This is a genomic window from Sphaerospermopsis sp. FACHB-1194 (assembly GCF_014696235.1).
Lineage (GTDB): Bacteria > Cyanobacteriota > Cyanobacteriia > Cyanobacteriales > Nostocaceae > Sphaerospermopsis > Sphaerospermopsis kisseleviana.
On the sequence record NZ_JACJPU010000007.1, the window covers coordinates 57672 to 143387 of the forward strand.

An 85716-nucleotide genomic window follows, 5' to 3' on the forward strand; every position below is an offset into this window, starting at 1 on the left:
GACTTTTAAACCTAAATATGCGCCAGGATTATGACTAGCGGTGATGACTAAAGCGCCTAAAGCATTGAGGTCTTTTGCCGCCCAACTAAAAGCGGGAGTGGGTGCGTAGGTTTCGCTAAACAGGACATCAAAACCAACGGATTTGACAGCATCAGCGACAACACGGGCAAAATTTTCTGCCATAAAACGGCGATCGTAACCGACAATGATGGTACGGCTACTGACTGTGGAATAGTAGGTATTATATAATACTTTAGCGGCGACTGGGGCAACTATAGCTAGGCGTTCAAAGGTAAATTCATCACCGATAACACCCCGCCAGCCATCAGTACCAAACTTTATGGGGTTAGTTAAAATGGGCATGGAGATATCCTAAAAATTTCTAACAGAGGATTGTAGCATTTATAGCGGTGATTGGTGATTGGTGATTGGTGATTGGTAATTGGTAATTGGTAAAATATAATTCACCCTGTCACCTGTCACCTGTCAACTGTCAACTGTCACCTGTCACCTGTCAGCGAGGGAAGCTATAGCTAATGGTAAAACACGGTGTTCCTGAATTTGGATTCTGGCGTGTAGGGTTTCTGCTGTATCATCTGGTAATACTGGGACTGCGGCCTGCATGATAATTGGTCCGCTATCCATTTCTAAACGCAGTAAATGTACAGTACAACCAGTTATTTTCACTCCGGTTTCTAATGCTTGTTCTACAGCCCGCACACCTTTGAAACTCGGTAACAAGCTGGGATGAATATTAATAATTTTATCAGGAAAAGCGTCAATTAATTCCTGTGTTACCAAACGCATCCAGCCAGCCATAATCACTAATTCTACATCATGTTGATTAAAAGTTTTGACAATTTCTCTGTCTAAATCTTCGCGCTTTTTATAGTCACGATGATTTAATAATACAGCCTTTACTCCGTGATTTGCTGCCCTTTCTGCGGCTTTTGCTGTGGGATTATTGTAAATTAAAACTTGAATTTGGGCGTTGAGTTTCCCTGCTTGGATAGCTTGGGCAACTACTTCAAAATTGCTACCATTTCCTGAAGCCATTACTCCCAGTTTCAAAACGTTGCTAGGTTGTGAATTTTCCAGAGAAATATCAGGAGAAACTAGACTAGGTGTGCCATCAATGGGGTAATATTGACTCATAAACTCTCATAAAATTATGAATATACTGTGAATGTCTAAGATTATCATGAAACCATCCCGTTTTTCTCCTTCGGAACTACTAGATAATGATACTGCTGCGGCTTGGGTTTTTCTCACTCCAGCACTGATTTTGTTAGGTTTATTTATAATTTGGCCTATTGCCTATTTGTTTTATCTCAGTTTTACTGCTGGTAGTTTTACTTCATCTGGTATTTATTGGGTAGGTTTTAAAAATTATTGGCGGTTGTTGCTAAACTCTGATTTTTGGCAAGTTCTGTTTAATACCGTTTATTTTACTTTTGGTAGTCTTATTCCCAGTTTGGTGATTCCTTTGGGATTAGCGGTATTATTAGATCGTTCTTTAGCTTTGCGGGGACTTTTGCGAAGTGCCTATTTTCTCCCTTCTATTATCTCACTGGTTGCGGCTGGTTTAGGTTTTCGTTGGTTGTTTCAAAATACTGGTCCTGTAAATGGATTTTTAGATTTTTTTGGTGTTGCACCCATATCTTGGTTAGGTGATACTTTTTGGGCAATGCCTGTGATAATTTTATTTAGTATTTGGAAACAAATCGGGTTTAATATGGTGGTTTTTTTGGCTGGGTTGCAAGCTATTCCTCCCAGTCTTTATGAAGCAGCAGAATTAGATGGTGCAAATGGTTGGCAGAAATTTTGGCATATTACTTTACCAGGATTAAGACCTACTTTAATCTTTGCGACTGTCACCACGGGAATTTTTACATTACGAAGTTTTGAACCTGTTTATGTGATTACAGGAGGCGGTCCTTTAAATTCTACTAATTTGTTAGTTTATTACACTTATCAAGAAGCTTTTGGTCAATTTGATTTTGGTTACGCCGCCGCAGTTGCTACTGTGTTATTAGTGGTGACTTTGGTGTTAGTTTATTTGCAGTTACAAACCTGGGGAGATAATTGATAATTGACAATTGACAATTGATAATTGATGATTCATAATTCATGATTATCAATTACTACCCAATCACCAATCACCAATCACCAATCACCAGTCACCAATCACCAATCACCAGTCACCAATCACCAATCACCTTTAAAACTCTTTTTTCAAGAAGATCAAAATGGCGATCGCCAACAACATGAAACTGTAAAGTAAGCCATAACCAGCATTACTTAATAGTGTCATAGTATCCGGTATTGCTTGCAGTCCATAAACGGCATCATTTTTTAAATCTAAGCGAGATAAATCTGGGAGTATGAGATATAAACCTTGGGTAATTCTTTCTACCGCAGGGTTTTCACTGAGGCGACCTAATGCGACTAAATCTTTGGTAATATTGCCCATTAAATAGACGGCAAATGTTAAAGCTGTGGCTATTAAGGAACTGGTAAAAACTCCTAATGTGACAGCTACAGCCGTAATTAAAGTTAATTGTAAAAATAAGAAAAGTATGGCTAAAAGAATGCTGGGTAGGGGATAGGACATTTTACCAAGTTGCAAAAATACCAAATAAATAAATGTCATAGATGCTAGAAGTACACCCAACACACCTGATAAACCTAAGTATTTACTGGTGATAAATTCACTGCGGCTGATAGGTTTAGCAATTAACATGAAAATAGTCCGTTTTTCAATTTCTTTGTTGACAAGTCCTGTGCCAATAAAGACTGCAACAATTAAACCAATGATATTCATTACTGCTAAACCCACATCTAAAAAGATTTTGTCTTGGGTTGTAGCTGCAAATTCAAAAATTGCCCGGTTAGCAACAGCAAGGATAATTGCATAAAAACCGATAATGTAGAGGATGCGATCGCGTATCACTTCCTGAAATACGTTTTTTGCCATTACAAATGTTCTGACTGCGTTCATATTTTTTGGTAATTGGTAATTGGTAAGTGATAACTAAATCTACTGTTGTGGTGGTGGTGAACCAAGGAAAAATCTGCTGTTGCGTTCGCATTTAATTGCTGCTACCGCATTTTTATTTTCTAGACTTTTAACAGTTGATACTGGCTGAATTTGACAAGATTTTTGCAGATAAAATCCCCTACCATTAGCAGTTGGTCCTTGCCAAATACTCAGAATATCTAATCTATAACCAGATTTGATATTGACTACACGCGGTTCTATTTTCCATAGTCCTTTTTCTTCGTATTCGCCGAGGTTTTGGTTAATCATTCTTTTACCCAAATTGCCTACTTGTTGGTTAGCTTCTAGTAACCATCTTTCTACTTCTGACCAAGTTCTTCTGGATATTTGTTCTTCTATTAGCGGTTGAATTTTATTTAAAATCATATTACCGTTTTCTGGTCTTTTTGATTTTGGTTCTAGTTTAATTACAAAGGCGCTGCGTTGAAAATTATCTGCGGATAAACTGGGATATTCTTTTAACCATTTATCTATAACAAAGTAAAACTGAATCCAGCAACTTATCAACATCGACCAAGCAAGTAAAATAATGATTTTTTGGCGTGCTTCTAACTTGGGAAGGGTAGCTTTTGTTGATGTACCTGTTCCTGAGAAAAATTCTGGGATGGCGGTAATTATAGCTGCAATTGTCGGACAAAGAACTATAGTTCTAGGTGTAACTACATTTTCCTGATGTCCAAAAGCAAATATACTGACTAAAAACCCAGTGATTAATGCACCTACTGGCATAAAAGTTCCTGGAACTCTTGCAGGACCATCGGTGGTATACCAAGCTGTACCTGCAATTAAAAATCCCCAACCTGTTAAGGCAATTATATCTTTGATTAGTCCTGTGGCAAAATATGAATTTACCCACGCGAAAAGGCTTAAATAGATAAATGTCTGCCAAGAAAAAGCTTTGGGAGGCATGACAAGTTTTTGAATGCCCAAAAATAAATCTTGAACAAATTTAAATAGCTGTATTACTTCTTTAAACAATGATGAATTCATATTTGCACCTATTTTTAGCTATTTTTACCTGGCTGATGTTTTCACTTAGTTTCTCAATTTCTCAATTTAATTCCTAATCACAAAACCACGAATGACTAAAATTAATGAAATAGCGGTATAACTCAAGGAATTGGCGATTAAAGTAGTAGTAATTAAGCTGGTATTTTGTAATTTAATTCTTTCGCTAATAAGGATTTTTTGGCGCTGAGTGGTGTCTGTGCTTTCTTGTTTTTTACCCCCTTCATCTAAGGTAATAATCAACAGTTTTAACAATGCAAACTTGACTAAAAATGTACCAAAGAAAACCAGAAAGCCAATGAGAATTAGAGAATTCTGTATGCTGGCGCTTTTAAAGGTATTAAAAAATATATAACTAATCAATTCTGACTTGATACCTACAGCTAATATTGGTTCGACCATAAAAAATACATTCCAGCCAATGACACTGGAAAAAACGTTCATAGCTATGGCGTAAAAAATGCTGGTTTTTTTGTCAAATTTGAGTGATCTATTGAGAAAGTACCCTTCTAGGGGAATGGCAATTAGTAAAAATAAAGTTTCAAACAAAATTGCCCCAAGGGGTAAAATTCTCGGTAATGTTAATTCGTCTGACATAAAGCTTCTATAAATGATAAAGTTTGAGATTTTTCAGGACGCAGGAGATAGGAGGCAGAAGGCAGGAGGAAACCACGTTTAAAAACGTAGGATTGAGTATAACATTGAATGAATCAATTTCTTGATATACCATGAAAGTATAACTGAGATTATACGGATGATGGGGGAAATTATCTCATTTTTCTGAGCATTTTTTCTCTAATTGTGCCAGGGAGTGGAAGTCGTGGCTACACAGACAAAATTTATCTACGTGGGTTTTAGGTTTTGACTACTGACTGCTGACTGTTGGTGAATTAGTTGGTAATACGTCCTGAGGTTCGGTAAGATCAGAAACAGCCACGTTACAGCTTTTCTAAAGTTTTCCAAAAATGACAAGAAATGGCATCGGTATTCGCACAGCACAAGCGCGTTCTGAACGCCTCACGGGTCAAATTCATGTTTATGATGGTGTGGGTAAAGGTAAGTCCCAAGCAGCTTTAGGGGTGGTTCTGCGCTCTATTGGGCTAGGTATCAATGCTGAGAGTAACTTTGATCGTGTGTTACTGTTGCGGTTTTTAAAGGGTCCAGAACGTGATTATGATGAGGATGGAGCGATCGCCGCTTTGCAGCGTGGTTTTCCCCATTTAATTGATCAGGTTCGCACTGGTAGAGCGGAATATTTCGGCCATGATGAAATTACCCCTTTTGATCGCGCAGAAGCAGCACGGGGTTGGGATGTAGCTAAAGGTGCGATCGCCTCTGGTTTATATTCTGTTGTGGTTTTAGATGAAATTAACCCTGTTTTAGATTTGGGTTTGCTTCCTGTGGATGAGGTGGTAAACACTTTAAAATCTAAACCCCAGGAATTAGAAATTATTACCACAGGTCGGGCAGCACCGCAACAATTACTGGATATTGCCGATCTGCACTCGGAAATGAAACCCCAACACCACCCCACAGCCAAAGAATTATTGATTGAAGGTATAGAAATTTATACTGGCGCTGGCAAAGGTAAATCTACTAGTGCTTTAGGCAAGGCTTTACAGGCAATAGGTAGGGGGATTAATCATCCTGGTTCTACCCGTGTATTAATTATGCAGTGGTTGAAGGGTGGTAGTGGATATACTGAAGATGCAGCGATCGCCGCTTTGCAGCAGTCTTATCCTGAAGTAGTGGATCATTTACGCTGTGGAAGGGATGCGATCGTGTGGCGTAATTCTCGGCAAGAATTAGATTATGTAGAAGCGGAAAGAGGTTGGGAAATTGCCAAAACAGCGATCGCTTCTGGTGTGTATAAAACTATCATCCTCGATGAACTTAATCCCACCGTTGATTTAGAATTACTCCCTGTTGAACCAATTGTACAGGCTTTGCTGCGTAAACCAAAAGACACGGAAGTTATTATTACTGGTCGTTGTCAAAATCAACCTGCATACTTTGATTTAGCAAGTATTCATTCTGAGGTTTATTGTCATAAACATTACGCTAATCAAGGTGTGGAATTGAAGCGGGGGGTTGATTTTTAAGAAGTTTTATTCATGTAGGGATAATTCATGAATTACCCCTACATAAAATTATATTTTTGTGTATTTTTCCTCCTCCTTAGCGCCTCTGCGCCTCTGCGTGAGAAAAAACATCCCTTTCCTGATATCCTAAAACCGAGAAAAATAAAAATACAGGAAAATGGGAACAACAACCTTTCCCCAACCCAACCCCCAAGCAAAAATGCGCCTATTTTGCTTACCCTACGCAGGAGGTAGCGCCATGATATTTCGTACCTGGCCTAGTCATTTACCCCCAACCATTGAAGTCTGTCCTATAGAAATTCCTGGTAGGGGAAAACAAATGAAATTTCCTCCCTACACAAAAATGCAGCCTTTAGTTGAAGAAATAGCGAAAAATCTCATCCCGTTTTTAGATAAACCCTTTGCTATTTTTGGACATAGTATGGGTGGACTCGTTGGTTTTGAATTAGCTCGTTTACTGCGCTCAGATTATAATTTAACACCATTACATTTATTTGTTTCTGCTCGCAATGCTCCCCAAGTTACACCCACAAAAAGAAAAATTTACAATTTACCAGATGATGAATTTTGGCAAGCAATTTGCAATTTTAATGGTACTCCTGATGGTGTCATAGGAAATGAAGAACTGATCCAAATTTTTCTGCCTATTCTCCGGGCTGATTTTACAGTTTTAGAAACTTATGTTTACACCCATCAACCACCTTTTGATTTTCCCATTAGTGTTTTTGGTGGACTGCAAGATCCCGCATGTACTGATTATGAATTAGAAGCATGGCAAGAACAGACGACAGCAGCTTTTTCTTTACATAAGTTTTCTGGTGATCACTTTTTTATTCGTGAACATGAAAAAGTTTTACTACAATATATATCTCAATATATCTCATAAGTTAGAATGAATATATTTTTTTTACTTTATAACTCTACCTAAGAGGGATTTTTATTTTTTGTTTTTTTGATAAAAGTTTGACTGCTGCATAGCCTTCAATAATGGACAATTACCTCTTCCTTAAAGGAAGAGGCTTAAAAAAGCGGCATTTTTGGCTTTTTCCCTGGGAAAGAGAGGTTTTAAAGCTGGAATTAAACAATTAATTATCAATTATCAATTGTCCATTGTCCATTGATAACTGAGGGTAATGTTGAGATATTTACAACTAACATAAGGTGCATTTTTTATAGCCATACTTGTAACAAAGTGTGAAACAATGTAGCAGGTACGGCTATTGCGATTTCTATAGCTATAAAACCGAACCTACTAAATTTAAATCTTGGTGTTATTGTTGAATTAGGAAGCAAAAGATAAAGCTTCACGCAATAAAAAATTTAAAAAATATACGAGTATTGTTTGCCATATGTGAAGCTGAAAATTAAGCCTCCGCAAGCCAAATACAGCATTGTATAGGAGATAGTTATGGCATTAGTTCGTTGGGACCCTATCCGCGATCTTGAACGCTTAGAACCTTTCCGCGAACTTGAACGTTGGGACCCTTTCCGCGAAATTGATACTTTACAAAGGCGGATGAATCGTTTGTTTGAAAGAATGATACCAGGTGATGGAGGTGAAAGGGGAGGGTTAACTTTTATCCCTGCTGCTGAACTCGAAGAAACTGATGATGCCTATAAATTGAAATTAGAACTACCTGGTTTAGAAGCCAAAGATGTGAATGTTGAAGTAACTCCTGAAGCTGTTTCTATTACTGGTGAAAGGAAATCTGAAACAACAACTGAAAGAGAAGGTTACACTCGTTCCGAATTTCGTTATGGTAAATTCCAACGAGTAATTCCATTGCCTTCTACTGTGCAACATGAACAAGTTCAGGCTGAATATAAAGATGGTATTTTGCGGTTGAACTTGCCGAAAACAGAACCAGAAAAACAAAAAGCTTTCAAAGTTAATCTCGGTTAATTTTTAAGCTATTAGCTATCAGCCGTCAGACTATTTCTAGCCTGAGAAAGGGACTTCCAAATAAAAAAATATTCAATTAATTCTTGTGGGATAGGCCGGACAGCCTGCCCTTACACTCGGACGGGCTAGAAGCCCATCCCACAAGATTGGATAATTTATTTCTTGGAAGTCCCTAAATGAAATGTTGAAACTTTCTATTAAAAGCTGACTGCTGATAGCTGATTGCTGACTTCAAAACTTCTACTCAAGTCCAGGGGGAAGATATGGCAAAGGTAGTAGGAATTGATTTAGGAACTACTAATTCTTGTGTTGCTGTGATGGAAGGTGGGCAACCTTTAGTAATAGCTAATTCTGAAGGTCAACGCATCACTCCTTCTGTGGTAGCTTACACTAAAACTGGTGAACGTTTGGTAGGTCAAATTGCTAGACGACAAGCGGTAATGAACCCAGAAAATACTTTTTATTCTGTGAAAAGGTTCATTGGTCGCAAACATGAAGAAATTACCCATGAAGCAACGGAAGTTTCCTATAGGACACTGCGTGATAGTAATGGTAATGTAAAACTCAGTTGTCCCGCAGTTAATAAACAATTTGCACCAGAAGAAATTTCTGCCCAAGTTCTGAGAAAGTTAGTTGATGATGCTAGTAAATATTTAGGAGAAAAAGTTACTCAAGCAGTAATTACTGTTCCTGCTTATTTTAATGATTCCCAACGCCAAGCTACTAAAGATGCAGGTAAAATTGCTGGTTTAGAAGTTCTCCGCATTATCAATGAACCAACAGCAGCAGCATTGGCTTATGGTTTGGATAAAAAACAAAATGAAACTATTTTAGTATTTGACCTTGGTGGCGGTACTTTTGATGTTTCTATTTTGGAAGTTGGGGATGGTGTGTTTGAAGTTAAATCTACCAGTGGGGATACTCATTTAGGTGGTGATGACTTTGATAAAAAGATTGTTGATTGGTTAGCACATGAATTTCAAACTAATGAAGGTATTGATTTAAGGAAAGATAAACAGGCATTACAAAGATTAACGGAAGCAGCAGAAAAGGCAAAAATTGAACTTTCTAGCGCCACTCAAACTAATATCAATTTGCCCTTTATTACGGCTACCCAAGCAGGTCCTAAACATTTGGATATGACATTAACAAGGGCTAAGTTTGAGGAGATGACGGCGGATCTTTTAGATCGTTGTCGTAAACCAGTACAACAAGCATTGCAAGACGCAAAACTGACAAATGCCCAACTTGATGAAATTGTTTTAGTTGGTGGTTCTACTCGTATTCCCGCTGTGCAAGAATTAGTGAGAAGAATAACAGGAAAAGACCCCTGTCAAGGTGTGAATCCTGATGAAGTTGTAGCGGTAGGTGCTGCTATTCAAGCGGGTGTTTTATCAGGTGAAGTTAAAGATATTTTACTGCTTGATGTCACTCCTTTATCTTTAGGCGTGGAAACTCTGGGCGGTGTGATGACTAAAATCATTGGCCGTAATACAACTATTCCTGTGAAGAAATCAGAAATTTTCTCTACTGCGGCTGATGGTCAAAGTAATGTGGAAATTCACGTTTTACAAGGTGAAAGAGAGTTAGCAAAAGATAATAAAAGTTTGGGTACTTTCCGTTTAGATGGTATTCCTCCAGCACCCAGAGGTGTACCACAAATTGAAGTTACCTTTGATATTGATGCTAATGGTATTCTTTCCGTGACTGCTAAGGATAAAGCCACTAATAAACAGCAGTCAATTTCTATTACTGGTGCTTCTACTCTTGATAAACGAGATGTAGAAAAAATGGTGCGGGATGCGGAAGCTCATGCACAGGAAGATAGAAAAAGACGTGAACAAATTGATACTAAGAATTTAGCTGATTCTTTAGTTTATCAAGCTGAAAAAGAACTCAGAGACTTGGGTGATAAAGTCAGTGCTGGTGATAGAAGTCGAGTTGATGAGTTAGTCAAAGATTTGCGGGAAGCTATCAATCAAGATAATTTTGATCGGATCAAGTCTCTTAGCAGTGAATTACAGCAAACTTTGATGCAAATTGGTAGTGCGGTTTATGCCCAAGCGGGAAGACCAGATGTAAGTCCTGATGGAAGCAGTCGAGAAGCACAAGGTGGTCGGGGTGAAGATGTGATTGATGCTGATTTTGTGGAGTCCCAATCATAGGATATCAAGGAGTCAGGAGTCAGAAGATCAAGGAGATCCCCGACCACAAGTCAGGGATCTATTTCTCAAACAAAATAAATAGGGTTTGCTGAAAAAGTCTTGTCGTGGAGACAGGGAACAGTTTGAAGAGTTCGATGAGAGCGATTTTTCCTTTGTGTAGAAATTAAATGCAAGGTTTTTGAGATCCCACCTCGTAAAGTCTTGCACTTTTTTAACTTCCAGCAGGCTAAGACCCTTTACTTGTAATATTTTCACATTTATTCAGCAAGCCCTAAATAATGAATCATAAATTACAACAGATGAACAAATTCATTAGGTGATTTCATCCATGAGGAGGATGGTTTGACTATCAAATTTATGCAAAGTTATCCAGATGATCAGTAGATAGAGATGAACAAATAGAAAGATTTAAATTAAATATCAAATGTCATCTTCAGGAAAGGGGAGATTAGCGGCAAAATCTCAGAAGTTGAGATGGCTTTGCTGTTTATTCTTAACTATACAAATGTTTATCCTATTTGACTTTATTTTAAGGATTTGAATAAAACTTGCAGTAAAACACACACTGAAATTGTTTTGTTTGCTTGAATAGCTATATTAAGAGTACAGAACTGGGCAATTCTTAAATTATGGCTACCAAGATCATTGATGTGAGAGAATATACTGTTAGAGCGCATAAAAGACAGATTCACACTCGTGTTTTTCATTTTGTTTGTAAAGAATGTAATCAAGCGACAAAACGGGAAACCTTTGGACCTAGACCTTTATATTGTGAAAGTTGCCGTCCTCCTCAACCTCCGAAAAAATCTGCTCATGATCCTAGAAAACTGAAGCCTCATGCGATGAATTACAAAAGTGACATTGAATTAGAATAATTGAAGTAATATGAACACCCAAGAACAATTACAACCTCCTTCAGAGGTATTTATTAGACCATTGTTGGAATTACGAGACTATTATGCTGGTCTGGCACAAGAGTACCAACGGCTATTTATTGAAGCGCGATCGCAATTGGATCATGTGGAAGCTTTGTTGTCTCCTTGGTCCTGTCCTGATGAACATGAAGTTTCAGAATTAGCAACTGGTGATCCACAAGGTTCCCGTTTGTTTTTGGCATCAGATCATCAGTCTGATTTAGACTTGTTGGAGTCTGTAGAGTCAGAACCTTCTCACTCTCAAGAATGGAAAACAAATGGTTCAAGTGCTGCGTCTACAAAAGCAGCAGTTTCTCATGCGAGAAATACCTCTTTGGATAGTTATGAACATTTTACGAAGGGGGCGGAAATTCCCATGCTTCCTGAATATCAATCTCTGACTCGGATGGAAGCTTTGAGAATTTTATTGCATGAATATGCTGGTACTGTATGCCATATAGATTTTATTGTGCGATCGCTCTATGGTGAGTTAGAATCTACTATCTTTAAAATCGTCAAAGGTAGGGTTCAATCTTCTCTGACTCAAGGTAGAGAAAGGGGTTATTGGTCGGCTATTCCTAACGAACCTGGTTGTTATACTCTGGCTTTAAGTTTGTTAGATCCCAATCATCATAATGGCTCATCTACTCGTAGTAAAAGTAGAAGAAAAAAGCCTGTGGCTGTAACACACTCCAATGATATTCCCATGCTCAAAAAATATGAGGGTCAATTTTTAATTGATGCTTTGACATCTTTTTTAGGTGAACATAGAGGGCGGGTTTTTGGTGTGAATGAAGTCATTAATGGTATCTATGGAGAACTTGATGATCGGGACATGAGAGAGGTAAAAAATAAGGTTCTCAATGAATTATCTAGAGGTCATCGCACAGGTAGATTTTCTAGAGTTCCTAACCAAATTGGTTTCTATACCTGGGATGCAAGGATGATATCCAGAAGGATGTAGGGCATTGGGCATTGGGCATTGGGCATTGGGGTTATTCATCTTCCCCTGCCTCCTGCCTCCTGCCTCCTGCCTTCTGTCCCCAGTCAGCTATCTCATATCGTAACCAAACAAATTGGGGTCAACTTCTCCTAGTTTTAAATCTGCTAATCCGTATTCTGCCCAGCGTCTTTCTACCATTGCGGCAATATCAGGATCAGATTCTAAAGGTGCGCCCCATTCATGTTCTGTTTCTGGGGGAATTTTGGTGGTTGCATCTATGCCCATTCTCCCCCCTAAACCAAGTTTTTCACTCGCAAAATCTAAGGTGTCAAAGGGGGTATTTGGTAATATAAATACATCCCTGGTTGGGTCAACTTTAGAACTAATTGCCCAGACAACTTGACGCGGATCACGAATGTTGATATCTTTATCCACAACTATCACAAATTTAGTATATGTGAATTGGGGTAAGGCACTCCAAAAAGCTAAAGCTGCTCGTCTTGCTTGTCCAGGGTATGCTTTATCAATAGAAATAATTGCTGCTTTGTAACTTAATGCTTCCATTGGCAGGAAGAAGTCAACTATTTCTGATACTTGTTGCCGTAAAATTGGGGTATAGATGCGGTTAAGGGCGATCGCCATCATTGCTTCTTCTTTGGGTGGACGACCGCTAAAGGTGGTAAGATAAATCGGGTCTTTGCGGTGTGTCATACACTGAAACCGCACTAAAGGCGAATCTTCCACACCGCCATAATATCCCATGTGATCGCCAAAGGGACCGTCGGGTAAAACTTCCCCTGGGGTGATAGTTCCTTCTAAAACAAATTCTGAATCTGCGGGTACTTCTAAATCTACTGTTTTACACTTGGCTAATTGTACCCCAGAACCGCCATAAAGTCCCGCAAATAACCATTCTGATAAATCTACGGGAATGGGTGTGGCTGCTGCCATAATGATTAAAGGATCGACTCCAAGGGCGATCGCCACTTCTAATTTTTTACCACGTTCCGCCGCTTTGCGTAAATGTCTCGCACCCCCCCGCACCGATAACCAGTGTACGGTCATAGTATTACTAGATTGCAGTTGCAGACGATACACACCTACATTTGGCGTACCTGTTTCACAATCCTTGGTAATTACCAATCCCAGTGTAATTATCTTTCCGGCATCTCCCGGATAAGGACGTATTAAAGGTAACTTAGTTAAATCTAAATCATCACCTTCCACAACCACCTGTTGACAAGCGGGGAAAAAATCCCTTCCCGGTTTCGCTTTGACAACATCAAACAGCACTTTACCAAAATCTATCGCTTGAGAAATCTTTTTCGGGGGTTTGGGTTGCTGAAGCATACTTAACTTCCTCCCCAAAGTTTCCAACTCCTCTGGTTTTTCCATATTCATAGCCCAGCATATCCTTTCCACCGTCCCCATCAAATTCACTGCAACGGGGAAAGATGCACCTTTGACATTTTCAAAGATTAAACCTGGACCACCTTTTTGCAGCATTCGGTTAGAAATTTCCGCAATTTCTAGTTCAGAGTCTACTAAAGCCGAAATTCGCTTTAATTGTCCTCTTTCTTCCAGAATTTTAATAAATCCCCGTAAATCTCGTGCCATATCCCTCAGAGTTAAGAAGTGTAAAGTCTTCTTGATCTTAACTTGATATTTGGGTAGTTTGTTTGTACTGAATAAATTAGGATTGGCAAAATTAAACGCAGATACTTTAATTAGGTGTCAGTCTAAAAGTTCGATTAGTTCATCTTTTGTTAAATCTGCATCTCGCATTATTTTTAATAATAGACCTTTACCAATGGTTTTACCACTATGACAAGGAATAGAAACAACTCGATCATCTTGATGTTTCATTCTGACATGACTACCTTTTTGTCTCACTATATAAAAACCTATTTTTTGTAATGCGGTAATTAATTCTTCTCCTGTAATTGCTGGTAATTTAGTGATGATAAAACTACTTTGCTTACTCCTATAAATTCTGTTATTGACTCTTCTCCTAATTCCTCTAAACACATTTTAATTACTTCTTTAATATTAGTGATCAATTCATCAATGGTTTCTCCTTGACTATAACAGGCTTTCAGTTGAGGCACTTCACCAATATACATACCATCTTCATCTCTTTCAATTACTACATAAAATTCTTTATTTTTCATGGTTTTGTTTGTCACTGCTATAGTTTTCTGGCAGGTTCATTATGTCGGATTTTTATTATAACACAAACGAAAGATACCCGACTTCCTAATTGAATATTTGGTAAAGAATGTTAATTTATCAAAGAAGTCGGGTATCTAAATGCAGTTTTAGTTAGCATCATTACATTTGAGATATTTAGTAAAACATTTCTCACTTTGCTGACAAGCAAAAATTAAGAAATATAAAGATTTTTACCCTTACATTGATATTTTTATAGTATTTATGTACATTTCATGGTATGCTAAAATAAGAGATATTTTTTTTCAAATGGCGAAAAATATGGAAAATTTACTTCCTCAAAACATTTTGCAATTAAGTATTGCTGAAAGAATCCAATTAGTACAAGATATTTGGGATAGTATCACCATAGAGTCTAATGATCTAACTATTAGTGATACTCAAAAACAAGAATTAGAAAGACGTTTAGAACTCTATTATCAAAATACTCATCAAGTATCAACATGGGAGGAAGTTAAAAAAAGATTTAATCGTTAGTAATTCATTGTTTATTGAAATATGACTTATAAAATTTTGATTACACCAGAAGCAGAACTTGATTTAGAGGATGCTTTCAATTGGTATGAACAGCAAATATCTGGATTAGGTTCTGAATTTATTCGTGTGGTTGATGCTAGTTTTTCTGCAATTCAAAGAAATCCTTTTGCTTATCCAATTATTCATCAAGAAGTGAGGAGAAAGTTAATTCGTAAGTTTCCTTATGGATTACTTTATGTGATTATAGATGACAATATTTCGATTATTGGTTGTTTTCATGTGAAGCGTGATCCGCAGCAGTGGGAAAGACGTTTATAGGATTTTATATTATTCATAGTGACAGATCCCCGACTTCTTAATTTCATCTTGGGTAAATAATCATCATTTATCAAAGAAATCGGGGATCTTGTTTTTAAATTAAGAAATATAAAGATTTTTACCCTGACCTTGACATTTTTATAGTATTTATGTACTATATATGATATAGAAACAATCAAAACATCTCTAATTAGATTCTTTACAACATATTATAACATCACCCCAATCAGGTATAAATTGATTGATCCTGGACAATATTCCTTGTAAAATTACCATCGGCAAAATTATGACAAGTCAAAAAACCAAGTTTGCTGTTTATAATCTCGCGGGTAAGGAAAAAGCTTTTTATTTAACTGAAAAGGTAAAACTGGAAATTAAGCCAGATGCAATTCCTAAAAAAATGATTGCTCATAGTATCATGATTGTTGATCGTTCCGGTTCAATGTATTATGATATTGAGGCTTTAAAAGAAACATTAATCAAACTTTTGACACTGGATGAATACAGCAACTCAGAATTAGTGGTAACGCTAATTTCCTACTCTTCTAAAGGTGACTTAACCTGTCATTTTCAGCGTGTACCGATTCAGGAGGTAATGCAGCCAGATTCAGATTACATTGCTGATATCAAAGCTATTCGTGCTACTTATTTAACTTGTATTTCTCAATCTTTGAAATTAGCTAATGAATTGATTCATCCTGATGAATTAACTGCAATTACTTTACACAGTGACGGCTATGCTAATGATAGCAGTTTTAATTCTGAATCTAAGGCAATAGAGGGAATTTGTAATGATTTGAAAAACAAGGAAGTTTTTGTTAACACCATTGCTTATTCTTGCTCTTCTGATTTTAAATTCCTCGCTAAAATCGCTAATTCTGTTTCTGGTGTTTGTATCCAAGCTGGGAATATTAAGGAAGTTTATGATGCTCTTTATAACACTGTAAATGTGTTAAAAGAAGCGACGGGAATAGTCATAGAAGAAACCTTAGCTAGTGACTACAGTTATCAAGTTTTCTTTTCTCCCACTGCTGAAAAAATTAATGGTACAAACCAAACATTAAAAGTTTTTGGTTTAAAACCAGAAGACGAAGCTTACATCTATAAATATAAGCAAATTACCAAAGCAGCTTATGAACAATTAACAGATGTTCTGGTGGCACAAAATGATCCATCTGTTTATATTTTTGCCAAAGCAAATTTAGCTGATGGAAATTTGAATACTGCGAAATACGCGCTTGCGAGTACCTTCAATGCAACCTTAACCGCAAGACACGCAAAAGCTTTAACTAATGAAGACATTGCTGATTTTACCAAAGATTTAGAAATTGCCATTTTTTATCCTCATGTTTTAGCTGAACATGAAATTTTAGATTATGTCAAAGTTAATGATAAAATTTCCGTTTTGGCATTGATTGATATTTTATCAAAACATCATCAACATATCATTATTAACCTCAAACATCTGAAAGAAACTTATCAAAGAAAGGGTATTAAGCGGGTTAATGGTACAACGGGAGAAAATGGAGAATTAATCAAACCTTGGTTAGAAATAGAATATATTGAACCAGGTGATTATGTGCAGATGGGAACTTTTGATATTAACCGCAATACCGCAACTATTAATATGATGCTTACGCAAAAAGTGAAGCTGGTAAAAGCGGAAGATAAAACCCCCATTACTGAAGTTGCAGGTGTGTTATTAAATGATTTAACGACTTTTAATAATTATACCATTGTCAGTGATGGAGAAATTAATGTTAAGACTTTAAAAGTGAAAATTAGCAGTAAAAAAGCATTTGATGAATTGCAAGCGGTAGGGGTTATTGATAGGGAGGAATTTGATTTTCAAAAAGAATATACTTTGCAATTAGCAGATTTACCTTTAGTCAGTTTTGAAGGTAATTATAGCAGTGTGGAAGGTTTATTTACTCAACTGGCAGAAATTAAAACTTTAATGAGTATTTTATCTGCTCATTTACGGGAAGAGTCAGATGTATTTATTCCTGCACAAATTGAAGAATTGAAAAAACATTATCTTTCTAAAAGTCTGTATCTGAATTTTCCCACCACTAACGAATATACAGATTTGAAAGCAGCTTTATCTGATGGTAGTGTAGATTCAAGGGTGAGTTATAAGATTGATATTGGCAGTTTAGAAATTGTGAATTTTAATAAATTGTCTTCTGCTAATCAATTTCTTGATAAAAGATATGAAGTTTATGATTCAGAAACTGGGGAAATTTTCAAGAAACCAACTTTTGAATTAGCTTTTCAGGAAAATATTGCTTTTCGTAGTAAAGCTGTTGCTTCTAGGAATAAATTTACAAAAGCAGATGATTTAATGAAAGCTGTTTTTGATGATTTTCTGGGAATAGAAACAACGGGTAAATTTGCAGAAATTTTAAACTTGGTTGGTGCTGGAATTTTGGCTTTATTACTACAAGCAAAACACGCAGGTACACCTGTGGATAAACAGGAAATTATCGATGCGATGACAACAGCAAAACAGAAGTTAGAGAGTTACACAGAAAAAGTTTATCGAGAGAAAATTTCACCTTTAGTATTTTATATTGGTGCGACGGGTTTGTTACCTGATGACATGAACACTCAAGCGATGACTGCGGATGAAATTAGTAGTAAATATCCTGATTTGCAGTTTTCTAAATCTGAGCAAGAAGGGACATTTTTCGTAGTTGGTGATACTGTAATTAGTGTGTATGCAGAAAATGAATATTACAGTAAAAAACCTGTGAGTGTGAGTTAGGTAATTTCGGTAGCAATGCGATTTTCTGGGATGACTCCAACGGGAGAGCGATCGCTAATTAGGGGTTGTTGAATAAATCTGAAAAAAATCAAGGGATTGATGATGCGTAACCATACTTCTGGACCCTCACAGATAACTTGATCAATTGATTCCAGGAATTTAGTAATTTACTATTATAGATGTCTGATTTTTATAATTTTAGTAGTTGGAGCTTGAGAAGGATGATATTAACGAAACGGAAGAGTAGAAGCATTGCTGCTATTTTAGCTTTTTCTGGCACACTAACAATTTCAGGTTTACATAAATTTTACTTGGGACAGCCATTATGGGGAATTTTGTATGTATTGTTATCTTGGACACCAATTCCCAAAGTAGCTAGTGCTATAGAAGGGGTTTGGTATTTAGCGCAAGATGAAGAAGCTTTTGACCGAAACTTTAATTTTGGGAAGTCGGCAGTTAAAGTTTCACCACAGGTCAGTAATCAAGTAGAATCGGTAGCTAATGCCTTACGTGAGTTAGATGCTTTGCGCCAAGATGGCTTAATTTCTGAGTATGAATTTGAGCAAAAGCGCCGTCAGATGTTAGACCAGATTTCTTGATGTAATTAATATTTGTCTATAAATTCGGCGAAGTTTTACAATACCATGATAAACTGGCTACCTTTAAATCTCAAATTACAAAAACTCCGAGCTAAACTGCTCAATGATCCCTATTATCGTCTACAATCTGGGGCAGAAATTCAGATGGCCGTACAACTGGGGATGCGTATTGATGCTAATCAAGCGACTGTAGATGATTGGTTACGTTTGCCAGGGTTATCTATTCATCAAGGGCGATCGCTCGTAGAACTATCACGTTCAGGTGTTAAATTTTATTGTATTGAAGATATAGCAGCGGCTTTGAGTGTTCCTGTACAAAGGCTAGAACCACTGAAACCACTGTTAAATTTTAGCTACTATGATGATGGATCTCTCGCTAATACTACGCAAGTAAATCCCAATACCGCAACGGTAGAGAGTCTGGCGAAAATTCCATTGATAGATTTGTCTCTAGCTGAAGCGGTAGTGCAAAATCGCCTCACTGCTGGTTATTACCGTAACTTGGTTGATTTTCAGCAACGGTTAGGACTGTCAGGTGAGGCGATCGCTCAATTAATGTATTATCTGCGGTTTTAGGTAGGAGGTAGGAGGCAGGAGGCAGGAGGCAGAAGGCAGGAGTTTTTTATTTTGGATTTTGGATTTTGGATTTTGGATTGTTTTTGTGATCTCCAATCTAAAATCTAAAATCTAAAATCTAAAATTTTCTTCCCCAGTCCCCAGTCACCAGTCACCAGTCACCAGTCCCCAGTCCCCAGTCCCCAGTCCCCAGTCCCCAGTCCCCAGTCACCAGTCACCAGTCACCAGTCACCAGTCCCCAGTCACCAGTCCCCAGTCACCAGTCCCCAGTCCCCAGTCACCAGTCCCCAGTCCCCAGTCACCAGTCACCAGTCACCAGTCCCCAGTCACCAGTCCCCAGTCCCCAGTCCCCAGTCCCCAGTCCCCAGTCACCAGTCCCCAGTCACCAGTCCCCAGTCCCCAGTCCCCAGTCCCCAGTCACAAAATTAACCCGATACGGTCTAAAGGCCAGAAGCGAAAGGTAGCACGGCCAATGAGATTTTGCTGAGGTAAAAAGCCCCAGTATCGGGAGTCATTACTATCGTTGCGGTTGTCTCCCATCACGAAAAATTCATCTTCTGGGATTTTTACGGTTGGAAATGGCTGATTTGGTGGTTCGGCAATGTAATCTTCTTGTAAAGGCTGACCGTTGAGGTAAACTTTACCATTCGCTACACTAATTACCTCTCCTGGCCTACCAATAATACGCTTGATAAAGGCTTGGTTTTTGTCATATCCACGACGTTGTAATTCTGGTGGTGTTTGAAAAACGACAATATCGCCTGTTTCGGGAGGATGAAAACGGTAAGATACTTTTTCCACTACTAAGCGATCGCCTATGTGTAAGGTGGGGTACATTGATTCTGATGGTATTAATCGGGGTTCGGCGATAAATGTCCTGATTAGTAATGCTAAAGTTAGTGCGATCGCTATTAAAGTCAGGTTTTCTTGCCAACCACGCCATGTTTTTGCAGATGTGGAAGTTTCTGTAATATTACTTTCTTGCGGCTTCATAGTATTTTGATGATTGTGACTCTCAAGGTATAATTATTAGTAATTTTGGTTCTGTACGAACCCATACCATTGACACTCCCCTGCCTAAAGGCGAGGGGATTCTACATTCGCAGACTCGCCATTAGACGACAGGCTTCGCCGTAATTACTTCTTTCGGACGGATAATTTTTTCACCCCAACGAAAACCACGACGGACTATTTTTGTAATTGTTTGGTCTGGGACATCAGTTCTTTCTTCTCGATCTACTACACGACATAGGTTAAAATCTGGTTCTTGACTTTCTAATTCTATAGGTATAAGTTGACGTTTTCCTAATACGCTGAGAAATTTACGATTAACTGCGGAAACAGAACGGGGTAAGCGTTCAATAAATTCTGGACTGGGGTTAGGGTTATTTTCCAGATAATCTAATAAAGCTCTCAGTGCTTTAGCAATAACATCTACCGGATAGGGTTTAGCAGTGCTAAACCCCCACTCCTGACTCCTGACTCCTTGATTAAATCTACTAATGAGTTTATGTCTGACTATAGATACTCTTTTGATGATTCAGAGGCTAGATTAGCAAGTAATAACACATTGTGAGAATAAAAATTTTTATGCCTGAACAGCCGTTTGTACAAAAAAAGTTTGAAGAAAAATTATTAGCTCAGGCAGCCCAAAGCAGATTAACTGAAGAATTAGATGAATCAGAAAAAATAGATGTAGACATACAAACAGATATTGGTAAAATAATTCAGGGAAAAGTAGACGGGGTTGCTATAGCTGGTCAAGGATTAGTGATTAGGGAAAAAATCCGTGTTCAAGAAATTAAACTGCAAACAGATACCATTGCTGTCAATCCTTTTAGTGCCATATTTGGGCAGATTAAACTTAATGAACCAGTAAATGCGATCGCCCATGTTGTCATGGAAGAAACTGATATTAACTTAGCTTTAACTTCAGAAATAATTCGCAGCTTAGTGCAAAAATTCCAGCTAGATGTAGATGGAAAAATTGTCAAATTTGAACCCCAAGAAATGCAGGTTTTTCTACCTGCTGATGAGACCTTAGAATTTCAAGGTAAAATTTGGCTCAAAGAACAGGGAAACAGTCACATTTTAGGATATCATGCTATAGCTCATCCCCGCACCCAAACAAAACCTGCCATGTTAGAGAGTTTTCGTTGTACCCAAGGTGAAGGAATTAGAATAGAATTAATTACTGCAGCCATGCAAAAAGTTAAAGAAATTCTCAATTTACCATACTTTGAATGGGAAGATATGATATTTTATATTAGAGATATGCAAGTCAAAAAGGGTCAATTAATACTCATGCTCGCAGCCCATGTTAAACAACTTCCTTCAGAAGAAACCTTACAAAATCTTAATTAAGTTGCACAGCAATCTTATATTCCCAGTGAGGATTCAAAATACAGAATCCTACAAAACGCCCCTACTTCGCCCCTACGACTCCTGACTCCTTATAGAAGTTTATGATCAAATAAAAAACATGAAAGAATATGATGTTGTAATTATTGGCGCAGGACACAATGGTTTAGTGTGTGCTGCTTATTTACTCAAAGCAGGTTATAGCGTCCTGCTACTAGAAAAACGTTCTGTTCCCGGTGGTGCGGCCACAACAGAAGAATGTATCCCAGACAAAGCACCAGGGTTTAAATTTAACCTCTGTGCTATTGACCATGAATTTATTCATCTCGGTCCAGTTGTTCAGGAATTAGAACTAGAAAAATATGGATTAGAATATCTAGAATGTGACCCAGTTGTTTTTTGTCCCCATCCCGATGGGAAATATTTTTTAGCCCATAAATCATTAGAAAAAACCTGTGCAGAAATAGCCAGGTATAATGAAAGAGATGCTAAAAAATATGCCGAGTTTACACATTATTGGCAACGGGCAATTAACGCCATGATGCCCATGTTCAACGCTCCACCCAAATCAATTATAGATATATTCGGTAACTACAACCTGCAAAAATTCAAAGATTTATTTTCTGTCATTGGTTCTACCCAAAAAAGTTTAGATTTTGTGCGAACAATGCTCACCAGTGCAGAAGATATTTTAAATGAATGGTTTGATGAAGAATTTCTCAAAGCACCACTTTCTAGACTAGCATCAGAACTAGGAGCGCCACCATCACAGAAAAACCTGGCCATAGGTGTAATGATGATGTCTATGCGTCATCATCCAGGAATGACTAGACCCCGTGGAGGAACAGGTGCATTAGTCAAAGCATTAGTGAATTTGGTAACAGCAAAAGGCGGCGAAATTCTCACAGATCAGCAAGTAGAAAAAGTCTTAATTGATGATGGTAAAGCCGTAGGTGTACGGGTTGCCAATGGTGAAGAATATCGGGCAAAATATGGAGTAATTTCTAATATTGATGCCAAAAGATTATTTTTACAATTGATAGATGCTCAAGAAGTAGATGATGCTGATCCAGAATTACGAGACAGATTAGAAAGGCGCATAGTTAATAATAATGAAACTATCTTAAAGATAGATTTAGCATTAGATGAACCCTTGCGTTTTCCTTACCATGAACATAAAGACGAATATCTCATTGGTTCAATTTTAATTGCAGATTCCATGAATCATGTAGAACAGGCGCATAGTAAATGTACAATCGGAGAAATTCCTGATAGTGATCCCTCAATGTATTTAGTGATGCCTAGCTTTCTTGATCCGACTTTAGCACCACCAGGAAAACATACAGTTTGGATTGAATTTTTTGCCCCTTATCAAATTTCTGGAGCAGAAGGTACAGGTTTAAAAGGTACAGGTTGGACTGATGAATTGAAAAATAAAGTTGCAGATAAAGTAGTTGATAAACTAGCAACTTACGCTCCCAATGTGAAAAATGCAACTATCGCTAGAAGGGTAGAAAGTCCAGCAGAATTAGGAGAAAGATTAGGGGCTTATAAAGGCAATTATTACCATATTGATATGACATTAGATCAAATGGTATTTTTTAGACCTTTACCAGAATTAGCAAATTATAAAACCCCCATTGATAACCTGTTTTTAACAGGTGCAGGTACTCATCCCGGTGGTTCAATTTCAGGAATGCCAGGACGTAATTGTGCGAGAGTATTTTTGCAGTCCAAACACCCAATTACTCAGACTTTAAAGGATGCTGGAAATTCAATTAAGTCTACCGTTGGTTCTGTATTTGGTATTAGTTAAGTAGGGTTTGCTGAAAAAGTTATCTCTGAGTGGCCAGGAGTATGGCTAACACCACGCTACGCTATCAGCAAACCCTATCTAGGTTTTACATTTATTCAGCAAGCCCTAATTAAATAATAACCTGATCCCCGACTTTTCAAAGATCAAAGAGGTTGGGGATCTATATCTATTGAATGGAAAAAAAGCTAATTACGAATTACCCCATGCTTTTGTAAATCTTCTAAATTACAAACTTCCAAAGCTCTAGAGTGGGTAGCTTCCAAAACAACAGGAGGTGCAACACCCGCTTCTAAAGCTTCTTGCCATCTGGCAGCACATAAACACCAACAATCTCCAGGTTTTAAACCAGGAAAATTAAAATAGGGTACAGGTGTGCTTAAATCATTGCCTTGGGATTTTGTATATTCTAAAAATTCTGCTGTTACTTGAGCGCAAACAACGTGCATTCCAAAATCTTGCCCTCCTGTGTTACAAAAACCATCGCGGTAATATCCAGTCATGGGAGATGTGCAGCAAAGTTCTAATTTTGTACCGAGTACGTTTTTAGCTTCTGTCATTTTTGGAGATTGTGTAGGTTTTCAGATATATATGTACATATATTCTACAAATAATAATCAGCAGCGGATATTTTATATATGTAACTGATTTTTTAAGTAATTATTCGTCAGAGTGAGGATAAAAGTCTAGGTCTAAAATTTGATTGAGAGCAAAAGGACAAGCGATCGCAAATTTCTCCTCTGATAAACCAGTTTCCACCATTGCCTCTTTTCGCGCTCTTTGATAAGTAGCGTTTATCCATTCATCATCAGTTAAAAACCGTCGTAAACTGGGACTTTCTGCCAATAATTCATCTAAATTCAATCGTTCACGGGTAATGGTTACTTGCCAACTTTTACTACGACGTTCAGGCTGATATTTCCACTTTAGCAGGTGTGATAACACCAACCTTAAAGCACTCTGTAACGCTCGCTGTTGACTCTTACCCAAATCTACCACTTCCTCAATTAAATTTTCTAAATCTAATGCTTCCCACTGTTGCGATCGCAAAATTTCTGCGGTCTGTTCTACCCAAGCAAAAAAATCTTGTCCATAAAGAGTTTGTAAAATTTGGAGTTCTTGGGTCTTCATGGTATTCCTGTTTTTTCATCCTGTGCATCCTTTCTTATTTTATCATATTGCTCCTTTAATGCTCCTAATCCTGATTCATAAACTGATTCATAAAATTTCTATTGTCAAAATCAGGATTGACTATTTTTTCAGATTAACAAGATTCAGTATTAATAAATTCATCCTTCATCCTGTAAATCCTATAATCTTGTTCATCCTGATTCTGACATTCTCAACTTATCATCTACCAAAAACAGTAGTCAAAGAACGAGCTATATTTTGCGGTTGCATCGCATCCATCGCTGCGGTTGGTTCATAACCACAATGCACCATACAATCAGCACATTTAGGATTACCACTAGCGCGTCCGTACTTACTCCAATCAGTCTCATCTAACAATTCTTGGAAAGTTTGATAATAACCTTCATTCAACAAATAACAAGGTTTTTGCCAACCCAAAACACTATAACTAGGACTACCCCAAGGAGTACATTCATAGTCTTTTTCTCCAATGAGAAAATCTAAAAATAATGGGTTGTGATTAAAGTTCCAGTTTTTCTTCCCAGATGTGTAAGGTGCAAGAATTTCTCTAAATAAAGCGCGGGTTTGTTCTTTTTGCAGAAAATGATCTTGATCTGGTGCCCATTCATAACTGTAACCAGGGGAAATCATCATTCCATCAACTTTTAAAGTATCGAGAAAATCAAAAAATTCCTGCATTTCTTTGACATCACAACCTTCAAAAATAGTCGAGTTTGTAGTCACACGAAAACCTTTAGATTTAGCAGCGCGGATCGCTTGCACAGCAACATCAAAAACGCCTTTTCTGTCTACACATTTATCATGCCATTCCCGCATTCCATCAAGATGAACACTGAAAGTTAGATAAGGAGAAGGTTGAAATTTATGGAGACTCTTTTCTAACAACAAACCATTGGTACACAAGTAAACATATTTCTTGCGTTCTACTAAACCTTTAACAATTTCATCAATTTGTGGATGTAATAATGGTTCTCCTCCAGGAATAGAAACCACAGGTGCGCCACATTCTTCTACAGCTGCAAAACATTGTTCTGGGGTCAGATTTTGTTTGAGAACTTCTGTAGGATGTTGGATTTTTCCACAACCAGAACAAGCTAAGTTACATCTAAATAAAGGTTCTAACATTAAAACCAGAGGGAAGCGTTTACGTCCTAACAGACGTTGTTTAACTAAATATTTACCGATGTCTATAGCTTGTTGTACATTAATCGCCATTTAACTATTCTCCTCTCTTGATAACACCACATCGTTTGTAGTCAGCACTTAAGTGCTGACTACGAACTTATTTGACATAACCATTAGCAACAAACCAATCAACAGCGTCCTTGAGTGCTACCTTCAGAGAAGACTGAGGTAGACTAAGTTCGCGGATGGCCTTGGAAGCATCATAATACATTGGTTGCTGTGCCATGCGAACACCATCTATAGGAACTGTGGGGGTTTTTCCCATAGGTGCAAGAATTTTCTCTTCTATCCAAGCAACACTCAATGGTAAAAAAGCGGGAACTGATACTTGCGGTGCTTTTATTCCGGTGATATCAGATAGTATTTCTAGCAGTTGTTTGAGACTGAGATTTTGATGTCCGAGAATATAGCGATCGCCTGTTTTTCCTTTTTCTAAAGCTAGTAAATGTCCCTTAGCTACATCTCGCACATCAATAAAGTTCAAACCAGTATCCACATAAGCCGGCATTTGTCGTCGCAAAAACCGCAGAATAATATCTCCGGTGGGTGTGGGTTTAATATCCAATGGTCCTATAGGACTGCTAGGATTAACTATCACTATATCTTGACCTTGTTTTGCTGCTTCTTTTGCGGCTTGTTCAGCTAGGAATTTAGACTTTTTATAGTCTCCCACTAACTTCTCTACTGGACTCTGATGGTTTTCATCCACAACTTTACCCGATTTTCCTACTCCAATAGCTGCGACGGAACTGGTATAAACTGTGCGTTCAATTCCCGCTTTTTGCGCTGCTGCTAAAATATTCCTTGTACCTTCCACATTATGACGATACAGTAAATCGCGGTCTTTTTGCCACAGGGAATAATGGGCAGCTACATGAAACAGATAATTACAACCTTGCATCTGTTTCCAGATATTGGGATCATTTAAATCACTTTTGACAATATCTATTTCTAAACTCCGTAAATTTCCCAGGTTACTACTTCGACGTACTAAAGCCGTAACTTTGTATCCTGATTCTAATAGCGATCGCACTACATGAGAACCAATAAACCCCGTACCACCAGTCACAAAAGCCCGCATTGAATCACCCTTTGTTACTCAGTATTTGATTATCCATATATCTGGACAAGTTGCCAGAGTTTTTTGTTTTCGCAAAATCCGTTAATGATAAGATTATTATATGTACTAACGGTTATATCACTTTAAACTATGTCCCTACAAGAAGAAATTGACAAAATAAGCCAAGAAATTCGGACAGATGACTACTCAATGTCTATTGGAGAATGGATGAGTCTTTATCAGAGTAATGAGATTGATATTAATCCAGATTTCCAAAGATTTTTTCGCTGGTCAGATCATCAAAAATCAACTTTTATCGAATCAATTTTGTTAGGTATACCAATTCCACCAATTTTTGTCAGTGAAAGAGATGATGGTGTTTGGGATATTGTGGATGGTGTTCAAAGACTATCAACAATATATGAATTTACGGGTCTTCTTAAAAAAAATGAACAAGAAGAAAATACTGATCCAGTTGCTTTACAGAAAACCACATATTTACCATCTTTAGAAGGTAAAAAATGGGATGATCCAAATGATGAAAAGAATTCTCTGACCCAAACACAACGTTTATTGATTAGGAGAGCAAAAATTGGTGTCAATATCGTTAAAAAAGAAAGCGATCCAATGATTAAATATGAGCTATTTCAGAGACTAAATACAGGAGGATCACTTGCCACACCCCAAGAAGTAAGAAATTGTATCCTTTTGATGTTAAACAAGAATTTATACGAATTGATGCTCTCACTTGCCAACTATGAACCCTTCATAAACTGTATTTCTTTGAGTGATAGGCTTAAAGAAGAACGGTATGATATGGAATTAGTCTTGCGTTTTATTCTGCTATTTGATCAGGATGTGGAAATTAAAAAATTGGGTGACGATGTTAACGTTTTCCTAACAGATGAAATGCGGAAAATGGCTCTTAATCAAAACTTAGATTATAGCCATATAGAAACAGCATTTAAAAAAACATTTGATATCCTTAATCAAACCACAGGGGATAATAGTTTCAAAAGGTATAAATCTGAAGAAAACAGGTTTCTTGGTGGGTTTCTATTATCGTCCTATGAAGTAATAGCATTAGGAATTGGACACAACTATAAAAATTTACCTCCCATAAACCAAATATCTGATATTATCAAAAAAATTTGGTCAGATTCAACTTACAAAAAATGGTCAGGTGCAGGTGTAAATGGTGCAAGACGTTTACCCTATCTTATTCCCCTTGGTAGAGGAGTATTTTCTCCCTCATGAGCATCCGCACTGCTGAAAAACTAAGTGATATCCTTGCAACTGATCTTGCTTGGAGAAAAAAGGAACTGTCAGAAATAAAATCCTTAATAGAATTAAAAAATGTTTCTCCTCAAAGGCATAATGTATGTATTCGCAGTGGAATATGTATTTTATATGCTCATTGGGAGGGTTTTGTTAAATTAGCAGCTAATTCTTATCTGGAATATGTTGATATGCAAAGACTTCGTTATGATCAGCTTGCTAGTAATTTTCTAGCTTTAGCAATGAAAGAAAAACTCAAAGATGCCAAAGACACCAATAAACCATCATTATATATCCCTGTTTGTGACTTTTTTCTTTCCCAATTAAATACGAGATGTTCTTTACCCAAAAAAGCAATATCTACAGCTTCCAATCTTTCTTCTCAAGTTTTGAAGGACATCACTGATATTTTAGGATTAGATTTTTCATTATATTCTACTAAGTCAAAATTAATAGATGAAAGCCTCTTAAAATCTAGAAATGAAATAGCTCACGGTAACGATTTACTGGTTAGTAGAGAAAAATACATAGAATTACATACGGAAATTATCGCAATGTTAGATATGTTTAGCAATCAGATACAAAATGCTGCTGTTAATAAAGATTTTATGTTGAACAAATAAGTTCCGAATATTTTCCATAATCAATAAGATTTATTTATTAAATAACTTTTTTTAATAAGTTTTTTCAAAAAAAATTTTGTTTTTTCAGGGTTCAGGTCGCTGTCAGCGTGGTATGATAGTCATATTAATATAATGGAGTGTAAGCAAAATTTTTTTAAAGGCACGCATTCCCATTATCAGAGTATCGGTTCTAGGCTAAAAAGTCAACGGGGTTAGACCCCAAAAAACGAATTTTTTTTTCAAAATTTAATTTTTTTTTAATTTTTTGATGTCCTAAGAAATTGAAACGACTAAAATCCTGTAAATCCTAAAATCCTGGACATCCTGATTCTAACAAAAAAATTATAACACAAACAAACATTCTGTCAATCCTGATTCAGACATTTTACTATATTTCCACATATTGCCAGCGTTTGGTTGCTCCGGTTTCTCGACAGATTAAAATTCCAAACCATTCTAATCTTTCGACATTTTCAGCAATGGCATTTTTGTATTTTCCACCATTTTTGAATTGAGCAGCAATTTGATCCACAGTCCACTCGCTGGTATTGGTGCGGAGTAAGTCGCGGATAGCTGCAAGTTGGTCTTTTGGTTGTTTGGGAAATGTTTTTTGTTCGCTGGGAATAATGACGGTTGCTTCTGTTTCCATTACTTCCGTTAGCACTTTTTGAGTAACTTCGTTTGGTGCTTGATATTCGGGACGCAACCAGCGAACTATACCGTTACGTTCTTCTTCTGCACGTTCAGCATTGAGAGTAACTAAGCGTTCTAAGATAATTTCTTCAATTTCTGCTTTTGTTTTTTGATTATCTTTTAAATCTTGCCATTCATAAGCATCAAGAACCGCATTATCTAATTCATCATGAATTTGTTTGAGGGTGGAAACTAAGGCTTTATTATTATATGTTTTATCTGCGTCGGTAAATGTTTCACCTTTGCGGAGTTTTTCTAGCAGGTTATACATTCCTGTAATTGTGATTTCGGGATGTTGTGTTTGTACTCGTTTACGATGGGAGTCTAATCTTTCTCCTAATTCCCGGATTTTCTGTTTTTGTTCTGGTGTAGGATTTGGAAAAGGGAAAGGATCGAAAACAATTGATGGTTTCCAACGTCGTCTATCTTCTAAAGTAGGTCCAACCTGAAATACCCAAGTTTGATGAATAGCAGATTCTAAAACACCTAATATCCAAGCATCATCTGAAACAACAGAATAAAGTTGAACATCAGGAATAACGGAAGCATCAACAAAGGTAAATGGTTTAAATTTAGAAGTATCTGGAGTGACAATAAATCTATTTATACCTTCAATTGCTTTCCTTAATCCTGGTCTTTTTTCTCCAAATAACCACCAATTTTCTCTATTAGATTTTCTATTTTGTGTATCTCTTGATGGTTTAACAGTTAATAAAAGTCTCTGATACAACAAAGGGAATAACTGAGCAGCTTGATCTTTAGAAAATCCAAAGAAATCAATTATCCACTTGAGTTTAAATTGTTGAACCACATCACGTCCAATCATGTAAGGTTTGACAACAGATGGTAAATTATTAATATCTAAACCTAAATCATTTAATTCAGTTTCATCAATCCGAAATCCTGTACCTAAAGGTATGACACCCTGAAATGACATTTTTTCATTTGATTTTAGAGCTTTCATTGCTGTAATGTTTGCTCCAATTGTTAAATCAGGATGAATTAAACCCCGAACAGTATCAAATTCAATGATTGAAATTCCGTCTTCTTTTATCTCTTCAGTTTTTGTTTTTAATAAGTTTCCTGGAAATTCAATTTCTGGAACACCAACTGTCATCGCAATACGTACCGCAGCACCATCTTTTTCATCTATCCAAGGATGATCAGGAATTGCAAAAGATAAAGAAATTTTTTGATTTGAAAGATAATTATTTAAAATTTCTCGATTAAATGATTGAGTAATGCTGTTTGTAGTAATAAATCCAAAACTTTTAACTTTTTTATTGCTGATTAAATTTGCTGCTTGCTCCCACCAATACATGACAAAATCAACCGTATCAGGTACATTTGTGTATGTATTTCTTAAAGTTGCTACATATCCATCTTCTAAAACTTCTCTCATCCTCTTATTACCAATAAAAGGAGGATTAGAAACAATATAATCTGCATCTGGCCATATAGCAGGACGAGGATTAAGATAACGATAAATAGGAATTTGATCACTCGGATCTGGAACATCTTCACCCGTTACAGGATGCTTGATCATTTTTCCACCCCAGCGAGTTTTTACCTTACCCGTTTTAATATCAATATCTAATTCCTTACCATCATAATCTAACACCGCATCACGAAATTCAATGTTATGAAAATCCTGTAAAATTGGTTCTGGTGGTGGTGTACTTCCATAGCGTTTAAAATGCCATTGTAAATAACCAATCCAAATTACTAACTCTGCAATAGCGGCCGCTCTAGGATTAATTTCAATCCCTAAAAATTGCGATGGGTTTACCTGTTTTCTTCCTGCTAAACGCGGATCAAATTCTTCTAATAAATTCGTTGTCACCTTCCCCAAAACATCCAGCAAGCGCATTTGTACTTCCTGTTCCAATGTTTTCAGCAAGTCTAAAGTCACATACAAAAAGTTACCCGAACCACAAGCAGGATCAAGAATCCGAATTTGTTGTAATTTCTCTAAAAATGCCCGAATCTCATTTTCAGCTTTTTCTATTTGTGCTTTTGTCGGTTTTTGCTGTTTTTCTTTCAGAGTTAAAAATCGATCAACTTCCGATTCAACTAATAACCATTCTTCTCTTAAAGGTTCTATAACTACGGGACGCACCAACCGCTCAACATAGGATCGGGGTGTGTAATGCGCTCCTAAACTTTTACGTTCTTTACTATCTAAAGCTCTTTCTAATAATGTGCCAAAAATCGCCGGTTCTACCTCTGTCCAATCTTTATTTGCAGCTTCATACAGCACTTCTAACTGTTCTTTGGGTAAATCAAAAGCTGTCGCATCAGCAAAAAAACTACCATTAAATTGGGGAATTTCATCAAAGTTAAATCTACCCCCAGTATTCATGATATCCCAAAGGCTTTCAATATCTGTCTTAAACGTCTTCGGTTCAACTAACCAGCGTTCTTTTAATGCTTTAGTGAAAACTTCTCCTTTCAACAATTTCACATCTTCTGCAAACATCGTAAAAATGCAGCGCATGAGAAAATTAGCCACTTCTTGGGGTTGGTGTCCTTGTTTTTCTAACCACCGTGCTAATTTAGCTAAGGTATCTGCAACTTCTCTTGTTACCCGCGCTCGATATTTTTCCGGGTTTAAAGTTTGCGGATCATTAAATATCGCAACGAAACGATTAAATACTTTTTCATCTAAAAGCTGATCAAGATCAATTTTTTCCCGCGCACCATAACCACCATAGTTACCACTAAAACTCATCCACATTTCAAAATGTGAACCAATATCACAGGTAATTAAAAAGGGAGGTTTACTTGGTAGAAAAGGTGTATAACTTTGAGCTTGATAAAAAGCTTTTTCCATTGCGATATCGTAGGTTTTTGTCCCGCGTTTAGCAGTACCCCGTTTAGCTGTATTTCCCCCTTGTTTAGCTTCTATTAAAAAATGTCCTTCTTTGTAGAAGTCTGCAAAGTTGGTAGTTTCTCCATCTTTGTTAAATATCTTGATGTCTTTATCAAAACAATAGCGATCGCCTGTTATACTTCCTTTGGGTGCTGGACGTTCTACCGCCAAAGCATCACAAAGTTCTAAAAAGAAACCCTGATAATTTGCTCTCTCGTTACCCTGTGAACCTTTCCACTTTTTGAGGAATATTTCTACTCGTTGATGATCTTCACTTTTCATGGTAGTCTAGAATATTAATTACTGTTATGAATTAGGATTTTACAGGATTTTTGTCAGAATCAGGATATCCAGGATTTGAGGATTTTCAGGATGTAGTAAAAGAAAAAAACTGAAGTTTTACCCAATTCATAAGTTTGAATTATTGAAAATTAAAAATTAATAAGTTTTTCTTCAAAAAATCTTTTTTTTAGGTGTTGCCGTCGGGGTAAACGTGGTATGATAGTCATATTAATATAATGGAGCATAAGCAAAATTTTTTGTAAGACACACATTCCCATTATAAAAATATCAAGTCTAGACAAAAAAGTCAACGGGGTGAACCCCAAAAAACGAATTTTTTTTTCAAAATTTAATTTTTTTTAATTTTTTTGATGTTCTAAGAAATTGAAAAAACTAAAATCCTGTAAATCCTAAAATCCTGGACATCCTGATTCAGACAACAAAATTATAACACAAACCAACATCCTGTAAATCCCCTAATCATATCAATTAGATCCCCGACTTCTTGAAAAAATCGAGGATCTAACTCTGTCAACTGTCAACTGTCAACTGTCAACTGTCAACTGTCACCTGTCACCTGTCACCTGTCAACTGTCATCTTCTTTCTGGGAAACCAATCATCTAAAATGGCATAGACAACAGGAACAACAATTAAACTGAGAATAGTAGAAGTTACTAAACCACCAGCAATAGCAACGGCCATAGGCGATCGCAACTCAGAACCTGCACCAAAACCCAAAGCAATTGGTAACATCCCTAAAATAGTAGAGACAGTAGTCATCATAATCGGTCTGAGTCTCACAGGTCCAGCTTTAAGAATAGCTTCCGTGCGTTCCAAACCTGAGAGACGTAATTGATTAATGTAATCTACCAAAACAATCGCATTTTTATTAGCAAGTCCTAGTAAAAACACAAAACCAATCAAAGAAATCATGCCAAAATCACTCTTAGTCAAGAGTAAAGCTAACATTGCTCCCACCACAGCTAAAGGTAAAGAAGCACCAATCACTAAAGGATCTACCCAACTTCTAAACAGTAAAATCAAGACAACGATAATACACAACGCCGATAAAATCAAAGTGGAAATAAAACTACTAAAAACCTCATTTTGTTTAGCAGAATCTCCACCTAAATCTAAAGTAATATCAGCAGGTAAAATATCTTGAGCTTCAGCCACAATTTTATCTGTAGCATTACCCAAAGTTAAATCCTGACCCAAATTAGCACTGACATAAGCTACCCGTTGTTGGTTGAGTCGTTCAATCTGAAAAACTTGATCTGAATTATTTGTTTCACCTGTAACTGTAACATCTGCAAATCCTGGAATTTTCGTAATGCGATCTTTAATTTTTTTAGCCGCTTGATTCAAAGTTTTCAGATCATTACCACGAAGTGCTATTTGTAAAGGTTTTTCCCCACCAGTATCCACAAATTGAATATCTTCCACACTGGTAGACACACCAGGAAGTTGAGGTAAACTTTGCCGCAATTGATCTTGTAATTCTGCGGTTTTAATTGTGCGGTTTGCCTTCAACTTGACATAGAGAGTACCCTTATTTGGTTCACCTCCACGAGAACCAACCGTAGTAAACACAGTTTCCACATCTGGGTATTTTCTTACCTCCGCTTCCAGTTTTTTTGCCACCTCTAAAGAGTCATTGAGAGGGTTAGGAATGGGGACTGGGGACTGGGACGTTATTTCCTTTCTGTCTTCTACCTGGTTGGTGAGCGAAGTCGAACCACCCCTGCTTCTTAACTGCTGTAAAGCTTCTAAATCAGGGATTTTCGGCAAAGGAGCAGTATAAGTAATATTAAATTCACCCCGATCTAACTTAGGAATAAAACCCTTGGGAATAAAAGGAACTAGGGCAATTCCAGCAACAAAACTGAGTACAGCTAAAGCAATAACTATTTTTCGGTGATTCAAAGACCAAGCTAATAAATTGCGATAAGCTTCAGTAAAATAAACCCCAATATTTGCTAAACCCACCCAAGAACTCTCTGAAACCTTCTTCCCTTCCTGTTCTTTGCGCCCTTCGTGGTTCAATTCTCTTTTCTTAACAGGTTTGAGCCAATAAATAGATAAAACTGGTGATAAAGTCCGCGCCACCAATGTAGAAGCAATATAAGCAGCAGAAACCGTAATTCCAAAAGGCTGGAAAAATTGTCCAACTACTCCACCCATCAAACCAATAGGCAAGAAAACAGCTATAGCTGTAGCAGTAGTAGCAACAACCGTTAAACCAATTTCATCGGTAGCTAAATGTGCCGCTTCACGGGGACTTTGCCCTTCTTCAATATGCCGTAAGATATTTTCCACATCAATAATGGCATCATCAATCACACTACCAATAACCAAAGCCAAAGCTAACAACGTAATTGTTTCTAAGTTAAAGCCGAAAAAGGCCATCACAATAAACGTTGCTAACAAAGATGTGGGAATAGCTAAAGCAGAAATTAAAGTTGCTCGCCAACTCCATAAAAATGGGAAAATGACGACAATTGCTAAAATGATCGCTTCCATCAACGCATCTATGGTTGACTGGGTAGCTTTGCGGATATATTCTGCTTGGGTAGCGGCTAGGGTAAATTTGACATCTTTGAAAGTAGAGCGCAGGTTTTCTACTTCCTGTTCTACGCGACTGACAACTTCTAAAGTATTAGCATTACCACGTTTAATGACTTGAAAAGCTAGTACATCTTGACCATTAAATCTGACTAAATTTCCGCCCCCTTGAGGTAAGGCCGCAGTGGCATTGGTAGGATTGAGAGGAGGTGATTTTGGTGGAGTGCCTAGCAGTGAGACTTTGAGAACTCCTGGTAATTTGGCGATCGCAGGGACAATTTTCTCATCTGCCAATTTTTGCAAATCATCCAAACTGCCAGACTCGCTTTCAATGGCATAACTAATGACTGATGACTCATTCAGGTTTAAAGGAATAATCTGATAATTAGCTCCTTCAGGCAGTTTTAAATCCTTGAGTGCAGTTGTAGTATTTTCCGTAGAAGTTTCTAAATTTGTACCCACTGCAAACAACAAGCTTACAGCAGTTTGCCCCGGATAGCTGGAAGAACGGATATTTTCCAGACCTGCCAAGGATTTGAGGCTTTCTTCTATTGGTTTAGTTAACTTTTCTTCTGTCTCTAAAGCCGAAGTGAGGGGTGCTTGAGCATTAACCACCACCACGGGAAAAGTAATATCGGGGAATAGGGCGTATTTGAGAGAACTAAAAGCCAGAATACCCGCTATTGTCACCCCGATCCAAAAACACACCGTCAACCACGAAAATTTAATTGCCCATCTGGATATATTAAAAATTTCGCGTGCGGATTTTGAGTTAGTCTGTACCATCTTGGAAATTAGATTATCGCGTGGCTGACACAATCATTTAGTTATGCTACATTAACCGTCCACCTTTTAGTCAGTTTTGCAAATCGCTATATTCCCAGTGTTTTGGATCTGGGAATATGAGCGATCGCCTATATCAAAATGCTGATGTTCAATAAGTTGAATATTTCTAAAGTTGTAGTTATAAGTCCCCAGTCCCCAATCACCAATGTGGACAGTTTCTCAACACGGCTTCCAGTTTCCTAGCAACATCCACAGAATCACTTGAAAGGATTAGGAATGGGAAGTGAAGATGGTAAAACAGCTACAGCAGCAGCACAAGAGGAATTTTTTTACCCTCTTATGTTCATTCCTCCTTGTCCCCGTAGCCTTCCTTGTTCTGGTAGTTGTCCTGGTTCTGCTTGCGCCAATAGTTAGAGATCATGAACACGAGGAGCAGGTATAAACACATTAAACTCGCATCTGTCAAATTTGGCAATAAAGCCTTGAGAAATCAGGGGGTGTGAGAGCGCAAATTAAATTAAAAATCCCCTGCTGGTTAAGCATGGGGATTTTCCCTAAAAGCTTTATTCTTAATTAAGCAGCTAGATTTGACGCAGCAAATTCCCAGTTAACCAAGTTATCCAAGAAATTTTTGATGAATGCTGGACGTGCATTTCTGAAGTCGATGTAATAAGCGTGTTCCCAAACGTCGATGGTGAGCAGTGCCTTTTTACCATGAGCTAGGGGGTTTTCTGCGTTGGGTGTTTTCATGACTTTGAGTGTACCACCGTCATCAACTAACCAAGCCCAACCGCTACCAAACTGGGTTGCAGCCGCAGTAGAAAATTCTTCTTTGAATTTGTCGAAGCTGCCAAAGTCTTTATTAATTCTCTCGGCTAGTTCACCTGTGGGAGCGCCACCACCTGCGGGTGTGAGTGAGTTCCAAAAGAAGGTGTGGTTCCAAACTTGAGCCGCGTTGTTGAAAATGCCAGCTTTGGCAGGATCTTTGAAGGAAATTTGAATTACTTCTTCGAGGGACTTATCAGCAAGTTCTGTACCATCGGTGAGTTTATTGAGGTTGTCTACATAAGCTTTGTGATGCTTACCATAGTGATACTCAAAGGTTTCACCTTTCATGCCATATTGCTCTAAAGCATTAAAGTCGTAGGGTAGGGGAAGCTGTGTAAATGCCATGTTTTCAAGTCCTCTCTTTATTGTTTTCCAGTTAAAGCTATTGCCAAAAACCAGAAAATTTCAGGTTTTGTATTGAGTCAGTTTTATATCCTTGATATTGGGACACAAAACTTAACATGGCTATTCTACTACCAAAGTGAACCTTAAACCACTGCACTTTAGTAATAACCCAGATTTCTAGTTCTCTAGTTGGGGCTGGTAATGGGTAATGGGTAATGGGTAATTGGTAATTGGTAATTGGTAATTGGTGATTGGGAAATCAAAAATTATTGTGAACTCCTGAACTCCTGTAACTCCTGAATCCTGAATTCTGCGGTAATTACCGTTGAGACAAACGATCCTGGTAATAATTAACAATTCGCGCTGCCACCTCACCAGGAGTAAGTCCATCGGTTTGCACTTCCACTGCATCGGCGGCTTTCCGCAATGGGGAAATTTTGCGAGTGCTATCTTTATAATCTCGTTCGGCAATATCCCGTTCGAGTTGTTCTAAACTTACTTCCGGTTGCCCTTGTTTTGTAAAGTCCTGCTGACGACGACGGGCGCGTTCACTCACAGAAGCAGTTAAGAAGATTTTCACTTCTGCATCTGGGAAAACATGAGTACCAATGTCTCGGCCTTCAGCTACTAAACCACCCTTTTTCCCCCAGCTTTGTTGTTGTTGAACCAGGGCTTTGCGGACTGTATTTTGCGCGGCGATCGCTGATACTTTTGATGTCACCTCAATGCTCCGAATTTCTTGAGTGACATCAATACCATTAATCCATACCTGTACGGGAAATTGTATATTTTGACTAGGAGTAAGTTCTATTTTACACTGGTTGGCTAATTCAGCAATACTGCATTCATCATCAATATCAATGCCGTTTTCCAGCACTAACCAAGTGATAGCACGGTACATTGCACCAGTATCTAAATAAACTAACCCTAGTTGGTTTGCCACTTGGCGAGCCACGGTAGACTTACCCGCACCAGCAGGACCATCAATGGCGATAATCGGTTGGCGTAGCCCGTTGTAGACATCGCGCAAGATGGTATTATCAATCAAACGTGTAGAACCTAGACGGGCTGCGATCGCCAGCATTCCTTCCTCCTCAATTTTTCTTAGAAACATCAATGTAGTCGGTTCAACCAATTCAATATATTCCACATAGATAGTGCTGACTTTTGCGATTTCTTCCCACACCAATGCTATCAGCTGGCTGCTGTTGCGAACGCCAGCACGAAACGCCGCTTCAGCTTGCTGCAAGCCTTTAAATAACACTGTTGCCTGATCTTTTTCCGTTGCAGTCAAATATTGATTACGAGAACTCAAAGCTAAGCCAGACGCTTCCCGCACCGTTGGACAAGCAACAATTTCTACTGGCAAATTTAAATCAGCCACCAGACGTTTAATAACTGCTAGTTGCTGGCCATCTTTTTCACCAAAGTAAGCTCGATCAGGCTGTACCAAATTGAAAAGCTTGGTGACAATTGTCGCCACACCTTGAAAATGACCCGGCCGATATCTACCACACAAGCTACTTATCATACCAGATGGAGGGATTACTTGTGTCACTTGATTTTCTTGTATATTCTTCTGAGCAATTCCCATTTCTTCCGGAGTAGGGGCAAAAATCGCATCAACTCCCGCTTGTTCACACAATTTTCGATCTTGCCCTAAAGTCCGAGGATAGCGTTGATAATCCTCATGTGGTCCAAATTGTAGGGGATTGACAAAAATACTAACAATCACAGTAGAATTTTCTTGCCTAGCTTGTTGCATTAGGCTTAAATGACCTTGATGCAGTCCGCCCATAGTGGGGACTAAACCAATTTTTGTAGGATACCAAGTAGTCTGATCATCAAATAATAGCTCGTCTGAAAGTTTAATATTACTTTCCCTGCGACGTTGATTTAAATAGCAGCGTAAAGCTGCAACTGTTGTCAGCAAGCGCACAAAATACCCCTAGTTCTTCTCTATCCTCTCCCCCGTTAGTTTATATCTAAAATTGGGGTGAGAGATGAATGAACTAGGGGTATGAAACAATAGTGAAGAGCGAAAAAGAATTTTTACTGTGAAAGGGTGTTATCTTCCCAACACCTCAATACGAACGGGAGCAAGTCCACTGCTCATCATTCCTAATATCCGGGCTGCACCCAGAGAAAGGTCAATAACTCGACCACCGATGTATGGACCACGATCATTAATTCGCACAACTACAGACTTACCATTCCGGGTGTTAGTCACACGAACTTTTGTTCCCATAGGTAAACTACGATGGGCTGCTGTCATTCCTTCGGGATTATATCTCTCACCGTTGGCAGTTTTCCTACCTGCCCAATCATAACCGTACCAAGAAGCTATACCCTGGAAGTTGAATTTGATGCGACCGGCAACTTGTTGCGGTAGCTTGGGCATGGAAATGGTGGTACGTGGTGGTAAGTTGGCAATTTCGCTGATGGGAGATGCTTGGCCTATGAGTCTCCGCAGGCGATTGGTTGCTTGTAATGCATCTTGTGCTAGATTATTTGTAGTATCTGATAGTTGGGTGGATTCATTGATTTCCACCAATTCTTTACCGTTGATTTTGATGGTGTAGCTATCAGGTTGCTGTTCAACAGAGAAGCCTTTGTCTTGGGCTTTATTATGATTCACTGGAGATTTTTCCCCTGTTTTCCAGCTGACGATAATTTTGCTTGCGTCTGCATCCTCCCGCATCAACTGGTTGATTTTGGAGGCTAATAAGCTGGCTCTGTGTACTGGGTCATCGGCAATAATGGAGCTAGGAGATTTGCTCACATCCATTACACTTCCCACACTGGCTACCTTAGCTGAGTTACTGGCGGCAGGGATATAAGATTTAACGCCTTGGCTATTTCCAATTGTTCCCACTTTTGTTTCCGCACTTTTGACTGGGTTAGAACCCAGAAAGGTAAGAACGGGAATATTTCGGATGTAAAGGGTTGCCGCTTGACGACCTTCAACGCTGTGAGGATGAATTTGTGTGTTCACAGCATCTAAGGTATTTTCCTGTGTCGGGGATTGGTACTCTCCCACTTTCACTGCATCAGCTACGGCAGATGCTTGGGTAGTTGGAGAGTTTCCCTTGGTGGTTTGAGTACGACCCACTGCGGGTACACTCAAAACAGACAGAAACACAGCGACAGTAGTCCACAAATGTCTTTGATTCATGCTTCCGATTTTAAAGCGACTCTAGAACTTAAAGTTTTGTAATTCGAGTTTTGTGGTTCATGGCTTTTTCACCTGTGTTGGTGAATGAACCTGAAACTCGAACTCGTTCCGCTTTCACTTTTTGTTTATAACTGCAACAGAGTAACATGAACTTTTGGGCTTGGGGATCAGGGTTTTAGCGTAAGTCTTGCGCTGGTTTCCTCAATTCTTATTGGGTTTTATCAGTCAAAACCTTTTGCAAATCAGGTTTTTGGATTTGTAACATTTTTTTTCGGGATATGAATAATTTTTTATGAACATGAAATATGAAGTTGATTTTCGCTTAAGTTCTTAATAGCTTGATTGTTTGATATCAGCTTTGTAATCATAGTAACATATATAACTCAAATTTTCAATATTTTTAGTATTTATTAGAACTTAATATTTTAATTATCAATATTTATACTCATAATTGATATTTGCTCGATTTGAAGAAATGAACCAAAAAAACTATGAATAATCAATGATTTTTCTGAAAAAAATACGTTTTTTATTTTCAGAGTCGAATAAAATATGATACAAAGGCTATTTGAAAATATTGGTAAATATAGTATTTTTTTAAAATTGATTGTTCAGTAATTTTGAGGTTGACAACTATCTATTTTTAGTAATAAGCATTGGTTTCATCAAAAAAAAGTAATGATGGGAAAATAGAGAAAAGGTTGTCAGTTTGTAAAGTAGACTTTTTTAAGTATAAAAAACTACTTTTAGCTGATAAACACAACTAATCCATCAACTATCATATTTATTTGCAAGTTATCAGCCTTATGGCAAACTCACAAGATCGAGAAACAGGTTCATCACCATTTTTAGAAGTTCTCAAAGATTTGCATTCCCAGTACAAATCACTGCAAGAGGGTACAGTCGCAAACTACATTCCCGAACTAGCAAAAGTAAACCCCAACTTATTTAGCATCTGTATTGCTACTGTAGATGGTCAGATTTATGAAGTTGGTGATTATCAACAGCTATTTACTATCCAGTCGATTTCCAAGGTGTTTATTTATGGACAAGCTTTAGAAGATCATGGACGGGATTATGTGTTAACTAGGGTAGGAGTAGAACCGACTGGAGACGCATTTAACGCGATTATTCTTGATGAACAATCAAAGCGACCCTATAACCCGATGGTAAACGCAGGAGCTATAGCCACTACCAGTTTAATTAAAGGTAATGGAGCGACAGAACGCCTTAATCGCTTATTAGAAATGTATAGGCGTTATATTGGACGAGATGTATTTGTAGATATTTCGGTATTTACTTCCGAACGCAGTACAGGACACCGCAACCGCGCTACTGCCCATCTTATGCTAAATTTTGGCATGATTGACCAAAATATTGAAGAAGCACTAGATTTATATTTTCAACAATGTTCTGTGATGGTAAATTGTCGAGATTTGGCGGTGATGGCTGCTACTCTCGCTAATAAAGGAGTGAACCCGATTACCAAGGAAAAAGCGGTAGACAGTTGTTATATCAAAGATATATTGAGTGTGATGTATACCTGTGGGATGTATAACTTTGCGGGTGAATGGGCTTATAAAGTAGGAATTCCAGCGAAAAGCGGCGTTTCTGGGGGAATTATCGCCGTTGTTCCTGGTCAGATGGGAATTGGAGTGTTTTCACCTCTGCTAGATGGGCGTGCTAACAGTGTGCGGGGGGTGAAGGTGTGTGAGGAACTGTCTCAACGCTTGGGGTTACATTTGTTTGAGTGTAAAGGAATGTGATTAGGGACTGGGGACTGGGGACTGGGGACTGGGGACTGGGGACTGGGGACTGGGGACTGGGGACTGGGGACTGGGGACTGGGGACTGGGGACTGGGGACTGGGGACTGGGGACTGGGGACTGGGGAAGCAGGGGGAGAATATTAACTTTTGCCTCCTGACTCCTGACTCCTGACTCCTTGATCTCCTGACTCCTGACTCCTGACTCCTGACTCCTGACTCCTGACTCCTGACTCCTGACTCCTGACTCCTGAATCCTGACTCCTACCCCTTGCCTTCTGTTGCTAAATTAACAATGGATGTAACTCTACCAAAAATCAACAATGGTATCTAATACTGCATCATTTCCCGATATTCAAAATCATTGGGCGCGGTTATTTATTCAGGCTTTAGCCCAACGGCGAATTTTAAATGGCTATCCTGACGGTAGTTTTCGCCCTAATACCCCTGTTACTCGTGCTGAGTTTGCGGCGATTATAGCTTCTGTACTGACAACAACCAAAAAACGGGATTATGTACCTTTTGGAGATGTACCTGTTACACTTTGGGCTAATAGTGCAATTAGAAAAGTTTACGAAACTGGATTTTTGGTTGGCTACCCTGATCGGACTTTTCGCCCTAATGATAGTATTTCCAGGGGTGATGTTTTAGTTGCGATGGTTAATGGTTTGGGAATTGCTAGTCAAGTCCAAGCTGATTTAGTTAGTAGTTTAGGACAAATCTATCAAGATGCGGCTACAATTCCTAACTATGCTATCAATCAGGTGGCGATCGCCTCTCGTGTTGGTTGGGTAGTGAGTTATCCAAATATCAAATTACTTAATGCCAGAATGGCTGCGACTCGTGCTGATGTGGCTGTGATGGTATATCAAGCTTTGGTATATCTGGGAAGGGCGGAAAAAATTGCTTCTGAATATATAGTAGTACCACCATCGTCTGGAAACCAACCCAGGACTGTAAGGGTAAGTCATAACCGGGAGTTCCGGGGTGCTTGGATCACCACTGTGTGGAATAGTGATTGGCCTTCCAAACCAGGGTTGAGTGTTGAACAGCAGAAAACGGAATTACTGCAAATTATTCAACAATTACAATCTTTAAATTTTAACGCCCTAATTTTACAGGTGCGGCCAGAAGGGGATGCTTTATATGCTTCTAATTTAGAACCTTGGAGTGCTTGGATTACGGGAACTCAGGGAAAAGCACCAGAACCATTTTATGATCCTTTGGAATTTGCGATCGCTGAATGTCATAAACGCAACATTGAACTTCATGCTTGGTTCAACCCATATCGCGCCAAAACTACTACTAAAAGCGGGTTTAATGTCGGTCCCCATATAGCTATTACTAATCCAGAAGTTGTTTATCAATGGGGTAATCAGTTATGGATGGATCCTGGCTCAAAAATTGTTCAAGATCGAGCTTATAATGTGATTATAGATGTTGTCAATCGCTACGATATAGATGGCATTCATCTTGATGATTATTTTTATCCCTATCCTATATCTGGTCAATCATTTCCTGATCAAAAAACTTATGGAGTTTATCAAGCTAATGGAGGTAAACTCAGCTTAGAAGATTGGCGAAGGGAAAACGTTAATCAAATGGTGTTGCGTTTATCAGAAGGAATTAAAAAAACTAAATCTCATGTTAAATTTGGGATTAGTCCTTTTGGTATTTATCGCCCTGGACAACCACCGGGTATTGTTGGTTTAGATGCCTATAATGCCCTTTATGCTGATTCTAAAAAATGGTTGCAGGAAGGTTGGATAGATTATTTAGCACCGCAACTTTATTGGCGGACTGATCAAACACAACAAAGTTATGAAGTGTTGTTGAACTGGTGGACTCAAGTCAATACTAAACAGCGACATATTTACGCTGGTAACAATATTTCCAAACTAGATGGGAAAGCTTGGAAAAATTCGGAAATTGAAAAACAAATTCTCATTTCTCGGAACTTAGCTAAAAATTTGTCCTTGGGAAATATATTTTTTAGTATGAATTCTATCAAAGAAAATGTCCAAGGTATTGCTGATCAATTTAAACAGGTTTATTATTCTCGTCCGGCCATAATTCCTACTATGTCATGGCAAAGTCAAAATCCTCCTTCTCCTCCCAAAGAAATTAAATTTGAAAATGGTAGATTAAATTGGGAAAGAGGTGATGATAAACCTGTGCGTTCTTGGACTCTTTACCGTCAAAGTGGCGATAATTGGATCATTCAACGCATTTTGTCTGCTGGTACTACTTTTGCTACTGTACCACCGGGAACTTATGCGGTGTGTGCAGTGGATAGGTTGGGTAATGAGAGTGTGGGTGTAGTAATTACTGTAACTTAATCTGAGGAAGGCAGATGATTATGGCGATCGCACTTTGGCTATTTTGGCAAGGTGCGTTTTTTAACTTCTGTCTAGAGGTGAAGTCTCAACCCAAACAACAACAAATATTAGAAATCATCGAGACAATTTTAATTTACAAATTTCCAAGAATGAAGAGGGAGGAAATAGAATCAAGGGTAAAATACAGTAATGGTAAGTTTGGGTTTTCTGTGCAGAAACGGATTTACAGCACTTACCGGTGTTATGAGGTACAGAGATGAATCATAAAACTCTTGTGGTGCGGGCATCTTGCCCGCTACTGGTGTACTTCACTCACTGAAAAGTTACTAAGTATGAAATTATGGAAGAAATATTAAATCTCAAAAATCTACTCCTACAAGGTGACTTTCAAGGTGCATTAACTATAGTTGAAGAATTAGAAGAAATGAGTCGCAATGATATTATCAAAACCATTCGCAGTTATGCAATAATTTTACTCATCCACCTCATTAAACAACAAGCGGAAAATTGCTCAACTCGTTCTTGGGAAGTTTCCATTAGAAACTCAGTGAGAGAAATTCAACGGGAAAATAAACGCCGTAAATCTGGAGGTTATTTTTTAACAAAAGAAGAATTATTAGAAACTTTAGCAGAAGCTTATTTAAATGCTATTGATGAAGCTTCCCTAGAAGTCAAAGAAGGTCTTTATGAAGCAGAGGAATTAGAGAAACTGGTGAATAAATCAGAAATTATCAATTATGCTTTAGATTTAATACTACCAGAAAACTAACAAAAATTAAATAAGGTAGGTTGGGTTGACGTTAGGAAACCCAACATTTACTTACTTTTGTTGGGTTGCGCTGTCGTTTATATTGGGATAGGTTGACGTTAGGAAACTCAACATTTACTTACTTTCGTTGGGTTGCGCTTTCGCTTAACCCAACCTACAAACTACAAAATAACAAAAAATAAATGAAACAAAGACTAGATACACTATTAGTAGATTTGGGTTTATCTCCTTCCCGTCAACAAGCACAAAGACTAATTCAAGCCGGCGAAGTCATGGTAAACCAAACAATAATTGATAAACCCGGAACAGAAGTAGATAAAACCGCAGAAATTCAAATTAAAGAACGTCCTCCTTTTGTTTCCCGTGGGGGTGAAAAACTGGCTAAAGCATTGAAATTTTTTGGTATTTCCGCAAATCAAAGAATCTGCTTAGATGGGGGAATATCTACCGGCGGTTTTACCGATTGTTTATTACAAAATGGTGCTGCACAAGTTTATGGAATTGATGTAGGTTATGGACAAGTTGACTGGAAAATCAGAAGTGATGAAAGAGTAATTTTAAAAGAACGTACCAATTTACGAGAACTACAACCAGAAAAATTATATCCTGAAGGGGCAATATTTCCAGATTTAGCTGTTGTAGATGTTTCCTTTATTTCCTTAACCAAAGTTTTACCAGCAATTTGGCGTTTAACCCAAGCACCAAGGGAAGCAGTTTTATTAGTAAAACCACAGTTTGAAGTTGGTAAAAATCGTGTGGGTAAAAAAGGAGTAGTCAGAGATCCAAAAGATCATGGAGATGCGATTTTTCAAGTTTTACAAACAGCGTTAGAATTAAAATGGAAATATCTGGGTTTGACCTTTTCTCCCATTACTGGACCTGCGGGAAATATTGAATATCTTTTATGGTTAGGGATGGAAAGTGAAACCCAACCACCAGACTTAACAAGCATCCAAGAAATGACTAAAAACGCTGTACAGGAGTTGACAAAAAATGAGCAATAATCATCAATTAAGTTTAAAAACCTTGTATGAACAAGATTATCAATTGTGGTTAGATGGAACAATTGAAAATTTAAAGCATCGTAACTTTGATAACTTAGATATTGATTTATTAATAGAAGAAATAGAAGAAATGGGTGGCAGTTTAAAAGATGCTTTAGAAAATAATCTCATTGTCATTTTAGCCCATCTCTTAAAATGGAAATATCAACCAGAAAAACGTTTAGGAAGTTGGAAAGCTAGTATCAAAGAAAATCGTCGGCGAGTGAATAAATCTATACAAAAACATCCCAGCTTAAAAAATTATTATGAAAGTATTTTTTCAGAAAGTTACTCTCCTGCCGTAGATTGGGCAATAGAAGAAACAGGATTATCACCTGATATTTTCCCAGGAAAATGTCCTTTTACTCCTGAACAGGTGCTAGATAGTGAGTTTTTACCTGAGTGATTGATAATTATTGAAAATAAAATTAATTACCAATCAACAATAAACCATTGATAAATCTAGCTTGCGGTAGTCTTTCAAGAAAATTATCTTTGTTAGGGTGATGATGTCGCGTTTATTTATCCTATTCAGAGGTTGAAAATGGCTAATTTAAATCAGCGTCGTCCTGAAAATATCAACGGTGATTTTTATGTTGATACTACTTGTATTGATTGTGATACCTGTCGCTGGATGACTCCCGAAGTATTTTCCCGTATTGGTGAACAATCAGCAGTGCATCATCAACCAAGCAATAATGCAGAAAGAATAGCCGCATTACAAGCACTTTTATCCTGTCCCACCAGTTCCATTGGTACAGTAGAAACACCACAAGATATTAACTTTGTACAACAAACTTTTCCGATTTTAATAGATGAGAATATATACCATTGTGGCTATCATTCCGAAAAATCTTTTGCCAGTGTTCCCTATTTAATTCAACATCCAGAAGGCAATATATTAGTAGATTCTCCCCGGTTTGCACCACCATTAGTTAAACGTTTAGAAGAAATGGGAGGAATAAAATATCTGTTTTTATCTCACAAAGACGATCTTGCCGATCATCAACAATTTGCAGATTATTTTCAATGTCAACGCATTTTACACAGTGATGATATTGACCCAGAAACAAAAAATATAGAAATACAAATAACAGGTTCAGAACCATTTCAACTGACAGCAGACTTATTAATTATTCCCGTTCCCGGACACACTAAAGGACACACAGTTTTACTGTACAAAAATAAATTTCTGTTTACAGGAGATCATCTTACTTGGTCCAAAGAAGAAAAACAATTAATAGCCTTTCGTGAATTTTGTTGGTATTCCTGGACAGAACAAATTCAATCTATGCGTAAACTAACCAATTATACCTTTGAGTGGGTGCTACCAAGTCATGGAAGACGCTATCAAGCTGATTCTGAGATTATGCAACAAAAAATGCAAAGGTGTATTGATTTTATGGAAAGTTTGCAGTAATAATTCAGGAGTCAGGAGTCAGCAGAGAAAATTCTTGCCTTACACCCCACACCATGCTATCACCTGTCATAACATCCCCAAAAAATCATCTACAACCTAACCCATAGAGTTAAAATAGAGAAATTGTGAAAAGATAGAAAATCAAATGTTTTGGGCTGATAAAATCGCTGCTGATACACAAGGCTACCAGGTAGTTAATGATTCTAAAACTCCTTCAGGACGGGTCCACGTCGGATCATTGCGGGGTGTGGTTATCCATGATGTTATTTACCGTGCCTTGAAACACGCAGGTAAGCCCGTAAAATTCATGTACGGTGTGGATGACTACGACGCATTGGATACCGTTCCCAAATATTTAGACAAGGAAAAATTTAAACCATATTTGGGTTTCCCCCTGTGTAACGTACCTTCACCTGGTGAGGGTGCGAGTGATTATGCTAAATATTTCATTGGCGAATTTTTTGAAATTTTTGAGTATTTAGGAATTAAACCAGAAACTTATTTTTTACGTGATTTATATCGTTCTGGTCAACTTAATTCCCACATTGATACTTTCTTAAAAAATGCTCATCTTGTGAGAGAAGCATATAAAGAAGTAAGTAAAGGCGATCGCCCTGATAACTGGTATCCTTTTCAAGTTATTTGTGAAAATTGCGGTAAAATCGCCACAACTGTAACCACAGATTATAACGGTTCAGAAGTTTTTTATACTTGTGAACCAGATGCAACTAATTATGTAAAAGGTTGTGGTCATTCTGGTTGGGTTTCTCCTTTTAATGGTAATGGGAAATTACCTTGGAAGGTGGAATGGGTTGCAAAATGGGATGTGTTAGGTGTAACTATTGAAATGGCGGGAAAGGATCACTCGCAAAAAGGTGGTTCTAGGGATGTAGCTAATGCGATTTCTCGCAAAGTTTTACAAAAACAACCGCCTTTTCATTCACCTTATGAATTTATTCTTGTCAATGGTACAAAAATGAGTTCATCTAAAGGTGTAGGTTCGAGTGCGCGGGAAATTGCTGATTTATTACCACCTGAGTTATTACGCTTTTTAATGTTAAGAACTCAGCCGAGAACGGTAATTAATTTCGCTCCCAATTATGAAACCATTACTCGGTTATTTAGAGATTACGATACTTTAATTAGTAAGTATCAAAATAATTCTGAATTAACTGAAGAGTTAATGTCTTTATTTTATGCCCAGTTGGGTGATGAAGTTAAACCATTTCAACCTTTTGATTACAGTACGTTAATTTCCCTGTTGCAAGTTCCGCGTTTAAATATTCAGGATGAAGTTGTACAAAGAACTGCAAATCCTTTAACTGAGTATGATCACTTTATTGTCAATCAAAGAATTGCTTCTGCTCAAAAGTGGTTGCAAGACTACGCAGATGAGGAAGAAAAGCTAGTTCTATATTTAGAACAAGTTCCCGAAAAAGCTAATACTTTAAACGCAGAACAGGTGAGTTATGTACAGAAGTTAGCGGAGAATTTAGAGAATGCTGCTAACTGGGAAGCTGAAGAATTGCAAACTGTGATTTTCTCAACTACTAAGGAATTACAAATTCCTCCAGCGAATGCTTTTAAGGCTTTGTATTTGGCGTTTTTAAATAAAGAACGTGGTCCAAAAGCTGGTGGTTTGTTCTCTTATTTAGAGAAGTCTTTTGTGATTTCTAGATTGCAAGATGTTGTCAGTTTGAATCAGGCAAAAGTTTAATCACTTGTTGACTTGTTCCCTGTCTCTGACAGGGAATACATTTTGTGAGTCTCTGACTTATATTTAATATTAGCAGAAGGCAGAGCCTTCTTAATTGCATTCCCAGTTAGAAACGGGGAACGAGGAGAAGACGTATTTAGGGTTTACTGAATAAATCCGAAAACTTTACAGGTAAAGGGTTTTAGCTATTTTGACTTGTACTGAGCGACTTGTACTGAGCCTGTCCTGAGCGGTGTCGAAGGGCGCAGTCGAAGTAAGCCGAAGTGCTTTCAAAAATTGCCAGCTTTTATGAGGTGACAAGTGAAAAACCTTGCACTTAATTCCTACTTCAAGAAAAAATCGTTCCTATCCAACTCTTGAAACTGTCACCGTGGCGTAGCACCTGTCACCTGTCACCTGTCACCTAGCCTTCACAGATAACTTTTTCAGCAAACCCTATTTATTCAGGTTTCATAATTTTGATACTAATTTTTCATGATCAAAATCCTTCTGCATAGCTTTATTATCTTGATTTTGATCACGCTGTTTAAATTCCTCTAACAAAGTAAAAAACCTGTTAAAAGCATCTTTTTCATCACGGGTAAATAATAAAATAATATTCGCCCAAGAATTGGAAGTTCTCACATTAAAATGTTGCTGTATCCAGGGCTGAAAATTCTCATAAAAATCAGCTTCTTCCTGATTTAATTCCACTCCTAACTCATTCCTTGCGAATTTATATCCTACTAAAAAATGACGTAAAATAGTAATAGAAGAATTACCAATATACATTCCTGGACTGTGTTTGATTTTTTGTAAAACTTCATATATTCCTCCCATATTAACCTCCTTGCTGTGGTGGTGCTGGTTTTACTATAGCAAATCTATTTCAGTGATAATAAACTCACGGCTGAGACAATCAAAATCATTTAACCAATCCTCTTTCGTCATTCCTTCAACTGAGAGATTATCAAAAACTTTGCCTAAAACCTCCACTTCATAATGAGTACCATTCTGTGTAATTGAATTGGTGATATCCTGTTTTTCTAAACGATTACTCAAAATATATTCATCTGTTCTATTTTTTGTTTTTAATTTGAGAATTTTAGCTTGAATATTGTTCTTTTGTAACCATTGGTATATAGCCCTAGCACAATCATCACATTGATAAAGATCAAAATTTTGAATGATTTTCCCAATTTCTCGAAAAATATCCTCATCAGATAATTGACTCACCCACACCTCCAGGCTACCGCTAATTTATCAACCTTTATATTTTCTTGTATATTTTCTTGTTCCCTGTCTCTGACAGGGAATACAGTTTATGGTAAAAATTCCATATCCAGAATTTGAGTCACAGTGTAAGGTAAATCTGCTGGAAAGGTATTTTGAGAAATTCCTGTTTCGTTACTTGCTAGTTTTTTGCCTCTGCGGTAGCACTCAGCTAATACTTCTTCTAAATAAGGATTAAGACTAGGACTATCTTGTAATAAGTCTTCAATGCGGTTACGTTGTTCTGTAATTGTATTTTGCCAAGATCCACTTCGCAAATTAGGCTGATATTGCCATTTTAGCAAATGCTGTAACAATACCTCCAATCTGCTTTTCAACTCTCGTTTATCCGACTTTCCCAAACTTTCAATCTCCTCAACAACCGCTTCCCAATCTACCCTATCCCATTTTTCAGCGCGAATTAACTCAGCCGTTTGCTGTGTCCATGCTAAAAAATCAGTATCATACAATCGGATTGCTGTCTTGGGAATAGAAACCATGATGTTTTTCTCCTAGTCTCTTTTTATGGGGAGCATCCCAAATGTGTAAATTTATTTTGATCTAACGGAAAAACTCTCCAAGGTCTTGATATGATTGAACCGCAAAGGACGCAAAGGACACTAAGGTAAGAGAGTTTAAAAGATTTTTTAGTGTTGCTGTGGTTATTTTTTCAAAATTGGGATGCTCCCTTTTTATGTTAGCAGAAGGCAGAGCCTTCTTGATTACATTCTCAGTTAGAAACTGGGAACGAGGATAACGAGAATAAATTCAAATACCCTGACGAAATTTTCTAATTGCTTCTAAGGGTGAAGATAATAAAATACAACGACTTAATAAAGATAAATCTAACTCTGGTAACAACACACTATTACTAACTTTCTCATATTCTTGTTCTTGTAAACAATAAACCTCAAGTGTGCCATCTTCCCAAAACCAAACTTCGGGAATTTGCATTAATTTGTATTTCTGTAATTTAATAGGACTACCGCTAGTAATAACTACCTCTATACACAAATCTGGTCTATCTTTATCTGTGCCTAAACAATAGGATAAGTCGGCTTGATAATCAACTATACCAGGAATAACTTGATTAAAACTGCCACTAGGAAAAAATTCAATTTCTTTGTCTAAAAAATACTGTCCTAGCAACAAACCTATTAAAGATGTTATAAATTCATGTGCTTTACCTATACCCACAATTTCTAAAACTCCCTCACAATAAAATAAACGCACCCCTGGTACATTTTCAAAGCTGTTTTGAATTGCTTGAAATCTTTCCCAAATAACTCCCCGACGGTAGAAACGTTGTTCTTCTTCGGCTAAACCAATGGAATTTTCTAAGGCTTGAGTCATAATTTTTTTCACTCTCCCTAGTGACAATTTTAATTATACCAAATTTAGATCCCCCCAACCCCCCTTAAAAAGGGGGGCTAATATGGCTAATATTTATTGATATTATGTTAAAACCAAATTATCCCGATGAATGACGGTTTCTGCACCTGCATAACCTAAAATTCCTTCGATATCTCGTGAATGACAACCGCGAATTTTTTGTAATTCTTCGCTGTTATAATTCACCAAACCTCTAGCAATTTCATTACCATGAATATCACATATTTGCACTGCTTCTTGGTGATCAAATTCCCCTTCTACGGTTTTAATTCCTGCTGCTAATAATGATTTTCCTGCTTGAGAAATAGCTGTAATTGCGCCATCGTCTAAATATAATTTTCCAGATGGAACTAAACCATAAGCTATCCAGCGTTTTCTCGCTGATGTTGGTTCTGGTTGGGGTGCAAAATGCGTTCCGATGGGTTCTCCGTTGATGATTTTTTCAATGTTGTGGGGAAAACGTCCTTGAGTGATGACAGTTCTTACTCCCGCAGCGATCGCAATTCTAGCAGCAGATATTTTTGTTACCATTCCCCCAGTTCCCCACTGTGAACCCTGTCCCCCGGTTTGAATCTGTAATTCCGCTAATTCCTTCATATTACTAATTAAAGAAATGGGTTTAGCGTCGGGTACTGTACGGGGATCTGCTGAATATAATCTATCAACGTCTGTCAGTAAAAATAACCAATCTGCCTCAACTAAGCTGGCCACTAAGGCGGAAAGGGTATCATTATCACCAAATTTCAATTCTTCTATGGCTACGGTATCATTTTCATTGACTATGGAAATTACTCCCAGTCCTAGCAATTCCTGAAAAGTATTATAAACGTTAAGATAGCGGCTACGTTGCACTAAGTCTGATCTAGTTAATAATACTTGGGCAATAGGCTGTTGCAAAGTAGTAAATAAGTCGTCATATATACGCATTAAACGACCTTGCCCAACTGCTGCTACTGCTTGTTTGAGGGCGATCGCTTTGGGACGTTCTGTTAAACCCAGTCGCGCACAACCCACACCCACAGCACCGGAGGAGACTAAAATTATATGATGTCCCTGTTGTCTTAAATTACACAGGGTTTCTGTTAAGCTGGCAATGGTAGAAAGGGCTAATTGTCCCGTTTCTGGTTGGGTCAGGCTAGAAGTACCGATTTTTACAACTATTGTTTTAGTCATTAGTCATTAGTTATTAGTCATGAGTTATTAGTTATTTTTCCCAATCACCAGTCACCAGTCCCCAATCACCAATCACCTATCAACACCTAAAAAATTGTACAGCGCCAATCCCTCTATCGTGAAGGCTGACGCTGTACGGGTTTAAAGTTATTTTTGATCGGCTAGGGTCTTTATTTGCTTGACCCCATGTTATTAATACCTATAATCTCCGATTTTTTGGAACATTAAGGATTTCTTTAGTATTTCTTTAGATTTACTTTTTTATTGATTTATCAATCTTTGTTAATTTTTGTGTATTTGGGAGAAATAGAAGCGCCAAGTATTTCTGATACCCAAACTTCAAAGTTGCGAATAGGATGAGAACGAAGCACAGTATCAGCATGAACAATAGGTTCAACTAAAATAGTAAACATTCCTAAACGATTACCTGCTATGACATCAGTAAATAAGCGATCGCCTACCATACCTACTTGATGTACAGGTAAATTCATTCCTTGTAATGCGGCTCTAATTTTACGACGTGAGGGTTTAGCCGCACCCAGGTAATAAGGAATATTCAGGGAACGAGCAATACTACCAATTCGGGATTCACTGAGATTATTACTCACTAACCAAAGAGCCGCATAATCACGCATTTGTTCTACCCATTGTTCTAGTTCTGGGGAAGCGGCGCTGGCAGTAATGGGTACTAGAGTATCATCAACATCCAAAACCAGCCCTTTGAGTCCATATTGTTGGATGATATCTGGTGTGAGTTGCAAAACGGAACCTTCTAAAATCAAGTCTGGTTGTAAAATATTGTTCCAAGTCTTCATAATTCGTAATTCATACATGAGGTGACAGGTGATTGGTGACTGGTGACTGGTGACTGGGGAAAAATATTTCCCTTCTGCCTTCTGCCCCCTGCTTCTTCTGCCTCCTGAACTCCTAACTCCTGTAATAAAATTCCATTGCCAATCAAGATTAGACTAGCAATGGAAACATTAAATTTCAGTTATGAATTATTCAACCTGATCAAACAGATGTTCTTCTAAAAGCGGTTGAACTTTACGAAATTCTTCAGGAGATAGTAATTCTGGCTTACCTGACTTGGTGATACGGGCAAAAAATAGCAGGGGATCAAGGGGGGTGTAAACTGCATACTCCTGGTCTTGATGATAGAAACTAGCCAGTAGCTGTAGTTGCTCCGGTTCTAAATCTGTTCCTTCATCTTCGATTTCTAAGGTGAAGATTTCTGATTCTTCTACTGGTGGTAATTCACCCACTACAGTCAAAGCATAAGCAGTATTTTTAATAGTCAGATTTTGCTCAGAGAGAACTGCTTGAGCGGTACTAAAAATCTCATCAATTAAATCGTCATCTTCTACCAAAATGGCTTCTTCTTCCTCACCATCACCTTGCCAAGCAAAAATTTCTATGGGTGAGTCAACAGGCAGAAGTAAAACATATTCTTGCCTATCTACCGAGAGGGAATGCTCAATATAACATTCGAGCGATCGCCCTTTTTCATCGGTCAAAGTGATAGCAGCAGCGTCAGCACGATCATTTTCTTCAGAAAATTCAGATGAATACATAGTCACATTATCTAAACTTATCAATACTCAAATCTATGAAATTCATTTAACTGTTTTATGACAGTCAATGTCAACCAAAAAGCTGAATATACAGTTGAGTAATAGTTTTCAGAATATCATGTTCAAAGGTATTAATCCTCAACAAATGCTACCGATCTGTTGGAGTTACTGCGTCTAGCATCTAGCCACTGTTGCAAAATTAAAGCTGCGGCTTTCCGGTCAATCAGGCTCTTATGACGTGATGGCGAGCGATTTTCTGCAATCAGCATTTGTTCAGCTTGAAAAGAAGTTAATCGCTCATCAACGTATTCAATAGGCAGATGCACAGCTTTAGCCAACCTCTTGGCAAATTTCTGGACGTGTCGAGCTTGAAAACCTAAAGATCCATCCATTGAATATGGTAGACCAACAACCAGAACTTGCACTTGGCGATCATGCAAGATTTGTTGTATTTGCTCCACATCATCTTGAAAGGATCGGCGCTCAATCGTAGTGATACCTGTGGCAATCAAACCAGTACCATCGCACCCTGCTAAACCGATGCGTTTGCTACCAACATCCAAACCCAAGGCGGATATAAAAGATTTTGATTGCTGCTCAAGCATCACTCTAATTGTTCTCCTGGTGTGCCTCTGATGATTCAGATTGGCGATATGTATCCATATTATGAAATTGTTGACTACCAAAAGCAACAGTTTCTGACTTATTTGCTGCTGTTCGCTCTGAGGCAGGTTGTGGTTTAGGAACCCATGACATACCACCGGGTATGGGTTTACGTGCTGGTTGTAGTCCTTGCAGCACTTCTGGCCATTGTATGCCTTCCAAAGAAACGAATTTGGATTCGCGGATTTTATGCCAAACGGAACGCGACATAATTAGGGTATGTTCAATGCGTTTAGCACCAATTCTTTCTAAATATTCTTCCCGTTCTGGCTGATAATCAGAGGAAGCCAGTTGTAAACCTTGTTGGGGAAAATCTTGAGCAATGCGAGCTAATTGAGACAATAATTCTGGATACAACCAAGTATAGGCTGGGTGAACCGTCAAACTCGCTACATGAGGATTTTCGCCTTTCCGGTCAAGTTGTACCTGAAAATAGCCAATAGCTGCTTTGCGTTGGGGTTCAAACACATAACCGCTGACAATCTCTGTTTTTGTCACCCATTGCTTCACAGCATCGGCAAGAACACCGAATAAACTGGTTTTAAAATCATGGGTATGGCGGTCAAAAACCTGACGTACCAAAGGCGGCATGGATGCTGTATCTAGTTGATATAGTAATGGTGCATCAGCATTACTAACGGGTAAGAGATTGGGTAAGTCAGGTTCTGCTTGTGCTAATTCTCGCAGTAACTCTGGGCTAATTTCCCAGTAGGTCATTTCTGCCAACCGCTGAAATCCATTTTGTCGATATAGTGCTAGAGCATCAACGTCATTGACATTAATTTCTAGCAGCCAGGTACGAGCTTCTAAAATTGATTCAAAGCAATGCCTAAGTAGTTGTGAACCTACCCCCAGTTTGTCAGCAGTACGGTCTAACATTACCCTGTCAATTCGCCAAGTGCTGCGGGTACGGTTAAATGGTGATACTTGAATCATTCCTAGCAGCATCCGTCCTTGCTCTGCGACAAATCCGCAGAAGCGGTACTGTAAAGGGTTGGGAAACCAACTCAAAAACTTGAGTAAGCCAAACCAGTGACGCAGCCATTGCATGGTAAAAAAGCTGCCCTTGGGAGAGAGGTCTGTATAGGAATCTTGTGTTAGACGTTCAATACCGTCTAGATCCCGATATTGAACAGGACGAATTACGAGGCTGAGATTTCGAGGAAGTAGTGAATTCATTTTGATTCAAGCCGCCATTTAACCTTTACTAATTGCGATGGGTAAGGTACTGCTGCAATAATAATCTTAACGGCTTTTCACTCTTAAGTTATTGTTCCAAAAGAGTGATTTTATTAACTGAATACCGAAAAAAGAATAAAAAGCAGAAATTGTGATGACACCGTTGGCGTAGACACAATCATATCTGCTTCTATTGTATAAGTTTTTCTGAAAATTCTCTATAATGCTCAGGTTTTATAAACCTTGTCTAGAGGCCAGCTTTTCAAAGTAAGCTTGAGTTTGATGAAGTAGCTGCTGGCGACTATCTTCTTGTGTGTGTTTTAGTGTTGGAACCAAGTTGCGAGCTTGGAGTGTCATGTGCAACTGTAGATGCGCCACATATTCACTGATATCTTGGTTTTCTACAACTGCGCCCGTTAATACATTTGATTCCATTGCCACTGTGTTCTCCTTTATCAATGTTGTGCGGTTGTATGACTTGATCACATGATCAAAATATCATACTTGTTTGACTTAGCTTATTGATTTGCAACGAACTGTAATAGTTAGGTATTGGGGACTGGGGACAGAAGGAAGTTTACCAATTACCAATTACCATTTCTCTACCCAATAGATAATTTCTGAGGCTGAACTATCAATAGCGACTCCATAGCTATGACCATGATTCCATTTAAACCCTGGTTTACCTTGGTCTTGTGCCTTGAATACCAAGATTTGATATGTACTGGGAAAGGCTAAATTATCAGATTTACCAGTATAAAAAAATGTTGTGGGTACACCTTCAGCTTGTTTGATATGGTCGTTTGTATCACCCCCCCCCAATATTTATGCCCTGCAATTTTACTGTAGTGGGAAAGTGATTTTTGAATTTGTTCAGGAGGTCGTTTTAAACGGATTTGAAAAAAATTACTTCCTTGCTTCTAGCCTGGAGAGTAAGCCAGGGAGATGAACTGATCACTACGAGTAATCTTTATGGGGAAATGTTTGATTTGGTTAAGATCAGACCACTTGTGATTGCGAATTTCTGAATAGCGTGATATATCAGTAATTATCTGTGCTGTTGCCGTATTGTTGACAGTTTGTGTGAAGAGAAAACTGCCTGCAATTACACTGGAACTACCCACAGATAATAAACCTATTGTAGCGATTTTGACTAATAAAGATTGCTGCATTTAGTTGAGTAAATCTAGTTGGTAGATTAATATCCCAACTCATCAAACAACCGTCATGATAATTTTTAATCTATCACCAGAAATATTAATTGTCAGAAGTCAGAAGTCAGAAGTCAAGAGTCATATTAGGACTGCTATTTGATTTGTGATAGCTGGCGTGGTGTAGCCATACAAATTAAATGAAAGGATTTTGGATTTTGGATTGTATTTAATCAACTCCAATCTAAAATCTAAAATCTTGTCCCAGTCAACAGTCACCAGTTACCAGTCAAGGGTTTCTTTTAGAAAGAACCAAAAATCATTCCTGCTAAAATCAAAAATCCAATCCAGACATTTTGACGGAACATTTCTCCATAAGCAGGGTTAGGTAGTTCGGGGTTTCTCAAGCGGATAAATTGCCAAACCCAACCACCAGATGCAATGATTAAACTAATCCAGAAAAATCCATTCAGGTTAACTAACAAACCCTCTCCAGCTAGGAGAATGATCGTACCAGCGAAGAAAATACCAATAGCTGTGGGGGCATATTTACCAAAAAAGAGGGCGCTGGAATTAACACCAATGCGCTGATCATCTTGGCGATCGCTCATGGCATAAATGGTATCAAATCCCAATGTCCAAAGTACAGTTGCACCCCAAAGTAACCAAGTCGGTGCGGTAATGTTTTGTGTAACTGCACTCCAACTAATCAAAACGGCAAAACCCCAAGCGATAGAAAGCACTAACTGCGGTACAGGAAATACTCGTTTTGCACCAGGATAAAGTAAAATTACGGGTACTGCTGCTACAGACAACCAGAAGCTTAAAGGGCTAAGATAGAAAGCGAGAACTGCGGCACAAGCCAGGGCAACTATCCCTACAGCTATACCCACTTTGATGGATAGGGCGCGGGAAGCCAAAGGGCGATCGCGTGTTCTCTCGACTTGCGGATCTATATCTCGATCCCATAAATCATTAACTACACAACCTGCGGCGCTGGTGGCCAGAGTACCTAATATAATTACTCCTACTAGGGGTAAAGGTGGTTTACCAGCAGCTGCCAAAAACACAGCCCATAGTGCAGGAATCATCAAAATTAACCTACCTTCTGGTTTATGCCACCGTAACAGCCGAATAATAACTAGCCATAATGGTTCTTGGTTGCTTTCTGGTGTTGTTAGCATATTCGCTTAATTCACATATCTTCACATCTATAGAATATCGTTATTTGATAACTGTAAATACAGGGAGCATCCAAATTTGGGAAAAATACAGCACTGATGTCAAAACATGATTTAATTCTCTTTACTTTTACTTTATTCTCTAGGACTTACGCACAAGTCACAGAAGAATGAACCACAAAGGAACGAAGGACACGAAGGAAAGAGGGTTGGAGAGATATTTTGCGTCAGTCCTGTTCTCTTTACTTTGCGTCTGTGCGATTTATTTTTTGATGATCTTGACACATCAACGAATGTTCCAGCTTGGGATACAAATTCATTACTTTAATTGTGTGTAATTTCACCAAACAATTAACCTGAAAACTCTATATATTTACAATACAGTAGATAGCAGATCAATCAGGTACAGAATCTAATTTGAAACCTAGACAGAAACAGAGTTTTACTCCTGACTCCTGCTGTATTGTCAGTAACAAGTATTTAGTGCGGATTAAATCGGCACACCAGCTTTGACCATCCATTGTTAAGAGAGAGAAACTTAAATGGTGAATGTAGTTTCTGCGAACTGGGAGAATATGGCAACTCCACCAGTGAAGCAAAACCGGATGATTGCGTCCATTGATATCGGCACTAATTCTTTGCACATGGTAATAGTCAGGATTGAACCGACACTACCAGCTTTTACAATGATTGCCAAAGAAAAAGAAACAGTGAGATTAGGCGATCGCAATTTAGAAACGGGAGAATTAAAACCAGAAGTGATCAAAAAAGCGATCGCTTGTTTAGGACGTTTCCAAGCACTAGCCAAAAGTCTCGAAGCAGAAAGCATTATTGCAGTCGCTACTAGCGCCGTCCGTGAAGCACCTAATGGTAGAGAATTTTTACACCAAGTAGAAACCGAATTAGGTTTAAGTGTAGACTTAATTTCTGGTCAGGAAGAAGCGCGACGCATTTATTTAGGTGTGCTTTCTGGCATGGAATTTAATCACCAACCGCACATTATTGTTGATATTGGTGGTGGTTCAACAGAACTAATTTTAGGCGACTCCCAAGAACCCCGCAGTCTCACCAGTACAAAAGTTGGTGCAGTGCGACTCACTGGGGAGTTTATCACCACTGATCCCATCAGTGATACAGAGTTTCAATATCTGCAAGCCTACGCACGAGGTATGTTAGAACGTTCTGTAGAAGACGTACTTTCTAAACTCCAACCTGGTGAAATTCCCAAGTTAGTAGGAACATCTGGCACAATTGAAACTATAGCCATGATTAATGCTAGGGAAAAGATGGGTGTAATACCTTCTACCCTCAATGGTTATCAATTTAATCTTCAGGACTTGCGGACTTGGGTAACGCGCTTGCGACGCATGAATAGCGTAGAACGGGCAGCCATTTCAGGAATGCCAGAAAGACGGTCAGAAGTAATACTTGCTGGGGCAGTGATATTACAGGAAGCAATGACCCTGTTGGGTGTAGACTCAGTGACACTGTGTGAACGTTCCCTGCGGGAAGGTGTGATAGTAGATTGGATGCTGACACATGGTTTAATAGCAGATAGACTGCGCTATCAAGGTTCAGTTCGAGAACGCAATGTTCTGAAAATTGCCAAAAAATACCAAGTTAACCTAGAACATAGCGATCGCGTAGCTAAATTCGCATTAAGTTTATTTGATCAAACTCAGGGAAAACTACATCCTTGGGGTAAAGACGAAAGACAATTACTTTGGGCTGCTGCAATTTTACACAATTGTGGTCACTACATCAGCCATTCCGCACACCACAAACATTCATACTACCTAATTAGAAATGGTGAATTACTTGGTTATAACGAAACCGATATCGAAATCATTGCTAATTTAGCTCGTTATCACCGCAAATCACCACCCAAGAAAAAGCACGAAAATTACCGGAATTTATTGCATAAAGAACATAAACAAATGATATGTCAACTGAGTGCAATTTTAAGATTAGCAGTAGCTTTAGATAGAAGACAAATCGGCGCAGTATCTCATGTTAATTGTGAATATTTGCCTCATGCAAATGAATTGAAAATGTTAATATTTCCCTCTGAATCAGGTGATGATTGTGCTTTGGAATTGTGGAGTTTAGATTACAAAAAAGGAGTGTTTGAACAAGAATTTAGTGTGAAATTATTAGCAAATTTAGTCAATACTGGCGTTAAGTTTTCTTAGCTTTTAGGGAATTTAATCGCAGGGGTAAGGGTGTCAGGGTGTAAGAGTTTAGGAAAAATGAATTCTTTCTCCTGTAACTCCTGTAACTCCTGTAACTCCTGTAACTCCTGTAACTCCTTGGATTATTATGAAATATCAATTCTCTCGCATGAATGCGGTACAATCACCAATTATTCCTGTAGTTGGGGAATTAATCAAAAATTCTCCCGGTACAATTTCTTTGGGACAGGGTGTAGTCTACTATAGTCCACCACCAGAAGCAATAGAAATATTACCAAAATTCCTCAACGATGCCACAAATCATCTCTACAAACCAGTTACAGGAATACCCGAATTAATTACAGCATTAACAACAAAATTATCAACATTTAACGGCATTGAAATTAACAATCAAAATTGTATTGTTGTCACAGCCGGTAGTAATATGGGCTTTATGAATGCTATTTTAGCCATAACTTCCCCAGGTGACGAAATTATATTAAACACTCCCTATTATTTCAATCATGAAATGGCAATTACAATGGCGGGTTGTCATCCAATTTTAGTAGCAACAGACGAAAATTATCAATTAATTCCTGAAAATATAGCCCAAGCTATTACACCCAAAACCCGCGCCATTGTCACAATTTCGCCGAATAATCCCACAGGTGTAATATATTCAGAAGCGGTATTAAAACAAATAAATCAAATTTGTCGAGAACGGGGTATTTATCATATTAGTGATGAAGCTTATGAATATTTTACCTATGAGGGAATAAAACATATTTCCCCTGGTGCATTTGCGGGAAGTAATGAATATACAATTTCCCTTTATAGCCTTTCCAAAGCTTATGGTTTTGCGAGTTGGCGTATTGGTTATATGGTAATTCCTCAACATTTATTAAATGCAGTCAAAAAAGTACAAGATACAATTTTAATTTGTCCTCCTGTCGTTTCCCAGTATGCAGCATTAGGGGCATTACAAGCAAAAGAAGATTATGTAAAAGATCATATTCAAACAATTGCCCAAACTCGGAAAATAGTGATTAATGCACTTAATGAATTACAAGGTTTATGTACCATCACACCTGCAAATGGGGCTTTCTACTTTTTCTTAAAAGTACATACTCAAATAGATGCTTTAGAATTAGTAAAAAGATTAATTCAAGAACATAAAGTAGCAGTCATCCCTGGTACAACCTTCGGGATAGAAGACGGTTGTTATTTGCGTGTTGCTTATGGTGCATTAAAACAAGAAACAGCAAAAGCAGGAATAGAAAGATTAGTCAAAGGATTACAAATTATCTTATCATAACCACAGATGGATGAAGGTTACTGGGGACTGGTGACTGGGGACTGGGGACTGGTGACTGGGGACTGGGGACTGGGGACTGGTGACTGGGGACTGGGGACTGGTGACTGGGGACTGGTGACTGGTGACTGGGTAATCAATTTTATGTTTTCTAATCAACTATTCCCAATTACCAATTACCAATTACCAATTACCAATTACCAATTACCAATTACCAATTACCAATTACCAATTACCAATTACCAATTACCAATTACCTAAATCAAACTCTACAAATTCTGGTAAACCTGGATAAATCATATTTTTATCTAATGCAGACAAAACTTGATTATTAGCATTAGTAGAATTTAAACAACGACAAACTAATTCAGCAACATCAGCACGGTGAATACTACCAACAATTCGGGGATCTGCGGTTAAAATACCATTACCTGTAGATGGTTCTGATTTTAAACCACCGGGACGAATAATGGTATAGTTGAGTCCGCTATTTATCAGGTGTTGTTCTGCTTTTTCCTTTTCAATTAATACTGGTTTGAGTGCTTCTAAAGCTTGAGGAGGAAGCGCACCTACACTATCACCACAACCAATAGATGTTACTAAAATAAACTTTTGTACTTTAGCTTTGACTGCGGCATCAATTAAATTTTTATTACCAATAAAATCTGGTTTGACACCATCTGTAGGTAAACCACCAAGGGTACTAATTACAGCTTGGATAGGTTCATTGCCTAAAAGTGCTTTTTCTACATCATCCACTTTTAAAGCATCTCCGAATACTGGATGAACAGCAATAGCTTCTAATTCCTTAGCGGCTACTTCTGTTCTCAAGAGTGCTTTTACCTTCATATTGTGTGCTGTCAAATATTTGGCGATTTCTTGACCAACACCACGACTAGCTCCAGCGACAAAAATGTAAGATGTAGTTGACATAGTGATTTTCTCAGATAGATCCTTTGATTACACAAATAATTAATATATCCTGGTTTGCTCAATTTGGTAAATTCCTGCTATAAGATTGTATCAGCCAAGATTTTGATTTACTGACATAAACCTTCTTAGTGACTATAAATGTTGCTCTAGAAACAGTAAGATGTTTTCAGAGTTAGTTAGAATTTATGGAAATCATTTAAATTTGTTTTTATCTCATTTTCTGACAATCTGCTTTAAATATCAGTTCCTATTTTTCAGATTGTTAAATTTGCTTAATCTTTATTTCACTAAAGGTTATAAAATTGGTTAAATTTCTTAGTATAACTTACATTAGGTATGCAATAGTGTGTCACTATCATGCAGATGGATTGGATTAGTTTACTCAAAGCGCAACAAACGGACTTCCTGCAAAGGGTGAAAAAACCCAAGACAATTGATCTATCTCTTTTGGAAGGTCAAGTCAAAGGTTGTCACAGTGAAATTATGGTATTTTGGGGCGATTCTTTGGCAAAAATTCTGGAATGTTCTCGTAAACAAGCAGAAATTCTGGCCAAAAATCCACCACCCATGCCTCCAGAATATCCTGAACCACCAGATTGGACAATTCCCTTTCCTAAATTTTTTCAAAGTCAAGCGGAAGATTTTCTTGTGCGTGAACAAATTGTAGATCGGGTAATCATAGAACGCTTGGGTAAATTAGTGAAAAAAGTGCCACAAGACAGTTTAGAAAATATGGTTTTGGATGATGAGGGAAATTTGCGCGGTGAAAGTAAGTTTACTTATATTTTAAGTAATAATTCCCAAATCAGTGTACAAGTTCACGTAGCGGATGGAGAAAGTTTTAACGGCATTAAAAAAGATAAAATTCGTTGGACGGTAACACAGGAAGATGTGAAAAACCACCAAGTATTAATTTTCTTGTGTTTGTTTTATCCAGGACATACAAAGTTAGGATATCAAAAACAAACAGTGATCACTGGTTTTTTACCTACAAATCAAGTTCAATTTTCTGAACCAAAGTTGTATTTACATCCGAGTAGTTTATTGTATGCTGGTGGTTTAAATTGGTATTTGGAATTTATCAATGGCAATAAAAATGGCAATAAATATGATTCATCCATCACCGATCATAAAATGATGGTGGAAGTGATTCAGACGTTGCCTTCAGAACATCCACAAAAGCATATTATTGGTGATTGGGAATGTTGGCAAACATTAAAAGGACACACGCGAGGAATTAACTGTTTAGCTTATGCTATTAAAGCTTTAACAGTGAAAGATTTGGGTGGTCATAATGTGAAAACTATCCCAATTTTAGCTAGTGGTAGTCGTGGTGAGACAAAGTTATGGGATTTATCTAAAGGTGAATTAATTGAAACTTTAGCAGAATATCCTTGGTCTGTTTCTGGTGTGGTAGATGAAGTTAATTCTTTAGCTTTTAGTACCGATGGACAAACTTTAGTTAGTGTAGGTGCTGATTCTACGGTTAAAATTTGGCATACTGGGGCGTTAGATTTAATTGATATCCTGCATAAACATCAAGGTAGTGTGCGTTGTGTGGCGTTTACTCCTGATGGTAAAAGTTTAGCAACTGGTGGAGATGATAGAAAAATCTTGTTTTGGAATTTGCGCGATCGCCTAGTAGAAAATACTTTATGTTTAGATGATACTGCTGCCCATTCAATGGTATTAAGTCAAGATGGCAAAATTTTGGTGACAGGTAGTTATCGCAAAATCAAAGTTTGGCGTTTAACATCTTCATTTAATAATAGAAATCAGCAAGAAATTAAACCTGTACATATCTTAATAGGTCATTCTCACATTGTTAATTCTTTGGCTATGAGTGCTAATGGTAAATATTTAATTAGTGGTAGTCAAGATAAAACTGTGAGAGTTTGGAATTTAGTAACTGGGGAATTAATGCACACTCTCAAAAGTCATCGAGAAGGGGTTTATGCAGTTACTTTGAGTCCTGATGAACAAATTATTGCTAGTGGTAGTGCTGATAAAACTATTAAATTATGGCATTTGGAAACCGGAGAATTATTAGGAACTTTTTCTGGTCATGCTGATACTGTAACAGCTTTAACTTTTACTGCATCGGGTGAAATGTTGGTTAGTGGAAGTTTAGATAAAACTATTAAAATTTGGCAACGGAGTGAAAATTAGGTAATTGGTAATTGGTGATTGGTGATTGGTGATTGGTGATTGGTGATTGGTGATTGGTGATTGGTGATTGGTAATTGGTGATTGGTAATTGGTGATTGGTGATTGGTAATTGGTGATTGGTAATTGGTAATTGGTAATTTTTGTCAAATTTATGTTATTAATGATATAATGAAGATTATTATTCATTAATAACTATGACTATAACAAAAGAACTCCAAACTACTCTAGATGAGTTTCTGAAATTACCAGAAACTAAACCAGCATCAGAATTTATCAACGGGGAAATTATACAAAAACCAATGCCACAGGGTGAACACAGCCTTCTACAGATTAAATTGTGTACTACTATTAACCAAGTAGCCGAAACACAAAAAATTGCCTATGCTTTTCCAGAACTACGTTGTACTTTTGGTGGAGATACTATTGTACCGGATATAGCTGTATTTCGCTGGGACAGAATACCTAAAACCGCATCAGGGAAAATTAACAACCGTTTTGAAATTCATCCTGACTGGGTAATAGAAATACTTTCTCCAGAACAACAACAAAAAAAGGTATTAACTAAATTATTACATTGTTCCCGCAATGGTACAGAATTAGTTTGGTTAATGAACCCAGAAGAAGAAAGTGTTTTAGCTGTGTTTCCTGGGCAAAAAATTGATTTATATGACGGTGAGGATCAGTTGCCAATAGTTGAAGGTGTTAATTTAGAATTGACGGTAAAAGAAGTATTTAGTTGGTTGAGTTTTAGTTAATTATCAATAAATATGAAGGAATTGGGATTTCCAGAATATTCCTTGACATAGTATCAATAGTGGTACTATAATTTTTCTATGGCACAAATTGAAAAACTTTTAGCTGAAATAAAAAATAATCCTAAAGATGTCAAATTTACTGATTTAATTTAGTAAAACTTTGTAATCATTATTTCGGAGAACCTAGACAGCAAGGAACAAGTCATTGTGTCTATAAAACACCTTGGTTTGGAGATCCAAGAGTTAACATTCAAGAAAAGAATGGAAAAGCAAAATTTTATCAAGTCAAGCAGGTTTTAGCAGCCATTGAGAAAATTGAGGGAATGGAAAATGGTTAACTACGACCACTACACATATAAAATTACCTGGTCAAGTGAAGATCAAGAATTTGTAGGATTATGTGCTGAATTTCCTAGCTTATCTTATCTCCATGAAAATCGTAATTTGGCTTTAGAAGGTATTACGAATTTGGTCAAAGATATAGTATTAGATATGGAAGCTAATGGTGAAGAAATTCCAGAACCTATTGCAGAAAAAACCTACAGTGGTAAATTTCAAGTTCGTATTACTCCTGAACTTCATGGAAAATTAGCGATAGAAGCAGCAGAAGAAAATGTCAGTTTGAATCGTTATGTAAGTTATAAACTGGGATCTTGAAACTATCTAAATTCCAATTAATTAAAACCCAAAAATAAAAATCCTGTTTTTATCCTGTAAATCCTAAAAGAAATGCTAAAATCCGGCTATATACGAATAGACAACGACCCCATCACTGGAGTCGTTACCTACCATTTCCACGAAATGTAGCACCAAAAGGCACTCATACAACACCAATTATCAATTGTCAATTCTCAATTGATAATTAATTTCTACCTAGCCATTTTTGACCGTTTAAACGGTAAACTAGGCGAGATACCAATAAATCAAGGGTAATTTTGCGCTCATCTATTAAGAATGACTCTAGGGTACTGGGTTTTTTACCTTCGTTACAGGAAAAACCCTTTTTACCTTGAATGTCTGCATCGGGGAAATAGACGTTAAACTGTTTTTGTCCATTTTGCCAAGAACCAATAATTTGCCAGCATTCTTCCGCTGAGTCAAAGCCAATAATAGGATACTTCTGCTTGGCAAAATTTAGCTGTGCATCTGGTACTCCTTCATTTGCGATCGCCTTTTGTAAAGCTGGTAAATAATGTTGCTGCATAAACTCTTCAAATGGTTTATCTTCCACTGCGGGGGGTTTTTCTTTCTTGGCCGCAGGTTTAGCAGCAGCGGGTTTTTCGGTTTCTGCTTGATTTTGATTGGTTTCTTCTGCCATTGCTCAGGTCAATCCTTTATCTAACTGTGCTATAGTCAGTCATTCTTATTTTTACATATCATATTCTTGGCGTTGGTAATTGGTGATTGGGGAAGAGGTGATTGGTAATCAAAAGGAAGAATCATGGAATTAAGTATTGTAGACAACTCTTTGCAAATAGAATTTACTTTAACAGAACAACTTATAGCCATTCGCTTTCACAAACTTTGGCAAATACCCCTAAATCATATTATCTCTGTCACCATAGACCTACCACCAAAAACACTGAAAGATTTACGCGCCCCTGGTACTTTTGTACCGGGATTAATTAAAGCCGGAACTTATTATACAAACAGAGGTAAGGAATTTTGGTATGTGACAAGAAAAAATAATTTTGGTCAGGTTTTAAACATTGATTTAATTAATGAAACCTATCAGAAAATAGTCTTAAATAATATCGAAAATTATCAACAATGGCAACAACAACTAACTCAACACAGATGAACATATAGCAGGAGTCAGGAGTCAGGAGGAAGTTAATAACCCAATTACCAATTACCAATTACCAATTACCAATTACCAATTACCAGCCTCAACAGATATAATAAGTGTTCAACCAGACATGATATAAGATAACAAAGAATAATTTGTGAGGAGCTAAAAATGGGTAAGAAATATGATGTTTATGGTGTGGGTAATGCCTTGGTAGATATAGAATATGAAGTATCTCCAGAGTTGCTAGAAAAGTTAAACATTGATAAAGGTGTAATGACACTACTAGATGAAGATAGTCAAAATCTTATGTTAGACAATCTCAAAAATCTTCATTGTCATAAAAGTTGTGGAGGTTCAGCAGCAAACACAATAGTGGCTATTAGTCAACTAGGAGGAAAAACTTTTTATTCCTGTAAAGTTGCTAATGATGAATTTGGAGAGTTTTATATTCAAGATTTACTCAATTGTCAGGTAGATACTAACTTAAAAAATGCTGATTTGCAATCAGGAATTACAGGTAAATGTTTAGTATTAGTTACTCCTGATGCTGATCGTACCATGAATACATTTTTGGGAATAACAGGAGAATTTTCGAGTCAAGAATTAGTTCCAGAGGCGATCGCAGATTCAGAATATTTATATATCGAAGGTTATTTAGTCACATCTCCCACTGGTAAAGCAGCAGCTATTCAAGCTAGAGATATCGCTAAAAATGCTGGAGTTAAAACCACCATGTCCCTATCTGATTACAACATGGTAAAATTTTTCAAAGATGGTTTATTAGATATGATCGGACCTGGTTTAGACTTTATTTTTGCTAACGAAAGTGAAGCGTTAGGTTTAGCAGAAACAGAAGATTTTCAGGTAGCTGTAGATAAACTGAAAATTCTCAGCCAGAAATTTGCTATTACTCGTGGTCCTAAAGGTTCTGTAGTCTTTGATGGGGAAAAATTAATTGAAATTTCCGCACCTCAAGTTCATGCTGTGGATACAGTGGGTGCAGGTGATATGTATGCAGGAGCTTTTCTTTATGGTATTACCCACGGTATGAGTTATGAAGCAGCAGGAAAATTAGCATCTACCGCAGCTTCTCAAGTAGTTACAACCTACGGACCAAGATTAAAAGTTGAGGATTTACAAGCGTTGCTAACTGTTTAATGGTTAATTGCTCCCTTCCCACTCAAAGATTACCTATAAAGATTACCTATATTTCGTCCCTGAAGGGATAAGTTATGAAAATTATAGGTAATTTAACAGTGGGATAGGAGTATTATTTAGCTAACTGCTGACTGCTGACTGCTGACTGCTGAATACTAATTTTAACCACCTGCAATAGCAGGAACAATACTCACTTCATCACCATCTTTTAAGGGTGTTGCTGTTCCACCTAAAAAGCGGATGTCCTCGCTATTAACGTATAAGTTTAAGAAGCGATTTGGTTTCCCCTCTTCATTGCATAAACGCGACTTAATACCTGGACAAACTTGCTCTAAAGAATCAAATAATTCAGCAATGTTGGTACCACTGCATTCTAAGACAGCTTGATTATTTGTAAATTTTTGCAGCGCAGTGGGAACTAGAACTGTTACGGCCATAGTCTAAAGATTAGTTTTTAGTTTTCAAGTGAGAGTTGGTAGGGGGTTAGCATTGCTCAACCCCTAAAGTCAGTGGTTAATTGTAATTTACCAATGACATTAACTAAACAAGAACTTGTTGCCATTCTAGGCGATCAAGGGTGCGGGATCTTTCTAACGCCCGTTCAAAACTATCAAGTTTGGCATCAATAGTCAAAGGTTCACCAATATAACCTTGTACCGCTTCTTGGGTTTTCAAACCGTTGCCAGTGATGTACACAACTGTAGTTTCATCTGGATCAATTTTACCAGCTTCTACTAATTTTTTCAGCACGGCGATGGTTGTACCACCTGCGGTTTCGGTGAATATACCTTCGGTTTCTGCTAACAGTTTGATACCTTCGATAATTTCTGCATCATTTACTGATTCAATATTACCGCCTGTTTTTTGGGCGATTTCTACAGCATACACCCCATCTGCTGGGTTGCCAATGGCAATGGATTTAGCAATTGTATTCGGTTTTACTGGTTGAATAAAGTCTCTTCCTTCTTTGAAGGCTGTAGCAATGGGAGAACAGCCTTCTGCTTGTGCGCCACTAAAGCGAACTTTTTTACCTTCGACTAAACCAACTTCGGTAAATTCTTGGAAACCTTTATAAATCTTGGTGAACAATGAACCAGAAGCTAAAGGTGCAACTATATGATCTGGTAGTTCCCAACCGAGTTGTTCTGCAACTTCAAAACCTAATGTTTTAGAACCTTCGGAATAATAAGGACGAAGATTAATATTGACAAATCCCCAACCGTGTGTATTGGCAACTTCTGAACAAAGGCGGTTTACTTGATCGTAGTTGCCTTTGACTGCCATTAAGGTGGGACTGTAAATTAAACTACCTAATACCTTACCAGCTTCTAAGTCAGAAGGAATGAATACACAGCAATCTAAACCAGCATAGGCAGCTATCGCAGCGGTAGAATTTGCCAAGTTGCCGGTACTAGCACAGGAAACAGTTGTAAAACCTAATTCTCTAGCTCTGCTCAGTGCCACAGACACCACCCGATCCTTAAAGCTCAGGGTGGGCATATTTACGGCATCATTTTTAATATAAAGTTTATTTAGACCCAGGCGACGGGCAAGACGATGAGAACGCAATAAGGGAGTCATCCCTGTTCCCACATCTATATAGTTGTCGGTAGCAACGGGTAAAAATTGACGATAACGCCAAATTGAATTAGGACCAGCTTCAATAGTTTCTCGACTGACAGACTGACGCAAAACATCATAGTCATATTTAACTTCCAATGGACCGAAGCACAACTCACAAACATGAGTAGCTTGGAGTTCGTATTCTGCACCACATTCTTTACACTTGAGTGCTTTCAATATGGAAGTGTTGGCTTTGTTTAAGTTTGCGATGGCCTGAGTCATAAACTAGCTTCCCCGTATATCCGTCAACTGTGAAAAAAATACTAACACGAGGCAAAATACTCGTCAAACATACCCGACAAAAATAGTCGGATATTAGGTTACAGGGAACAGGGAACAGGGAACAGGTGACAGGTGACAGGTGACAGTAAGTAGGAATGGATCAATCTAAAATCCAAAATCCAAAATCCAAAATCTAAAATTATCCTCCGCTAACGGGGGGAATAAGTACGACTTCATCACCGTGTTTAAGAGGGGTGTCGGGTGCAACAAAGATTAAATTAATGCCATAGCGGGTAACATCACGCCATTGGTTCAGTTCTGGGTGTTCTGATATGAGGCGATCGCATACAGCTTTGACTGGTGTACCATGAGGAAATTCCAGCATTAGTTCCGAAAGTCCATAAGCTTCTTGATAAGCAGCGAACAATTTAACGGTTACAGAAATTACAGATTCAGAAATTACAGATTCAGACATACAATAATTGTTCTCAAATTTTTTTCACGCCCTGGTTAATTGAATTATTACAAGAAATAGAATGCAAGCCGAATTTAACTTTTTTCAGCACTGGTATCCTCTTACACCAATTGAAGACCTTGATCCACAACGTCCCACCCCGGTAAAATTGTTAGGAATACGTTTAGTAATTTGGAAACCTAGATCATCTGCAAATTACCGGGTATTTTTAGATCAATGTCCTCACCGTTTAGCACCTTTAAGCGAAGGTCGTATTGATGACAAAACAGGTAATTTAATGTGTAGTTATCATGGTTGGCAATTTGATGATCAAGGTATTTGTACTCACATTCCCCAAGCGGAAAATACCGAAATTGTCACCAAAAATCAAGAAAATTTCTGTGTCCTTTCTTTACCAGTACGTCAGGAAAATGACTTACTTTGGGTGTGGCCAGATGCGAAAACCCCCGAACTAGCAGCAAAGACACCTTTACCTTTATCACCACAAATAGACGCTAGTAAAGGATTTGTTTGGACTTCTATAGTCCGTGATTTAGAGTATGATTGGCAGACATTAGTAGAAAATGTAGCTGATCCTAGTCATGTTCCTTTTGCTCATCATGGAGTACAAGGTAATCGAGACAAATCACAACCCATAACTATGAATATAATTAAATCAACAATTGATTTAATTGAAGTTTCCATTCCTAGAGGTTTACCAACAACAATCACTTTTGAACCACCTTGTCGTTTAGAATATGCGATTAGTCTGGGTCAGACAGAAAAGAAATTAGGACTGATAGTTTATTGTGTACCTGTATCTCCAGGAAAATCGAGAATTGTTGGTCAATTTAGTCGTAATTTTGCGAAAACATTTCATTATTTAACACCCCGTTGGTGGGATCATATCACTAATAGAAATGTGGTGTTAGATGGTGATATGATTTTGTTAAATCAGCAAGAATATTTGTTGCAGCAAAAACAAGAAAGGGAAAGTTGGAAAACAGCTTATAAATTACCTACCAGTGCAGATAGATTAGTAATTGAGTTTAGGACTTGGTTTGATAAATATTGTCATGGTCAGTTACCTTGGAGTGAGGTGGGAATTAAGGATACAGAAACTAAAATCAATGATGATAGACTGGTGATGTTGGATCGTTATCAACAACATACTCAACATTGTAGCAGTTGTAGAACCACAGTTAAAAATTTAGAACGTTTGCAAATAGGACTTTTAGCTTATTTTGTCATAGTTGTATCTGGGGTGGCAATTCTTCCTGATGCTTTCCGTCTAAAAGTGGGTTTACCCTTAATAATTACCGCACTTTTAGGAATGGGAATTTATACTTGGTTGAAACTTTGGCTGATTCCTAAATTCTACTTTGTTGATTATATTCATGCCCATAAATAATTCAAAACTCCTGACTCCTGACTCCTTACCATTGAACTAAAGCGATAAATCGCTTACTACGAACTAAAATTTATTGTTTTAGATTTAATTCTTGGAAAGGTTCTGAGGATTCATCTAATTTTAAATTACCAGTTAAATTACCAGCAGATTGACCATTAATTTCTAGTTGATAATTTCCTTGGGGTAAATTTTCTAAACAATCAACTTCTAAAACTTAATCCCTAACCGTTCAAAATCGCGCTGAACTTCGTTAAACAGAGCTTTATTGTGGGGATCTGTCTTGATAGCTTTTTTTAGATAAATTCTGGCTTTTGGCAGTTGTTTTTGGGCAATTAAAGCCCGTCCCCAAATTTGATAAGATATAGCTTGCCATTGTTTGACTTCTATATCCCCAGGTAATCTAGCAGCTAAAGCTTCAACCAGAGCGATCGCTTGGGGAAAACGTTTTTCCTGTAAAAACCGCTGCAACTGTTCATAAGTCTTCCACTTTAACCGTTCCTCTATATCTTCTGATGTTGGTGGATGAGGCATTACTGTTGTTGATACTGACGGTGGGGATGCTACCTGGGTAGAACTATCCTCAAACACTGATGAAGTGGATGAAGTGGATGAAGTGGATGAAGGGGATGAAGAGGATGAACTATGTGATTTTACAGCTATTTCCTCAGGTGGTACTACCGTTTGCAGGAGTTTGTAAGCCTCCGTCAAGGCAATAAATTTTTCTTTACACTTTTCATCATCTGGGTTGAGATCGGGGTGATATTGCTGTACCAGTCGCCGATAAGACGCTTTAATTTCAGCAAAAGAAGCTCCTGACCTTAACCCCAATAAACGGTAGCAATCTCCGATATCCATGTTGCTTTGCTCCAATTCAAAATTCAAAATCAAAAATTCAAAGTTAAGATGCTTTTGAATTTTTAACCTTGAATTTTGAATTTATTTTGCCCTGTTTAGATGCGTTCTTCAATCACACGGTCAATTAAACCATATTCCTTGGCTTCTTGAGCAGACATAAAGAAATCCCGATCCATGTCTTTCTCAATTTTAGACAAAGCTTGACCAGTGTTATTAGCATAAATCTGATTCAGTTGGCTACGAATTCGCAGAATCTCTCTAGCTTCAATTTCAATATCAGAAGCTTGTCCGCGAGTACCGCCGGAAGGTTGGTGAATCATGATCCGGGAGTGAGGTAAAGCTAGGCGTTTACCCTTAGTACCAGCAGCTAATAAGAAAGATCCCATGGAAGCTGCTAAACCCACGCAAATAGTGACAACATCAGATTTGATGTGTTGCATGGTGTCATAAATTGCCAAACCAGATGTCACCATCCCACCGGGGGAATTGATGTACAAATAAATATCTTTACCTGGATCATCGGAATCCAAATAAAGCATAACGGCAATAATTTGGTTAGCAATTTCATCATCGACATCTCTGCCCAGGAAAATGATTCTTTCCCGGTATAGACGGTCATAAATGCTAATCCAATCTGTATATTGTCCTCCGGGCATCCGGTAGGGAACTTTAGGCACACCTATAGGCATTTTTACGACTCCATTTGTAGTTTATTTAGATTGGGAGATGGGGGTAGATTAATCACCTAATCCCCAGTCACCAATCACCAGTCACCTTCTTAAAGCACACTTGCAGGAAGTGGGGGGTTGGCGAGTTCTTCTTTTTCAAACACGCGGTCTATTAAACCGTATTCCTTGGCTTGGTAAGGAGTCATGTAGAATAGACGATCCATGTCTTTGGTGATTTTTTCTGGTGCTTGTCCTGTGGTGCGTGACAGAATATCCACCATTGAGGCTTTGTTTGCCAAAACTTCTTTAGCCCGAATTTGAATATCTGTAGCTTGCCCTTGGGCGTAACTCTTGGGCTGATGCAAGATAATGGAAGAGTTGGGTAAACTCGCACGACAACCTTTTGTCCCAGCACTCAACAACATGGCAGCCATACCCATTGCTGAACCAATACAGATGGTGTGGATGGGGGGCTTAATGTATTTCATGGTGTCATAAATAGCGAAGGCTTCGGTTTCAAAACCGATAGGTTCGCCACTGTAACCAGATGTTCCAGTAGAGTTGATATAGATTTTAATGGGTTTTTCTGGGTCGTCGGATTGTAAAAATAGTAGTTCAGCGATGATCAATTCTGTAACCGCAGGAACTAATGGCATTCCCAGATATACTATTCTTTCCTTTAATAGTAGGGAAGGTAAGTCTGGGGGTGGTGTGCGGTAGGAATTTTCGCCGTAATAGGCAGCTTGTACAGCTTTGATGGGAAAATGTTCCATAGAATCTCAATCGCCTAAAACTATGCCGTTAACTGTATTACATCCTAGCGCGATCGCAAAATAATTAAAGGGTGTGGATTTCTAGGTAGGTGATTGGGGATTGGAAGCCATCCAATACATTTTTTATGCTTTTTCTGTTTATTTTGTTTTTGGACTTGACAAGCCGTGAATACTGTTGTACACTTATGTTATGAGTGGGAATCTGTGGGCGCAATATATATGGTGTTTTTAACAGCCTGGGTTGGGAACGCAGATGAACGAAGATTCTCAGCATCAAGATTAAAGGATGTACAGAATATATTCTTTGCGCCTTTGCGTCTTGGCGTGAGGAAATAGATAATTTATAGATAATTTATAGATAATTTATAGATAATTTATTACCTAATTGGGAAATTAGCGAGTATATTTTTGTATATGTTCTAAAATGTAACGTATCTACCGAAACTCTCCCATGAATCAAATATGCTGTCTAAACCCAGACTGTCATAATCCAACCGTAGCAGATACGACAAAGTTTTGTCCTAGTTGTGGTATTCCTTTAGTTATCCTTAGAAACCATTACCGTCCAGTTAAACCTTTGGGGGGTGGAGGTTTTGGGAAAACTTATTTAGCAGAAGATACTGATAAATTTAATGAAAATTGTGTTATCAAACAACTTGCACCGCAAACGCAAAATACCTATGCTTTAAAAAAAGCAACAGAGTTATTTGAAGAAGAAGCTAAAAGATTACAACAACTGCAACATCCGCAAATTCCTAGACTTCAGGCATATTTTGAGGAGAATGGATATCTATATTTAATTCAAGATTTTATTGATGGAGAAAATTTATTAATTGAGTTAGCGAATGGTGAAACTTTTGATGAAAGAAAAATTCGTAAATTGTTGCTAGAGATTTTACCAGTTCTGCAAATAGTTCACAATCAAAAAATCATTCACCGCGATATTAAACCAGAAAATATTATGCGTCGTCGCAGTGATGGAAAATTATTCTTGATTGACTTTGGTGCATCTAAACAACTTCAGGGTACAATGCGTCCAGGTACGATCATCGGAAGTTATGGTTATGCTTCTTTAGAACAGATGGAAGATAGGGAAGTTTATCCAGCGAGTGATTTATTTAGTTTGGGTGCGAGTTGTTTTCATTTAATGACAAGGGTGCATCCTTGGAATTTATGGAAAACTCAAGGTTATGGGTGGGTGGAAAAATGGCGTGTTCATTTACAGCAACCTGTGAGTGTAGAGTTAGGTAAGATTTTAGATAAGTTATTACAGACAGAATATCAAAACCGTTATCAGTCATCTGATAAACTTTTGCAGGTTTTACAAACTCCACCTCCTCCACCTCCCCAACCACCCCAACCACCCCAACCTCCAATTTCTCAAAAATTGGGAAGTTCTCAAAATCAATCTTCTCAAAATCAATCTTTCCAAAAATCGGGAAGTTCTCAAAATCAATCTTTCCAAAATCAATCTTCTCAACCTACAATTATCACCCGGAGAAATTTCTTGGTTTATCCCAGCTTATTTGTTGGTGGTGTGACTATTGCTGTTGTAGGACAAAATTTATTCTTCCCAAGTCCTAAAAATCAAACTTCTGAAAATCAAACTTCCTCAAACTCCCTCTCAACCTTTAATTTTGAAGTTGTCACCACCGACTCCACCGGAAGCATCATCAACCGACGCAACTCCTCAGCGCGATATTTTACCGAAGATTTAGGAAATGGTGTGACTTTAGAAATGGTGGAAATACCAGGGGGAACATTCCTCATGGGTTCACCGCAAACTGAGAAAGATAGAGCATCAAATGAAGGTCCCCAACGTCAAGTAACTGTTCCCAGTTTCTTCATGGGGAAATATCCATTGACACAAAAACAATATCAAGCTATCATGGGTTATAACCCTTCTGACTTTAAAGGCGATAGCTCAACTTCGCTCACCAACCAACGTCCTGTTGAAGAAGTTAGTTGGAATGATGCGGTTAAATTCTGTCAACGGTTAAGCCAAAAAACAGGAAAAACCTACAGATTACCAAGCGAGGCAGAATGGGAGTATGCTTGTAGAGCCGGAACTACCACACCATTTTATTTTGGTGAAAATATTACCCCAGATTTGGTAAACTATAATGGTAATTACCCTTATGGTTCTGCACCTAAAGGTATATATCGCGAACAAACCACAGATGTAGGTTCTTTTCCCCCTAACGCTTTTGGTTTGTATGATATGCACGGCAATGTTTGGGAATGGTGTTTGGATAATCAGGTAGATAACTATAATAACGCGCCTACAGATGGCAGTGCTGTGACAAGCCAAAGCGGACGTAAAGTGCTGCGCGGCGGTTCTTGGTTTGGCAGCCCCAGAGGTTGCCGTTCTGCGTTTCGTGGCGACGACGACCCTGAAGGCAGTAGCCACTACCAAGGGTTTCGGTTAGTAGTTGCCGGCGCAAGGACTCTTTAGTTCTCTACTCTTTTACCCTTTTACCCTCTACACTTTTTCTTTTTTTCCTTTTTCCTCGCCGTCAGGCGTTCAATTTTTTTACGGTTTTTAATATGTCAGAATCAGGATATCTGGTTACTGAGCGACTTGTACTGAGCCTGTCCTGAGCGGTGTCGAAGTAAGTCGAAGTACAGGATTTTAGGATTTACAGGATAGGATTTTGGTTTGATGTTATATGATTTAAGTTATTTAAGTTTCAATATATCATATATATTTATTAGATGTCAATATTTGTCCGCATCAGGATTTTCAGGATTTAGGGATTTATAGGATAGGAACGCGGATGAACGCAGATTGTTAAAACTAAGATTCAAGGATGTACAGGATATCTTCTTTGCGCCTTTGCTCCTTTGTGCCTTTGCGGGAAATAGATTTTCGTCTGAATCAGGATGTCCAGGATTAAAGGATGAACAGGATAGTATTTTGGTTTGGTGTTTATAGACTCAGTATATGATTTTGACTTTAAAATATCACAGATGTGGTGGAGATGTCCAGGATTAAAGGATGAACAGGATGAAATTTTCAAATCTCTCTGAAACCTCTTACCTTGGTGTCCTTCGTTTCTACCCTGCGGGAACACCTCCGGTGATGGTGGTTCATTCCTTCCATAACTTGGAGCGTAACGAACCATCATTAAATAACATCCTGTAAATCCTATAATCCTGGTTATCCTGATTCTGACAAAAAATCCTTCAAAAATAACCAACCATCATTAAATCGTATCCTAGAAATTCTTAAATCATCTAAATCGTGATTCAGATTATCTGCGTTTATCTGCGTTTTTATCCTGTAAATCCGGTAATCCTGGATATCCTGATTTATAAAATAGGACTCCCTTTGATTATTCTAAAACCTATCATAACACAACCCTGCCAGAAGTCAAGACCCTTGAAAATACGTTGAGTTATTCGCAACCGTTCTCAATAATTTAGGGGTAAAAAAAGGTGCTGAAACTTTTTTGGGATTTTTGGGGGAAAATAGAGTTAAGAATTGTTAAGGTGTTGGGTGAGAGGTAGAACCTCTATGTTCACATTCCCAGTCAGAGACTGGGAACGAGAGAAACGAGAGACGAGAGACGAGGTAAACCTTCCTGCCTCCTGCCTCCTGCCTCCTGCCTTCTGCCTCCTGCCTCCTGCCTCCTGCCTTCTGCCTCCTGCCTCCTGCCTTCTGCCTCCTGCCTCCTTTATCTGTTTTCCGTACTCTGTTAACTGGGTATTGAAGTTATTTATAAATAGATATAGATAATCTCGTTAGGAAAATGACTTTATGAAAGTTAACTTGCAACCTCATCTCAATGATGCTAATGCAGACGCGAATCAACCTAGTAGTCAACGTCAGTTAGCGGTTTCGATTTCGGCGATTGGGGAAACTTTAGATCCTAGTGTGCCATTAAATCTATGTTTAATATTAGATCATAGTGGTTCGATGCGGGGGCGATCGCTGGATAATGTGAAAAAGGCGGCTTGTTTGTTGGTTGACCGTCTCAGTGAGCAGGATAGACTGAGTATTGTGGTTTTTGACCATCGTGCCAAGGTTTTAGTACCTAATCAGGTAATTGCAGAGCGAGATTACATCAAACAGCAAATTAATCGTCTTTCTGCGGATGGGGGTACTGCAATTGATGAAGGGTTACGTTTGGGAATAGAAGAGTTAGCAAAGGGTAAAAAAGATACTGTTTCCCAAGCTTTTTTACTGACAGATGGGGAAAATGAACATGGTGATAATAATCGCTGCTTGAAATTTGCTCAATTAGCGTCTGACTATAATTTAACCTTAAATACGTTAGGGTTTGGAGACAATTGGAATCAGGATATTTTAGAGAAAATTGCGGATGCAGCGTTAGGAAGTTTGTCACATATTGAACGCCCTGAACAAGCGGTGGATAAGTTCAATAGTCTGTTTACTCGGATGCAAACAGTGGGTTTAACAAACGCTTACCTGTTATTTTCCCTGATGCCTAATGTGAGATTAGCAGACTTAAAACCTGTAGCTCAAGTCGCTCCAGAGACAATTGAATTACCTGTACAAACAGAACCAGATGGACGGTTTACAGTGAGATTAGGGGATTTAATGAAAGATGTGGAACGGGTGATTTTGGCTAATATTTATTTGGGACAGTTGCCAGAAGGTAGACAGGCGATCGCTAATGTGCAAGTACGCTACGATGATCCCGCACTGGATCAAGCTGGTTTATTTTCCCTCAATATGCCAGTTTATGTGAATGTAGATCGCACTTACCAACCGAGTACCAATCCCCAGGTGCAGCAGTCAATCTTAGCTTTAGCCAAGTATCGCCAAACCCAGTTAGCGGAAGCAAAATTACAGCAAGGCGATCGCGCTGGGGCGGCCACCATGCTCCAAACCGCCGCCAAAACAGCTTTACAAATGGGTGACGCTAGTGCAGCGACGGTGCTGCAAACTTCAGCTACTCGTTTACAAGCAGGTGAAAATCTATCAGAGAGCGATCGCAAGAAAACCAGAATTGTCTCAAAAACTGTGTTGCAGGATGCTCCTCCTACATGAAAGTTAAATTATTATCGGCACTAAATGATACTAACGTTGACGCAACCCAAACTACTAACCAGCGTCAACTAGAAATTTCCATTTCGGCTATTGCTGATGAGCTTGATTCTAGTATACCCGTGAATTTATGCCTGATTCTCGATAAAAGCGGTTCTATGCACGGCGAAGCTATGAACACAGTGATTCAGGCAGTGGAACAATTATTAGATCAACTCAAACCCGGAGACAGGATCTCAATTGTGGCTTTTGCGGGTACTGCTGAGGTCATTATCCCTAACCAAATCGTTCAAGACCCCAAAACCATCAAAACCCAGTTACACAAAAGTCTGAAAGCTGGAGGCGGTACTATTATTGGTGAAGGTTTATCTTTGGGAATTACAGAATTGCTCAAAGGAACAAAAGGTGCTGTTTCCCAAGCTTTTCTACTCACAGATGGTCATGGTGATAACGGGTTAAAAATCTGGAAATGGCAGATAGGATCAAATGACAACAACCGTTGTTTGCAACTAGCACAAAAAGCCACCAGATTAAATATCACCATTAACACCTTTGGTTTTGGTGATGACTGGAATCAGGACCTACTGGAAAAAATCGCCGATGCTGGTGGTGGTACTCTCGCTTATATTGAGACTCCTAACCAAGCTGTGGACCAGTTTAAACGCTTGTTTAAACGCATTCAATCTGTGGGCTTAACCAATGCCCATTTATTGCTGTCTCTCGTTCCTGGTGTGCGGTTAGCAGAACTCAAACCAGTCGCCCAAGTTGCCCCAGAAACCATTGAGTTACCAGTGGAAACAGAAGCTAATGGTAGCTTTGTGATTCGTTTGGGTGATTTAATGAAAGATGTAGAAAGGGTAGTTTTGGGGAATATTTATTTGGGACAATTGCCAGAAGGTGAACAAGTCATTGGACATATTCAGATTCGCTACGATGATCCAGCACAGAAAAAAGAGAGTTTACTTTCTCCCCTGATGCCGATATATGCTAATATTACTCAGACTTACCAACCAGCATTAAATACCCAGGTGTCACAGTCAATTTTGGTATTAGCTAAATATCGCCAAACTCAGATTGCAGAGGCAAAATTAGAACAAGGCGATCGCACAGGTGCAGTCACAATGTTGCAAACAGCAGCGAAAACTGCTTTACAAATTGGTGATACCAATGCCGCAACCGTATTGCAAACTTCTGCTACTCGTCTGCAAGCCGGTCAAGAACTTTCGGAAGCAGACCGCAAGAAAACCAGGATTGCATCAAAGACGATTTTAGGGTAGTAATTAAGTAGGGGTTTAGCAATGCTATACCTCTACCGACTAAAGAAACATCTATCTCCCGTTTAATTTATATTAAAATTTTCACACATATTCTTTGTTTAGTTATAATTTGATTGCTCATGCTCAGAAGGTAAAAAATGTAAACCTATGAAGGTGTTTTCAGTGTATGATAATAAAATAATTCCGCACTTCACTAACACCTCTATTGGCTCAAATACAAGATTATTTGAGTTTGTTTAATTTAGTAAATTGCAATCAGCAACACATATCAAGTATAAAAATTATGAAAACTCTAAGGATTCCACAACAATATCAATCAGGCATTAATTTAATTATCAAAATAGATGAAATTTTATTTAACAAATTAGTGAATGCAATCACTGAAGTTAACCCCTTTGTAAATATAGATAGCATAGTATTGGAATTATCTGCACAAATAGAGGAAATATCTATACAACTACACAAACCTCTTTTAGAAGAGACGGGATGGACTCATAAATTAAGCAAAATCAGTTTCTTTTACAGAGTAGAAAATGTTATTGATGTACACAGGTTTTTGCAAAAGCATTCAAACCTGATAGATGTGCTGCTAGAAGCTCATCCACAAATAAGAAAATATTTCCCAAGTGAGAAATTAAGATTAAAGTTGTACGTTGATCCTGAATCTCCTCAATGGGAGAAACTGGTACTTTCTATCTGTGCTAGTTCAGAATCTGTTGATCAAGCTCTAAATCAACTAGATGAATTGGATGAAAATTGGTGGATAGATGCTTCATTAGGGGTTGCTGTAAATCTTTGTATTCATTTGGACTTTGAATGAAATTTGATTGGTGAAGTTATTTAGAGGTTGCAGAAACTTTATATAATGAAGTAATTAATACCTCAAATCAGGCAAATAGTGCATCAATTAATGAAGCGAAAATACGCGCTTGTATTAGTAGGGCGTATTACTCTGCTTTCTGTTTAACTAGAAACTATTTACGAGATTTTGAAGGATATGATAATTTAAAAACCCTTAAATATAGTGTACATGAATATGTAATTACAGAATTAAAGAGTTATACTAAAAACCGTGATTTTAGAAAATTAGGAGAAATTTTAGAGCGGTTACGTCTTCTGAGGTGTGAAGTTGACTATGAAGATTATATAGCTGCTAATACTCTTATTTCTAAAGCAAAACAAGCGATTAAGGATGCCAAAAAGGTAATTGATTTATTGAATAAGTTTACCAGTGGCAAAAAACCATAGAATTGTTTTTAAGAATAGAAGAAAGCAATTTATGATAAAAATATTAAATATTCATCACATCGCTATCATTTGTTCAGATTACCAAAAATCAAAATATTTTTATGTTGACATTCTTGGTTTTCCTATCATTCATGAAACCTTCCGCAAAGAGAGAAATTCTTATAAACTAGATTTAAAAGTAGGAAATACCCAAATTGAATTATTCTCCTTTCCCAACCCTCCCCAAAGAGTGAGTAATCCAGAAGCTTGTGGTTTAAGACATCTTGCTTTTGCAGTTGAGAATATTGAAGAAAGTGTGAATTATTTAACTTTTCAAAATATCGAAGTGGAAAATATCAGAGTGGATGAAATTACAGGCAAGAAATTTACCTTTTTTAAAGATCCAGATAATTTACCATTAGAAATTTACGAACTCTAAATATATTGAATATGATCATTTATGATCATTAACGTAATACTATTTTTATATTATCATATAAAGAAGGAATATGAGTAATCACAGTGGACACATAAACCATAGTTGGGTACAACCTCAAAATCCTGCAAAGGTAGAGACAGAACCAACATTTTATTATTTTGCCTATGGTTCTTGTATGTGTCCAGTGGATTTAAAGCGATCGCTTGGTGAAAATACATACCCTTATGTCATCGGACCTGCTATATTAGAAGAATATAAACTCAGATTTTATGGTTATTCCCCCCTGCGTAAATGTGGGGTTCTAGATGTAGTCAATGATTCTACATCCTTAGTCACAGGTGTACTTTATCAGTTACCTTGGAGACTCAGCGAAAATCTAGATCAACGTGAAGGTGTTTCCCAACAATTCTATCGTCATGAAATAGTAGATATTCACCACAAAGATCAAATATACAAAAATGTTCGTACTTATGTAGTAGTGAACAAATTAAAAGAAGAAGTTGCACCTAATGATTGGTATTTTAACGTTGTGCTAAGGGGTGCAATCACCTGTGGACTACCTGAAGAATATTGTTGGCATTTATTTAATAAAATGCACCAATTACAACAGCAACATAAGCATCAAAAAAAGTAATTGATAATTGATAATTGATAATTATTTATTCTTCTGACTCCTGACTCCTGGGGCAACCACGGGGGGTTTGCCCCTACTCCTAATCTAATTCCCTTCTTCCTTCCAAAGCCCTAGCCAGTGTCACTTCATCAGCATACTCTAAATCACCACCCACAGGTAAACCAAAAGCAATGCGCGTTACTTTGGTAAATGGCTTGAGTAGCTGACCTATATATAATGTAGTGGTTTCCCCTTCCACACTGGGACTAATAGCCATAATTACTTCCTGGGGTTTTTGTTGACTGACTCTCCTTACCAAAGCTTGAACCGTCAACTGTTCTGGTCCAATACCATCCATCGGCGAAATTACCCCACCCAAAACATGATACTTCCCTTTATACTCGCGGGTTTTTTCCAAAGCTATCACATCACGGGAATCTGCAACTACACAAATAGTTTGATTATCCCGGTTCGGGTTGCGACAGATATCACATACAGGTTCAGATGAGAGGTGAAAGCAGACTTGACACAAACCTACCTGTTTTTTAGCATCAATCAATGCTTGTGCTAAAGCTTCCACTTCAGATTCTGGACGCTTCAAAATATGCAACGCTAGACGCTGGGCAGATTTTGGACCCACCCCAGGAAGGCGTTGCAGTTGTTCAATTAACCGGGCTAAAGGACGTGCGTAAACCGTAGTTTTATCTCCTTTTATAGCAGTCAGTAGTCAGCTATCAGCTATCAGCTTTGGAAAACTTTTGTTTGATAGCACAGTGTGAGGTAAGTGATTTTGGGGTCTAAAAGTCCAAGTTGTCTTAATTACCCCTGCCATTGTTTCACTTTTTCTATCATGACATTTTTGGGGAGTTTTGGAGAAACTGTCTGAATCAGGATGTCCAGGATTAAAGGATTAACAGGATGAAAAACGCGGTTTTAGGGACTTCCAAGAAATAGATTATCCAATAGACATCTCCGAAAATTACATAAGCGTAACTTGAAACCCATTCGTAGGGACAATTCATCAATTGTTCCTACATCTTTTTCGGAGAGGTCTAATATTGTGGGATGGGCTTCTAGAACACCGATTCATTAATCGTAAGGGCGAAGCATTCGGGTGATAACCTATCGGTGAAACCAGTTCATATTCTGTCCGAATGCTTCGCCCCTACAAGGTAAAAACAGATTACCTAGCATTACTAAATCGACGTTCTAGCCCATCCGGGTTTAAGGACAGGCAAGACCTGTACTGAGCGTGTCGAAGTATGCCTACCCACAAGAATTAATTGTATATTTTTTTATCTGAAAGTCGCTGATCAGCAATTAGAGTATAGCAAAATAGGCTATTTCCATCCCCTTGCGGGGAATTTAGTTGGGAAAGGATCTCCAAAAACTACCCAGTGAGATCAGCGGAGAGTTTTCCATCCCCTTGCGGGGAAGTGAGTTTGGAAAGTCGTGCTATGCAACCGCAAACGGTGCTGCTATCTGGGCGTTTCCATCCCCTTGCGGGGAAATGATTTTGTAAAGATTAGCTAGGTTTGTTTTTTCCGCTGCTGTTGTTGTGTTTCCATCCCCTTGCGGGGAAATGATTTTGTAAAGCCCCGAGGTCGAGGTGGCCCCTGACATTGCCGCCAAGGCGTTTCCATCCCCTTGCGGGGAAATGATTTTGTAAAGTGAAGGCAGGAACGGAGATCGACTAGAGTTACTTTCCGTTTCTATCCCCTTGCGGGGAAATTAGTTTGGAAAGAGTTCACTTCTGGAAACCTTACAGAGCAAGGGTTTCAGATACCCTGATCCACACACCTCTTAAAAATGGAAAAAAAACTTCAAGAAATGGCGAAAATTGCAGCCTGAAATCCTTATGGTGCAAGCCATCCACACACCTGAACGAAGTTATGCGGTTTTCAAGGTTCGGGCGGGGTGTGTCGATAAATTTGAAGACATTACATTAATGTAGATGATTTCACTGAAAATGTCAAGCTGTTCCATAATGGACAATTAACAGTGAACCTGCTACTAAAAAACAAACAAAAATACCCCCCATTTCTGGAGGGTATTTTCTTATTTAACTAAGCTTATTAAACCCAGTTTCAGATTAACCGTTGATTGCAGGAGCAGTCAAAGCAACAGGAGCAACTTCACCAGCAGCTAAGTCT

Annotated in this window: 85 protein-coding genes, 1 pseudogene and 1 CRISPR repeat array (1 of these 87 cut by a window edge); of the genes and pseudogenes, 42 read left to right on the top strand and 44 right to left on the bottom strand. The window is 38.0% G+C overall.

Translation table 11 applies throughout. The features are described 5' to 3' along the window. Together H6F45_RS06215 and purN are read right to left on the bottom strand one after the other, a co-directional pair. Positions 1 to 363, bottom strand: partial view of a phosphoglucomutase/phosphomannomutase family protein gene (locus H6F45_RS06215; protein ID WP_190346760.1) — the 5' portion only. 1089 nt of this gene lie to the left of the window's left edge; 363 of the gene's 1452 nt are visible here — the first part of the coding sequence; the start codon lies at positions 361 to 363; its stop codon lies off the left edge, out of view. 144 nt (positions 364 to 507) lie between these two features. Next, the gene (purN, locus tag H6F45_RS06220; RefSeq protein WP_190346761.1) at positions 508 to 1155 is read right to left on the bottom strand and encodes a phosphoribosylglycinamide formyltransferase; all 648 of its coding nucleotides are present in this window, start codon (positions 1153 to 1155) and stop codon (positions 508 to 510) included. A 46-nt stretch (positions 1156 to 1201) separates the two neighbouring features. Between purN and H6F45_RS06225 the strand changes: the two genes are divergently transcribed. Next, positions 1202 to 2089 carry a sugar ABC transporter permease gene (locus H6F45_RS06225; RefSeq protein WP_096571848.1) on the top strand — a complete coding sequence of 296 codons (888 nt, stop codon included), beginning with the start codon at positions 1202 to 1204 and terminating at the stop codon, positions 2087 to 2089. Positions 2090 to 2130: 41 nt separating this feature from the next. Beyond that, positions 2131 to 2271 carry a hypothetical protein gene (locus H6F45_RS06230; protein ID WP_190346762.1) on the top strand — a complete coding sequence of 47 codons (141 nt, stop codon included), beginning with the start codon at positions 2131 to 2133 and terminating at the stop codon, positions 2269 to 2271. Here H6F45_RS06230 and H6F45_RS06235 read toward each other — a convergent pair. The 3 genes from H6F45_RS06235 to fraC form a co-directional block, all read right to left on the bottom strand. Further along, positions 2222 to 3001, bottom strand: a complete 780-nt coding sequence (locus tag H6F45_RS06235; RefSeq protein WP_190346763.1) for an ABC transporter permease — start codon at positions 2999 to 3001, stop codon at positions 2222 to 2224. The genes H6F45_RS06230 and H6F45_RS06235 overlap by 50 nt on opposite strands. Before the next feature lie 39 nt (positions 3002 to 3040). Further along, complete coding sequence (gene fraD, locus H6F45_RS06240) at positions 3041 to 4051, bottom strand: septal junction protein FraD (protein ID WP_096571850.1); 1011 nt, start codon at positions 4049 to 4051, stop codon at positions 3041 to 3043. Between the two features lie 66 nt (positions 4052 to 4117). Continuing rightward, entirely contained in the window at positions 4118 to 4666 is a 549-nt protein-coding gene (gene fraC, locus H6F45_RS06245) for a filament integrity protein FraC (RefSeq protein ID WP_190346764.1), read from the bottom strand. A 368-nt stretch (positions 4667 to 5034) separates the two neighbouring features. Here fraC and H6F45_RS06250 point away from each other — a divergent pair, with 368 nt between their 5' ends. The 6 genes from H6F45_RS06250 (at position 5035) to H6F45_RS06275 (ending at position 12117) form a co-directional block, all read left to right on the top strand. Beyond that, the gene (locus tag H6F45_RS06250; RefSeq protein WP_096571852.1) at positions 5035 to 6171 is read left to right on the top strand and encodes a cob(I)yrinic acid a,c-diamide adenosyltransferase; all 1137 of its coding nucleotides are present in this window, start codon (positions 5035 to 5037) and stop codon (positions 6169 to 6171) included. Positions 6172 to 6328: 157 nt separating this feature from the next. Next, positions 6329 to 7057, top strand: coding sequence for a thioesterase II family protein (locus tag H6F45_RS06255; RefSeq protein WP_190346765.1), 729 nt, complete (start codon positions 6329 to 6331; stop codon positions 7055 to 7057). 522 nt (positions 7058 to 7579) lie between these two features. Then, positions 7580 to 8074, top strand: coding sequence for an Hsp20/alpha crystallin family protein (locus tag H6F45_RS06260; protein WP_137666080.1), 495 nt, complete (start codon positions 7580 to 7582; stop codon positions 8072 to 8074). Positions 8075 to 8337: 263 nt separating this feature from the next. Further along, positions 8338 to 10239 carry a molecular chaperone DnaK gene (dnaK, locus tag H6F45_RS06265; RefSeq protein ID WP_137666079.1) on the top strand — a complete coding sequence of 634 codons (1902 nt, stop codon included), beginning with the start codon at positions 8338 to 8340 and terminating at the stop codon, positions 10237 to 10239. Between the two features lie 629 nt (positions 10240 to 10868). Next, positions 10869 to 11114 (top strand): hypothetical protein, encoded by a 246-nt coding sequence (locus H6F45_RS06270; protein WP_096571856.1) that lies wholly within the window; start codon positions 10869 to 10871, stop codon positions 11112 to 11114. Between the two features lie 10 nt (positions 11115 to 11124). Next, positions 11125 to 12117, top strand: coding sequence for a hypothetical protein (locus H6F45_RS06275; protein WP_096571857.1), 993 nt, complete (start codon positions 11125 to 11127; stop codon positions 12115 to 12117). An 87-nt stretch (positions 12118 to 12204) separates the two neighbouring features. On the opposite strand, the gene H6F45_RS06280 is transcribed toward H6F45_RS06275, so the two are convergent. The 3 genes from H6F45_RS06280 to H6F45_RS06290 form a co-directional block, all read right to left on the bottom strand. After that, entirely contained in the window at positions 12205 to 13713 is a 1509-nt protein-coding gene (locus H6F45_RS06280) for a UbiD family decarboxylase (RefSeq protein ID WP_190346766.1), read from the bottom strand. Positions 13714 to 13830: 117 nt separating this feature from the next. Continuing rightward, positions 13831 to 14124, bottom strand: coding sequence for a type II toxin-antitoxin system HicA family toxin (locus H6F45_RS27295; RefSeq protein ID WP_347237711.1), 294 nt, complete (start codon positions 14122 to 14124; stop codon positions 13831 to 13833). Further along, positions 14022 to 14267 (bottom strand): type II toxin-antitoxin system HicB family antitoxin, encoded by a 246-nt coding sequence (locus H6F45_RS06290; RefSeq protein WP_137666076.1) that lies wholly within the window; start codon positions 14265 to 14267, stop codon positions 14022 to 14024. Before H6F45_RS06290 ends, H6F45_RS27295 begins: the two co-directional genes overlap by 103 nt. Before the next feature lie 262 nt (positions 14268 to 14529). Here H6F45_RS06290 and H6F45_RS06295 point away from each other — a divergent pair, with 262 nt between their 5' ends. The 5 genes from H6F45_RS06295 to H6F45_RS06315 all read left to right on the top strand — a co-directional run bounded on the left by H6F45_RS06295 (position 14530) and on the right by H6F45_RS06315 (position 19062). Continuing rightward, on the top strand, positions 14530 to 14802 hold the full coding sequence (locus H6F45_RS06295; protein ID WP_347237712.1) for an addiction module protein: 273 nt from the start codon (positions 14530 to 14532) through the stop codon (positions 14800 to 14802). A 21-nt stretch (positions 14803 to 14823) separates the two neighbouring features. Continuing rightward, positions 14824 to 15120: a type II toxin-antitoxin system RelE/ParE family toxin gene (locus tag H6F45_RS06300; protein WP_137666075.1), complete on the top strand. Its 297-nt coding sequence runs from the start codon at positions 14824 to 14826 to the stop codon at positions 15118 to 15120. Between the two features lie 286 nt (positions 15121 to 15406). Continuing rightward, positions 15407 to 17887: a vWA domain-containing protein gene (locus H6F45_RS06305; RefSeq protein WP_190346767.1), complete on the top strand. Its 2481-nt coding sequence runs from the start codon at positions 15407 to 15409 to the stop codon at positions 17885 to 17887. Between the two features lie 224 nt (positions 17888 to 18111). After that, positions 18112 to 18486 carry an NINE protein gene (locus H6F45_RS06310; RefSeq protein WP_096572842.1) on the top strand — a complete coding sequence of 125 codons (375 nt, stop codon included), beginning with the start codon at positions 18112 to 18114 and terminating at the stop codon, positions 18484 to 18486. A 45-nt stretch (positions 18487 to 18531) separates the two neighbouring features. Further along, positions 18532 to 19062: a ComEA family DNA-binding protein gene (locus tag H6F45_RS06315; RefSeq protein WP_137666073.1), complete on the top strand. Its 531-nt coding sequence runs from the start codon at positions 18532 to 18534 to the stop codon at positions 19060 to 19062. A 417-nt stretch (positions 19063 to 19479) separates the two neighbouring features. Here the strand turns inward: H6F45_RS06315 and lepB are convergent, their stop codons facing one another. After that, complete coding sequence (gene lepB / locus H6F45_RS06320) at positions 19480 to 20055, bottom strand: signal peptidase I (protein WP_096571861.1); 576 nt, start codon at positions 20053 to 20055, stop codon at positions 19480 to 19482. 121 nt (positions 20056 to 20176) lie between these two features. Continuing rightward, positions 20177 to 20602 carry a nucleotide exchange factor GrpE gene (grpE, locus tag H6F45_RS06325; protein ID WP_190346802.1) on the bottom strand — a complete coding sequence of 142 codons (426 nt, stop codon included), beginning with the start codon at positions 20600 to 20602 and terminating at the stop codon, positions 20177 to 20179. Between the two features lie 32 nt (positions 20603 to 20634). Here grpE and H6F45_RS06330 point away from each other — a divergent pair, with 32 nt between their 5' ends. Then, entirely contained in the window at positions 20635 to 21426 is a 792-nt protein-coding gene (locus tag H6F45_RS06330) for a DUF2993 domain-containing protein (protein ID WP_347237713.1), read from the top strand. Between the two features lie 109 nt (positions 21427 to 21535). Beyond that, a complete protein-coding gene (gene crtO, locus H6F45_RS06335; protein WP_190346804.1) occupies positions 21536 to 23239 on the top strand; it encodes a beta-carotene ketolase CrtO in 1704 nt (567 codons plus the stop codon). Positions 23240 to 23424: 185 nt separating this feature from the next. Here the strand turns inward: crtO and H6F45_RS06340 are convergent, their stop codons facing one another. From H6F45_RS06340 to hpnA, 4 genes are all read right to left on the bottom strand, one after another. Continuing rightward, on the bottom strand, positions 23425 to 23796 hold the full coding sequence (locus tag H6F45_RS06340; protein ID WP_190346768.1) for a DUF2237 domain-containing protein: 372 nt from the start codon (positions 23794 to 23796) through the stop codon (positions 23425 to 23427). 100 nt (positions 23797 to 23896) lie between these two features. After that, entirely contained in the window at positions 23897 to 24367 is a 471-nt protein-coding gene (locus H6F45_RS06345; RefSeq protein WP_096571866.1) for a DUF29 domain-containing protein, read from the bottom strand. Between the two features lie 219 nt (positions 24368 to 24586). Further along, entirely contained in the window at positions 24587 to 25603 is a 1017-nt protein-coding gene (hpnH, locus tag H6F45_RS06350) for an adenosyl-hopene transferase HpnH (RefSeq protein WP_096571867.1), read from the bottom strand. Between the two features lie 67 nt (positions 25604 to 25670). Further along, positions 25671 to 26654: a hopanoid-associated sugar epimerase gene (gene hpnA, locus H6F45_RS06355; protein ID WP_190346769.1), complete on the bottom strand. Its 984-nt coding sequence runs from the start codon at positions 26652 to 26654 to the stop codon at positions 25671 to 25673. Between the two features lie 129 nt (positions 26655 to 26783). Between hpnA and H6F45_RS06360 the strand changes: the two genes are divergently transcribed. Continuing rightward, positions 26784 to 27890, top strand: a complete 1107-nt coding sequence (locus H6F45_RS06360) for a DUF262 domain-containing protein (protein ID WP_190346770.1) — start codon at positions 26784 to 26786, stop codon at positions 27888 to 27890. Beyond that, positions 27887 to 28534, top strand: a complete 648-nt coding sequence (locus tag H6F45_RS06365; protein WP_190346771.1) for an MAE_28990/MAE_18760 family HEPN-like nuclease — start codon at positions 27887 to 27889, stop codon at positions 28532 to 28534. The genes H6F45_RS06360 and H6F45_RS06365 overlap by 4 nt, the downstream gene beginning before the upstream one ends. 388 nt (positions 28535 to 28922) lie before the next feature. Here the strand turns inward: H6F45_RS06365 and H6F45_RS06370 are convergent, their stop codons facing one another. Further along, positions 28923 to 32381, bottom strand: coding sequence for a class I SAM-dependent DNA methyltransferase (locus tag H6F45_RS06370; protein WP_190346772.1), 3459 nt, complete (start codon positions 32379 to 32381; stop codon positions 28923 to 28925). A 580-nt stretch (positions 32382 to 32961) separates the two neighbouring features. Continuing rightward, complete coding sequence (locus H6F45_RS06375; protein WP_190346773.1) at positions 32962 to 35733, bottom strand: efflux RND transporter permease subunit; 2772 nt, start codon at positions 35731 to 35733, stop codon at positions 32962 to 32964. A gap of 276 nt (positions 35734 to 36009) precedes the next feature. Here H6F45_RS06375 and H6F45_RS06380 point away from each other — a divergent pair, with 276 nt between their 5' ends. Further along, positions 36010 to 36147 carry a hypothetical protein gene (locus H6F45_RS06380; protein ID WP_162501890.1) on the top strand — a complete coding sequence of 46 codons (138 nt, stop codon included), beginning with the start codon at positions 36010 to 36012 and terminating at the stop codon, positions 36145 to 36147. Positions 36148 to 36306: 159 nt separating this feature from the next. On the opposite strand, the gene H6F45_RS06385 is transcribed toward H6F45_RS06380, so the two are convergent. From H6F45_RS06385 to H6F45_RS06395, 3 genes are all read right to left on the bottom strand, one after another. Continuing rightward, positions 36307 to 36906, bottom strand: a complete 600-nt coding sequence (locus tag H6F45_RS06385; RefSeq protein WP_096571872.1) for a superoxide dismutase — start codon at positions 36904 to 36906, stop codon at positions 36307 to 36309. A 319-nt stretch (positions 36907 to 37225) separates the two neighbouring features. Continuing rightward, positions 37226 to 38845 carry a bifunctional pantoate--beta-alanine ligase/(d)CMP kinase gene (locus H6F45_RS06390; RefSeq protein WP_190346774.1) on the bottom strand — a complete coding sequence of 540 codons (1620 nt, stop codon included), beginning with the start codon at positions 38843 to 38845 and terminating at the stop codon, positions 37226 to 37228. 129 nt (positions 38846 to 38974) lie between these two features. Then, positions 38975 to 40081, bottom strand: coding sequence for a septal ring lytic transglycosylase RlpA family protein (locus tag H6F45_RS06395; RefSeq protein WP_137667901.1), 1107 nt, complete (start codon positions 40079 to 40081; stop codon positions 38975 to 38977). Positions 40082 to 40887: 806 nt separating this feature from the next. Between H6F45_RS06395 and glsA the strand changes: the two genes are divergently transcribed. The 9 genes and pseudogenes from glsA to lysS all read left to right on the top strand — a co-directional run bounded on the left by glsA (position 40888) and on the right by lysS (position 49133). Continuing rightward, on the top strand, positions 40888 to 41847 hold the full coding sequence (glsA, locus tag H6F45_RS06400; RefSeq protein ID WP_096571876.1) for a glutaminase A: 960 nt from the start codon (positions 40888 to 40890) through the stop codon (positions 41845 to 41847). After that, positions 41844 to 42020 (top strand): hypothetical protein, encoded by a 177-nt coding sequence (locus H6F45_RS06405; protein ID WP_190346775.1) that lies wholly within the window; start codon positions 41844 to 41846, stop codon positions 42018 to 42020. Before glsA ends, H6F45_RS06405 begins: the two co-directional genes overlap by 4 nt. 148 nt (positions 42021 to 42168) lie before the next feature. Continuing rightward, complete coding sequence (locus tag H6F45_RS06410) at positions 42169 to 44184, top strand: family 10 glycosylhydrolase (RefSeq protein WP_137668555.1); 2016 nt, start codon at positions 42169 to 42171, stop codon at positions 44182 to 44184. Positions 44185 to 44258: 74 nt separating this feature from the next. Continuing rightward, positions 44259 to 44357: pseudogene (locus tag H6F45_RS26405) on the top strand (DUF2887 domain-containing protein); the annotation flags it as partial. 167 nt (positions 44358 to 44524) lie between these two features. Continuing rightward, positions 44525 to 44953 (top strand): DUF29 family protein, encoded by a 429-nt coding sequence (locus tag H6F45_RS06420; RefSeq protein ID WP_137668556.1) that lies wholly within the window; start codon positions 44525 to 44527, stop codon positions 44951 to 44953. Between the two features lie 182 nt (positions 44954 to 45135). After that, positions 45136 to 45957, top strand: coding sequence for a TlyA family RNA methyltransferase (locus tag H6F45_RS06425; RefSeq protein WP_190346777.1), 822 nt, complete (start codon positions 45136 to 45138; stop codon positions 45955 to 45957). Further along, entirely contained in the window at positions 45947 to 46402 is a 456-nt protein-coding gene (locus H6F45_RS06430) for a DUF29 domain-containing protein (RefSeq protein WP_190346778.1), read from the top strand. The genes H6F45_RS06425 and H6F45_RS06430 overlap by 11 nt, the downstream gene beginning before the upstream one ends. Positions 46403 to 46540: 138 nt before the next feature. Then, positions 46541 to 47416, top strand: a complete 876-nt coding sequence (locus tag H6F45_RS06435; protein ID WP_190346779.1) for an MBL fold metallo-hydrolase — start codon at positions 46541 to 46543, stop codon at positions 47414 to 47416. A 145-nt stretch (positions 47417 to 47561) separates the two neighbouring features. After that, positions 47562 to 49133, top strand: a complete 1572-nt coding sequence (lysS, locus tag H6F45_RS06440; RefSeq protein ID WP_190346780.1) for a lysine--tRNA ligase — start codon at positions 47562 to 47564, stop codon at positions 49131 to 49133. 450 nt (positions 49134 to 49583) lie between these two features. Here the strand turns inward: lysS and H6F45_RS06445 are convergent, their stop codons facing one another. The 14 genes from H6F45_RS06445 to H6F45_RS06505 all read right to left on the bottom strand — a co-directional run bounded on the left by H6F45_RS06445 (position 49584) and on the right by H6F45_RS06505 (position 58700). Beyond that, complete coding sequence (locus tag H6F45_RS06445; protein ID WP_190346781.1) at positions 49584 to 49952, bottom strand: hypothetical protein; 369 nt, start codon at positions 49950 to 49952, stop codon at positions 49584 to 49586. A 33-nt stretch (positions 49953 to 49985) separates the two neighbouring features. Beyond that, positions 49986 to 50348, bottom strand: coding sequence for a papain fold toxin domain-containing protein (locus H6F45_RS06450; protein ID WP_190346782.1), 363 nt, complete (start codon positions 50346 to 50348; stop codon positions 49986 to 49988). A gap of 86 nt (positions 50349 to 50434) precedes the next feature. Further along, positions 50435 to 50884 carry a DUF29 domain-containing protein gene (locus H6F45_RS06455; protein ID WP_096571886.1) on the bottom strand — a complete coding sequence of 150 codons (450 nt, stop codon included), beginning with the start codon at positions 50882 to 50884 and terminating at the stop codon, positions 50435 to 50437. 268 nt (positions 50885 to 51152) lie between these two features. Beyond that, the gene (locus H6F45_RS06460) at positions 51153 to 51737 is read right to left on the bottom strand and encodes a Uma2 family endonuclease (protein ID WP_190346783.1); all 585 of its coding nucleotides are present in this window, start codon (positions 51735 to 51737) and stop codon (positions 51153 to 51155) included. 102 nt (positions 51738 to 51839) lie between these two features. Further along, complete coding sequence (gene proB / locus H6F45_RS06465; RefSeq protein ID WP_190346784.1) at positions 51840 to 52949, bottom strand: glutamate 5-kinase; 1110 nt, start codon at positions 52947 to 52949, stop codon at positions 51840 to 51842. A 272-nt stretch (positions 52950 to 53221) separates the two neighbouring features. Continuing rightward, the gene (locus tag H6F45_RS06470; RefSeq protein WP_137669298.1) at positions 53222 to 53764 is read right to left on the bottom strand and encodes a YqeG family HAD IIIA-type phosphatase; all 543 of its coding nucleotides are present in this window, start codon (positions 53762 to 53764) and stop codon (positions 53222 to 53224) included. Continuing rightward, complete coding sequence (locus H6F45_RS06475; RefSeq protein WP_190346785.1) at positions 53761 to 53910, bottom strand: hypothetical protein; 150 nt, start codon at positions 53908 to 53910, stop codon at positions 53761 to 53763. Before H6F45_RS06475 ends, H6F45_RS06470 begins: the two co-directional genes overlap by 4 nt. Positions 53911 to 53950: 40 nt before the next feature. Beyond that, positions 53951 to 54523: a DUF3727 domain-containing protein gene (locus H6F45_RS06480; protein WP_096571889.1), complete on the bottom strand. Its 573-nt coding sequence runs from the start codon at positions 54521 to 54523 to the stop codon at positions 53951 to 53953. Positions 54524 to 54654: 131 nt separating this feature from the next. Then, positions 54655 to 55128 carry a Holliday junction resolvase RuvX gene (ruvX, locus tag H6F45_RS06485; protein ID WP_096571890.1) on the bottom strand — a complete coding sequence of 158 codons (474 nt, stop codon included), beginning with the start codon at positions 55126 to 55128 and terminating at the stop codon, positions 54655 to 54657. A 4-nt stretch (positions 55129 to 55132) separates the two neighbouring features. Then, on the bottom strand, positions 55133 to 56365 hold the full coding sequence (locus H6F45_RS06490; protein WP_096571891.1) for a GNAT family N-acetyltransferase: 1233 nt from the start codon (positions 56363 to 56365) through the stop codon (positions 55133 to 55135). A 234-nt stretch (positions 56366 to 56599) separates the two neighbouring features. Further along, positions 56600 to 56800, bottom strand: coding sequence for a hypothetical protein (locus H6F45_RS06495; protein WP_096571892.1), 201 nt, complete (start codon positions 56798 to 56800; stop codon positions 56600 to 56602). Positions 56801 to 56956: 156 nt separating this feature from the next. Then, entirely contained in the window at positions 56957 to 57187 is a 231-nt protein-coding gene (locus H6F45_RS27300; RefSeq protein WP_347237714.1) for a hypothetical protein, read from the bottom strand. Between the two features lie 98 nt (positions 57188 to 57285). After that, positions 57286 to 57537, bottom strand: coding sequence for a hypothetical protein (locus tag H6F45_RS27305; protein WP_334310622.1), 252 nt, complete (start codon positions 57535 to 57537; stop codon positions 57286 to 57288). Positions 57538 to 57818: 281 nt separating this feature from the next. Further along, positions 57819 to 58700, bottom strand: coding sequence for a 4-hydroxybenzoate solanesyltransferase (locus tag H6F45_RS06505; RefSeq protein WP_096571893.1), 882 nt, complete (start codon positions 58698 to 58700; stop codon positions 57819 to 57821). A gap of 539 nt (positions 58701 to 59239) precedes the next feature. Between H6F45_RS06505 and H6F45_RS06510 the strand changes: the two genes are divergently transcribed. Together H6F45_RS06510 and H6F45_RS06515 are read left to right on the top strand one after the other, a co-directional pair. Further along, positions 59240 to 60889 (top strand): Ppx/GppA phosphatase family protein, encoded by a 1650-nt coding sequence (locus H6F45_RS06510; protein ID WP_190346786.1) that lies wholly within the window; start codon positions 59240 to 59242, stop codon positions 60887 to 60889. 127 nt (positions 60890 to 61016) lie between these two features. Then, positions 61017 to 62183: a pyridoxal phosphate-dependent aminotransferase gene (locus H6F45_RS06515; RefSeq protein WP_137669321.1), complete on the top strand. Its 1167-nt coding sequence runs from the start codon at positions 61017 to 61019 to the stop codon at positions 62181 to 62183. Here H6F45_RS06515 and H6F45_RS06520 read toward each other — a convergent pair. Beyond that, entirely contained in the window at positions 62178 to 62339 is a 162-nt protein-coding gene (locus H6F45_RS06520; RefSeq protein ID WP_190346787.1) for a hypothetical protein, read from the bottom strand. The two genes, H6F45_RS06515 and H6F45_RS06520, sit on opposite strands and share 6 nt — an antisense overlap. On the opposite strand from H6F45_RS06520, the gene H6F45_RS06525 reads away from it, so the two are divergent. Next, the gene (locus tag H6F45_RS06525; protein ID WP_190346788.1) at positions 62325 to 62441 is read left to right on the top strand and encodes an alpha/beta hydrolase; all 117 of its coding nucleotides are present in this window, start codon (positions 62325 to 62327) and stop codon (positions 62439 to 62441) included. The genes H6F45_RS06520 and H6F45_RS06525 overlap by 15 nt on opposite strands. Here the strand turns inward: H6F45_RS06525 and H6F45_RS06530 are convergent. Further along, the gene (locus H6F45_RS06530) at positions 62427 to 63113 is read right to left on the bottom strand and encodes an SDR family oxidoreductase (RefSeq protein ID WP_137669455.1); all 687 of its coding nucleotides are present in this window, start codon (positions 63111 to 63113) and stop codon (positions 62427 to 62429) included. The two genes, H6F45_RS06525 and H6F45_RS06530, sit on opposite strands and share 15 nt — an antisense overlap. A gap of 357 nt (positions 63114 to 63470) precedes the next feature. Here H6F45_RS06530 and H6F45_RS06535 point away from each other — a divergent pair, with 357 nt between their 5' ends. Continuing rightward, positions 63471 to 65282 (top strand): WD40 repeat domain-containing protein, encoded by a 1812-nt coding sequence (locus H6F45_RS06535; protein ID WP_242027394.1) that lies wholly within the window; start codon positions 63471 to 63473, stop codon positions 65280 to 65282. On the opposite strand, the gene H6F45_RS06540 is transcribed toward H6F45_RS06535, so the two are convergent. Further along, a complete protein-coding gene (locus H6F45_RS06540) occupies positions 65241 to 65429 on the bottom strand; it encodes a hypothetical protein (protein WP_190346790.1) in 189 nt (62 codons plus the stop codon). The two genes, H6F45_RS06535 and H6F45_RS06540, sit on opposite strands and share 42 nt — an antisense overlap. Positions 65430 to 65476: 47 nt before the next feature. On the opposite strand from H6F45_RS06540, the gene H6F45_RS06545 reads away from it, so the two are divergent. Both H6F45_RS06545 and H6F45_RS06550 read left to right on the top strand, forming a co-directional pair. Then, on the top strand, positions 65477 to 66037 hold the full coding sequence (locus tag H6F45_RS06545) for a Uma2 family endonuclease (protein ID WP_190346791.1): 561 nt from the start codon (positions 65477 to 65479) through the stop codon (positions 66035 to 66037). A 330-nt stretch (positions 66038 to 66367) separates the two neighbouring features. Beyond that, positions 66368 to 66694 (top strand): type II toxin-antitoxin system HicB family antitoxin, encoded by a 327-nt coding sequence (locus H6F45_RS06550; RefSeq protein WP_190346792.1) that lies wholly within the window; start codon positions 66368 to 66370, stop codon positions 66692 to 66694. Positions 66695 to 66899: 205 nt separating this feature from the next. On the opposite strand, the gene H6F45_RS06555 is transcribed toward H6F45_RS06550, so the two are convergent. Then, positions 66900 to 67355 (bottom strand): DUF2996 domain-containing protein, encoded by a 456-nt coding sequence (locus H6F45_RS06555; protein ID WP_137667850.1) that lies wholly within the window; start codon positions 67353 to 67355, stop codon positions 66900 to 66902. A 123-nt stretch (positions 67356 to 67478) separates the two neighbouring features. Between H6F45_RS06555 and H6F45_RS06560 the strand changes: the two genes are divergently transcribed. Continuing rightward, on the top strand, positions 67479 to 67838 hold the full coding sequence (locus H6F45_RS06560) for a hypothetical protein (protein WP_096571901.1): 360 nt from the start codon (positions 67479 to 67481) through the stop codon (positions 67836 to 67838). A 159-nt stretch (positions 67839 to 67997) separates the two neighbouring features. Beyond that, complete coding sequence (locus H6F45_RS06565; protein ID WP_190346793.1) at positions 67998 to 68987, top strand: adenosine kinase; 990 nt, start codon at positions 67998 to 68000, stop codon at positions 68985 to 68987. A gap of 161 nt (positions 68988 to 69148) precedes the next feature. Here H6F45_RS06565 and H6F45_RS06570 read toward each other — a convergent pair whose 3' ends face one another. The 3 genes from H6F45_RS06570 to H6F45_RS06580 all read right to left on the bottom strand — a co-directional run bounded on the left by H6F45_RS06570 (position 69149) and on the right by H6F45_RS06580 (position 71292). After that, the gene (locus tag H6F45_RS06570) at positions 69149 to 69424 is read right to left on the bottom strand and encodes a MoaD/ThiS family protein (protein WP_190346794.1); all 276 of its coding nucleotides are present in this window, start codon (positions 69422 to 69424) and stop codon (positions 69149 to 69151) included. Between the two features lie 103 nt (positions 69425 to 69527). Further along, positions 69528 to 70832, bottom strand: a complete 1305-nt coding sequence (gene thrC, locus H6F45_RS06575; protein WP_096571904.1) for a threonine synthase — start codon at positions 70830 to 70832, stop codon at positions 69528 to 69530. 199 nt (positions 70833 to 71031) lie between these two features. Next, positions 71032 to 71292: a MoaD/ThiS family protein gene (locus H6F45_RS06580; protein WP_190346805.1), complete on the bottom strand. Its 261-nt coding sequence runs from the start codon at positions 71290 to 71292 to the stop codon at positions 71032 to 71034. Positions 71293 to 71368: 76 nt separating this feature from the next. Here H6F45_RS06580 and H6F45_RS06585 point away from each other — a divergent pair, with 76 nt between their 5' ends. Next, positions 71369 to 72697, top strand: a complete 1329-nt coding sequence (locus H6F45_RS06585) for a Rieske 2Fe-2S domain-containing protein (RefSeq protein WP_137667855.1) — start codon at positions 71369 to 71371, stop codon at positions 72695 to 72697. A 207-nt stretch (positions 72698 to 72904) separates the two neighbouring features. On the opposite strand, the gene H6F45_RS06590 is transcribed toward H6F45_RS06585, so the two are convergent. The 3 genes from H6F45_RS06590 to H6F45_RS06600 all read right to left on the bottom strand — a co-directional run bounded on the left by H6F45_RS06590 (position 72905) and on the right by H6F45_RS06600 (position 74993). Next, positions 72905 to 73552, bottom strand: coding sequence for a J domain-containing protein (locus tag H6F45_RS06590; RefSeq protein WP_190346795.1), 648 nt, complete (start codon positions 73550 to 73552; stop codon positions 72905 to 72907). 95 nt (positions 73553 to 73647) lie between these two features. Then, entirely contained in the window at positions 73648 to 74241 is a 594-nt protein-coding gene (locus H6F45_RS06595; protein WP_096571907.1) for an ATP-dependent Clp protease proteolytic subunit, read from the bottom strand. Between the two features lie 89 nt (positions 74242 to 74330). Beyond that, a complete protein-coding gene (locus H6F45_RS06600) occupies positions 74331 to 74993 on the bottom strand; it encodes an ATP-dependent Clp protease proteolytic subunit (RefSeq protein ID WP_187041865.1) in 663 nt (220 codons plus the stop codon). A gap of 451 nt (positions 74994 to 75444) precedes the next feature. On the opposite strand from H6F45_RS06600, the gene H6F45_RS06605 reads away from it, so the two are divergent. From H6F45_RS06605 to H6F45_RS06635, 6 genes are all read left to right on the top strand, one after another. After that, positions 75445 to 77448 (top strand): bifunctional serine/threonine-protein kinase/formylglycine-generating enzyme family protein, encoded by a 2004-nt coding sequence (locus H6F45_RS06605; protein ID WP_190346796.1) that lies wholly within the window; start codon positions 75445 to 75447, stop codon positions 77446 to 77448. A 1305-nt stretch (positions 77449 to 78753) separates the two neighbouring features. Continuing rightward, a complete protein-coding gene (locus H6F45_RS06610) occupies positions 78754 to 80010 on the top strand; it encodes a VWA domain-containing protein (protein WP_190346797.1) in 1257 nt (418 codons plus the stop codon). Further along, complete coding sequence (locus tag H6F45_RS06615) at positions 80007 to 81284, top strand: VWA domain-containing protein (RefSeq protein ID WP_190346798.1); 1278 nt, start codon at positions 80007 to 80009, stop codon at positions 81282 to 81284. The genes H6F45_RS06610 and H6F45_RS06615 overlap by 4 nt, the downstream gene beginning before the upstream one ends. Positions 81285 to 81489: 205 nt before the next feature. After that, on the top strand, positions 81490 to 82104 hold the full coding sequence (locus H6F45_RS06620; protein ID WP_137667860.1) for a hypothetical protein: 615 nt from the start codon (positions 81490 to 81492) through the stop codon (positions 82102 to 82104). 462 nt (positions 82105 to 82566) lie between these two features. Then, positions 82567 to 82950, top strand: coding sequence for a VOC family protein (locus tag H6F45_RS06630; RefSeq protein ID WP_190346807.1), 384 nt, complete (start codon positions 82567 to 82569; stop codon positions 82948 to 82950). A 70-nt stretch (positions 82951 to 83020) separates the two neighbouring features. Continuing rightward, the gene (locus tag H6F45_RS06635; RefSeq protein ID WP_190346799.1) at positions 83021 to 83584 is read left to right on the top strand and encodes a gamma-glutamylcyclotransferase; all 564 of its coding nucleotides are present in this window, start codon (positions 83021 to 83023) and stop codon (positions 83582 to 83584) included. Positions 83585 to 83663: 79 nt separating this feature from the next. Here the strand turns inward: H6F45_RS06635 and recR are convergent, their stop codons facing one another. After that, positions 83664 to 84278, bottom strand: coding sequence for a recombination mediator RecR (gene recR / locus H6F45_RS06640; RefSeq protein WP_190346808.1), 615 nt, complete (start codon positions 84276 to 84278; stop codon positions 83664 to 83666). A gap of 628 nt (positions 84279 to 84906) precedes the next feature. Then, a CRISPR array of direct repeats spans positions 84907 to 85307; the repeat unit is 39 nt; unit sequence GGCGTTTCCATCCCCTTGCGGGGAAATGATTTTGTAAAG. Positions 85308 to 85716: the final 409 nt, after the last annotated feature.

Excerpts from the sequence above, each read along its gene's own strand:
- H6F45_RS06365 (WP_190346771.1), top strand. The coding sequence starts at position 27,887 with ATGAGCATCCGCACTGCTGAAAAACTAAGTGATATCCTTGCAACTGAT.
- H6F45_RS06635 (WP_190346799.1), top strand. The coding sequence starts at position 83,021 with ATGAGTAATCACAGTGGACACATAAACCATAGTTGGGTACAACCTCAA.
- H6F45_RS06360 (WP_190346770.1), top strand. The coding sequence starts at position 26,784 with ATGTCCCTACAAGAAGAAATTGACAAAATAAGCCAAGAAATTCGGACA.
- H6F45_RS06430 (WP_190346778.1), top strand. The coding sequence starts at position 45,947 with ATGAGCAATAATCATCAATTAAGTTTAAAAACCTTGTATGAACAAGAT.
- H6F45_RS06225 (WP_096571848.1), top strand. The coding sequence starts at position 1,202 with ATGAAACCATCCCGTTTTTCTCCTTCGGAACTACTAGATAATGATACT.
- thrC (WP_096571904.1), bottom strand. The coding sequence starts at position 70,832 with ATGACTCAGGCCATCGCAAACTTAAACAAAGCCAACACTTCCATATTG.
- H6F45_RS06230 (WP_190346762.1), top strand. The coding sequence starts at position 2,131 with ATGATTATCAATTACTACCCAATCACCAATCACCAATCACCAATCACC.
- H6F45_RS06290 (WP_137666076.1), bottom strand. The coding sequence starts at position 14,267 with ATGAAAAATAAAGAATTTTATGTAGTAATTGAAAGAGATGAAGATGGT.
- ruvX (WP_096571890.1), bottom strand. The coding sequence starts at position 55,128 with ATGCTTGAGCAGCAATCAAAATCTTTTATATCCGCCTTGGGTTTGGAT.
- H6F45_RS06610 (WP_190346797.1), top strand. The coding sequence starts at position 78,754 with ATGAAAGTTAACTTGCAACCTCATCTCAATGATGCTAATGCAGACGCG.
- H6F45_RS06375 (WP_190346773.1), bottom strand. The coding sequence starts at position 35,733 with ATGGTACAGACTAACTCAAAATCCGCACGCGAAATTTTTAATATATCC.
- fraC (WP_190346764.1), bottom strand. The coding sequence starts at position 4,666 with ATGTCAGACGAATTAACATTACCGAGAATTTTACCCCTTGGGGCAATT.
- H6F45_RS06295 (WP_347237712.1), top strand. The coding sequence starts at position 14,530 with ATGTACATTTCATGGTATGCTAAAATAAGAGATATTTTTTTTCAAATG.
- H6F45_RS06435 (WP_190346779.1), top strand. The coding sequence starts at position 46,541 with ATGGCTAATTTAAATCAGCGTCGTCCTGAAAATATCAACGGTGATTTT.
- H6F45_RS06605 (WP_190346796.1), top strand. The coding sequence starts at position 75,445 with ATGAATCAAATATGCTGTCTAAACCCAGACTGTCATAATCCAACCGTA.
- H6F45_RS06565 (WP_190346793.1), top strand. The coding sequence starts at position 67,998 with ATGGGTAAGAAATATGATGTTTATGGTGTGGGTAATGCCTTGGTAGAT.
- fraD (WP_096571850.1), bottom strand. The coding sequence starts at position 4,051 with ATGAATTCATCATTGTTTAAAGAAGTAATACAGCTATTTAAATTTGTT.
- H6F45_RS06260 (WP_137666080.1), top strand. The coding sequence starts at position 7,580 with ATGGCATTAGTTCGTTGGGACCCTATCCGCGATCTTGAACGCTTAGAA.
- H6F45_RS06490 (WP_096571891.1), bottom strand. The coding sequence starts at position 56,365 with ATGAATTCACTACTTCCTCGAAATCTCAGCCTCGTAATTCGTCCTGTT.
- H6F45_RS06345 (WP_096571866.1), bottom strand. The coding sequence starts at position 24,367 with ATGAAGACCCAAGAACTCCAAATTTTACAAACTCTTTATGGACAAGAT.
- H6F45_RS06515 (WP_137669321.1), top strand. The coding sequence starts at position 61,017 with ATGAAATATCAATTCTCTCGCATGAATGCGGTACAATCACCAATTATT.
- H6F45_RS06425 (WP_190346777.1), top strand. The coding sequence starts at position 45,136 with ATGAAACAAAGACTAGATACACTATTAGTAGATTTGGGTTTATCTCCT.
- H6F45_RS06560 (WP_096571901.1), top strand. The coding sequence starts at position 67,479 with ATGGAATTAAGTATTGTAGACAACTCTTTGCAAATAGAATTTACTTTA.
- purN (WP_190346761.1), bottom strand. The coding sequence starts at position 1,155 with ATGAGTCAATATTACCCCATTGATGGCACACCTAGTCTAGTTTCTCCT.
- H6F45_RS06340 (WP_190346768.1), bottom strand. The coding sequence starts at position 23,796 with ATGACAGAAGCTAAAAACGTACTCGGTACAAAATTAGAACTTTGCTGC.
- H6F45_RS27305 (WP_334310622.1), bottom strand. The coding sequence starts at position 57,537 with ATGCAGCAATCTTTATTAGTCAAAATCGCTACAATAGGTTTATTATCT.
- H6F45_RS06315 (WP_137666073.1), top strand. The coding sequence starts at position 18,532 with ATGATAAACTGGCTACCTTTAAATCTCAAATTACAAAAACTCCGAGCT.
- H6F45_RS06600 (WP_187041865.1), bottom strand. The coding sequence starts at position 74,993 with ATGGAACATTTTCCCATCAAAGCTGTACAAGCTGCCTATTACGGCGAA.
- H6F45_RS06250 (WP_096571852.1), top strand. The coding sequence starts at position 5,035 with ATGACAAGAAATGGCATCGGTATTCGCACAGCACAAGCGCGTTCTGAA.
- H6F45_RS06445 (WP_190346781.1), bottom strand. The coding sequence starts at position 49,952 with ATGGGAGGAATATATGAAGTTTTACAAAAAATCAAACACAGTCCAGGA.
- glsA (WP_096571876.1), top strand. The coding sequence starts at position 40,888 with ATGGCAAACTCACAAGATCGAGAAACAGGTTCATCACCATTTTTAGAA.
- H6F45_RS06305 (WP_190346767.1), top strand. The coding sequence starts at position 15,407 with ATGACAAGTCAAAAAACCAAGTTTGCTGTTTATAATCTCGCGGGTAAG.
- H6F45_RS06385 (WP_096571872.1), bottom strand. The coding sequence starts at position 36,906 with ATGGCATTTACACAGCTTCCCCTACCCTACGACTTTAATGCTTTAGAG.
- proB (WP_190346784.1), bottom strand. The coding sequence starts at position 52,949 with ATGACTAAAACAATAGTTGTAAAAATCGGTACTTCTAGCCTGACCCAA.
- H6F45_RS06420 (WP_137668556.1), top strand. The coding sequence starts at position 44,525 with ATGGAAGAAATATTAAATCTCAAAAATCTACTCCTACAAGGTGACTTT.
- H6F45_RS06235 (WP_190346763.1), bottom strand. The coding sequence starts at position 3,001 with ATGAACGCAGTCAGAACATTTGTAATGGCAAAAAACGTATTTCAGGAA.
- dnaK (WP_137666079.1), top strand. The coding sequence starts at position 8,338 with ATGGCAAAGGTAGTAGGAATTGATTTAGGAACTACTAATTCTTGTGTT.
- H6F45_RS06300 (WP_137666075.1), top strand. The coding sequence starts at position 14,824 with ATGACTTATAAAATTTTGATTACACCAGAAGCAGAACTTGATTTAGAG.
- H6F45_RS06545 (WP_190346791.1), top strand. The coding sequence starts at position 65,477 with ATGACTATAACAAAAGAACTCCAAACTACTCTAGATGAGTTTCTGAAA.
- H6F45_RS06380 (WP_162501890.1), top strand. The coding sequence starts at position 36,010 with ATGGGAAGTGAAGATGGTAAAACAGCTACAGCAGCAGCACAAGAGGAA.
- H6F45_RS06535 (WP_242027394.1), top strand. The coding sequence starts at position 63,471 with ATGCAGATGGATTGGATTAGTTTACTCAAAGCGCAACAAACGGACTTC.
- H6F45_RS06530 (WP_137669455.1), bottom strand. The coding sequence starts at position 63,113 with ATGTCAACTACATCTTACATTTTTGTCGCTGGAGCTAGTCGTGGTGTT.
- H6F45_RS06270 (WP_096571856.1), top strand. The coding sequence starts at position 10,869 with ATGGCTACCAAGATCATTGATGTGAGAGAATATACTGTTAGAGCGCAT.
- H6F45_RS06410 (WP_137668555.1), top strand. The coding sequence starts at position 42,169 with ATGGTATCTAATACTGCATCATTTCCCGATATTCAAAATCATTGGGCG.
- lepB (WP_096571861.1), bottom strand. The coding sequence starts at position 20,055 with ATGAAGCCGCAAGAAAGTAATATTACAGAAACTTCCACATCTGCAAAA.
- H6F45_RS06470 (WP_137669298.1), bottom strand. The coding sequence starts at position 53,764 with ATGAAGACTTGGAACAATATTTTACAACCAGACTTGATTTTAGAAGGT.
- hpnH (WP_096571867.1), bottom strand. The coding sequence starts at position 25,603 with ATGGCGATTAATGTACAACAAGCTATAGACATCGGTAAATATTTAGTT.
- H6F45_RS06255 (WP_190346765.1), top strand. The coding sequence starts at position 6,329 with ATGGGAACAACAACCTTTCCCCAACCCAACCCCCAAGCAAAAATGCGC.
- H6F45_RS06275 (WP_096571857.1), top strand. The coding sequence starts at position 11,125 with ATGAACACCCAAGAACAATTACAACCTCCTTCAGAGGTATTTATTAGA.
- H6F45_RS06495 (WP_096571892.1), bottom strand. The coding sequence starts at position 56,800 with ATGGAATCAAATGTATTAACGGGCGCAGTTGTAGAAAACCAAGATATC.
- lysS (WP_190346780.1), top strand. The coding sequence starts at position 47,562 with ATGTTTTGGGCTGATAAAATCGCTGCTGATACACAAGGCTACCAGGTA.
- H6F45_RS06595 (WP_096571907.1), bottom strand. The coding sequence starts at position 74,241 with ATGCCTATAGGTGTGCCTAAAGTTCCCTACCGGATGCCCGGAGGACAA.
- H6F45_RS06395 (WP_137667901.1), bottom strand. The coding sequence starts at position 40,081 with ATGAATCAAAGACATTTGTGGACTACTGTCGCTGTGTTTCTGTCTGTT.
- hpnA (WP_190346769.1), bottom strand. The coding sequence starts at position 26,654 with ATGCGGGCTTTTGTGACTGGTGGTACGGGGTTTATTGGTTCTCATGTA.
- H6F45_RS06585 (WP_137667855.1), top strand. The coding sequence starts at position 71,369 with ATGCAAGCCGAATTTAACTTTTTTCAGCACTGGTATCCTCTTACACCA.
- H6F45_RS06615 (WP_190346798.1), top strand. The coding sequence starts at position 80,007 with ATGAAAGTTAAATTATTATCGGCACTAAATGATACTAACGTTGACGCA.
- H6F45_RS06455 (WP_096571886.1), bottom strand. The coding sequence starts at position 50,884 with ATGGTTTCTATTCCCAAGACAGCAATCCGATTGTATGATACTGATTTT.
- H6F45_RS06280 (WP_190346766.1), bottom strand. The coding sequence starts at position 13,713 with ATGGCACGAGATTTACGGGGATTTATTAAAATTCTGGAAGAAAGAGGA.
- H6F45_RS06460 (WP_190346783.1), bottom strand. The coding sequence starts at position 51,737 with ATGACTCAAGCCTTAGAAAATTCCATTGGTTTAGCCGAAGAAGAACAA.
- H6F45_RS06510 (WP_190346786.1), top strand. The coding sequence starts at position 59,240 with ATGGTGAATGTAGTTTCTGCGAACTGGGAGAATATGGCAACTCCACCA.
- H6F45_RS06590 (WP_190346795.1), bottom strand. The coding sequence starts at position 73,552 with ATGGATATCGGAGATTGCTACCGTTTATTGGGGTTAAGGTCAGGAGCT.
- H6F45_RS06550 (WP_190346792.1), top strand. The coding sequence starts at position 66,368 with ATGGTTAACTACGACCACTACACATATAAAATTACCTGGTCAAGTGAA.
- H6F45_RS06505 (WP_096571893.1), bottom strand. The coding sequence starts at position 58,700 with ATGCTAACAACACCAGAAAGCAACCAAGAACCATTATGGCTAGTTATT.
- H6F45_RS06555 (WP_137667850.1), bottom strand. The coding sequence starts at position 67,355 with ATGGCAGAAGAAACCAATCAAAATCAAGCAGAAACCGAAAAACCCGCT.
- H6F45_RS06570 (WP_190346794.1), bottom strand. The coding sequence starts at position 69,424 with ATGGCCGTAACAGTTCTAGTTCCCACTGCGCTGCAAAAATTTACAAAT.
- H6F45_RS06525 (WP_190346788.1), top strand. The coding sequence starts at position 62,325 with ATGTTTTCTAATCAACTATTCCCAATTACCAATTACCAATTACCAATT.
- H6F45_RS06370 (WP_190346772.1), bottom strand. The coding sequence starts at position 32,381 with ATGAAAAGTGAAGATCATCAACGAGTAGAAATATTCCTCAAAAAGTGG.
- H6F45_RS06480 (WP_096571889.1), bottom strand. The coding sequence starts at position 54,523 with ATGTATTCATCTGAATTTTCTGAAGAAAATGATCGTGCTGACGCTGCT.